The sequence below is a fragment of the Agromyces sp. Y182 genome (genome assembly GCF_059445385.1).
In genome coordinates, this window is sequence record NZ_JCAIUF010000001.1 from 111,551 (window position 1) to 225,591 (window position 114,041).

Sequence of the window (114,041 nt, forward strand, 5' to 3'; positions counted from 1 at the left end):
CCCGGGCCCAGCGGGAGAGGAACATGGCGCCCGCCTCGTCGTGGATGAGGTCGCCCGCGGTGAGCACCGGATACGGCGTCGCCGGAATGCCCTCGGCCGGGCGCACGTCGACGTGGCGCACGCGCTCGCCACGCTCGTGCAGCCAGTCGGCCATGCGGTAGTCGCCGCGCGAGTCGCCCATCGTGCGCCAGTGCTGCGGGCGGATGCCGCGTTCGGCGAGCAGCTCGATGGCCCGCGCAGCCCCGAGGTCCTTGCCGAGTCGCACCGACTCGACGTCGGTCGAGATGATCGTCGGGTCGATGCGCCAGTGCACGCGCCCTGCGGCATCCGGTCGCTCGTCGCCGTCCCGCACCGTGCCGAAGCCTCGATCGGCGAGCGCGGCGCCGACGTGCGCGTCGAAGCGCGGCTGGGCCGCGAGGTAGTCATCGGATGCCACGTGCACGTGCTGCTCGACCGAGACCATGGCGCGCTTGGTGTCATCGAAGAACGCGAACTCGTCGAAGTGCTCCTCGACGTAGGCGCGCATGTCGGCGGCGAAGTCGGCGGGCATCGCGAGGTCGAGGTCGACGAAGATCTCGCCGAGCCCGTCACCGTCGATCGCGGCCCAGACCGCGCCCTTCTCGCAGATCGCCCAGACGGGCGCTCCCGGTTCGAGCCCCGCGACCAGGAGCGGCGGCACGACCTGCTCGGCGATGAACGCGTCGGAGCGACCCGTGTTGAAGATCACGGGGTTGCCGGCGTTCGCGAGTGCCGCGAGATCGCGAGCGATCGACGGGATCGCGATCGAGCGGGTCACGGGACTCGCGATGGGGCCGTCGACGTCGAGCAGGAGGCCGAGGAGCGGGGCGGAGGTCACACGTCCACCCTACGGGCGCGGCGTCTCGCCGGGGTCGGCCGTGTCGCCGCCGGGCAGGTGCGAGCGACTCAGGGCGCGGCGCCGGGCCGATGTCGTCGGCAGGTGCAAACATCGAGCCATGCAGCAGATCGTGCCTCCTTACCTGCTCGACCGAATCGCCCAGGCCGCCGGCCCGCGGTATCCGCTCGCGGCCGAGGCCGCGAGGCGCGCGCTGTTGCGCGAACCTCCGGTACGGCTCGGCATCGAGCCCCTGCCCGACCTTCCGAGTGCGCTGCCCGATGCGCCGTCGACGCCAGACCGTCGCATCTCCGACGCCGAAGGCCACGAGGTGCTGCCCGGTCGGCTCGTGCGCCGCGAGGGCGAGCGCGCCACCGGCGACGAGGCCGTCGATGACGCCTACGACGGGCTCGGCGATACGCACCGCATGTTCGACCGCGTCTTCGGGCGCGACTCGATCGACGGTGTCGGAATGCCCCTCGAGGCGACCGTGCACTTCGGCGACCGCTACGACAACGCCTTCTGGGACGGCGAGCGCATGGTGTTCGGCGACGGCGACGGCGAGATCTTCCGCGGATTCACCGATTCGCTGAGCGTGATCGGCCACGAGCTCGCCCACGGGGTCACCGAGCACACGGCGAAACTGCGCTATCAAGGGCAGTCGGGGGCACTCAACGAGCACGTCTCCGACGCGTTCGGCGCGCTCGTCGAGCAGTACGCGCTCGGTCAAGACGCCGAAGCCGCGAGCTGGTTGATCGGCGAGGGCATCTTCACCGACGAGGTGCAGGGGCGGGCGCTGCGGTCGATGCTCGAACCTGGCACGGCGTACGACGACGATGTGCTGGGGCGCGACCCGCAGCCGGCGCACATGCGGGACTTCATCGAGACGTCAGACGACAACGGCGGCGTGCACTTGAACTCGGGCATCCCGAACCGAGCGTTCGCGCTCGCTGCGCTCGAGCTCGGCGGCTTCGCCTGGGAGCACGTCGGGCGCATCTGGTACGACGCGCTCACCTCGGGCCGACTGCCCGTCGATGCCGACTTCGCCACGTTCGCGGCCGAGACGGTGCGGTCGGCACGTGATCGGTACGGGCGCGACAGCGCCGAAGAGCGTGCGGTCGCCGGCGGCTGGTCGGCCGTCGGCATCGAGGTGCCCCAGGGGTAGCCCGCACGAACGCGGGAGTACGATCGGCCCATGGACGTCATCGTGTCTCGCAGCGGTGGCCTCGCCGGGTTGAGGCTCACCTGGGAAGTCCGTGTCGACGAGCAGCCCGACCCCGACGAGTGGTACATCCTCATCGACGAGATCCCATGGGGCGACCCGCCCCCGCTGCCGCCCGAGCCCGACCGGTTCGTGTACCGTATCCGCTGCCCACCGCACGAGGCGACGCTCGCCGAGCGTCAGCTCACGGGGCCGTGGCGTCAGCTCGTCGACCGGGTGCAGGAGACGACGGATCCGCAGCGGCGCGGTCCGCGCGAATCACCGCCACCACGCCCCACCCGATGAGGCCCTGGGCGGCGAGGTAGGTCGACATGACGACGAGGTCATGCGCGGCGAACCCGTACCCGGGCAGGAACCTCCCAATCGCGAGCACCGAATCCGAGACGACGAAGAACGCGCCGCCGAGGGCGATCCACTTCCCGTGCATCGACGCGCAGGTCGCCATCATGCCGATGGCCGCCGCGTACAGCACGATCGGCGCGGCGAGTATGCCGGCATGCGGCAGCAGCAGGCCGAGCATGACGATCATCCACACCCAGTACACGTACGACCAGACCGGCGGGTGACGACGGGCGCGGGGCATCCGCAGGAAGAGCACGATGTAGACCACGTGTGCGAACAGGAACGAAGCAAGCCCGGCCACGAACCAGCCGTCGCCCGGGAAGGAGAGCAGCACATCGCCGCCCCAGGAGAACGCGATGCCGGCCAGCAGCATCGGCACGGCGCCTCGAATCGGGCGCACGAGGAGCACCACCGCCAAGGCGAGCAACGGCATCAGCAGCGCCTTGGTCGCCGTCACACTCCACGCCGGGCCGAGGTACAGCAGCAGGAGGTGAGCCGCCGAGAACACCAGATACGGCACGAACGCGATGAGGGGCGATCGGAATCGGTTCACAAGTCGTTCTCTTTCGATGCGGCCACTGATCTTCGATGCGGGTCACTGATCTTCGATGCGGGCCACTGATCGGCCGCACGCCAGACTACCGAAGTGCAGCTTCCGGCGATCGACACCGTCTCCCTCACCCGTCCGATATCGAGCGCGGATCTCGCGGCGCAACGGAAGCGGGATCTCGCGGCGAGCCGGATGCCGCACCAAGGCTGCCGGGCCATCTCTTCGAGCAGCTCCGCGGAAAACCGCGCAAATTCGCGGTTCTCGACGAGATCGGGCCGCATGGTCGAGATCGGCAACCTGCTCTACGTGCAGACGAGGGCCGGCACGTCGGTGAGGATCTCGATCGGACCCGGCGGTTCGACGACCACCTCTGCCGACCCCGCGTCGTATTGGAGGTACGTCGCCGTACGCCTCGACGCTCCGCTGCCGCACATGGTGCTCGAACCTCAGGGGCGAACGACGGAGGGACGCGCGTTCCCCGTCGACTTCGACGGAGATCAGCACCTCTCACTCGAGGGCGACTTCGACGGGCACTTCCACCTGTTCGTGCCGAAGGAGTACGAGCGCGATGCGCTTGACATCTTCACCCCCGACCTCATGGCGGCGATGATCGACGAAGCTCCCGGAATGCACATCGAGATCGTCGACGACTGGGTGATCTTCAGCCGCAACGGCCGGGCCGACTTCGCGGCACCGTCGACGTGGGCGGCGATCGATCAGATCGCGAACCGCGCGGCATCCAGATCGTCAAACGTGGTGGCCGTTATCGCGACGAGCGCGTGGTCAACGGAAGGTCGACGGCCGGCAGGAACGCGGCGGCGCGCACCGTGGCCCCTGCCGGCCGTCGACTTGAAAGCTGAGCGGTCAGCTGACGCCGAGCAGGTCGATCACGAAGATGAGCGTCTTGCCGGAGAGCTGGTGGCCGCCGCCTGCCGGGCCATAGGCCTGCTGCGGGGGCACGGTGAGCTTGCGCCGCCCGCCGACCTTCATGCCCGGGATGCCCGCTTGCCAGCCGCTGATGAGCGAGCTGAGGGGGAAGTTGATCGACTGGCCACGACCCCACGAGGAGTCGAACTCCTCGCCGCTGTCGTACTCGACGCCGAGGTAGTGCACGTCGACCGTCGAGCCGGGCTGCGCCTCGGCGCCGTCGCCCACGACGATGTCTTCGATCACCAGGTCGACGGGAGCCGGACCCTCGGGGGCGTCGATCTCAGGCTTGCTGTTCGTATCGGTCATGCATCAACCCAAACAGGTTCGCGGCTTCGTCGCAATCGCGGACAACCGTCCACTCCCCTCTTGCGCTGACTGCGAACACGTTGCATTCTGGAATTCGAGGACTCGTCGCTTGGTAGAGATGTCGGCAATGCCACACCACAGGGCGGCGAGTTTCTTCGTGCGGGCGAGGTGGATTCGTGCGGGCGAGGTTGAGCAGTTGGAGCACGCCGGCTGGCGATCACTCCGAGGAGCCGGCTCCGCCCGGAGTCCGGAGCCCGGGAGCCCGGACCCGAGACTCGAGACCCGCGACCTGAGACCCGTGAGCAGAGAGCCTCAGCTCACGAGGATGCGGCGCTCCTCGACGACGGCCGCGAGCAGCGCCCGCTCGTCGACCAGTGTGCGCTCGTTCGCGAGCCCGGTCGCGATGCGCTGCCGAGTGAAGGCCAGGTGCGTGGCATCCGTGATCAGCTGCTTCATCACACCGATGCGCGGCGGCATCTGCGACTTCGCCCAAGCTTTCGCCTGGCGCCTGCCCGGGGGCGTTGCGAGCATCTCGACCTCGGCAGGGCTGAACCAGCCGGCGGCACCGTACTCGGCGAGCCGATGTCTGGTGACTCGCACCTCTTGCCTGCGAAGGAAGAACGTGAGCAGCACGGCGGCGATGAAGATCGGCACCTGCACTGTGAAGTAGAGCCCGATGGCGTCGTCGGCGAAGGCGAGCGAACCGTTCCAGAGGGCGTGCAGCAGCACCGCTCCGAGGAGGCCGAGCAGGAACCAGCCGATCACGCCCGCTCCCCCGCCCCGACGCGCGCCGATGCCGATCGCAAGGCCGGTGCACACCGTGAAGAGCACGTGCGCGAACGGCGAGAAGAGCCCGCGCACGACGAATGTCGCACCGAGGGTCTGCGCGCCTCCCTCGGCGAGTGCGGCGCCGAAGTACAGCACGTTCTCGGTGAACGCGAAACCCGCCGCGACCGTGGCCGCATAGACGAGCCCGTCGACCGGCCCGTCGAAGTGCGAGCGCGAGAACGCGAAGATGAGGAGCACCCCGATGCCCTTGGCGAGCTCTTCGACGATTGGCGCCTGCACGACGGCCTGCAGCGCTTCGTCGCGCGCGCCACCCGGTTCGGCGAACGCGAGCGCGAGCTGCACCCCGAGGTCGACGAGCAGCGCGATCGCGACCGACACCGCGGCGCCCCACAGGAACGCGAACCAGAGCGCCCAACGCGGTTCGGGCTCCCAGCGGTCGACCCAGCGCACGGCGAGCAGCACGAGCGCGAGCGGCACGAGCGCGAGGAGCGAGCCGATGGCGAGCGTGGGCAGGCCGAATCCGATCGCGATGTAGGCGAGGACGAGCAGCCCGACGATACCGCCGATGATGATGCCGACGATCGCGAAGACCAGTCCGCCGCTTCTCGCCTTCGGCGGTGCCGTCCAGATCGGCGGTGCGGGCGACGGGTTCTGGGCTGGGTCGGGGGCCGCTGAGGTCACCCGGGCAGCCTATCGAGCGGGCGGCGCGGATGCCTCGAACATGACCCCGGGGTTCAGGATGCCGGTGGGGTCGAAGAGCGCCTTGATGCCGCGTTGCAGCTCGAACGAGTCGTCGCCGAGCTCGTCGGCCAGCCACCGCCGCTTCAGGATGCCGACGCCGTGTTCTCCGGTGAGCGTGCCCCCGAGCGCGACCGCCGTGCGGAACATGGCATCGGCAGCGGCCCACACGTGTTCGGGCACCTCATCGCCCGTGAACACGAAATTGGGATGCAGGTTGCCGTCGCCGGCGTGCGCGATCGTCGGGATCTCGATGCCGTACCGCGCGCCGATCTCCTCGATGGCGCGGAACATCTCGGGCAGCCGCGAACGCGGCACGGCGACGTCTTCGATAAGTACATTGCCGGATGCCGCGAGCGCGGGGTGCATGGCCCGGCGGATGCCGAGCAGGCGCTCGCCCGTCGCGGCATCCGTCGACAGGGTCGCCCGCCCGCCCGACGAGACGAACACGCGGGCGATCGCAGCGGCCTCGTCGGCGGCGCCTCCGCCGTCGCTCTGTGCGAGCAGGAATGTCTCGGCCGGGGCCATCGATTCGAGCGGCGTGCCCGCGAGCCCGGCCGGGCCGATGAAGGCGGCGACGCGGGCGAGACCAGCGGCATCGATGAGTTCGAGCACGGCCGGTTGCAGGCGAGCTGCGCTGACGGCAGCGGATGCCGCGGCGGCCGTTTCGATGTCGGGGAATACGGCGGCGACGGTGACGGTCTCGCCCGGTGTGATCGGCCGAAGTCGCACGGTCGCCTCGACGATGACGCCGAGTGTGCCCTCGGAGCCCGTGAAGAGCGCCGTGAGGTCGTAGCCGGTGACGCCCTTCACGGTGCGATGGCCGGTGCGCAGGAGTCGTCCGTCGGCGAGCACGACGGCCAGACCCAGCACGGCCTCGCGAGTGACGCCGTACTTCGCGCAGAGAAGACCGCCGGCGTTCGTCGCGATGTTGCCGCCGATCGAGGAGATCGCGCGGCTCGCCGGATCGGGCGCGAACCAGAGCCCGCGCGGGGCGATGGCGTCGTTGAGGTCGCCGTTGAGCACGCCCGGCTCGACCACGGCGAGCTCATCTGCCTCGGAGATCTCGAGCACTCGGTTCATGTGCGAGAGGTCGAGCACGATCGCACCGGGGCTCGCGATACCGCCCCCTGCGAGGCCCGTGCCGGCGCCGCGGGGCACCACCGGAGTGCCGGTCTCGTGCGCGATGCGCATCACGGCCTGCACCTCGGCGACGGATGCCGCGTGCACGACGGCGATCGGCGGCGTAGCGCTCCGCCACCCGGATCGGTCTTCGCGGCTGGCTTCGAGGTCGGCCGGCTCCGTCGACACGGATGCCCCGAGGGCGTCTTGCAGGAGGGTCACGACGACGTGCGGCATCCCTCCACCATACGTCGCGCCGCTCGTGTCCGATTCCCGCCGGTCGATGTCGGCGGGGCATGCGAGGCTGGGTGCATGACCACCGCAACGAGCACGCGCCGGCTCGCGACCGATCCGCTCGACGACCCCGAGTTCGCGGAACGGTACCGCGCGATGCAGGCACGCGACTCCCGCTTCGACGGGCAGTTCATCACGGGCGTGCACTCCACCGGCATCTACTGCCGGCCGAGTTGCCCGGCGGTGTCGCCGAAGCCGACGAACGTCAGCTTCTACCTCACCGCTGCGGCGGCCCACGAGGCGGGGCTCAGGGCGTGCAAGCGCTGCCTGCCCGACGCCGTGCCCGGCTCGCCCCAATGGGACTTGCGCGACGACCTCGCCGCGCGCGCCATGCGACTCATCGCCGACGGCGTCGTCGAGCGCGAGGGCGTGCCGGGCCTCGCGACCCGACTGGGCTACACACCCCGGCACCTCACGCGCGTGCTCACCGCCGAACTGGGTGCCGGGCCGCTGGCGCTCGCCCGTGCCCACCGCGCCCAGACCGCGAGGGTACTGCTCACCTCGACGAAACTGCCCGCTGCCGACGTCGCCTTCGCATCGGGGTTCGGCAGCATCCGCCAGTTCAATGACACGATCCGCGAGGTCTACGAGCGCAGTCCGCTCGAGCTTCGTGCGGCCGCCCGGGTGCGCGAGCGACGGCCGACACCCCGTCGATCGGCGACGCGAGGCGCCGGCGAGCCGTCTCCGCTCGCTGTGCCCGTCTCGTCGTCTGTGCCCGTCTCGTCGTCTGTGCCCGCCTGGCCGTCTGCGGCCGTTCCGCCGTCCGTTCCCGCCTCGCCCGCAGACTCCGGCGTCGTGCGCCTGCGGCTGCCGGCGCGGCCGCCGTTCGACGCCGCCGGGGTGTTCGATTGGCTCGCGGCGCGCGCGCTCGACGGTGTCGAGCGGGTTCACGCCGGCCGGTACGAGCGCACGCTCCGACTGCCGAGCGGTGCGGCGAGCATTTCGCTGGCGCCGGCCGGCGACGCGAACGCTCCCGCCATCGACGTCGAGGCGCGGCTCGCGACCCTCGCCGATCTCCCGCCGCTCGTCGCACGAGTGCGGCGGCTCTTCGATCTCGACGCCGATGCGGTCGCCATCGACGCGGCCCTGTCGAGAGACCCCGCACTCGCGGCATCCGTTGCGGAGACGCCGGGCATTCGGGTGCCCGGATGCCTCGATCCGCACGAGCTCGTCTTCCGCGCGCTCATCGGGCAACAGGTGTCGGTGAAGTCGGCGCGCACGTCGCTCGCGCGTCTCGCGTCCGAACTCGGCGAGCACATCGCGCCGCGCGACGACCTGGCTCCGACGGTGCTCTTCCCCTCGGCAGCAACGATCGCCGAGCACGGCCACACGGTGCTCAGAGGCCCGGCCGCACGCGTGCGCACGATCATCGACGTCGCGAGCCGACTCGAGTCGGGCGCACTCGTCGTCGCCGCCGAGTGCGAGCGTCACGAACTGACGGCCGAATTGCTCGCAGTGCCGGGCATCGGCCCATGGACGGCCGGGTACGTCGCCATGCGGGTGACCCGGGCACCCGATGTGCTGCTGACGGGTGATCTGGCACTCCGCAACGGAGCCGAGCGGCTGGGGCTGCCCGCCAGCGCTGCGGAGCTCGGGCATGTCGGGCTGCGTTGGGCGCCGTGGCGCAGCTACGCCTCGATGCACCTCTGGCGCGCCGCCGGCACAAAGATCTGATGTCTGTACTCGTGCGTGCGCCCCGACGCGGTACGATCTCGGCATGGCGGTCACCGACGAAGCGATTCTGCGCATCAAAGAGATGATCATCGCGGGCGAACTCGCCCCCGGTGATCGGCTGCCCCCCGAGAAAGAGCTGAGCGAACGGCTCGGGCTCTCGCGGTCGTCACTCCGCGAAGCCGTCAAGGCGCTCGAGGTCATCCGCGTGCTCGACGTGCGCCGCGGCGACGGCACCTACGTCACGAGCCTCGAGCCGCGCCTCCTGCTCGAGGCGATGTCGTTCGTCGTCGACCTGCACGACGACCACTCGGTGCTCGAGATCTTCGCGGTTCGCCGCATCCTCGAACCGGCGGCCACGGCGCTCGCCGCTCGCAACGCCGATGCGGCCGCGCTGCAACGCCTGCGTGAGATCGTCGCGAGCGTCGACCATGCCGCCGATGTCGAGGGGCTCGTCGAACACGACCTTGAGTTCCACCGGGCCATCGCCGACGCCGCGGGCAACACCTACCTCGCAAGCCTCATCGACTCGCTGTCGAGCCATACGGTTCGCGCCCGCATCTGGCGCGGCATCACCCAAGAGAACGCCGTCGAGCGCACCCTCTCCGAGCATCACGCGATCCTCGACGCGATCGCCGCCGGCGACGCCGATCTCGCATCGGCGCTCACGGTGGTGCACGTGAGCGGTGTCGAGCAGTGGCTCCGCGCGGCGCTCTGACCGAACCGCCCCGCAAGAAGCGAAACCTGGCCCGCAACCCGCGAAGCGGGGCGCCGGCCGAAGCCGACGCCCCGCGGCATCCGCAGAGCTACTCGTAGAGCACGGCCTGGATCTCGTCGTCGTCGATGTTCGACGCGTCGTACCAGTAGAAACCCGTGTCGATCGTCTTCGGCAGTTCCGTGCCGTCGAGCGCCTCGACCGCGGCCTTCACCGTCTCGTAGCCGATACCGACCGGGTTCTGGGTGATCGCGCCGATCATGAGGCCGTCGCGGATCGCATCCATCTGCGCCTTGCCGGAGTCGAACCCGACCACGACGAGCTCGCTCGGGTCGATGCCGAGTTCCTTGACCGCCTGCACCACGCCGATCGCCGAACCCTCGTTCGAACCGTAGATGCCCTTCAGGTCGGGGTTGGCCGCGAGGATCGCCTTGGCGAGGTCGGCGGACTTCGCCTGGTCGCCGCCGCCGTACTGCACGTCGACGATCTCGATGTTCGGTTCGTTCTGCTCCATGTAGTCGACGAAGCCGTCGCGACGCTCCTGGCCCGTGACCGAGGTCTGGTCGTGCACGACGAGGGCGACCTTGCCCTCGTGGCCGACGGCCTCGGCCATGTGCTCGGCGGCCTCGGAGGCGGCAGCGAGGTTGTCGGTCGCCGCGGTCGTGAGCGGGATGTCGCTCTCGACGCCCGAGTCGAACGCGATGACGGGGATGTTCGAGTCCTTCGCCTGCTGGAGCAGTGGGCCGGCCGCCTGGCTGTCGAGGGCCGCGAACCCGATCGCGTCGGGGCTCTTGTCGAGCGCGGTCTGCAGCTGCTGGATCTGCTGGTCGACGTCGGCCTCGGTGTCGGGGCCCTCGAAGGTGATCTCGACATCGAACTCCTCGGCCGCCTGCTCGGCGCCGGACTTCACCGCCTGCCAGAACTGATGCTGGAACCCCTTCGAGACGAGAGCGATGTACGGCTTGTCGCCATCGCCGCCGTTCGTGCCGGAACCACCGCCGTCGCTCGCGCAACCGGCGAGCACGAGGGCTGCGGCAACGGCGCCGACGATCACGCCCATCGTTCGCTTCTTGAACATGTCACTCCTTCATGTTGTGGGTATTCGTGGTGGTGCGAGTTGTGCCGGGCGCACCGGCGGATCAGGACCTGCGGCGCCGCAGCATGTCGAGGTAGACGGCGACGAGGATCACGATGCCGACGGCGACCGATTGCCACTCCTGCGGCACGGAGATGATGCGAAGTCCGTTCGTCAGCACGGCCATGATGAGCGCACCGATCACGGTGCCGATGATGGACCCCTTGCCGCCCTGCAGTGAAGTGCCGCCGATGACGACGGCGGCGATCGCCTCGAGCTCGAGCCCCATGCCGCCGGTCGGTTGGGCCGATGAGAGACGTGAGGCGCTCAGCACGCCCGCGAGTCCGACGAAGAGGCCTGCGAGCGTGTAGATAATGATCTTCCACCGGCGCACGTTCACGCCCGACAGTGCCGTCGCCGCTTCGTTGGAGCCGATCGAGAAGGTGTAGCGGCCCACGATCGTCTTCGAGAGCAGCACCGCGGCGACGACGATCATGACGATGAAGATCGCGACGCCGAGCGGGAATCGGATGCCGGGCACGATCGACAGGTTCATGATCGACTGGAACTCGGGGGTGTCGTTGAAGTAGATCGGCTTCGTGCCCGAGATCACGAGCGACAGGCCCGCCGCGATGAGCATCATGCCGAGGGTCGCGATGAACGGCGGGATGCCGAGCACCGAGACGTTCACGCCGTTGATGAGCCCGATCAGCCCGCCGAACAGGATGGTGGCGCCGACGCCGGCCCACAACGGCCAGCCGAGGTAGGTGAGGAAGACGCCCGCCATCACGCCGCAGAGCACCATGCCGGTGCCGATCGAGAGGTCGATGCCGCCCGTGATGATCACGAAGGTCGTGCCGAGCGCCAGGATGCCGGTCACGGTCGCGGCCGTGAGGATCGAGACGAGGTTGTTCGCCGTGAAGAAGTGCGGACTCGCGATGGAGAAGACCGCGACGATCACGATGAGGCTTGCGAAGGCGAGGAGTTGCTGCAGGGAGCCGCGCAGCCACGCGAATCTCGGAGTGCCGGAATCGACCGCTGCGAAGGCCGTCGTCGACGGGGTCGGTGCAGGCTGTTGCGTCGTCGTCGGGCTCATCGTGCGATCGTTCCTTCGCTGGTGAATCGGGTGGCGTAGTCCATGAGGTTCTCCTGGGTGGCCTCGGCGTTGTCGAGCACTGCGGTGAGGCGCCCCTCGGCCATGACGGCGATCCGGTCGGAGAGCCGGAGCACCTCTGGCAGCTCGGAGGAGATCATGATGATCGCCTTGCCCTGCTCGGCGAGCTGCCGCAGCAAGGTGTAGATCTCCTCCTTCGCACCGACGTCGATGCCTCGGGTGGGTTCGTCGAAGATGAGAACTTCGCAGTCCTTCGCGAGCCACTTCGCGATGACGACCTTCTGCTGATTGCCGCCCGAGAGGTTCTTCACGAGCTGCGCCGTCGACGGCGTCTTGATGCGGAGCTTCTCGACGTACTCGCGCCCGGTGGCCTCGATGCGCGAGCCGTTCACGAAGCCCAGTGCCGAGACGTAGTCGCGGAGCGAGGCGAGCACGATGTTCTCGCGAACGCTGCGCTCGAGCAGCACGCCGAGCTGCTTGCGGTCCTCGGAGAGGTAGCCGATGCCGAACCGAGCGGCCTCTGCGGGATTCCCGATCGTCACCGGCCGGCCGTGCACGAGGATCTCACCGGACTCGATGCGGTCGGCGCCGACGATGGCACGGGCGACCTCGGTACGCCCTGCGCCCATGAGCCCGGCGAATCCGAGGATCTCACCGGAGCGCACGTCGAATCCGACGTCGCGCAGCAGGTGCTTGGTCGTGAGACCGCGCACCGAGAGCACGGGCACGCCGCTCGTCGTCGCGGCCGGTGGGCGCTGCTCGCCCGAGATCTCCCGTCCGACCATGAGCGAGATGATCTCCCGCGGTTCGGTTTCCGCCGTCACCCGCGTGCCGATGTACCTGCCGTCGCGCAGCACCGTGATGCGGTCGGAGATGCGTGCGAGCTCCTCCATGCGGTGCGAGATGTAGATGACGCCCGTCTCGGGCGTGCGGAACCGCCGAATCAGCTCGAAGAGCACATCGACCTCGGCGTCGTTGAGCGCGGCGGTCGGCTCGTCCATGATGAGTACCTTCGCGTCGAACGACAACGCCTTCGCGATCTCGACCATCTGCTGTCGCGCGACCGTGAGACGTTCGACGCGCTCGGTGGGGTCGAGGGCGAGGCCCAGCTGATCGAAGAGATCTTGGGCGCGCCGGTTGAGGGCTCGCTCGTCGAGGAAGAGACCGCCGGCGCGGTGCTCGCGACCGATGAAGATGTTCTGCGCGACGGTGAGGTCGGGCATGAGGTTGAACTCCTGGTGGATGATCGAGATGCCGAGTTGCTGCGCGTGACGCGGTCCCTCGATCGCGAGCGCTTCGCCGTTCAGGCGGAAGGTGCCGGCGTCGGGGGTGTAGATGCCCGCGAGCAGCTTCATGAGCGTCGATTTGCCTGCGCCGTTCTCGCCGACGAGGGCGAGCACTTCGCCGTGTCGAAGCTCGAGTCGCACATCGGCGAGTGCCTGCACGCCCGGGAACCCCTTGCTGACGTCCTCGAGGTCGAGCAGTGGGATCGCAGTGTCGACGCGCTCGTTCATCATGCAGCCCCGGTCGGCGTGTACGTGTTCACGACGCCCTTGCGCAGCACGACGTTGCCGTACGGCCGCAGCTCGCCCGTACGCACGATGAGTTGTGCCGAGGCGGCCCGATCGTAGAAGGCGAATCGTTCGAGCTCTTCGATCCGGTCGAGGGCGGTGTCGGCCGCGGTGACGAGTTCGTGCTGCACGGGCAAGCGCTCGCCGCCCTCGGCCACCATGAGTAGTACGGAGGCGCCTTCGTAGCCGTCGAGCGGAACGACGGTGCGGATCGCGGCGACCACGTCGGCCGCGGCGAGTGCCGGAGCCTCGACGACCAGTGCACCGACGCGGTGGGCGGGAAAGTTCGCGTCGGCGACGACGAGCTCGTCGCCGTGACCGAGCCGGTCGAGTGCGGCGAGCAGTTCGCCGCCGAGGATCGGGTTGATGCCACTCAGCACGTGCGCCTCTCTTCCTTGAGATTCGGGACGAGTGTACTACTCATCCGATGTTTCAGCAGGTTTCAGCCCGATGGATTACTCCCCGGTAGGTTTTCGATGAAAGACATCCGATTACTCACGCCGAGTACACCCGATCGGCAGTGCCGCCGAGCACCGCCTCACGTTCCGTTTGAGCAAGCTCGGCGAGGCATCCGCTCATGACCGCCCACGTCGGCTGGTAGCCGCCATGCGGCACTGACATCGGCCAGTCGCCGCCGTACATCAGTCGCGCAGGCTCGAATGCCTCGAGCGCGATCTCCCAGAGCGGCTGCACCGTCGCGCTGCCGAACGGCACGCCCGGCAGGTGCAGTCCCGAGAACTTCGCGACCGTGTTCGGCAGCGCGGCGACAGCGTCGAACTCGCGCCGCCACGCCTCGAAGTCGTCGCGGCCGACGGGAGGCTTGGCGAGGTGGTCGATCACCACGGTCAGTTCAGGCAGGTCGTGCGCGAGCCGCCGGGCCGCCCCGAGATGGCGAGGCCAGGCGTCGGGCACATCGAAGGCGAGGCCGCGCCGGGCGACCTCGGCGAGCGAGGCACGCACAGCGCGCAACTCGAGGAACCCGTCGCGCGGGTCGTCGTGCACGAGATGACGGATGCCGCGCAGTGCCCGCTCCCCCTCCAACTCGTCGAGCGCCCTGAACGCCGCGGCGCGATCGTCGAGCGGCACCCAGCCGACGACGCCGGCGACCCAGTCGTGGCGTGCGGCGACGTCGAGCATGAACCGCGTGTCGGCGAGCGAATCCTCGGCTTGCACGAGGATGGCGGCGTCGATGCCGGCGGTGTCGAGTTCCGCCCGCGCCTCTTCGGGCGGGAAGTCCGCGTCGAGCGGTCCGAGTTCGGGCGTGATCCACGCGTAGTCGCTCACCGCGCGATCCCAGAGATGCAGGTGCGCATCGATCGTGCGGGCGGGCGCGGTCACGGGATGAGCCCCTCGTCGCGCAGTCGGATCCACAGGGCGTCGGGAACCGGTGCGTGCACCCGGGCGGCGTTCTCGGCGATCTCGGCCGCGCGCGCCGAGCCGACGACGACCGACCGCACAGCGGGGTGCCGGAGCGGGTACTGCAGTGCGGCGACCGGCAGCTCGACGCCTTCGGCACGGCAGACGTCGGCGAGCCGGGTGACGCGCGTCAGCACCTCGGGCGGCACCGTGCCGTAGTTGTAGCGCCCGCTCGCCCCTGGCGTCGACGTCGAGAGCAGTCCCGAGTTGTAGACCGCGGCGGCGACGACGCCGACCCCGCGCTGCTCGCAGAGCGGCAGCAGCTCGGCGAGCGCCGGCTGCTCGAGCAGGGTGTAGCGCCCGGCGATCATCACGAGGTCGAGGTCGCCCTCGCGAACCGCGCGCGCCGCGGCATCCGCATTGTTGGTGCCGATGCCGATGGCCCCGACCATGCCCTCGTCTCGGAGCTTCGCGAGCGCGGGCAGCGCCTCGTCGATGCCGCGGTCGAGGTCGTAGACGTCGGGGTCGTGCAGGAATGCGATGTCGATGCGATCGAGGCCGAGGCGGTCGAGGGAGTCCTCGATGCTGCGGCGAACGCCCGACTCGCTCGGATCGAAACGGCGTACCGTGCGGTTCGGCACGGCGAAGTCGAATGCCAGATCGTCGCCGCCGGCGAAGTCGCGGTTCGGGTCGAGCACCCGCCCGACCTTCGTCGAGAGCACGAAGTCTTCTCGGGCCTTCGCGGCGAGGTAGGAGCCGAGTCGCCGCTCGGAGAGGCCGAGCCCGTAGTGCGGTGCGGTGTCGAAGTAGCGGATGCCGCCTTCCCATGCCGCGGCGAGCGCGGCCTCCGACTGCGCGTCGCTCACCTCGCGGTAGAGGTTGCCGACCGAGGCGGCACCATACCCGAGCGGCCCGAGCCCCTCGGCCGAGGTGAGGTCGGCGATCATGCAGGCACCTCGCCGATGTGCGCCCCGCGCCAGGTGTATTCGTCGACGGATGCCGCGAGCATCTCGGTGCCCGCACCGGGCGTGTCGGGCGTGCGGTAGCGGCCGCGGCGCACCACGGCGGGGGTCACGAAGTGCTCGTGAAGGTGGTCGACGAATTCGATCATGCGTCCCTCCATCGTGCCCGAGAGCGCGACGTAGTCGAACATCGAGAGGTGCTGCACCGCCTCGCAGAGCCCGACGCCGCCCGCGTGCGGGCAGACGGGCACGCCGAACTTCGCGGCCAGCAACAGGTTCGCGATGTTCTCGTTGACACCGCCGACGCGGGTCGCATCGATCTGCATGACGTGCATGCCGCCGGCCTGCAGCAGTTGCTTGAAGACGATGCGGTTCGCCGCGTGTTCCCCCGTCGCGACCTTGATCGGCGCGACGCCGCGCGCGATGGCCGCGTGGCCGAGGATGTCGTCGGGGCTCGTCGGCTCCTCGATCCAGGTGATGTCGAACTCTGCGAGTGCGCGCACCCACTCGATGGCGGCATCGACGTCCCACCGCTGGTTCGCGTCGATCGCGATCGGGTAGCCCTCGCCCACGGCGGCGCGTGCGATGCCGAGCCGGCGGATGTCATCGGCGAGATCGGCGCCGACCTTCAGCTTGATCTGCGGGTAGCCGTCGGCGACCGCCTCGCGGCAGAGCCGGTCGAGCTTCTCATCGGAATAGCCGAGCCACCCGGGCGTGGTCGTGTACGCGGGGTAGCCGATCTCGAGGAGTTCGGCCGTACGCCCGGCGCGACCGGGTTCTGCCGCGCGGAACAGCTCGAGCGCTTCATCCGGGGTGATCGCATCGCTGAGATAGCGGAAGTCGACGAGCGCGACGAGCTGCTCGGGCGAGAACTCGGCGAGCAGTCGCCAGAGCGGCAGGCCCGCTCGCTTGGCCTTGAGGTCCCAGAGGGCGTTGATCGCCGCACCGATCGCCATATGCATGACGCCCTTCTCGGGGCCGAGCCAGCGCAATTGCGAGTCGTGGGCGAGCAGGCGCCAGGCGGAGCCCATGTCGTCGAGCAGTGCCTCGACATCCTGGCCGAGCAAGTGGCCGCGGAGCGCGTCGAGCGCCGCGACCTCGACATCGTTGCCGCGCCCGATCGTGAAGACGAATGCGTGCCCCTCGAGGCCGTCAGCGGCGTCCGTGCGGATCGTGAGGTACGCCGCCGAGTAGTCGGGGTCGGGGTTCATCGCGTCCGAACCGTCGAGTTCGAGGGAGGTCGGGAAGCGGATGTCCCGGGTATCAACTCTGACGATCGTGCTCATGACGTCCTTTCGTGGCGACCCTGAGCATAAACATCGGATGTCTCTTCTGTCAACCGCGCAAAGTTGTGCAAGAATCTCCCAGAACCCGCCCGCGTGCACCTCAGAGTTCAGATGTTCACACGGCGCCCCAATGGAGAGGACCAGCATGAGATTCGCCCGGCTCGGCAACGTCGGCACCGAGATCCCCGTCGTCGTCGACGGAGACCGCACCCTCGACCTGCGCGGGATCACCGCCGACATCGACGCCGACTTCCTCTCCGGCGACGGCATCGAGCGCGCGCGGGTCGCGGTCGCCGGCGGCGAACTCCCCGAGCTGCCCGATGCCTCGAGCCTCCGCATCGGCGCTCCGATCGCCCGCCCCTCGGCCGTCTACTGCATCGGCATGAACTACGCCGCGCATGCCGCGGAGTCGGGCTCGGAGCCGCCCACGCAGATCGTCATGTTCATGAAATCCCCGAACACCGTCGTCGGCGCATACGACGACGTCGCGATTCCCCGCGGCAGCGAGAAGACCGACTGGGAGGTCGAGCTCGGCGTCGTGATCGGTCGTCGCGCGAGCTACCTCGACTCCCCCGCCGATTCGCGCGCGCATATCGCCGGCTTCGTCACGGCGAACGACCTCTCCGAGCGCGACTGGCAGATCGCCGTCTCAGGCGGTCAGTGGTCGAAGGGAAAGAGCGCGCCCGGCTTCTGCCCGACCGGCCCATGGCTCGTCACCGACGACGAACTCGACGCAGACGATGTGCGCCTCACGAGCTTCGTCAACGGCGAGCCCCGACAGGACTCGCGCACGAGCGACCTCATCTTCGGCATCGACACGATCGTCTGGACACTGAGCCAGTACCTCACCCTCGAACCGGGCGACCTCGTGCTCACGGGCACGCCCGAGGGCGTCGCCCTCTCCGGCCGCTTCCCGTACCTCGCCGCCGGCGACGTCGTCGAGCTCGGCATCGACGGCCTCGGTCGCCAGCGCCAGCAGTACGTCTCCTCCTGACTCGATCCGCCCGACCCGATCCGCCTGACCCGATCCGCCCGATTCGATCCGCCCGACCCGATCCGCCCGACCCGATCACGCCACCCGAAAGGACCCATCACATGAGCAACGACTTCAGCGGCCTCGTCGCGATCGTCACCGGCGGGGCATCCGGCATCGGAGCCGCGATCGCCGCCCGCCTGCAGCGGGGCGGTGCGCGCGTCGCCGTCTTCGATCTGCAGCCGGATGCCGCCGCCGACGCCGACCTGGCCGTCGCCGTCGACGTGGCCGATGACGCCAGCGTGCGCGCGGGCGTCGAGCACGTGGCCGCGGAGCTCGGCCGCATCGACATCCTCGTGAACAACGCCGGCATCGGGGCGCAGGGCACGATCGAGGCGAATCCCGACGACGAGTGGCACCGCGTGTTCGACGTCAACGTCGTCGGCATGGTCCGGGTCGCCCGCGCGGCCTTGCCTCACCTCCGCAACTCGCCCGCCGCCGCGATCGTCAACACCGCGTCGATCGCCTCGACGGCCGGCCTGCCCGAGCGTGCTCTCTACAGCGCCAGCAAGGGCGCGGTCGCCGCGCTCACCCGGGCGATGGCCGCCGACCACTTGCGTGAGGGCATCCGCGTGAATGCCGTCAACCCCGGCACCGCCGACACCCCGTGGGTCGGTCGCCTGCTCGAATCCGCCCCCGACCCCGCGGCCGAGCGAGCCGCGCTCGAAGCGCGCCAGCCGCACGGGCGGCTGGTGTCGGCCGACGAGGTCGCCGAGGCCGTCGCGTACCTCGCGAGCCCGGCCTCGGGATCGACGACCGGGGTCGCGCTCGCGGTCGACGGCGGCATGCAGGAGTTGCGCTTGCGACCGGCGGCGAGCTGAAGCGGCATCCGTTCGCGTGATCGACTTGTCGACGTGAGGGTGCTTGCGGCGACGTTCGTTGTACATCGCGCACAGCAGGTTCGCCGAGACGCCCGATAGCCTGAAGACGTGAAGTTCGCGCACCTGAGAGTCGAAGGCCAGACGACCCCTCGACTCGCGGCGGTGGTCGCCGATTCCGCGATCTTCCTCGACGAGTGCATGCAGCGTCCGCCGCGCGATCTGCAAGACCTCATCGAGCGCGGGGCGGAGGGCCTCGACGAAGTGCGTCAGGTCATCGACTCCGTCGTCGCACTCGGCACCGAGCCGACTCCAGTGGCTGAGCTCCGGCATTCCTCCGCCGTGTTGCGTCCGGCACAGGTGATCGCGATCGGCGCGAACTACGCTGCGCACGCTTCCGAGCTGAAACTGCGCTCAGAGACGGCGATGACGATCTTCTCGCTCTGGCCGAACTCGCTCACCGGGCACGGCGCCACCACGACCTGGCCCGACGACCTCACGACACAGGTCGACTACGAGGCCGAGCTCGGCGTCATCATCGGCCGGCCCGCGCGCGGCGTGCACGTGCGCGACGCCCTCGACCATGTGTGGGGTTACACCGTCGTCAACGACATCACCGCACGCGACCTGCAGTTCAGCGAAGCGCAGTGGTCGCGCTGCAAGTCGTTCGACGGGTTCACGCCCACCGGGCCCGTCGTCGTGACCGCCGACGAGGTCGCCGACCCGCAAGACCTCTGGCTCACCACGAACCTCGACGGCCACATCCTGCAAGACGCCTCGACGAGCGAGATGGTGCGCGGCGTCGCCGAGATCATCTCCTACCTCTCGCGATCGGCGACGATCCCCGCCGGCACACTCATCTCCACCGGCAGCCCGGGCGGCGCGGGGTACTCGCGCAACCCGCAGGTCTTCCTGCGCGACGGTTCGACCGTGACGGTCACGATCGAGGGCATCGGCTCGCTCACCACGCACTGCCGGGTCGTCTGAGGCGCCGGCGAACCTCGCTCAGCCGACGAGTTCGCCGGCCGAGAGGCAGCGCCGGAGGAAGTCGCCTGCACGATCGAGCGCGACCCCGGCCGCATCGAGCGCGCCGAGCGCCGTCTGGTAGTTGTGCGGCGCCCGAGCCGCGACGTCGAGCACGACGTCGACGTCGTCGTGCGCCGCGTTGGCGACCAGCCTGACCGCGTCGTCGAGCAGCAGCTCACGGCTGCCGACCTGCACGAGCATCGGCGGCAGGCCGCGCAGGCCCGCGAAGACGGGGCTCGCGAGTGGCGACGCCGCGGCGTCGGCCGCCCCCGACTCGGGCAGGTATCGGTTGGCGTAGCCGCGCAGGTCGTCTTGATCGAAGAGCGGGTCATCGCCGACCCGATGCGAGAACGACTCACCGCTGAGCGTCAGATCGACCCAGGGCGAGAAGACCACGACCGCGGCGGGCATCTCGAGGTCGGCATCGCGGGCCGCGAGGAGGGTCGCGATCGCGAGGCTGCCGCCCGCGGAATCACCGGCGATGATCAGGCTCCGGGCGCTGAATCGCTCCAACAGCTCGCGGTAGGCGGCGAGTGCGTCGTCGACGGGCGCGGGAAAGCGGTGCTCGGGCGCGAGACGGTAGTCGAGCGAGTACGCCGTGGTGCCCGTGCGCTGGGCGAGCGCCGCCGCCACGCCCACGCCGGTCGCCGCCGAACCGATCACGTAGCCGCCGCCGTGCAGGTAGAGCAGCGCACCGGCTCCCCCGCCGTCGCCGGGTATGAGCTCGATCGCGGAACGCTCGCCGAGTACGACGTCGCGAGTGGCGAATCCGTCGGGCGCGGCGACCGCGCCTTCGGCGAAGGCGGTGCGCATCTCTGCGACGGTCGCGTCGGCGGCGAAGCGCGCGGCCGCATAGGACTCGGACAAACGGTCGAACTCGAGGCGTGACATCCTGCTGCTCCTGTCGTAGATTGATTACTAGGAATCAACCCTACGAGTAATTAGCTTCCTGTCAATCTATTTCTTAGGAATGCATCGGTGCCTGACGACCTCGCCCTCTTCTTCGACCTCGTGCGCGCCGAGACCCGGTGGTTCGAACGACTCGACGGCGAGTTGTTCGACGAATACAGCGTGCACCTGGCGAGCTACGACGTGCTGCGGGTGATCGACTCGGTCGACGGATGCCGCGTGCAGGACATCGCCGACGAGATCGGCATCACCGTCGGAGCGGTCAGCAAATCAGTCGACCGCCTCGATCGCGACGGCTGGGTGCAACGCGTCGCCAACCCGAACGACCGTCGATCCTCGCTCATCACCCTCACCGAGTCGGGCACCGCGCTGCTCGCCCGGGCGACGCCGTTCGTCGTCGGCGCCGTGCAGACCCGCCTCGCCTCGATCGGCGGCGACGCGCGGCGCGCGCTCACGACCGGTCTCACGGCGCTGCGCGCCTCGTTCGATTGATCGGGCTCCCGCGAGGTGCGTTCCTCGACGGACTCGGGGGCGTCGCCGACGCATCCGCTTACTCGCGCGGCTCGCCCTGCAGGTCGATGAGCGGGATCGCCATCGTGATCGGGCGGATGCCCGAGAGCTTCGAGGGCAGCAACTGAGCCATCACAGCCTCACGACTCATGAGGCCGGCCTCGACGACGAGGTCGGCGACCGGCCGGCCCGTCTTCAGCGCGTGCTTCGCGAGCGTGGATGCCTCGGTGTAGCCGATGAACGGGATGAGCGCGGTGATCACGCCGACGCTCGAGGCGACCATGGCCTCGAGTCGGTCGACGTTGGCCGTGATGCCGTCGACGCAATTGACCCGCAGGGTCCAGCAGGCCTGCCGCATCCACGTGATCGACTGCAGCAGCGAGTGCGCCATCACCGGTTCGAACGCGTTCAGCTGCAACTGGCCGCTCTCGGCCGCCATCATCACCGTGACATCCGCCCCGGCCACCGCGTAGGCGACCTGGCTGACCGCCTCGGGGATGACCGGGTTGACCTTGCCCGGCATGATGCTCGAGCCCGCCTGCTTGGGCGGCAGGTTGATCTCCCCGAACCCGGCCTGCGGGCCGGACGAGAGCAGACGAAGGTCATTGCATATCTTCGACAGCTTGATCGCGCTGCGCTTCAGCGCGCTCGAGAACGTCATGAACACACCGGTATCGCTCGTCGCCTCGATCAGGTCGGGCGCCGTCTCGAGGCGTAGCCCGGTGATCGCACTGAGGTGGCGCACCGCCGCGGCCGCGTAGCCGGGGTCGGCGGTGATGCCGGTGCCGATGGCGGTGGCGCCGAGGTTCACCTCGGAGAGCAGCTTGATCGTTTCGCTGAGGCGTTCGTGGTCTTCACCCAAGGTCGTCGCGAAGCCGTGGAACTCCTGGCCGAGGGTCATCGGCACGGCATCCTGCAATTGCGTACGGCCGACTTTCAGTACCTCGTGGAACTCCTGGCCCTTGCGGCCGAAGGAGATGCGCAGCAGATCGAGCTCACGCAACATCGTGGTGAGCGAGAAGGTCATCGCGAGCTTGACGGCGGTGGGATAGGTGTCGTTCGTCGATTGGCTGCGATTGACGTCGTCGATCGGGTCCAGCACGTCGTAGCGACCCTTGGGGTAGCCGCCGATCTCGAGGGCGAGGTTGGCGATGACCTCGTTGGCATTCATATTCGTCGACGTGCCGGCGCCGCCCTGGATGACACCGACCACGAACTCCTCATGAAGCTCGCCGTCGAGGATCCGCTGGCAGGCCTCGTCGATCCACGCCGCCTTCTGCGCGGTGAGCACGCCGACCTCGCGATTCGCTCGCGCAGCAGCCTGCTTGACGGAGGCGAGGGCTACGACGAGGTCGGGGTAGACCGAGATGGGGCGCTTCGAGATCGGGAAGTTCTCGAGTGCTCGCTTGGTGTGCACGCCCCAGTACGCGTCGGCCGGCACCTCGAGGGAGCCCAACGAGTCGGTTTCGGTGCGGGTCGGTACCTCGGGCGGTGACGGGATCGGAGCGGGGTCGGTGTACGTGTCGTCGGTCGTCTCGGGCTCGTGCATTTCTTCCTCCACAATGGGCTCGAGTGCACGTCGGGATGTGACGCACCCGCAGCCGGCTCCATCGCCAGTTCGCTCGCGGGATGCCCGCGCGCTGCTTCTGCATCGAGCCTATCGCCGCGGAGGCCGCTTCCCCCGGCTCCGATCCGACGGAGCTGCTCAGCGGCGATCGGACTCGTCGATGCCGTCGGCCGAGAGCAATTCGCTCTCGACCTGTCCGCCGTAACCCTCGGCCTGCGGGTCGCCGTGCAGGCCGCCCGACACGGCGTACTCCTCTTCCGGCGAGAGGATGAGCCGGTGCCGACCCCAGAGCGCGAAGCTCGCGAGCATCACCGCGTAGACGACGCCGATCGCGATGATCGCCGGCACGAACGTCGGGTTCAGGAGGAAGCCGAGGAAGATGAGTGCGGCGATGATCGCTGCGACCACGGCTCCGGGCACGCCCCACGGGCTGCGGTAGGGGCGCTTCGCGTTCGGGTACTTGCGGCGCAGGATCACGAACGCGACCATCTGCAGCAGATAGGCGAGCACGGCTCCCCACACCGCGATGTTCAGCACGATCGCGCCGGCGACCGCGCCGGCCCCTTCGGCGTCGACCTGGGCGAGCACGTCGAGCACGAGGAGCGCGACGAAGCCGATGATCGCTCCCGCGACGAGTGCCACCCACGGCGTCTGGCGCTTGCCGGTGAGCGAGAGGAACTTCGGGTAGTACCCGGCGCGCGAGAGCGAGTACATGTTGCGCCCATACGCGAACATGATGCCCTGCAGTGACGCGAGCAGCCCGATGAGCGCGAAGAGTGCGAGCACGGCGGCGAGTTCGTCGCCCACGATCGCCCGGAATCCGTCGAGGAGCGGCTCCCCGGCCACGCCCGTCGCCTCTGCACCGACGACGCCGGTGTTCAGGAAGAGCACCAGGAGGCCCGTGACGATGAGCGTGGCGCGCGCGATGAGGCCGGCTTTCGGGATGTCGCGGACCGGGTCCTTCGACTCCTCCGCCGCGAGCGGCAGTTCCTCGATGCCGAGGAAGAACCACATCGCGAACGGCAGCGCGAACAGGATCGGCAGTACGCCGTGCGGCAGGAACGCGGTCGCTCCGGCATCGGGGGCGATGTCGAAGAGCTTGTCCCACGAGAACTGGCCCGAGAAGATCGCCATCGCACTGAACACGAGCAGGATCGCGATCGAGATGATCGAGACGACGATCGCGAACTTGAACGAGATGCTCGCCCCCGCGGCGTTGATGCCGATGAACACGAGGTAGAGGAGGATCCACCAGATCCACTGCGGCATCGAGAAGCCGAGCAGCTCGCTCGTGATCGCGTCGGCGTAGGCGCCCGAGAAGAACACGATGACGGCCGTCGTCGCGACGTACTCGATCGTCTCGGCGAGCCCGGTCACGAATCCGCCCCACGGCCCCATCGCCGCGCGGGAGAAGGAGTAGGCGCCGCCCGTGTGCGGCATCGCCGACGACATCTCCCCGATCGAGAAGATGAGGCCGTAGTACATGACGACGAGCACCGCGAATGCGATCAGCATGCCGCCGAATCCGGCGAAGTCGATGCCGAAGTTCCAGCCGGAGAAGTCGCCCGAGATGACCGCGGCCACGGCGAGGCCCCAGAGACCCCAGACCCCTGCAGTGCGGGTGAGCCGCCGCTTCTCGAAGTATCCGGACTCTGCGGTCGTGTACTTCACTCCCGAGACCTTGAGCGTGTCCTTGGTCATGGCGGTTCCCTTGCTCTCTCGAAGCGCGCAGCCGAGGCGGCGCGGGGGTGGGATGCGTTGGCCCGACTATAGAGCGCCCAATGGTTGCCCGTACAGACCTTTCTCGAACACGATCGACGGCATCGCCCCGAGATTTCAGGCAATCTACCGCCCATGCCCTTGAACCCATGTGATGTAATGGTCGGCAGAACAGACCAATCACGGACTGAGGAGGCGCCAACGGATGTCGGCACCCACCGGATACCTCACCCTCGATGCGCTGCGCGGCGCCATCGCCGACGGCCACGTCGACACGGTCATCGTCGCGTTCACCGACATGCAGGGGCGGCTCATCGGCAAGCGCGTCTCGGCGCGGCTCTTCCTCGACGATGTCGCCGAGCATGGCGCCGAATGCTGCAACTACCTGCTCGCCGTCGACGTCGAGATGAACACCGTCGACGGGTATGCGATGTCGAGCTGGGAGCGCGGCTACGGCGACATGGCGATGATCCCCGACTTCTCGACGTTGCGCATGGCGCCCTGGCTCGAGGCCACCGCGCTCGTCACCGCAGACCTGCAATGGCTCGACGGCACCCCCGTCGAGGCCTCACCCCGGCGCATCCTGCAGCGACAGCTCGAGCGCCTCGCCGAGCGCGGGCTCACGGCCTTCGTCGGCACAGAACTCGAGTTCATCGTCTTCGACGACTCGTTCCGGGAAGCCTGGCGCAAGGGGTACCGTGACCTCGCCACGGCGAGCGACTACAACATCGACTACGCGCTGCTCGCCTCGACCCGCATGGAGCCGCTGCTCCGCGACATCCGCAACTCGATGGACGGCGCCGGAATGTACTGCGAAGGGGTCAAAGGCGAGTGCAACCTCGGCCAGCAGGAGATCGCCTTCCGCTACACCGACGCGCTCGGCACGTGCGACAACCACTCGATCTACAAGAACGGGGCGAAGGAGATCGCCGACCGGCACGGCAAGTCCCTCACCTTCATGGCGAAGTTCGACGAACGCGAAGGCAACAGCTGCCACATCCACATCTCGCTGCGCGGTGCGGATGGCGAGGCGGTCTTCAGTAACCCGGATGCCCCGCACGGCATGTCGAAGCTCTTCCGGCAGTTCCTCGCGGGCCAACTCGCCGCGATGCGCGAGCTCACGCTCTTCTCGGCGCCGAACATCAACTCCTACAAGCGCTACGTCGCAGGCTCGTTCGCGCCGACCGCGATCGCGTGGGGGCTCGACAATCGCACGTGCGCGCTCCGTGTCGTGGGGCACGGGCTCGGCATGCGCGTCGAGAACCGGGTGCCGGGCGGCGACGTGAACCAGTACCTGGCGGTCGCCGCGCTCATCGCGGCCGGACTCGCGGGCATCGAGAACGAGCTCGAACCCGATGACGTGTTCGAGGGCAACGCCTACGAGAGCGACATTGCGCGTGTGCCGGCGACGCTCCGCGAGTCCTCCGAGCTCTTCGGCGAGTCGATCATCGCGCGCGAAGCGTTCGGCGACGAGGTCGTCGACCACTACCTGAACAACGCGCGCATCGAGCTCGCCGCCTACGACGCGGCCGTCACCGATTGGGAGCGAGTTCGTGGCTTCGAACGACTCTGAGCCGAACGGGCGCGCCACGACCCGGGGGGACACGGGGAACGGTGCGGATGCCGCGGTGGGGGCCGCGGCATCCGCACCGGTTATCGGCGTCACCACGTATCTCGAGCAGGCGCAGACCGGTGTCTGGGACGTGCGCGCGTCGTTCCTGCCGAAGGTCTACATCGACGCCGTGACCGACGCCGGAGGCATCGCCGTGCTGCTCCCGCCGCAGCCGGCGACTGACGAGATCGCACGAACCGTGCTCGGCACGCTCGACGGGCTCATCGTCTCGGGCGGCGCCGACGTCGACCCCACGCGCTACGGCCAGGCGCCGCACCGACGCACCGGCGCGCCGCGCACCGACCGCGACGACTGGGAGCACCACCTCCTGACGGCGGCGATCGACCTCGAGCTGCCCTTCCTCGGCATCTGCCGCGGGGCGCAGATGCTCAACGTCGCCCTCGGTGGCACGCTCGTGCAGCACCTGCCCGACGTGGTCGGCAGCGATGCGTACCAACCGGCCCCCGCGCAGTTCGGCGAGACCGAGGCATCCGTCGAACCCGACTCCCAGCTCGCGGCACTGCTCGGCGACGCGGCTGTTCCCCTGCCGATCCACGTCTACCACCACCAGGCACTCGATGAGGTGGCGCCCGGCCTGCGGGTCACCGCGCGCACGGGCGACGGCGTGATCGAGGCTGTGGAACTCGAGACCGTGCCGTTCGGCATCGCCGTGCAGTGGCATCCCGAAGAGAACGCGGCTGACGGCCGTCTCTTCGCCGGACTCGTCGATGCCGCCCGCGAACATCGCGCCGCCCGCGAACATCACGCCGCCCGCACCGCCGGGTTCCGCACCGACGCCGAGAGGACGTCCTCGTGACGCACACGATCATCAACCCCGCCGATGAGAGCGTCGTGACCGCGGTCGCCGCCGCATCGATCGACGAGACGGATGCCGCGATCGCGCGCGCCGCCACAGCCCAGGCCGACTGGGCTCGACTCGCACCCGTCGACCGGGCCAGACTGGTCCGACGGTTCGCCGATGCCGTCGACGGCGCGGTCGAAGAACTCGCGTCGATCGAGGTGCGCAATTCGGGACATCCGATCACCCAGGCTCGGTGGGAGGCAGGTCACGTGCGCGACGTGCTCGAGTACTTCTCGGCCTCACCCGAACGCCTCTTCGGCCGGCAGATTCCGGTGGCCGGCGGCCTTGACGTCACGTTCCAAGAGCCGCTCGGCGTCGTCGGCGTGATCACCCCGTGGAACTTTCCGATGACGATCGCCTCGTGGGGTTTCGCCCCGGCGCTCGCCGCCGGCAACGCCGTCGTGCTGAAGCCTGCGGAGTGGACGCCGCTGACGAGCCTGCGCCTCGCCGAGCTCGGCCTCGAGGCAGGCCTGCCCGACGGGCTCTTCCAGGTGATCCCCGGCAAGGGCTCGGTCGTCGGCGAGCGCTTCGTCACCAACGAGGTCGTGCGCAAGATCGTCTTCACGGGCTCGACCGAAGTCGGCAAGCACATCATGGCGGGGTGCGCTGACCATGTGAAACGCGTGACCCTCGAACTCGGCGGCAAGAGCGCGAACATCGTCTTCGCCGACGCCGACCTCGAGCGTGCAGCAGCCACAGCGCCCTACGGCGTCTTCGAGAACGCCGGTCAGGACTGCTGCGCCCGGAGCCGCATCCTCGTCGAGCGCAGCGTGTACGAGCGGTTCATGGAGCTGCTGGAGCCGGCCGTCGCCGGAGTACGGGTCGGCGACCCCGCCGACGAGACGACCGAGATGGGCCCGCTGGTCGCGGCCGCACACCTCGATCGGGTGCGCTCATTCGTGCCGGATGACTCGGAGCTCGCCTTCCGCGCCGCCGCGCCGACCGGCCCCGGCTACTGGTTCCCACCGACGGTGCTCACCCCGTCGCGTGATGCTCGCACCGCACGCGAGGAGATCTTCGGCCCCGTCGTCTCGGTGTTCCCGTTCGACGACGAAGACGACGCCGTACGATTCGCGAATGCGAGCGAGTACGGCCTCTCGGGCTCGATCTGGACCCGTGACCTGAGCCGCGGCATCCGCGTCGCCCGCGCGGTCGAGTCCGGCAACCTCTCGGTGAACTCCCACTCCTCGGTGCGCTACTCGACGCCGTTCGGCGGCTTCAAGCAATCGGGCCTCGGTCGCGAGCTCGGACCCGATGCACCGCTCGCCTTCACCGAGACCAAGAACGTCTTCATCGCCGTCGACTCTCCGTCGGTCGAGTAGCGCAGCGTATCGAGACCCCGAGCCCTACGACAGGAGCACCATGACCGACCTCCCTCGCATCGACCTCAGCCGGCGTCTCGCCGGCCGCACCGCCGTCATCACGGGCGGCGCATCGGGCATCGGGCTCGCAACCGCGATGCGGTTCGCCGCCGAGGGCGCGACGGTCGTCATCGGCGACACGGATGCCACGGCCGGAGCGGCCGCCGCCGAACTCGTCGGCGGACTCTTCATCGAGGTCGACGTGACCGACGAGGAGCAGGTGAACCACCTCTTCGACGAGACGGCGCGGGTGTACGGGTCGGTTGACATCGCGTTCAACAACGCCGGCATCTCCCCGCCCGACGACGACTCGATCGAGACGACCGAACTGCCCGCCTGGCAGAAGGTGCAAGACGTCAACCTGAAGTCGGTCTACCTGTGCTCGCGCGCAGCGCTGCGGCACATGGTCGCGCAGGGCCGCGGCTCGATCATCAACACGGCGTCGTTCGTCGCGGTGCTCGGCTCGGCGACCTCGCAGATCTCGTACACCGCATCGAAGGGCGGCGTGCTCGCGTTGAGCCGCGAGCTCGGCGTGCAGTTCGCTCGGCAGGGCATCCGCGTGAACGCGCTGTGCCCCGGCCCGGTGAATACGCCGCTCCTGCAGGAGCTCTTCGCGAAGGACGCCGAGCGTGCGCAGCGCCGACTCGTGCACATCCCCGTCGGCCGTTTCGCCGAGCCCGAGGAGCTCGCGGCGGCCGTCGCGTTCCTCGCGAGCGACGACGCCTCGTTCATCACCGGCTCGACGTTCCTCGTCGACGGCGGCATCAGCTCGGCGTACGTCACGCCGCTCTAGGCTCGAGACATGACCGACGGGCTCGAGATATGACCGACGGAGCGGACGACGAGCAGGCGGAACCCACCGAGGTGCTGAGCGCCGGGCTCCTGCTCACTCCGGCGCGCCCCGCCAACGCATTCGAGGAGACGGTGCAGCGGCTGCTGCAATCGATCCGGCTCGGTCTCATCGGCCCGGGCGAGCGCCTGCCCGCCGAGCGCGAGCTTGCGAGCATGCTCGAGGTCAGCCGCGACACACTCCGCGAGGCGATCGCCTCCCTCGCGGACGCCGGATGGGTCATTGCCCGCCGCGGGCGCTACGGCGGCACGTTCGTCTCCGACGAACTTCCGGCGGCATTGCCCGCGACGGCCGGCACCGCTGACGATCCCCTCGTCGCCGCGGGCAGACTCGAGGACACCCTCGCGTTGCGGTCGATGATCGAGGTCGGCGCCGCGCACCGGGCCGCCGAGAGCGAGCTCACGGGCAACGATCGCGAGCGACTGTGGCAGGCCTATGAGGAGTGCCGGTCGGCCACCGGCGAGCAGTACCGCATGGCCGACTCCCGTCTGCACCTGCTGATCGCCGAGGTGCTCGGCTCGCCGAGCGTCATCCCGCTCGTCGCCGATGTGCGCATGCGGGTCAACGAGCTCCTCGACGGCATCCCGCTGCTCGCGCCGAACATCGCGCATTCGAACGAGCAGCACCGAGCGATCGTCGGAGCGATCCTCCGGGGCAGCCCCGAAGAAGCGGCGAGCGCCATGGCCGAACACCTCGAGGGCACAGAAGCGTTGCTGCGCGGCTTCTACGCGTGAGTGAACCGCTGATCGTGTAGCGAGCGCCAGCGAACGTATCGAGATCACGCAACCGGGTCTCGATACGCTCCTGCGTCGCTACTCGACCAACGAACCCCACACCCGCTGATCGCGTATCGAGATCACACGACTTCGTCGCTACTCGACCAACGCAGCCCACACCCGCTGATCGCGTATCGAGATCACCCGACTTCGTCGCTACTCGAACCGCTGCTCGAACCGGACGAACTGCACGGCCGCGTACGTCTCGGGTGCGCCGGATTCGTCGTGTGGCCACGTGTTCAGATCGACCGGACCGGAGAGGAAGGAGCCGACCGTCATCACGATCGTGATGAAGAACGGTTGGTCGAACGGCCAACCACCCTGGGCGCGCGAGTCGGTCGCCTCGGCGACGTGGTACACCTGCCCGTCGATCGCCCAGGTGATACGACCTGGCTCCCACTCGAGTACATGCTCCGCCCACCGATCGACGAGCGAGGGCACGGTACCAGTGGTCGAAATCGGTGACTCGCCGGAATAGCCCGGGCCGTGAAGGGAGGCGAACGGCGCCGTAGGGCGACCCAGCGCGATCTCCGTGGCGTCGATCTCGCCGCACGCGGGCCAGCCCACGGAATCGATGTCAGCACCGTAGAGGCACACGCCGAACCCCACGCCCTGTCCTGGCCCGAGGAGTTGACGAGTGGTGAGGCGACCATAGGGTCCGACAGTGACTTTGCCTTTCGAGGAGATGCTCCCGGCGATGAAGGGATACCCGTCCATCTCCTCCTGACGGGCGTGCAGCACGAGGTTGCCACCCTCGATCCCGACCATTCTCGGATCGTTGAACTGCTGCTCGTTCAGGTCACGATTGCCGCCGAAGTCCTCAGGCGTCCACACTTCGGGATTCAGGCCAGCCGAGAAGTCGTCCTCCCACACCACATTCCACCCTGGCGTCGGAGACGCGCTCATGGCACGTGGTGATGCACTGTTCGGAGCGGACTGGGGCGTGCATGCGGAGATCGCCGCCGCCAGCCCCGCCACCCCTCCCATGGCAAGCACTGTTCGTCGAGAGACGGTTCCTCCGCACCGACTCGCTCGCGGTGCGGAGGAACCCACGAACACGATTCCTTCTCGGAGGCCGATCGCCGAGCCCTATCCGGCCCTTCCGATCGGGCTGACGTTGCCGGCGTTATCGATCGCGCGGTACTCGAGCACGAATCGCGATGCCCCCGTCAAGACCACTCCCCGGTAGTTCTGCCATGGGCTGACGATCGTGCGCTTGCCGATATGGATCTGGTACCGATACTCGATGCTCGCCACCCCTGAGATCTCGTCTGTCGCCGTCAGCTGGGTGAGGAACCTGAATCGAGTCCGCTCCGCCGTCACGGTGGGTGGTGTTCGGTCGATCTTGATCTCGGTGGTGACGACCTCCGACACGTTGCCCGCGGCATCCGTCGCCCGCGCGCCGACCGTGTAGACACCGTCGGCATCGAGCACGAGCGGACCGTCTTGCACGGCGTACTCGCCTCCGTTGACGCTCACCTCGACGACCGGCGCCGGATCGGTCTCGTCCGTCGCTGCAAAGGTCAACGTGACGGGCTCGGTGTACCAGCCGTTGTCGCCGTTCGGCGTCGCCGGATCCGCCGTCACCGATACGGTCGGCGGAGTGACGTCCGGCTGCCCGACGGTGATGGTTCCCGTGGCGGGGGTGTCCGCCGAGGAGCCGCCGACGTAGAGCGGCACGGAACCGGAGGGCGTCACCCAGGAATCGGTCGCGACATCCCAGTACTGCAGGGAACGTCGGTCGATGGGGATGGCGACCTCCGCGCTCTCGCCGGGATCGAGCGTCACGCGGGTGAAGCCCGCCAGTGCACGGTCGACCGTCTCGACGTCCGTCGGAAGGTTCCCGACGTACGCCTGGACCACCTCGGTGCCGGCGACGCTTCCGGTGTTCGTGACCGTGACGGTCGCCGTCGTGGCGACCTGCTCATCCGAATCCGGATCCACGGGGGCCGCCTCGACGGCGGAACCGTACTCGAACGTCGTGTAGGACAAGCCGTGGCCGAAGGGGAACAGCGGCGTGGCGTCCTTCTCGACATACGCCTTGTATCCGACGTAGATGCCCTCGTCGTACACCGTGGTCGGGTAGATCTGCGTGACCTGATCGAACGGATGCTGGTACGGGCCGCCGACCGCGGTGACCTGTGCATCATCCACGGGGAACGTCACGGGCAGCTTTCCGGAGGGGTTGACGTCACCGAAGAGCAGTCCGGCGACGGAGCGTCCCTGGGCTTGACCCGGGTACCACGCCTCGAGCACCGCTGAGACATCGTCGATCCACGGCATGGCGACCGGACCGCTGGTGGCGAGCACCACGACCGTGTTGTCGTTGACGGCGGCCACCGCCTCGATGAGCGCGTCCTGGTTCTGCGGCAGCACCAGGTAACCGCGGTCGGCGGCCTCGCCGGTGTAGTCGCGCGCAACGACCACCGCGATGTCGGCGTCTGCAGCGGCGGCGACAGCCTCATCGATGGTCGGGTTGAGCACGCCGACCGGCGGCACCCAGCCGAAGCGCACCATCGCCCCCGGCTGATCGTTGAGCCCGCCGTTGAACTGATCCGGGACGTCCGTCTCGTAACTGACCTCGACGAAGTACTCCTGCCCCTCGACGAGATCGATCGTCGCGGCGTCGGTACCGTACGTCGTTCCATAGTCGTCGATGAGGGTCTGACCGTCGACGAGCAGTTTGGCCGTGCCGAGGTGGCTGAGCGACAGCTCGTACGAACCGGTGGCGGGCGCGGTCAACGTGCCGCTCCACACGACCGAGATCGGCTGAACGGCATACTGGACGCCGGGGCTCGGCACCTGAGAGGTGTTGATCGTGTCATTCGAGATGCCGGTGCGGTAGTTCACCTGCGGTTCGGTTCGAATCAGGGTCGGCTCCCCCGGGAACCCGAGTCCGTTGAAGTAGAACGCGGTCAGCCCGTCCTCGTCGGCGCCGCTCGAGGGCCGGAGCACCGAGGAGGGAACCGGCACAGGGCCCGGCAGTGTGTCGGCGAGCGAGACCGCATCGGTGCCGCGCTGGTAGGTCACGTCACCTGCGGCGCGGTCGGTGATGCCGTCGAGGATCGTGGTCAGCTCTGCGGGCCGCTGGATCGCGCCGCTGCCGCCGCCGTCGATGTACCAGTCCGCGTCGGCTCCGATCACGGCGAGAGACTCCGTTTCATCGGCAAGCGGCAGCGTGCCGTCGTTGCGCAGCAGCACAGCCGAGGTGTCAGAGATGGCCTCGGCGACGGCGTCGTGCTCGGTGATGGTGGCCGCGTCGAGCGGCGTGGATGCCGGCTGGGGATCCTCGAACGAACCGGGCGGCGGATCGTCGATGATGCCCACCGCGAAGAAGGTCCGGAGCACCCGGCGCGCGGCATCTGTCACCCGCTCCTCGGAGACGAGTCCGCTCTGCACGGCGGCGATCAGGTTGTCCGAGGAGTACTCGTAGCCGGGCCCCGGCACGTCCATGCCCGCTTCATAGTCGGCGAACGAATGCGCGGCGTTGAAGTCCGAGGAGACGTACCCGGCGAAGCCGAGCTGGGTCTTGAGGATGCCGTTCAGGAGCTCGTCGTTCCCACAGGAGTACTCGCCGTTGACCTTGTTGAACGCGCACATGATGGCGCCCGGATCGGCGTCGCGCACGAGGGTCTCCCACGGTCGGGTGTACACCTCTTGCAGCGGTCGCTCCTCGATGACGGCGTCGACGTGGCCGCGACGGGTCTCCTGGTTGTTGAGGTTGTAGTGCTTGACGATGACGGAGATGTCTTCGCTCTGGCTACCCGCGGCCTGCGCCGCCGCCATCCCGCCACTGACGAGCGGGTCCTCGCCGAAGGCCTCCCACATCCGCCCGTTGAGGGGCGTGACCAGCAAGTCCATCGTGGGTCCGGCGAGCCCGTTGAAGCCGAATGCCCGCGCTTCCTCGCCGGCGACTGCGCCGTAGGCTTCTGCCGCCTCGAGATCGAACGTCGACGCGAGGGCGATGCCGACGGGCAGTGCAGTCGACTCGGTGTCGGTCACCGCGACACCGCAGCATCCGTCCTTCCCTCGGATCGGTGGAACGCCGTATTGCGGCAGACCCGGTCCGCCGGACTGGATGAGGAGCGTCACCTTCTCCTCGAGGGTGAGGACATCGACGAGCAGCTGCGCCCGCTCGTCCGCCGAGAGGGACGTGTCCATCCACGGCTCTTCGGCGGCGGCGACCGGCGTGACCGTCGACCCGATCATGAAGACCGCGGTCAAGACTGCCGCGCCGATGGATGCCGAACGTACTCGCGTGTTTCTCATCGCATTTCCCTCTGTCGAGGGTCGCCGCGAAAGCCCGATCGGTCCTCATCGACGGCCGGATGTATACCGCGCTCAGCCGAAGGCGACGTCGAAATCCCCGGCGAGATCGGGAGCGTGAGTAGCCTGCGACGCTACGGCGCAACCGGCTGTCCCGATAGCCCCTTGCGGCTCATGCTCGATGGTGCTAATACCAACCGCTCACCATCGATCGAGTAGCGCCCCAGCGAAGACCGCATCCGTTGATCGAGTAGCGAGCCTGAGCGAAGACCGCACCCGTTGATCGAGTAGCGAGCGCCAGCGAGCGTATCGAGATCGCGCAACCGGGTCTCGAGACGCTCTTTCGTCGCTACTCGACCAGCGCCGGCGGCGAGCTCAGAGGAATGCGAAGGGCAGCATCGCAAGTCCGAAGACGAGGAAGCCGAGGGTCGCGATGACGGCGCCGGCGAGCATGACGGAGTTCAGCACGATGCCCCAGATGGCCATGGTGCGAGCCGCGGGCTCGCGCTTCAGCGCGAGGATGCCGAGCACGAGGCCGATCGCCGGCACGAAGAAGGTGTAGCTCGCGAAGATCGAGACGAGGCCGAGCACGAGGCTCGAGATGCTGAACCCGCGCGTCTCCGCGGCCGGCGCAGCGTAGGGGTTCGGCTCCGCGAACGGCGCCTGGGTTGCGGTGTCGGTGACGGTGGTCATGGTGTGTCTCTCCTGTTCGTGGGTGTGCTTCAACGCTACGGATGCCCCGGTGCACGCGGTATCGGGCTATCCCCCCGAACCCGAGGCGGGCGTGCACGACTCCGTGCCGGGCGGATACCCCTCGCGGCGCGCTCATCGCGCTCGCGGCGGTCGTCATCGCGAGCGTCGCATTCCCCGGCAGCGCTCCGATGACCGACCGTTCGATCTGATCGGGCGCTCGAACTTGGATGCCTCGTGGCCGATCTGCCACGAGGCATCCACGTCTCAGCCTGCGGTTCAGGCTCCCAGGAGCGCCTCGACCGGACCGCGGGCGAAGTAGATGAGGAAGCCGGCCGCGACGATCCAGAGCAGCGGGCTGATCTCGCGCGCCTTGCCCGACAGCGAGCGCACGACGACCCAGGCGATGAAGCCCGCGCCGATGCCGTTCGCGATCGAATAGGTGAGCGGCATGACGGTGACCGCGAGGAACACCGGCAGGAGCACCGAGAACTCCGAGAAATCGATGTACCTGATCTGCGCCATCATGAGCGCTCCCACGATGACGAGCGCAGCGGAGGCGACCTCGGTCGGAACGATCGAGACGAGCGGCGTGAAGAACATCGCGGCGAGGAACAGCAGACCCGTCACGATGTTCGCGAGGCCGGTGCGCGCACCCTCGCCGATGCCTGCACCCGACTCGATGAAGACCGTGTTCGACGACGCTGAGGCGTATCCGCCCGCGACGGCGCCGACGCCCTCGACGATCAGCGCGGACTTCAGGCGCGGGAAGTCGCCCTTCGCGTCGGCGAGCTGAGCCTCTTTCGAAAGGCCCGTCATCGTGCCCATGGCGTCGAAGAAGTTCGTGAAGACGAGCGTGAAGACGAGCATCACGGCGGCGAGCACGCCGATGCGTTCGAAGCTGCCGAACGAGACCTGACCGACGAGCGAGAGGTCGGGCAGGCTCACGATCGAGCCGCTGAGCTCGGGTACCGAGAGGCTCCAGCCGCCCGCGTTGAACTCCTCGCCGGCGAACATCGGCCCGATGTTCCAGACCGCCTCGACGACGACCGCGAGCACGGTGCCCGAGACGAGGCCGATGAGGATGCCGCCTTTGACCTTGCGTGCCACGAGGATGCCCGTGAGCAGCAGGGTGAAGATGAAGACGAGGGTCGGCACCGTCGCGACGGAACCGGCGATGCCGAGGCCGACGGGCGGCGAAGAAGCACCAGTTGCGGTGACGAAGCCGGCGTTCACGAAGCCGATGAACGCGATGAAGAGGCCGATACCGACGGTGATCGCGAGCTTCAGCTGGATCGGCACGGCGTCGAAGATCAGGCGGCGGAGGCCTGTCGCGGCGAGCAGCACGATGACGAGGCCGTTGATGACCACGAGACCCATCGCCTCGGGCCAGGTGACCTGACCGACGACCGAGACTGCGAGGAACGAGTTGATGCCGAGCCCCGCGGCGAAGCCGAACGGCAGCCGCGCGACGAGGCCGAAGAGGATCGTCATGACGCCGGCCGTGAGGCCCGTGACCGCCGAGACCTGTGCGAACCCGAGCTGGTTTCCGTCGACGTCGACGCCGGCCGACAGGATGATCGGGTTGAGGATCACGATGTAGGCCATCGTCACGAAGGTGACGATGCCGCCGCGCACCTCGGTCGCGACGGTGGAGCCGCGCTTGGTGATCTCGAAGAATCGATCGATGGGGTGGGACGGCCTCTCGCTCTGCTGGGCCGTCTCAGGGGTCGTTTCAGTGGTCATCCGGGAACCTTCGATGAGGGACGCGCGTGCGGCGCGACGGGTGGACTGGAATTGTTCAGCTCGTGAACAGCTTGATGACGTGCTCGCCCACGATCAAGTAGAGACCGAAGATCACGGCGAGGCCGCTCAGAGCGAAACACGCCCACGCACCGACGAGCGCGGCACGTTTCTGCCCCTCGCTCAACGGGCTCTTCTTCGCCGCCTTGGCCGCCCGCTTCTCAGCTTGGCGGATCTCGGCGGGCGTCACCACGGTGATCGCGTCGGTGAACTCGGCCGGCGTCACGATGGGCGTGCGCCCAGAGATCGTGAGGAGCCGGACTCCGAGCGAGTAAGCGGCGACCACGACGACGGTGCCGATCATCGCGGAGACGAAGACGAGAAGGAACGCGAACCAGTCGATCACGGCTTCACCTTCTTCTTCGGCTTGGGGTTGCGCTTGATCTTGACGGCGCGGCCCGAGTGCGCAACCTCGCTCACCACGTTGTGGTGGGAGACCTCGTTGCGGCGCGACCAGACGAAGATCGTGGCGATGACGATGACGCCGACGACCGTGTCGATGATGATGCCGATGACGCCGAGGTGGGCGACGACCGCGGCGAGCGCGCCGACGCCTCCTGCAGCGGGCAGGGTCAGGAGCCATCCCACACCGATGCGACCGGCCGTGCGCCAGCGCACCTTCGAGCCGCGGCGACCGAGCCCGGAGCCGATCACAGAGCCCGATGCGACCTGCGTGGTCGACAGCGCGAATCCGACGTGGCTCGATGCGAGGATCGTCGCGGCGGTGGCCGTCTCGGCCGCGAAGCCCTGCGCAGGCTTCACGTCGGTGAGGCCGGTGCCGAGGGTCTTGATGATGCGCCATCCGCCCATGTAGGTGCCGAGCGCGATCGCGATGGCGCACGTGACGATGACCCACAGCTGCACGTCTGCGCCGGCCGGCTGCAGACCGGCTGCGACGAGGGTCAGCGTGATGACACCCATCGTCTTCTGCGCGTCATTGGTGCCGTGCGCGAGCGCGACGAGCGAGGAGGAGAAGACCTGCGCGTGGCGGAATCGGTCGCGACCGTCGGGCTTGCCGTCGTAGCGGCGCGTGATGGCGTAGGCGAGTTTCGTCGCGGTGTAGGCGATGAGCCCGGCGGTGAGCGGCGCCAGCAGCGCGGGCAGGATGACCTTCGACAGCACGACGCCGAAGTCGATCGCGCCGAAACCGAACCCGACGAGCGCCGCGCCGATCAGGCCGCCGAAGAGGGCGTGGCTCGATGATGACGGCAGGCCGAGCAGCCAGGTGACCATGTTCCACACGATTGCGCCGATCAGCCCCGCGAAGATGAGCTCGGGGGTGATCAGTACTCCCCCGTCGCCCTCTTTGATGATGCCGCCCGAGATGGTCTTGGCCACCTCTGTCGAGAGGAATGCGCCGACGAGGTTCAGGATGGCGGCGAGGCCGACCGCGACTTTCGGCTTCAGCGCACCTGTCGCGATCGGAGTGGCCATGGCGTTGGCCGTGTCGTGAAAGCCGTTGGTGAAATCGAAGAAGAGCGCCAGTGCGATGACCAGCACGACGATGAGGGTGAGATCCACCGGCGTCTTTCTCTGGGATCGGTGATGCCCACGCCTTCGGGATGGATTTCACCAGATGTTCAGGGGACGTGCCTTGCAGAGTCGGCATTCGCCGTGCACTCGTCGATACTACGCGACGGGACTCTGCTCCTCCACCACGGTCGCGAGGTCGTCCCCGAACACGAAGCTGCGCCGCACTTGACCGCCGGCGAGCACGCCCGGCAGCCATCGGCGGGCGTCGTCCCACATCTGTTCGAGGGGGATCTGCTGCACATCGAACCATTCTGGGTCGAGTTCGTCGGATGCCGCAGGCACACCCTCCCATCGGCGGCACACGAAGACATTCGAGACCTGACTCCATGCTTCGCGATGCGGGAAGAAGTAGCTGAGCGCGCCGCGCGGCTCGAGGTCGGCGGCAGCCACGACGAGGCCGGATTCTTCGAACACCTCGCGCACCGCGGCATCCGTTGCCGACTCGCCCGGCTCGAGCTTGCCGCCGGGCGCAACGTAGTAGCCCTGGCCGAGCCCGACCTTCTTTCGCCCCAGGAGCACTTCGACCCGCCCCTCGTGCTCGCGCAAGAGGTAGCAGACGCAGACCTGGGGCAGTGGCATTGCTGGTTCCTGAGCTCGAGGGATCAGCCGAAGAGGATCTTCGCCTCGTCGTACCGGGACTGCGGAACCCGGTTGAGGCTGCCGACCGCATCGGCGATCGAGACTGTCTTGATGTCGGTGCCGCGAAGCGTGACCATCGAACCCCATGCGCGGTCGTAGACGGCTTCGACGGCGGCCATGCCGAGCCGGGTCGCGAGCACCCGGTCGTACGCTGAAGGGGCTCCGCCGCGCTGGATGTGGCCGAGCACCGTCGCCCGGGACTCGATGCCGGTGCGCTCTTCGATCATGGGGGCGAGCTGCTCCGAGATGCCGCCGAGGCGCGGCCGGTTGAACGCGTCGAGCCCCTTGTGCGAGTGCGCCTCGTTCATGCCGGGCAGTGTGAATCCCTCGGCCACGACGACGAGCGGAGCCCGGCCGCGGTCGCGCACCGATTCGACCCACTCGCAGATCTGCTCGATCGACCGCGGCTGCTCGGGAATGAGGATCGCGTGGGCGCCGCCGGCCATGCCGGAGTGCAGGGCGATCCAGCCGACGTGGCGGCCCATGACCTCGAGCACCATGCAGCGGCCGTGCGAGTCGGCGGTCGTGCGCAGGCGGTCGATCGCCTCGGTGGCGATCTCGACGGCCGTGTCGAAGCCGAAGGAGTAGTCGGTGGCGGCGAGGTCGTTGTCGATCGTCTTCGGTACGCCGACGACGTTGATGCCGCCCTCGTCGTGGAGGCGGCGAGCGGCAGTGAGCGTCCCCTCGCCGCCGATCGCGATGATCGCGTCGATGCCGTGCTCGTCGAGCATCCGCTGGATGTTCTCGGGCCCCCCGCCCTCTCCCTCGAACGGGTTGGTGCGGCTCGAGCCGAGGATCGTGCCGCCCTGCTTCGCGAGACCGCGCACGTCGTGCCGGGTGATCGGCATGATGTCGGCTTCGACGACGCCCTTCCAGCCCCAGCGGAATCCGACGAACTCGGCCTCGTGCGAGATGACGCCCTTCAGCACCGCACCGCGGATGACCGAGTTGAGGCCGGGGCAATCGCCGCCCGACGTGAGGATGCCGATCTTCATGGCTCGTGGGACTCCTTGCAGTGGGGGAAGCGTCGCGGGAGCCACTTCATCGGGGCACGACTCCGGAAGTCTAGCGAACCTCGACTCCCGTGGCCGGGCCGGAGGCACCGAGCGGGAGCGATTCCCGGGTGTTGCACTCGGTGTTCGCTCGATGTAACTTAGCCACATGGCTCAGTATTCATCCGCACTCGATGGGGCATTCCAGGCCCTTGCCGACCCGACCCGGCGCGCTGTGCTTGGTCGTCTCGGCACGGGACCGGCGAGCATCGGCGAGCTGGCAGCGCCGTTCGACATGGCCCTGCCGTCGTTCATGAAGCACATTCACTACCTCGAGAAGACGGGCTGGGTCAGCACGCGCAAGACCGGCCGTGTGCGAACCTGCGCCCTCGAGAGGACCTCGTTCGATGTGATCGAGACCTGGCTGAGCGAACAGCGAAGCCTCTGGGAAGGCCGCACCGACCGGCTCGAGCACTTCGTCACCACCACTCACGACAAGGAAACCGCCGAATGACCGACTCCGCTCGCCCCGAACTCGACCTGACCGTCACCCGAATCATCCGCGCCCCGCGCTCCGCCGTCTGGAACGCCTGGACCGACCCCGCGAGTTTCGAGCAGTGGTGGGTTCCCGCGCCAGAGGTCTGTCGCGTACGGCAGATGGACTTGCGACCCGGCGGGGCCTTCCGAACCGAGCTCAGCCAAGACGGCATCGCATTCGGCCCGCACATCACCGGCTGCTTCCTCGCCGTCGACGAACTCGAGCGCATCGTCTACACCGACGCGCTCGTTGCCGGCTGGCGCCCCGCGGAGGCGTCATTCGTGACCGCCGTCATCAACGTCAAAGATCACCCGGACGGCACCGAGTACACCGCCACCGCGATGCACCGCAACATCGCCGACCGCGACCAGCACGAACAGCTCGGATTCCACGACGGCTGGGGCACCGTCACCCGACAGCTCGCCGAACTCGTCGAGTCGCGCGCCTGACCCGAGGAGGCCGTCCGGTGCTACAACGCGCCGTCGAGCGCCTGCCGCAGCAGGTGCTGCAGGGCGTCCAGCTGCACCGAGTCGGCTGAGCCGGGCTCGACGTCGCTGCCGTCGAGCGCACGGGCGGCGAGCCCCTGCTTGGAGTCGATGAGCTCGGCGATGCGGGCATCGATCGTGTGCGCCGCGATGATGCGCCAGGCGGTGACGGGCTCGTCTTGGCCGATGCGGTGCACGCGGTCGATCGCCTGGGTCTGTTCGGCTGCCGTCCAGCTGAGCTCGGCGAGCACGACGTTCGACGCGGCCTGCAGGTTCACACCGACGCCTGCGGCAGTGAGCGAGCAGACGGCGACGGCGATCTCCGGGTCGTTGTTGAACGCATCGATCGCGGCTTGGCGTTGCAGGGCCGTCTGATCGCCGCGGAGGGACACCGTGCGGAGTTCTCGGGCGGCGAAGGCCGCCTCGGCCTGGTCCATCACATCGATGTGCTTCGCGAAGAAGACGACCTTGCCGACCGAGCGCGCGAGCTGGGCGGCGTAGTCGGCCGCGAGGCCCGCCTTCGCCTGGCCGATGCGCCGCACCATGGTGAAGACGTTCTCGCCCGATTTGGTCGACTTCGACTCTTCGAGCTCGGCGCTCGCGACCGCGCGGATGAACTGGTCGCGCTGCTCCTCGTCGAGGTCGCCGACGCGCAAGTGCCGTGCTTCGACGAGGGCGCGGAAGCGACCCGCGAGCCGGTTGCCGAGCTCACGCTCGGCCGCGCGCACCGAGCGACCGAGTTCGTCGTCGAGTTCGACGGGCAGGTCGGCGATGCGTTTGGCAGGCAGGTCGGCGGCGACGTCGACCTTGCGGCGGCGCACGATGCCGAGGTCGATCACGGCGCGGCGGGCAGCGCTGTAGAACCCGGGGTCGGCCGGGGTCAGCCCGGTCTCCTCCAACTTGCCGAGCAGCTCGGGCGAGGGTTTGTCGCCCTCGATCCAGCCGAGGAACTTCCAGATGGCACGGAAGTCGTCGACGTCGTTGATGAGCGGCGTGCCCGTGAGGGCGAGCAGCAGCGGGTCGCCGCCCGGCGCGGCGCGGCGGATGCGCTCGGCGAGTGCGAGCACGTTCTTCGATCGCTGCGATTGCAGGTTCTTGATGAAGTGCGCCTCGTCGACGACCATGCCCTTGAACCCGAGCGTCGAGAGCCACGCCATGTGCCGGTCGAGCACGTCGTAGTTGACGACGACGACGTCGGCGAAGGCGTCGAGCGTATCGCCGTCGCCGTGGATGACCGTCGCGCGGCGGTGCGGCGTCCACCGCTCGACCTCGCGAGCCCAGTTCATCTTCACGACGTTCGGCACGATCGCGAGCAACGGGTAGGCACCGGCGACGGATGCCGCGAGCACCGATTGCGCCGTCTTGCCGAGGCCCGGCTCATCGGCGAGCAGGAACGTGCGGTGCCCCTGGCGGGCGCTCTCGATGAAGCGCGCCTGGTGCTTCATGAGCTCGAGGCCGCGCGGCGAGAGCCGGTCGACCTTCGGCGCCTCGGGCAGTTCCATCGTGGCGGCCTGGCCGCCGGAGCCCACCTCGAACGACTTGAACAACGGCCCCAGCAGTTCCCAGTTCGCGAGCCGCCGCACCGGCACCGCCGCGGCGGCGGACTTGGCGAAGTCGGGCGGAAGGAACGGGTTCGCGAGTTGACGAGACCGCACGGACGCCGGGATCACCTGGTTCTCGCTGAGCTCGGGTCTGGCTTCGGGCTCACGGGTGATGATGAGCTCGTCGGGCGAGAGTTCAGCGCCCGATTCGAGCAGCCAGTCGCGGCGGAACCGCTGCGCGACCGTCGAGATCGAGGCATCGGGTTCGAGCAAGGCGATGAGGCTCGTGTCGCGCGCCGCGGTCTTCGCGAGGATCTGGGCGATGCCGTCGAGCCGTTTGAGCAGCTCGGCGCGCGCGGAATCGGTCACCTCGGTGTCGGCCTTGACTCTGGCACGCTCTTCGCGCATGAGGAGCGCGATCACCTGGAATTTCGTGCGGTTGGTCGGGCCGAGTTTGCCCTTCTGGGCCTTCTGCTCGACCTCGCGCACCTTGCGCGCAAGGATCGGGATGATCGGTGCGTCATCGTCGCGCGAACGCGTACGCTGTCGCTGCCTCGTCTGGGCCAATGGTCCTCCAGTATCTGGGCCGTATCCGGCACGCCCCTCGACAAATCCGATGATCGAACCGCTTGGTCGCACCGAGCAGGTCGGTGGCTCGCGGTGCGCGAATCCCGAACCGAGCATCGCGCGAACTCAGGTTCATCAAGACCCAGCTCACGCGGTCGGACGAAGAGCGGATTCGCCGTGCGCAAGCTTCATTCTAGCGCCACAGCGGCCCGCGACGGTGCAACGCCCCGCCAAGGAGGTCAGACGCCGCCTCCCCCGCCGCCTCCCCCGCCACCGCCGGAGGATCCACCGCCGCCGGAGCCGCTCGACGACGAACTCGAGCTCGAGCCCGACCACGAGGCGCTCGACGCCGTCGAGAACGACGCCACTCCCGCAGCGAGCAGGCCCGCGTTGAAGCCGTCGCGCCCGCCGTACCAGCCGGGCGCGGTACCCGCCTGCTCGTAGAGTGCGGCGAGCTCACGGCTCCACTCGCGCTCGAGGCCGAACAGCACGGCATACGGCAGCAGGCGCTCATTGAGTTTCAGCACCGTAAACGGGTCGAGGTCGACAATCGCGGCCGTCGCGCCCGTGGCATCCGTCGCCGGAGACCCTGGAGCGGATGACGCGGCGGGCCGTTGCACTCGCAACGCACCGCTCGGACTCTGCAGCACGCGCAACCGGTCGGCTTCAGCAAGGCGGATGTAGAGGCGCAGACCCTCGAGATGGTCCCTGATGGCGCGCCCACGTTCGGTGAGCGGCCGCACGCCGATGACCGTCACCAACGTGACGATGGCCGCCGCGATCGCGACGATGAAGCACGCCGCCGGCCAGAAGCCGCCCATCTGAGCGTCGAGCGCGATGACGCCGAAGACCACGGCGAGCACGGCGCCGACGACGGCGACAGCAGCGAAGAGCAGCCGCGGCCCGAGGGCGGGTCGCCGGCGCAGACCGTCGGTCACCACTCGCTTCGCGACGCGCTGGCGGAGCGCGAGGAGTCGCCTGCCGAGTGCCGTGTCGCGAGTGAGTTCCCGGCGCTCGCCGGCATGAGGTGTGGCGAACAGCGCCCCCACGACCGCTGCCGCGTCGGCGTCGTCTGGCTCGCCGCTCGCTTCACCGCGATACTCGATCGCGTACTTCTTCGCACCCGACTCGACGATGCGCAGCTCGCCCGCGACGGCACGATCGAGGATCGTCGCCGTCACCCCCTTGTCGGGCCGCCCCACGATATCGGCCGCGACCATGGCCGAGACGCCCGCGGGCGGCTCGTATTCGGCGATGATCGTGCCCCGGCCCGGGTGATTGCGCCAACGCGTGCCGCGCACCAACATGGCACCAGCAGCGGCGAGCGCGGCGAACACTGCTGCGATCGCCCCCGTGATCGCGGCAGGCGAGGAGCCGAACGACTCATCGCGCGGCATGAAGGTGCCCTCATCGAAGGCCGCGGCAAGGGTGAGGTTCTCATAGGGCCCGAGATCGAGCGCTTCGGCGGTGAGCACCGGCGGCTGCGACTCCTCCACCTCGATCGAGTCGCACGGTGTGCTCGACCCGTCTGCGCCCTGATAGCACGCGACGTCGCCCGTGAACGCGGCGCCGACACCGTCACTCAGGTGCAGTTCGGCGCTCACCCGACCGAAGGGCTGCGCCCATCCCGTGCCGTTCACGTCCCAGTAGAACTCGTCGATGGCCGCATCGTCGGGCTGCAGGGTCACGTTGTGCTGCCGGTAGCCGATCACGTACGTCTGCTCGCCGTGCACGTAGTCGTCGGCGCGGATCGTGATGAGGAGGAACTCGCCGTCCTCGTCCTCCTCGGCCTCGAACGAGCGAGGCACGCCCGTGGCATCCGTCACAGTGATCTGTTCGATGTCGGTCGGGTGCCCGCGGTAGGAGCTCGGAATCGCACGCCGGATGCCGCGGTTCTGGTCGATCTCGGGGAAGCGGGCGACGATCGTCTCGACCGTGTCGAGCACCGAGTGACCGCCCTCGTCGCGTGACAGTTCGTAGACGGCGTCGAGCGAATCGAAGGTGAAGTCGTCGACCCCGGTCGAGACCGCCCCGATGACGGATGCCGCGGCCTGGGCGCCCGTGCGACCGGCGGCATCGCCCGCGGCCACCGCCCACGCACCCGAAGCCGGCCCGACGGCGAGTGCCGCCGCCACAGTCGCGGCGGCGAGGATTCCGGCAATTCGAGGGCGCACCATGCCCCTACGCTAGCGCGGCGACGGCGGCCGCCGACCGCTTACGCCCGCCGGAGCCGCAGGCTGTTGAGCACGACGAACACGCTCGAGAACGCCATGGCGGCCCCCGCGATCATCGGGTTCAGAAAGCCGGCAGCAGCGAGCGGGATCGCGGCGACGTTGTACGCGAACGCCCAGAACAGGTTGCCCCGGATCGTGCGCAGGGTCGCCCGCGCGAGTGAGATAGCGTCGGCGATCGCGCCCGGCTCGTCTCGCGTGAGCGCCAGGTCGCTCGCCGACGCCGCGGCATCCGTGCCCCCGCCCATCGCGATGCCGAGATCGGCGGCGGCGAGCGCGGCGGCGTCGTTGACGCCGTCGCCGACCATCGCGACCCGGCTCCCCGCAGCCTGGGCGCTCCGCACGATCTCGAGCTTTCCCTCCGGGCTCACCCCGGCGTGCACCTCCTCGATGCCGAGCACTTCCGCAACGCGCGCCGCAGGCCGCTCGGCATCGCCGGTGACGAGCACCGGACGCAGGCCTTGTGCGCGGAGCCGATCGATCGCCTCGCGGGCGCCGTCGCGCACGCGGTCGCCGACCTCGAGGAGTGCCCGCACCTCACCCGCCCAGCCCACGGCGACGAGCGTGTCGTCGGAGTCGGCCGCGCGTGCTTCGAGTTCGGCCGGCATGCGGAAACCAAGCTCGACGAGGAATGCCGGGCGACCGGCAGCCGCCTCCGAGCCGTCGACGATGCCCGTGACCCCGAGTCCGGCGTGCGCACGGAACCCGGCGACCGCGACTGCCCGATGAGCGGAGCCCGAGGCATCCGCCCCGCTGACGACGGCTTGCGCGATCGGATGCTCCGAGCGCCGCTCGAGTGCAGCCGCGACCCTGAGCGCTGCCGTCGAGTCGACGCCGCCTGCGCCGGTGACCCGGGTGAGGCTCATGCGCCCGGTGGTCAGGGTGCCGGTCTTGTCGAGCAGGATCGTGTCGACGTCGCCTGCGCGGTCGAGCGCTTCGGGGCCGGTGATGAGGATGCCGCGCTCGGCGCCCCGACCGGTGCCGACGAGGATCGCGACGGGGGTGGCGAGGCCGAGGGCGCACGGGCAGGCGATGACGAGCACGGCGACGGCCGCGGTGATGGCCTGCTCGACGGGACTGCCGGTGACGACCCACACGATCGCCGTCCCCACGCCGATCGCGATGACGATCGGCACGAACACCCCCGAGATGCGATCGGCGAGCCGCTGCGCGCGGGACTTGCCGAGTTGGGCGTCTTCGACGAGCCGCGCGATCTGCGCGAGCCGCGTGTCGGCGCCGACACGTACCGCCTCGACGACGAGGCTGCCGCCGTGCACGATGGTCGCTGCCGTCACGGCGCTCCCCGGCTGCACGTCGACGGGGGCGGGCTCGCCGGTCAGCATGCTCTCGTCGACTCCGGCTTCACCGCGCACGACGGCGCCGTCGGCAGCGATCCGCTCCCCTGGGCGCACGACGAAACGGTCTCCGGGGCGAAGTGCGACGATCGGGATCCGATCTTCGTGCTCGGCGGAGCCGCTCTGCCGGAGCACCGAAACTTCACGCGGGGCGAGCTCGAGGAGGGTGCGCAGCGACTGGCCTGCGCGGCGCTTCGAGCGCGCTTCGAGCACCCGCCCGAGCAGCAGGATCGTGATGACGCCGGCCGCGACCTCGAGGTAGATGTCGCCGCCCGGCGTGCCTCGCACCCCGAACGTCCATTCGTGGGTCATGCCCGGCATGCCGGCGTGGCCGAAGAAGAGCGCCCAGACCGACCAGGCGAAGGCGGTGACGGTGCCGAGCGAGACGAGCGTGTCCATCGTGAGGGCGCCGTGCCGCAGATTCACGACGGCAGCGCGATGGAACGGCCAGCCGCCCCACACCACGACGGGCGCGGTCAGCACGAGGGAGAACCACTGCCAGTACGTGAACTGCAGTGCCGGCACCATGGCGAGCACGATGACCGGCACGGTCAGCACGGCCGAGATCACGAGACGCGTGAACAGCGGGTCGGATGCCGCGGGGTTCTCCCCTGCCCGGCCGGCCTCGTGCGGCTCGGCCTCGTACATCTCGGTCGCGGGCGGTGCGGCGGGTAGGTGTGCGATGTAGCCCGCCTGGCGCACCGCCTCGAGGAGGTCGTCGATCGGGGTCGTCACCGGAAACTGCACGCGCGCCCTCTCGGTCGCGAGGTTCACCTCGGCCTCGACACCCTCGAGCCGGCCGAGCCGCTTCTCGACCCGGGCGACGCAACTCGCACATGTCATGCCCTCGATGCCGAGGTCGATCGTGCGGGTGTCGTGCTGCAGCGCCATCCGTGTCTCCCTGTCGATTCGAATCCCTACCGTACCCCTAGGGGGTATCTGTTGCAAACGGGGTATCCTGTCAAGGTGATCGAGGACATCAAGAAGCGCGCCCTGCACCGCACGAAGATCATCGAGGGCCAGTTGCGCGGCATCGAGAAGATGATCGAGAACGACGACTACTGCGTCGACATCATCACGCTCTCGCTCGCCGTGCAGAAGTCGTTGGGCTCGCTCAACAAGCTCCTCGTCGAGAACCACCTGCGCACCCACGTGACCGAGATGTACGAGGCCGGCGGTGAGCAGCGCGAAGCCGCGGTGGCCGAACTCGTGCGCATCTTCGAGCTCTCCAACAATCGGGGGTAGGCCAGCGGATGCCGCGCATCGAACTCATCACAGGCGACATCACCGTGCAGCGGGTCGATGCGATCGTGAACGCGGCCAACTCCTCCTTGCTCGGAGGCGGGGGCGTCGACGGGGCGATCCACGCCGCAGGCGGACCGGCGATCCTCGAGGAGTGTCGACGCCTTCGCGAGACGATCCTGCCCGGCGGCCTGCCGACCGGTGAGGCCGTGGCGACCGGCGCCGGCAGGCTCTCGGCGCGCTGGGTCATCCACACCGTCGGTCCGGTGTGGCCCGGCCCCGGTGCGGAGGCCGACGCCCGGCGCCTGCTGCTCGCGGCTTCGTACCGCAACTCGCTCGCACTCGCCGCCGAACTCGGCGCCGTCTCCGTTGCCCTTCCCGCAGTCTCAGCCGGTGTCTACGGCTGGCCTGCAGCGGACGCCGCACGCGTGGCCCTCGGGGCCGCGGCTTCCGCGTCGTCGCCGGCGCTCATGCGCTTCGTGCTCTTCTCCGCTGACATGCACCGCGCCTTCGCCGATGCCGCGGCAGAGCTCGGGATCGCGCCCGTCACCCCCGATTGACCCCCGAACAGGGGTCGGTTCGATAGACTCCGGCGATGCGGTGTCGACGGCGAACCACATGACCATGCGCTTCGAGGTGCTCGGCCCGCTCGTCGTGCGCATCGACGGCCACGACGTCACGCCCGGGGGAAGCCGCGTGCGCACGCTGCTGGCGGTCCTCCTCGCCGCGGAAGGCGCCCGTGTGACCGATGACCGCCTGAGCGACCTGCTCTGGGGCGACGAGGGAACCGCCGCGCGGCTGCAGTTGCTCGTGCACCGCCTGCGCGCGACGCTCGACGACCCCGACAGGGTGGTGCGCGAACCCGATGGCTACCGGCTCGCCGCAAGCGACGACGAGCTCGACACGGTCGAGTTCGAGCGCCTCGCAGCATCCGACCGCGGCCGCGCCGCCCTCGTCCTCGTGCGTGGACCCGCCTTCGACGGGTTCGACGGCGAACCGTTCGAGTCTGCGCGGATCCGCGCTCGCGATGCGCAGCGAGCCGTGCGGCACCGTGTGCTCCACGCCGAGCTGGAACACAACGACCCGGCCGGACTCATCGCCGAGATCGGCGCGGCAGTGGCCGCAGACCCGCTCGACGAAGAACTCGTCGCCCTGCAGATGACCGCGCTCGCCCGGAGCGGCCGGCAGGCGGACGCCGTCGACGCATACTTCTCACTCCGCTCCACGCTCGCCGAAGAACTCGGCCTCGACCCCGGCGCGGAGATCGACGAACTGCACCGTCGCCTCGTATCAGGCGACGCCCTCGACCCGACCCCGGCCCCGCGGCAACTGCCCGCAGCCGCCAGCCTCGTGGGACGCGACGCCGAACTCGAACGACTCGATGACCTGACCCGCGCCGACGGGCCCAGGATCGCCGTCATCTCGGGCACGGCCGGCGCCGGGAAGACGGCGCTCGCACTCGGATGGGCACGCAGGGCACGCCGGCACTTCGGCGACGGCAGTCTGTTCGTCGACCTCCGCGGCTTCAGCGAGACCCAGCCACGCTCCGCCGGGGAAGTGCTGGCCGGATTCGTACGCGCGCTCGGGTATCGCTGGAACCTCCCAGACGATGCCGAAGAACTCGCTGCGCTCTTCCGCAGCCTCGTGCACGACCGGCGCATGGTGATCGTGCTCGACAACGCGAGATCGGTCGACCAGGTGCGGCCCCTGCTGCCGGGCGGCGACGGCCCGGTCGTCGTGGTCACGAGTCGTGAGGGGCTCGTCGGCCTCGGCGTGCACGCGCGAGTGCACACCGAGGAACTCGACGCGCTCGACCTTCGCGCCTCGGTCGAGCTCATCCGCGCCATCGTGCACGACCCGGTCACACAGCGCGACGCGGAACGACTCGCGGTGCAGTGCGCCTGCCTCCCGCTCGCCTTGCAGATCGCCGCCCGCATCGCCGCTGCTCGCGGCGAGGGCGTCGCTCGACTGGTCGCCGATCTCGACGCCCACCGCGACCACCTTGACCGGCTCGACACCGGCGACGACGCTCGATCCGGCGTGCGCACCGTGCTCTCGTGGTCGTACGAGGCACTCGACTCGAGAATTCGCCGCGTCTTCCGACTGCTCGGGCTCCTGCCCGAACAGGGTGCGCCCGAAGCCGCGGCGGTCGCCCTCGTCGGCGGCGACCCGAGCGAGGCACGCACCGATCTGCGCTCCCTCCGGCGCGTGCATCTCGTCGAGGTCGACGATCACGGTCGTCACACCCAGCACGATCTGTTGAGAGCGTATTCACGGGAGCTCTCCGAAACGGAGCCTCGGGCGCAAGACGAGCTCGGTGCTCGCGCTCGCCTACTCGCCTACTACGCGGCGGGATGCGCCGACGCCGCCACGGCACTGACCGCCCGATGGGGCCCGCTGCCGATATCGAGCGATACTGCCGAACCCGACGAAGCCGCCGTCGCCTCGGTCGATCTCGCGACGCGTGCCGGGCCGTTCGAGGATGCCGAGGCCGCGATGGCGTGGCTCAACGACGAGCGCGGGGCGATCGTCGCCGTCGTCACTGCGGCCGGCCCCGAGGCGGATGCCAGGGCGATCGCGATCGTCCTCCGGCTCCGGCCGTACCTCGCGAGGCAGGGATGGCTCAGCGAAGCGCGTGTCCTCTTCGAAGACCTGCTCGAGCGCGCCACTCGCCGAGATGACATGCTGGCTCAGGCCACGGCCCTGCGACTGCTCGGTTCACTCGACGTCGAAAGTGTGGAGTACGGCATCGGCGCCCAGCGCCTCGTCCGTGCACTCGAACTGAGTCGACGACTCGGCGATCGCACGGGCACGTCGATCGCACTGAACAACCTCGCTGAGATGGAGCGACTCCTCGGCGACCCCGCACGCGCGGTCGAGCTGCTCGAGGAGGCGTTGTTGATCAACGAAGATGCAGGCGATCTCACGCGCGTCGGTCTGAGCCACGGCAACCTCGCGCTCGCTCACAATGCCCTCCAGGCGTACGAGGCTGCAGAGGTCGAGAGCCGCCGTGCCCTTCAGATCGCCGAGCAGGTCGGCTCCGAACGCCTCTGCTGCCTCGGGCTTCGGGCGCTCGCCGGCGCGGTGCTCGGGCTCGGCTCGCCGCCGGAGGCCGTGTCGATCGCCCAGCGGGCGCTCAGGCTCGCGCGAAGCCTTGATGAGACCGAGATGGAGGTGTGGTCGGCCGAAGTGCTCGGCCGTGCACTGCTCGCCAATGGTGCGCCGGACGACGCGGAGCGGATGTTCGAGAGAGCCGTCGAAACGAGCCGACGCAGTGGCTCACTCACGCAACTTGCCTCCTCGCTTCGCGCGCTCGCGGCGCTCCGCGAGACGCGCGCGCCTGCCGAAGCGGCCCGACTCCTCGACGAGGCCCGGGCGATCAGCGAGCGCCTGCAGGCCGGGGCACTCGGCGCCATCGAGCCGTGACCGACGCATGTCACGCCAATCGCGCCGACGGCATCCACGGCATCCACGGTGCGAGGCTGCGCGTCTCCGCCATCAGTGCCGCGGCGATCCACCGCGTATCGGCCGGAACCCGGACCACGTGCTCGAGCCGCTCGATGCCGGGTAGGCCCTGACCGACGACGATCGCCCGATCGGCCGACCGCAGGAGTTCGAGGTCGTTCAGGTCGTTGCCCAGTGCGAGCACGGTATCGCCTCGCGGACGACCTCGGGCGCGAGCGCGGCACGGTGCACCTCGCGCCGACCCGAGTTGACCAGGGCGCCATTGCAGCACACTCCGCTGATCTCCTGGGCGAGCGAACCGAACCAGGTGCCGAGCACTCGCGGCGAGCGTGCCGTCGCCACCACGAGTCGGGCGTCATAGCCGAACACGAGTCGAGCGAGCATCGTGCGGATGAGGTGATCAGGGGCCCGATTGCCGAACGCGATCGTGCCGTCGAGATCCGTGGCGACGACGAGACTCATCGCAGGGCCGCCGCGCGCGCCTGCGCCTTTCGGAGTTGCACGACGCCGATCCCTGTCGCCCCGACCACGGCGACGACGACGAAGACCGCTGAGGCGAACATCGCGGGTTCGATGCCGATGGACTCCCCGGCACCGGGCACGAGGCCCGCCGTCGTGACGAGGGCGATTCCGACCGCGCCGCCGATGTTCTGCGCGGTCGTCAACAGTCCGGCCGTCGTCGCTCGAGCCTCCGCGGGCGCGGCATCGACCGCCGCGACCGACACGGCCGGGAACGCCAGGGCGAGCGAACACCCCACGCCGAGCATCGCGGGCAGCACGCCCACCCACGGCGGCGCCGCAAGACCCACGGCGCCGAGCCACACGAGGCTCGCCACGAGCAGCGCGACGCCGATGGCCAGCGTTCGCCAAGCGCCGATACGGGTCACGAGCCGAGCGCCGGTGCCGGCCAGCAGGCTGAAGGCGAGCGGTTGCGGCAGGATGACGAGCGCGACGATGAGCGCAGTCGCCCCGAGTTCGACGAGCCCGAGGCTCAACACGTACATCGACGCGACCACCCCGGCGAACACCCCGGCGAGCGCGAGGCACGCAGCACGCACGCCCGGAGAGCGCACGACACTGCTCGGGAACCCGCGCACACCCCGACGCGCCAGGAGAGCGGTCACGACGAGGCCGAGCACCACGAGCTCGACCGCGGCGACGCCGACCGGGAGGGAGCCGATCGCCCCGATGACATGAACTCCGATCATGAGGGCGGCTGTGAGCAGCACTGCCCCCAGTACGTCGGGCCGCCCAGGCGAACGGGTTCGACTGGCGCGAATCGTCCAGGTCGCGGCGAGCACCGCGAGCACCACCGGGATCGAGACGAGGAAACTCGTTCGCCAGCCGAGGAGGGTCACCACGACGCCCGGCACGACGAGCCCGAGCGAGAACCCGACGGCCCCCATCGCGCCGTAGAGCGCGACCGCCCGGTTGCGCGCCGCACCGCCCGGTAGTCCCTCGGTGATGAGCGCGAGAGCCGCCGGCGCGCTCAGCGCCGCGCCCGCACCCTGTACGAGCCGGCCGACCACGAGCACCCAGACCTCGGGCGCGAACGCGCAGACGAGGCATCCGAGCCCGAACAGTGCAATGCCGATGAGAAACACGCGGCGACGATCGAGCGTGTCGGCGAGGGAACCCGCGATCGGCAGGAGTCCGGCGTAGGCGATCAAGAAGGCGCTCGCCACAAGAGACAGCTCACTGGGCCCGATGCCGATGTCGTCGCGCATCGCCGCGATCTGCACGTTGATGCCCGACGAGCTCATGCCCTCGAGCAGCAACGCGAGGCAGACCACCACCATGCGCGCCCTCGACAGCGGCGTGACCGCCGTTGCCTCACCGCTACCCGCTCGTCGATACCCCGTGTCGCCCATGCCTGCTCCGATCGCCCTCGATAGTCGAGAGCCATCGTCGTGCAGGCTGCTTTCAAGTCACTTTCACTCAGGTGCCGGGAGCTCGCTCAAGTGCCGGGAGCGGTGAGCGCGAGCCAGTCGTCGAGCTCACTCGGTTCGTCGGTGATGATGCCGTCGACCCCGAGGGCGCTCACCTCCTGCCAGTGCTCATGGCTGTTCAGTGTGTAGCAGAGCACCGCCACGCCCGCCTCGTGCAGGGCGACGAGCGCCTCGGGCACTGCGGTGACGGATGCCACGGTCGTCCCGAACCCGATGACGCCGAGTCGTTCGGCGAGCGGCACGGGGTCGGCAGGGAGTTCTCTGATGAGCATGATGCGCGGGATCGTGGGTGCGACGCGCTGCAGGGTGAACAGCGTTTCGAGGCTGAAGCTCTGCAGCACGATGCGGCCCCGTAGGCCGTGTCGCTCGATGAGGCCCGTGACGGTGCGAACACCATCGGCTCCCCAGTCGGCCTTCAGCTCGACGAGGGCCCTGGCATCGCTGCGCTCGGCGAGTGCAGCGAGGAAGGTGTCGAGCGTCGGGATACGGGTGCCGGCAAAATCGGGTCCGTACCAGGATCCGGCGTCGAGGCGAGCGATCTCGTCGAGGTCGAGATCTGCGACGGAGCGCGGGTCGCCGGTCACACGTTCGAGCGTGGTGTCGTGGAACAACACGGGTACGCCGTCGCGGGTGAGTTGCACGTCGGTCTCGACGAACGCGAGCTCGTCCATCGCGAGTTCGAGTGAGGGCATCGTGTTCTCGGGTGCTGCGGCGCGGTCGCCGCGATGGCCGACGGTGAAGGCCGGTTGGCCCGGTTCGCGGAGGGCGCCGAACACGTCGATGGCGTAGACGGTCGGCGGAACCTGCGTGAACAGGAGGACGCCGGCGAGCACAGCCACCGCGAGGCTCGAGAGCGTCAGGCGGGCGAGACGGGGGCGGGCGAAGCGAAGGCGGAGTCGGGGGGCAGGTCGGGAGGGGGCGTGGTGCACGGGTTCGGGCCTTTCCACCGTTCGCGCGCCGTTGCGCGATCGGTGCAGGTCACTCTAGCAAGCCCGTTACCATTTCGTTACCTCCCGTTCGTGGGTCGCGAGGGCGGCCTACGCGATCGAGGGGTACGGATACTCCGCTGATCGACGCTGGAACTCCAAGATGGCGGGGTTGCGGATGCGGCCACCGGCGATCTCGGTGGCGCGATCGATCGTCTCCGACGCCGCCCACGCATCCGGGCCCTCCATGACCGTGCGCAGGAACGGCATGAGCGCTTCGCTGATCTCCCAGGTGGCCGAATTCCACAGGTACGACGGGCTGTGATCGACGGCGTAGTAGTTCGTCGACTCCCCCACGATGAACATCGGGTCCTCGAACGACGTGGGGCGTGCCCAGCTGAAGCCCATGCCCTCGTCGACCGACACGTCGACGATGAGACTGCCCGGGCGGAAGACGCCGAGGTCCTCCGTGCGCAGGTACGTGAGCGGTGCGTTCGGATCCTGCAGCGTGCAGTTCACCACGATGTCCCGCTCGGCGAGGAATGGAGCCAGCGGCACCGGCCCGTCTTCGGTGTTGACGGTGCTCTCGAACGGCGCCTCGGGGTTGTGCTCGAACTGGATGATGTCCACCGAGGGGATCGGCGAACTCACCGCAGCGGTGTCGCGGTTGGTGAGCACCCGCACATCGTGGATGCCGTGGGCGTTCAGCGCGGTGACGGCGCCTCGGGCGGTCGCCCCGAACCCGATGACGACAGCGCTCAGACGCCGGCCGTAGTCACCCGTAGAGCCGCACAGCTGCAGGGCGTGCAGCACCGAGCAGTAGCCGGCGAGCTCGTTGTTCTTGTGGAACACGTGCAGCCCGAAGCCCCCGCCGGCAGTCCAGTGGTTCATGGCCTCCCACGCGATGAGCGTGAGGCCCTTGTCGATCGCGAGTTGCGTCAGGGCACGGTCCTGCACGCAGTGCGGCCAACCCCAGAGCACCTGACCGTCGCGCAGACCTTCGAGGTCGGATGCCTGCGGCTTCGGCAGCAGCACGACATCGGATCGGGCGAGGAGGTCGCCTCGAGAGCCGAATCCGGCGACCAACGGGGCCAGCTGGGCATCCGTGAAGCCGAAACGCTCGCCGTACCCGTGCTCGAGGAAGAGGTTCTCGCGAAGGTCGACATCGATCCGCTCGAGGTGCGACGGATGCAACGGCAGCCGCTTCTCGTCGGGCTTACTCGAGTGCGCCAGCACTCCGAGTCGGAGGAGTTGCGGGGTGGTCGCGGTCATGGCGGACGTCCTGTCTCCCGCCGGTGCGCTGCACTCGACGGATTCGCTCAGAGGAATCCGCGATGAACAGGTCGCCGTCGAATCACCGGCCGCGCATGCGGCGACCTGCTCCTGAGGCTACGCCATGCCATCACCGGCGACGCCTGCCCGCACATGCGCACGCCCGGGCCGGGCCCTGGCCCGCGCCGGGCATCATGACCGTTCGTTGCCTCGCCGGTAGTTGCCGCTCGCCCGGGCGAGCAGGTGCTGCGCCTGTGCATCGTCCGCGAGTTGCAGCGCAGCGACGAGACGTGCCGCATCCCGGCCGCCGACGGTCATCACGGGCGTACCGCCGCGGGAGACGATCACGCCTCCCTGTTTCGTGACTCGGTACTCGAACGGGTCGGTGACGAGCCGACCCCGTTCGTCCGACGCTCCAGAGCGACCGGCCATGTCGTCACGTCTACTTCAGACTCTTCGTGTGCCAGACCGTCTTGGTCTCGGTGAACGCGCTGATGCGGCCGAGCGCGGGCGCCGCGGCATCCGGCCCGGACTCGGGACGCAGCACTCGCTTCAAGGTGTCGGCCGCGTCGATCTCGAGCGAGATCCAGTCGAGATCGCCGGCGCCGACGAGGTCGATCGCGTTCACATCGGAGTGGCTCGCGAGCCACGGCGCGATCTCGGCGGGCGAACCCGTGAGCACGTTGACGACGCCCTTCGGCACGTCGCTCGTCGCGAGCACCTCCGCGAGGCTGATCGCCGACAGCGGGAAGCGCTCGCTCGCGACGGCGACGACCGAGTTGCCGGCCACGAGTGCCGGCGCGACGGCCGAGACGAAGCCGAGCAGTGAGCTGTCTTGCGGCACGATGACCGCAACGACGCCCGTCGGCTCCGGCACCGAGATGTTGAAGTACGGCCCCGCGACGGGGTTCGCGTTGCCCGTGACCTGGGCGAACTTGTCGGCCCAGCCGGCGTACCAGACCCAGCGGTCGATCGCCTCGTCGACTTGAGCGGATGCCACGGCGCGCGTGACCCCCTCGGCCTCCTCGATCTCGGCGACGAACTGCGCCCGCCGGCCTTCGAGGAGTTCGGCGATGCGGTAGAGCACCTGCCCGCGGTTGTACGCGGTGGCGCCCGACCATCCGCCGACTGCGGCTCGAGCGGCCACGACGGCGTCGCGAGCATCTTTGCGGGAGGCCTTCGCGGCGTTCGCGAGGAAGCCGCCGTCGGCCCGGAGCACCTCGTAGGTGCGACCCGACTCGCTGCGCGGGAAGGCTCCCCCGATGTAGAGCTTGTAGGTCTTGGGCACGGCGAGGCGGCTCATCGCTTCGATCCCTTCGTCGCGGGCTTGGTTGATCGAGCAGGCCGCTTTGCGGCCGTATCGAGATCACCCTTCGCGGCATCCGAGGTCTCGATACGCGGCTTCGCCGCTCCTCGACCAGCGGCGGGGAGCTTCGCTTTCACTCGACCGCCGGTGACGGCTGCCTGGCCGATGGGCGCCGGTGCCAGGTACGCCGCGAGCCCGTGCCGGCCGCCTTCACGGCCGTAGCCCGACTCCTTGTAGCCGCCGAAGGGCGACGCGGGGTCGAAGCGGTTGAACGTGTTCGCCCAGATGACGCCGGCGCGCAGCTGGTCGGCGACCGCGAGGATGCGGCTGCCCTTGTCGCTCCAGATGCCAGCGGAGAGGCCGTAGGGCGTGTTGTTCGCCTTCGCGATCGCCTCGGCCGGGGTGCGGAACGTCAGAACGGAGAGCACCGGACCGAAGATCTCCTCACGGGCGATGCGACTCGAGGTCTGCACGTTCGTGAAGATCGTCGGCGCGAACCAGAAGCCGTTCTCGGGGATGTCGCACGGCGCGGTCCAGCGCTCGGCCCCCTCGGCGACTCCGATGTCGGAGAGCGTGCGGATGCGTTCGAGCTGCTCTTTCGAGTTGATGGCGCCGATGTCGGTGTTCTTGTCGAGCGGGTCGCCGAGGCGCAGCGTCGAGAGGCGCAGTTTCAGTCGCTCGACGACCTCGTCGTGGATGTTCTCCTGAACGAGCAGGCGCGAGCCGGCACAGCAGACATGCCCCTGGTTGAAGAAGATGCCGTTGACGATGCCCTCGATCGCCTGATCGATGGGTGCGTCGTCGAAGACGATGTTCGCGGCCTTGCCGCCGAGCTCGAGCGTGACCTTCTTGTCGGTGCCGGCGATCTGCTTCGCGATGGCACGGCCGACGCCGGTCGATCCGGTGAACGCGACCTTGTCGACACCCTCATGCGCGACGAGCGCGGCACCCGTGTCACCGGCGCCCGTGATGATGTTCACGACGCCGGCGGGCAACTCCGCCTGCTGCAGGATCTCCGCGAAGATGAGCGCCGACAGCGGCGTCGTCTCGGCGGGCTTCAGCACGACGGTGTTGCCCGCGGCGAGCGCCGGGGCGATCTTCCACGCGAGCATGAGCAGCGGGAAGTTCCACGGAATCACCTGGGCGGCCACGCCGAGCGACCGAGGGTTCGCGCCGAGCCCCGCGTGATCGAGCTTGTCTGCCCAACCCGCGTAGTAGAAGAACCAGGCGGCGACGAGGGGTACGTCGACGTCGCGCGACTCCTTGATGGGCTTGCCGTTGTCGAGCGACTCGGCGACGGCGAGCTCACGGGCACGCTCCTGCACGAGGCGGGCGATGCGGAAGAGGTACTTTCCGCGGTCACGGCCGCTCATCTTCGACCAGGTGCGGTCGTACGCGCGGCGCGCCGCAGCGACGGCCGTGTCGACATCGGCCGCGTTGGCATTGGCGATCATCGCGATGCGCTCTTCGCTCGCCGGCGAGATGGTCTGGAACGGCTCGCCGCGACCGTCGACGAACTCGCCGTCGATGAAGAGGCCATAGGTGTCGCGAAGCGAGAGGATCGCCCGCGACTCGGGTGCGGGTGCGTATTCGAGGAAGCTCATGGTGTCTCTCTCAGTCGATCGTCACGTAGTCGGCGCCGGAGTAGTGCCCGGTCGCGATCTTCTGGCGCTGCAACAGCACGTCGTTCAGGAGGCTCGATGCTCCGAAACGGAAGAGGTGCGGCTCGAGCCACTCCTCACCTACCGTCTCGGCGACCGTCACGAGGTACTTGATGGCGTCTTTCGACGAGCGGATGCCGCCCGCCGGCTTCACGCCGATGCGCTGGCCGGTGGCCAGGTGCCAGTCGCGCACGACCTCGAGCATGAGCAGGGTGACCGGCAGCGTCGCCGCGGGCGCAACCTTGCCGGTGGAGGTCTTGATGAAGTCGCCGCCCGCGAGGATCGAGAGCCACGATGCTCGGCGCACGTTGTCGTAGGTGACGAGTTCCCCGGTCTCGAGGATCACCTTGAGGCTCGCGCTCGACCCGTCAGCACGCCGGCACGCCTCTTTGACCGCGGCGATCTGGTCGAAGACGAGACCGTAGCGGCCCGCGAGGAAGGCACCGCGATCGATGACCATGTCGATCTCGTCGGCGCCAGCCGCGACCGCTTCGGCTGTGTCGGCGAGCTTGATGTCGAGCGAAGCACGACCGCTCGGGAATGCGGTCGCGACCGCCGCCACCGAGACGAGGCCGTCATCGGGGTCGCCGTGGGCACCGCCGAGGGCAGCGATCGCGTGCGGAACCATGTCGCCGTACACGCAGACCGCCGCGACACGCGGGGTCGTGGCATCCGCCGGGTCGGGGTTGACGGCCTTGGCGACGAGCGAACGCACCTTGCCGGGGGTGTCGGCGCCCTCGAGGGTCGTGAGGTCGATGAGCGAGATGATGCGGTCGAGCGCCCACTGCTTGGAACTCGTCTTGATCGAGCGAGTGCCGAGGCCTGCCGCGCGCTGTTCGAGTCCGACGGCGTCGACACCCGGGATGCCGTGCAGGTAGCGCCGCAGGGTCGCGTCGTCGGGCTCGCCGCCGAGCACGGCAAGTGCCCGCTCGCGGGCGGTGACGAGGGAGGTGCCTGACATGAGGAATGACCTGGCTTTCGTTTGATGTTCGGCCGACCGAGTGGCGTCAGCCGTCGAGGAGGTGGAGTGCGGTGGCCTCGTCGGTGACGAGCACCGAGCAGAGCCGACTGCGCACGACCGCGTCGGCCACGGCATGCTTGGCGGGCCCCGAGATCACGGCGATCGCGAGCTGGGCCCGGCGCAGTTCGTCGAGGGTGAGCCCGACCGTGCGGGCATCGAGCGCCGGATCGACGATGTTGCCGTCGGAGTCGATGTAGCGGCCGACAACGTCGCCGACGGCGCCCTTCTGCACGAGCAGGTCGACGTCGGGAACCGAGAGGTACCCGCTCTCGACGTGCACCGATGAGTGGTCTGCGGCGCCCGCGCTGAACAGGTAGGCATCGGCCGATCGTGCGAGCTCGATGACGCCGGCGACGACGCGGTCGGACTCGATGGCCTCTTTCGTCTCGAGTCGCTCGAGGATCGCCGGGCTCGGCAGCAGGGTGGCGCTGCCACCGCCCTTCTGGGCGATGCCGACGGCGGTCGCCGCAGCCGTGCCCGGCCGACGGTTGAGACTCACGCCGCCGTTGATCTGCACGACGTTGACGCCGGTCGCCCAGCCGCTCCGCAAGTGCTGCGAGATCTCGAAGAGCGTGCGCCCCCAGCTCACGCCGAGCGTGCGGGGCACCGGCCGAAGCGCGGTGAGGTAGTCGGCCGCCGCCTGCGCGGTGCGCGCCTGCAATTCTTCGGTTGAGGTCACCCCGGCGGTCGAAACGACGATCGCGTCGGCGAGGCCGCGTTCCTCGCGCAGCCGACGCTCGATCGGCAGCCGCCTCGCCCGTGGATGCAGGATCTCGATGCGGATGAACCCGCGCTGCTTCGCCTGCGCGAGGAGTCGCCCGACCTTCCACCGCGTGAGGCGCAGCGCCTGCCCGATCTCGTCTTGGGTCTTGTTCTCCTCGTAGTAGAGCTCAGCGGCCCTGATCGAGAGCAGTTCGTCGATCTCGTCCATGCGCCTCCGTCCGGTCACGTTCCCGCCACGTTCACGTTCCAGCGTAGGCAGCCGGATGCGCATCGGCAACACTCGCAGGCGACGCTGCTCAGATGAGCAGAGGGGCGACGGATGCCGCGCGCGTCCCGCCCTCGTCAGCGCTCGCGTTCGTCCTCGAAGTAGCGCGGACGGGCGACGACCGCCCCCGCGATCGCCGCGGGCACGGCCGAGGCGAGGAGGAACAGCAGGGGCCACGTCCACCCGCCCGTCCACTGATGCAGGAGACCGACGAGGAGCGGCCCGACGGCCACGATGAGATACCCGGCGGACTGCACGAACCCCGAGAGTGCGACCGCTCCCGAGTGCGTCCTGGTGCGGAGGTTGATCAGCACGAGGGCGAGCGGGAACAGGAGCGGACCGATGCCGGCCAACGCCACCCAGAGCCACGTCGCCCAGCTCGGCACGAGGAGCAACCCGAGATACCCGACGACGAGCGCTGCGACGGCGATCCCCGTGAGAAGGCGCACCTTGCCGTACCGGGCCGCGACCAGCGGCACGAGCAGACCGGCGGGCAGGCCCATCGCCGCATACAGCGAGAGCAGCGCCCCCGCCTCGGCCGGTGAGACGCCGGCGATGTCGTGCAGGATCGACGGAAGCCACGCGAAGGCCGCGTAAGCGTTGAACCCCGACACGGCGAACACGATGGCGAGCGACCACGCGAGCGGCGAGCGCAGCGCATGGCGCATCTGACCCGGATCCGCTTCTTCCGGCAACGCCTCAGGCGCCTGACGCTTCGGATGCAGCAGCATCGCGATCCACGGCACGAGCGAGATCGCCGCGATGAGCGCCCACTCGCCGAGCGAGACCCGCCACCCCGCGGCATCCGCCACCGGCACAGCGATGAGCGGCGGGGTGAAGGTGCTGACCGACATCGCTGTCACGTAGATCGTCGTGACGAGGCCGATGCGATCGGGGAAGTAGCGCTTCACGAGGGGCGGCAGCAGCACGTTGCCGACCCCGATCGCGGCGAACGTCAGCGTGCTCGCCGCGACGAGCCAGAGCGCCGACCCGGCGAGCCCACGCCCGGCGAGGCCGACCGACAGTGCGACGAGTGCGGCGATGAGCGTCAGCTCGAGACCGAAGCGCTTCGCCACCATCGGGGTCAGGATGCCGAACACGGCATAGCAGAGCGGCGGCAGCATGCCGAGGAACCCGACGATCGCGGGCGACAGCGACACCTCGGCCTCGAGTTGCGCCAGGATCGGCGAAAGCGACGCCACCGCCGTGCGGAGGTTGAAGGCGACGAGCACGATGCCGATGAGGGCGAGGGCCCGACCCGCCCAGAGCGGTCGGGGCGGGAGCGAAGTCATCACCTCTGAGTCTAGGCGCGCGAGCCTCAGGCCTCAGGCCTCAGGCCTCAGGCGCCGAGGATGTCGCGAGTGCGCTCCACATCGTCGCGAATCGTGTCGATCAACGACTCGATGCTCGTGAACGCCACCATGCCGCGAATGCGATCGACGAACTCCACGTCGACGACGTGGTCGTAGAGATCGAGCTCGCGATCGAGCACGTATGCCTCGACCTGTTTCTTCGCCACGCCCTCGAAGGTCGGGTTGTCGCCGACCGAGATCGCCGCCGGGTACCGAGTGCCGGCGTCCGTCAGCCATCCGGCATAGACGCCGTCGGCCGGGATCAGCCCCTCGGACTCGGGCGTGAGGTTCGCCGTCGGAAAGCCGAGCTCGCGGCCGCGAGCGGCGCCGTGCACGACGATGCCCGAGACCGTCGGCGTGTGACCGAGCAGTTCGGTGGCCCGCCGCACGTCGCCCTCGGCGAGCAGCTCACGGATCCACGTCGACGAGACCCGCCGCTCCCCCTCGGGGCGAACATCGTCGATGACGTCGACCGTGAAGCCGAAGGTCGCACCGAGTTCTTGGAGCAGCGCCACATCGCCGGCGCCACGAGCGCCGTAACGGAAGTCTCTGCCGACGAGTACCGCCTTCGCGTCGAGCGCGTCGACGAGCACGCGCTCGACGAACTCCGTCGCCGGCACCGACGCGAGTGCCCGATCGAACGGCAGCAGCAGCGTCGCGTCGACGCCCGTCGTGGCGAGGAGCTCGAGCTTCTGGCGCACGCTGACGAGCGACTCGGGGCACTTCTCGGGAGCGAGCAGGGCGAGCGGGTTGCGATCGAAGGTGACGACGATCGTCGAGAGGTCACGATCGACGGCGATGCGCCGGGCCCGCTCGATCACGGCACGATGCCCCTGGTGCACGCCGTCGAACTTGCCGATCGTGACGACCGACGGGCCGGTGCCTGCGGGCACCCCGACCAGCCCCTTGAACGTCTTCACGAGGCATCCGCCCCACGCGCCGGCCGATGCCGGGCGAGCCACCACATGCCGAGCACGGGAAGCACGAGCGGGATGAACAGGTACCCGCGCCCGAACCACGACCACACCGTGTCGTGCGGGAACAGCTCGGGCAAGACGATGCTCAACGCTCCGACAACGATGACGCCCGTGAACTCGAACGCGATCGTGGCCCACGCGATGCGGTACCACGTGACGCTCGGCATGATCAGAGCGATCGTCGCCACGACGTAGACGACCGCGGCGAGCGCCGAGAGCGCGTACGCGAGCGGCGCCTCGTCGAACTTCGACGCGATCTGCACGAACGAACGCCCGATCGCCGCGAGCGCGAGCACGCCGTAGACGGCCACGAGCACGCGCCCGATGCCACTCATCCGCCGGCCCTGTCGTATCTCGGGCCGGGCACTCCGCACGTCACTCATGTCGTTCGATTCTCTCAGACCGGGGTTCACGCCTGCTGCACGGTCCAGATCTGCAGCATGCGGTAGAGCATGACCGCGACCGAGAGCGCCGCGACGCCGAGGATCACGGTCGACCAGCGATTGCGCTCCAGCAGTGCCCAGAACGCTGCAGCAGGCGGCAGGAGCAGGGCTCCGACGAGGTAGACGTAGAACTCGAGCAGACTCCCGGTCGGATCGTTGCCGAACGCGGGCGCGGCGATCGCGATCACGAGCTGGGCGACGAGCAGGAGTTCGACGAGAGCGAGCGCGCCGAGCGTGAAATCGCTCGGCACCCGCCCGGCCAGACCCAGCGCGATGCCGAGCAGCCCGGCTGCGACCGCGACGGCGAGCTGCACCCAGGTGAACCACTCGATCATGCGCCGGCCTCCGGCGACTCGGCGGGCGGGAAGCCCGTGACGACCTTCAACTGCCGGCCGCGAGGCTCGACGATCGCGACGAGGTGGTCTTCTGGATCGATGGCCGCGAGCGCCGGGGGCAGTGCAGCAGCGGGGTCGGATGCCGCGAGCCCGTCGACGTCCGCGACGTCGATGCGTTTGCCGTGCCCGAGGTCGATGGCCTGCTGTTCGGTCAGTGCCACGCCGGGCAGCGCCCGCCGCGCGGCATCCGCTGGGCTCATCATCGCGTTCGCCACGTCGAAGCCGTCGAGCTCGCCGGCCTCGTCGACGCCGAACCGGCCGATGCGCGTGCGACGCAGCGCCGTCAGGTGCCCGCCGGTGCCGAGCGCCGCGCCGAGGTCGCGTGCGAGCGCGCGCACGTACGTGCCCGAGGAGCACTCGACCCGAACATCGACATCGAGGGTTGCGTCACCCGAACGGAACTCGAGCACTTCGAAGGCCGAGACGGTGACCCGGCGCGCCGCGAGTTCGACCGTCTCGCCGTCGCGCACCCGTTGGTAGGCACGCTTGCCGGCGACCTTCACGGCGCTGACCGCGCTCGGCACCTGCTCGATGTCGCCCGTGAGCGGGGCGATGGCTGCGTGAACGGCCTCTTCCGAGACGGTGCCGAGAACCTCGGGCGCGGCTGCGGCAAGGGGGTCGCCCTCTGCGTCGTCGGTCGTGGTGTTCCAACCGAGGCGGATGGTGGCGAGGTACTCCTTGTCGAGCCCTACGAGGTAGTGCAAGAGGCGCGTCGCCCCGTTCACTCCGAGCACGAGCAGTCCCGTGGCCATCGGGTCGAGTGTGCCCGCGTGCCCGATCTTGCGGGTGCCAGCGAGACGACGCATACGCGAGACGACGTCGTGGCTCGTGATTCCCTGCGGCTTGTCGACGAGGAGTATGCCGCTGTTCACGCCGTTCAGCTTAACAGCCGTGCGACACCCCGCGGCGCCGCGCACCCGTGCCGGCCCATGCCGCGCGCACCCGTGCCGCGACCCTGTGCCGCGGCCTGTGCCACCCATCTACGCTGGGACGGTGAGAATCGGCATCATCGGCGCCGGCGCGCTCGGCGGCACGTTCGCCGCCCTCCTCGCGCGCGCAGGGCACGACGTGGAGGTCGCCGCGCGGGGCGCGGGCCTCGAGGCGATTCGCGCCTCCGGCATCACCCTGAGCGGCGGGTACGGCGACGTGCACGCACGGGTGGCCGCCGGTGAGCGGCTCTCGGTCGCGCCCGAACTCGTGCTCGTATGCACGAAAGCACAAGACGCGGCGGACGCCGTCGAGTCCAACGCCGACCTCGTCGACGGAGTACCCGTCGTCGTCGTGCAGAACGGCCTCGACGGGGTCGCGACTGCCGAGCGCCTGCTCCCCCATTCCTCCTGCATGGGGCTGCTGTCGATCATCGCCGCCAACTACACCGAGCCCGGGGTCGTGCGCATCACCACGCCGGCGACGAGCTACCTCGGGCGCGGTGACGGCCCGGCCGACGCCGAGTGCACGCGCATCGCGGCCGTGCTCTCCGAAGCGGTGCCGGTCGTCGCGATCGGCGGGTTCCGGGGCGCGCAATGGACGAAACTCGTCGTCAACATGCTGAACGCCGTGCCCGCGATCGTCGGGCACAGCGTGCAGGACGTCGTCGATGACCATCGACTGCGGCGCGTCGTCACGGCCTCGATGCGCGAGACCGTGCGCATCGGCATCGCGCGCGGCGTACGCTTCGGCGCCCTGCAGGGGCTCGGCAACCGGCGGTTGCGGCTCTTCGCCCGTATGCCGCTCGCGGTCGGCCAGGTGCTGCCGTGGCTCATGCGCGTGCGCATGGGCGGGGTGCCGAATCTCGGTTCCACCCAGCAGAGCGTGCGCCGCGGGCAGCCGACTGAAGTCGACTTCCTGAACGGAGCCGTCGTGCGCGAGGCATCCGTCGCCGGCCTCGACGCTCCGGTCAACCGGGCGCTCACCGCGCTCGTGCACGAGGTCGAGCAACGCGGCGAACCGTTGTCGGCCGAGCGCGTGCTCGCCGACGTTCCCGCTTGACGCGGCGAGTCGGCTCCGAGACGGATGCCGCGGGCCGGCGACCTGCGCGATGCGAGCACGTGGTACGACGAAGGGGGCCCGGCGAACCGGACCCCCTCAGCGTGCGTCAGTCGATCAGGCGCGCTTGCGTCGGATTCGCGCGATCACGAGGAACGCGAGTCCGGCGACCACGATGATGCCCGCGACGATCGCGATCGTCGTGCCCGCGAAGCCGGTGCTCGCAAGCCCGGTGCCGTCGGATGCGGCAGGTGAGCTGGCGCCACCACCCGAGCCCTTCGGGCCGGTGGCGCACTCAGGCGTGGCTGCCGGGTATGAGATCGCCACGGCGAGCTCGGGGTTCACGACGATCGTTGCGTCGACGTCGCCTCGGGTCCACGCGAAGTTGTCGGGGACCTCGATCCACTGGTTGCCGACCTTGGCCCATCCCGGCCAACCTGTCGGCGTGACGCCGTCGGCTGCGACCGAGGCGCCGGGCCACAGCACCTTGTCGTCGAGCTGGCCGTTGGTGAGCTCGCCGAGTTCGATCGTCTCGGTGTTGGTACCGTCGGTCAGCACGAGCCGTGCCGTGTTGCTCGTCGACTGCTTGTCGGGGTCGACCAGCTCGACGTTGAAGAAGATCCACGGGGCATCCGCGACGCAGACACCAGTCGCGACCGCCGCCTTCAGCGTGGGCTCGATGCAGGGCTTCTCATTGAGGTCCCACGGGCCGAAGACCTTCGACTGCGCTTCACCCACGAACGAGTAGCCCTCGGCCGGGCTCGCGGTCAGCGTCAGCTTGCCATCGACGATGGACTTGTCCCACACGACGCCGAGCTTGTCTTCGGGCTTGAGCTCGTAGTTGTCGACACCGCACTCGTCGGAGAACGTCGCCGCGGCTGGCACCTCCACCGGGATATCGACGACGGGCTTCACGCAGTCTTCGTACTGCAGCAGGCTCTGGTCACCCTGTGCAGCGACCTTGGTGATCTTGCCGTGGTTGGTGTAGCTGAACGCGGGGTAGATGTCACCGTGGTTCTGGTGATCGAAGTGGCCGGCCTCGAAGAAGGCACTGACCGAGGTCTCGATCCGCTCGTAGGGGTGCGTCGCACTGCCGGTCGCGTGACAGAACTCGATCTTCCTCTCGGGGGACTCGCCGCCGCCGTCACCGCAGAGGCTCGACGACGCCGTGAACGACTTCTCGTCGGTGTTGGCCGCTTTGCTCTCGGGCCACAGGGCGTCGAGCTCGAGCGTGTACTTCTGGCCGAGCGTCGCACCCGACTGCACGAACGTCTTCGTCTCACCGTCTTCGAAGTTGGTGCCGACCGGCACGACCGCCGGCATGGAAGACTTCGTGATCTTCTCGGTCTTGTCGCGCTCCGAGTTCACGACCGTCCAGGTGATGTCTGCGGTCGTGCCGTCGGTCGAGCAGACGGCGGTCGCGGAGATGGTGTTGTGGTGGGCGCTCGCGGGCGCGGCGACGCCGACGAGGGCGAGGCCGGCGCCGAGGACGACGGCGGTGATTGCCGCGGCGATGCGTCGCAGCGGGTTCCGGGACGTCGTGCGCTGACGCGCACCGACATCGCCGTCGGCAGCGTGCGCCTCTGCGGCGCGGGGCTTGCTCATTCGGGTTTCTCCATCGGTCTGGCCCGGCTGGGTCAGCGAAACCGAGAGATGACGAAGGGCGCGTTCAGGGCGCACAGCAGAGTCGACGGGCACGAACGTGCTCGTCGACTGGCGTCGGGTAATTCGGGTGGTGCGATCGGGTTCGCGAAGCCGGGAGGGTTGGCAGTGTCACCATTATGTCCCCTCAGCGGAGGACTTCACCATGAATTCTTCGGATTCGAGCCGAAATTGGCACCCGAATGGGGGACACCGGTCATTCCGACGTCATTCGACGGCGTCAGCAGCTGTCGAAGACCCGGCGACGCGGGTGTTCGGGGTCGCTGTTGTCGACGACGATGGACGCCACGAGACGCGGATCCGACTCGGCGTACGCGATCTCGTCAGCGGGGTCGACGGGGTCCCCGTCGAGGGCGATGCGTACGTCCCAGAGCCCGGCGAGTCGTTGCCGCAGGAGGAACCGGCCGTCGATCACGAGGATCGCGTCATCCGGCCCGGTGATCCACTTCGGCTCGACCCACCTGTCGCGCGCGGGATCGAAGACCCGGGTCACGAACGCGGTCGAACCGCCGAGCCGGAACGGCTCGACGAGCACGCGCCGCAACGCCGACTCGTCGAAGCCGTACCGGAAGTAGCGGGCGGGCGTGTCCTCGCCGAACGCCGCCTGCGCCTCTCTCGAGCGATGGAACCCCTCCATGCTCGCGCGGAACACCGCGTGGTCGCGTTCCTCGAGCACCGCTGCGAGATCGTCGGCGAATGCGGTCTTGCCGCTCTGCAGCGGGCCGTCGATCGCCACGATCATGCGCCCACGACCGTAGTGCTGCATGATCTCATCGGCGATCGAACGGAGGAAGGTGACTCGGGGCGTGGTGACAAGCCGCATGCCCCGAGCCTAGCTCCGAGGCATCCGCCCCGCCGTAGGCTGGACGAATGCCCCGCCGCCCGACCGCCGATGTTCTCACGCGGCCGGTCATCGACTGGTTCGCGGATGCCGCGCGGCCGCTGCCATGGCGAGCGGCCGAGGTCTCCCCCTGGGCTGTGCTCGTCAGCGAGTTCATGCTGCAGCAGACACAGGTCGCCCGGGTGGTACCCCGGTGGCAGGCGTGGATCGAGCGTTGGCCGACCGCGACGGCTCTCGCCGCCGAGCCGCCGTCCGAAGCGGTTCGCGCATGGGACCGGCTCGGCTATCCGCGCCGGGCCCTCTGGCTGCACCGTGCCGCCGTCGAAATCGTCGAGCGGCACGACGGCGAAGTGCCCGCCGATCTCGACGCCCTTCTCGCGCTGCAGGGCATCGGCCCGTACACGGCGCGAGCGATCGCGGCGTTCGCATTCGGCGTGCGAGTCCCGGTCGTCGACACCAACACCCGCCGGGTGATTGCACGCGCCGTTCTGGGGCAGGGCGAGCCCGGTCCGCCATCGACGACGCGAGACCTCGCCGCGATGGCTGCACTGCTCCCCCGCGATGCCGCGGATGCACGTGCCTTCAACGCAGGCGCTATGGAACTCGGCGCAACCGTCTGCACCGCCAGAGCACCGCGGTGCGAGGCCTGCCCCATCGCCGACTCGTGCGCCTGGCGAGCCGCCGGATACCCCGAATACATGGGCGCGAAGAAGGCCGCGCAAGCGCGATTCGCGGGCTCCGACCGGCAAGTGCGCGGGCTCGTGATGCGCGAACTCAGGGTCGCGCATCGCCCCGTTTCACGGGCCGAGCTCGATTCGATCTGGCCGGATGCTGCGCAACTCGATCGCGCCGTCGCGACCCTCGTCGGCGACGGACTCGCCGTTCAAGAGGCGAACGGCTACCGCCTGCCCGAGGCGTGACGGGCAGCCGGAAGCGCCGTCGGTGTTGACGCGGTACTCAGCGCGCGCTGCCCGGCTCGTCGCCGAGCTCGGGCTGCTCGCCGGCAGACGCATCGAGGTCGCCGTCGCCGTCGAGCAGGTCGTCGTCATACTCCCGCGGCTTCACGTAGGGGTCTGCCTCGCCCGCGTATTCGGCGGTCGAGGCGAGCTCGGCCGTCTCAGTGTCGCGAGTGCGCGCTTCATGCAGGAGCGCGGCGATGTGCTGGGCGTTCTCGGGGATCGCGTCCGCGATGAACTCCAGCGACGGGGTGAGCCGAGCCGTGATGTTACGGCCGACCTCGCTGCGGAGCATCCCCGTTGCGGCCTTCAGGGCCTTGGCGGAGTCGTCACGCTCTTCTTCCGTGCCGTACACGGTGTAGAAGATGCTGGCGTGCTGCAGGTCACCCGTGACGCGAACGTCGGTGATGGTGACGAAGCCGAGCCGCGGGTCGCGCAATCCCTTATCGAGGCGCTTCGCAACGATTTCCTTGATGCGATCGGCCATCTTCCTGGCCCGTGCCGGATCCGCCATGATGTATCTCCTTTCGTGGCAAGGCCAGAACGGCTTCGCCGCCCTGCCCGCCTCGACGTGAATCGGGGTAGCGGTCCCTGATTCTTCACCGGAGTGAAGAATCAGGGACCCCATCCCACGAGCTACGCCCGGGGCTTCTCCCGCATTTCGATGGTCTCGATCTCGTCGCCGACCTGGATGTCGTTGAACTTGCCGAGGCCGATGCCCGCCTCGAAGTCCGTGCGGACCTCGGTGACGTCGTCCTTGAAGCGACGCAGCGACTCGATCGCGAGGTTGTCGCCGACGACGACGCCATCGCGGATGACTCGAGCCTTGGCGTTGCGCGTGATCGTTCCCGATCGCACGATGACACCGGCGATGTTGCCGAACTTCGAGGAACGGAACACCTCGCGGATCTCGGCGACACCCGACTGCACCTCTTCGAACTCGGGCTTCAGCATGCCCTTCAGCGAGTCCTCGATCTCGTCGATCGCGTTGTAGATCACCGAGTAGAAGCGGATGTCGACGCCTTCACGAGCGGCGCGCTCGCGCGCCTTCGTGTCGGGACGCACGTTGAACCCGACGATGATCGCGTTGTCGATCGTCGCGAGGTTGACGTCGCTCTCGGTGATCGCGCCCACACCGCGGTGGAGGATGCGAAGCTGCACCGAGTCGTCGACCTCGATCTTGAGCAGCGACTCTTCGAGCGCCTCGACGGCACCCGAGACGTCACCCTTGATGATGAGGTTGAGCGACTCGACCTTGCCCTCTTCGAGTGCACGGGTGAAGTCTTCGAGCGAGATGCGCTTGCGGGCCTTCGCCAGCTGCGCGTTGCGCTCTGCGGCTTCACGCTTCTCGGCGATCTGACGCGCGGTGCGGTCTTCTTCGGTGACGAGGAAGGTGTCGCCGGCGCGCGGGACGCTCGAGAGGCCCTGCACCTGCACGGGTCGCGACGGAGTGGCTTCGAGCACGGCGTCGCCGTTCTCATCCGCCATCGCACGAACGCGGCCGTACGCGGTGCCCGCGACGATCGCGTCGCCGACGCGCAGCGTTCCCGACTGGATGAGCACCGTTGCAACTGCACCGCGCCCCTTGTCGAGCTTGGCCTCGATGGCCACACCACGAGCCGCCTTGTTGGGGTTCGCGCGCATGTCGAGCCCGGCATCGGCCGTGAGCAGCACAGCATCGAGGAGTTCCTTGATGCCGATGTTCTCGCGAGCCGAGACGTCGACGAACATGACGTCGCCGCCGTACTCCTCGGCGACCAGGCCGAACTCGGTGAGCTGCTGACGCACCTTGGCGGGATTCGCGTCGGGCTTGTCGATCTTGTTCACCGCGACCACGATCGGCACGTTGGCCGACTGCGCGTGGTTCAAGGCCTCGATCGTCTGCGGCATGATGCCGTCATCGGCCGCGACCACCAGGATCGCGATGTCGGTGACCTGCGCACCACGGGCACGCATGGCGGTGAACGCCTCGTGGCCCGGTGTGTCGATGAAGGTGATCGCGCGATCGACGCCCTCGTGCTCGGCGTGCACCTGGTACGCACCGATGTGCTGGGTGATGCCGCCGGCCTCGCCGTCGACGACGTTCGCGTTGCGAATCGCATCGAGGAGTCGGGTCTTACCGTGGTCGACGTGGCCCATGACGGTCACGACCGGAGGACGCTGCTGGAGGTCTTCGTCGGTCTCGTCCTCGAGCTCCTGGTCGAGGTCGATGTCGAAGCCCTCGAGGAGCTCGCGGTCTTCGTCTTCAGGAGAGACGACCTGGATCTTGTAGCCGAGCTCTTCACCGAGCACCTGGAAGGTGGCCTCGTCGAGCGACTCGGTCGCGGTCGCCATCTCACCGAGGTGGAACAGCACGGTCACGAGCGAACCGGGGTTCGCGTCGATCTTGTCGGCGAAGTCGGAGATCGAGGAGCCGCGCCGGAGCCGGACGACGGTGTTGCCGTCGCCACGGGGCACGCTCACGCCGCCGAGCGACGGAGCCTCCCGCATCTCGAACTCTGCCCGCTTCGTCCGCTTCGACTTGCGCGACTTGCTCTTGCCGCCACCGCGACCGAACGCACCGGCTGTGCCGCCGCCGGGGCCACGACCACGGCCACCGCCGCCAGCAGGACGCGGGCCGCCGAAGCCGCCACCGGGTGCGCCGCCTGGGCGCTGGAAGCCGCCACCGGGTGCGCCGCCTGGGCGAGCACCTGCACCGCCACCTGCACCACCGGGACGCTGGAAGCCGCCACCGGGACGACCACCCGCACCGGCCGGGCGCGGAGCGCCGGGCCGCGGTGAACCGGGGCGAGGCGCCTGCGGGCGAGGGATGTTGCCGGGACTCGGTCGCTGGCCCATGCCCTGCGCGCTCGAGAACGGGTTGTTGCCCGGACGCGGCTGTGCCGGGCGGGAGCCCATGCCCTGCGCGCTCGAGAACGGGTTGTTGCCGGGACGCGGGGTACCGGCACCGGGACGCGGGGCCCCGGGACGCGGGGCCGTGCCGGCCGGAGCCGGGGCACCGGACGGCGCAGCGGCATCGGTTTCGGTCGAAGCAGCAGCAGCCGCCGGAGCATCCGACGACTTCTCGGCCGCGGCCTGCGCGGCTCGCTCTTCGGCCTGGGCCTGGCGCTCGGCGACCGTGAGCGGCACCTCGGCGATGGGAGCGGCCTCAGCTTCGGGAGCCGCCGCGGGTGCGGGAGCCTCTGCCGCTGCGGGCGCCTCAGGGGCGGCCGGGCGTTTCGGAGCGGGCTTGGGACCCGGCTTCGCGCCGGGCTTGGCTCCGGTCGCTGCGGGAGCGGCAGCTGCAGGCGCTGCGGACGCGGCCGCACCTGCGGCCTCGAGCGCGGCCTTCAGCCGACGAGCGACGGGGGGCTCGATGGACGACGAGGGTCCCTTGACGTACTCGCCCATCTCCTTGAGCTTCTCAAGGGCGATCTTGCTGTCGACACCGAGTTCGCTTGCGATCTCGTGTACGCGTGGTTTGGCAGCCACTTCTCTCCTGTTCCGGGTCCGACCCCGGACAGGGGCAGACCATCAATGACGGACGGGTCTCATTTCGAGCCGCTCATGAGTCGTTACTCATTAGTGATCACGCCGTTCAGCCTGTTCTCTACGTTGCTGGTGTCCACCTCGCCGCGAATGCGGAGTGCACGCCCGAAGGCGTGTCGCCGCACGGCGAGCCGGTAGCACTCGAGTGACGGATGCAGCCACGCACCCCTGCCCGGAAGCACAGCCGCATCATCTGCGATGACGTGGGAGTTCTGGGTGACGACCCTCAGAAGCGAGGACCGCGGGGCATGCGAACGGCATCCGATGCACGTTCTGACGGGTTCCATCTTACACTCTGCGCTGTTCGTCCGCCGACGGCGGCCAATCGGTGGATACTGGCGTCGGCCGCAGCGCGGCCGTTTGGCTCAGTTCGACTCGAGGACCGAGTCGGGCTGGATGTCGATCTTCGCGCCCGTCAGCTTCGCGGCGAGACGGGCGTTCTGACCCTCCTTGCCGATGGCGAGCGAGAGCTGGTAATCGGGAACGAGGGCGCGTACGGCCCGCGTCGACTCGTCGATCACGAACGCGCTCGTGACCTTCGCGGGGCTCAGTGCGCTCGCGACGAACGTCGCGAGGTCGTCGTTCCAGTCGACGATGTCGATCTTCTCGGCGCCGAGCTCGGCCGTGACGGCGCGCACGCGCTGTCCGAGTTCGCCGATCGCCGCACCCTTGGCGTTGACGCCGGGCTGGGTCGCACGCACCGCGATCTTGGTGCGGTGGCCGGCCTCGCGGGCGAGCGAGACGATCTCGACGACGCCCGAGGCAATCTCGGGCACCTCGAGTGCGAAGAGCTTGCGCACGAGCGCCGGGTGCGTGCGCGACACCGTGATCGACGGGCCTTTGAGGCCCTTGGCGACACTCGTCACGTAGACGCGTATGCGCTGGCCGTGCAGGTACTCCTCGCCGGGAACCTGTTCTTCGGGCGGCAGGATCGCCTCGACCGTGCCGAGGTCGATGTGCACCATGCGCGGGTTCGGGCCCTGCTGGATGATGCCGGCGACGATGTCGCCCTCACGCCCGCGGAACTCGCCGAGCACCGCGTCGTCGGCGATGTCGCGCAGACGCTGGTTGATGACCTGCTTCGCGGCGAACGCGGCGATGCGCCCGAAGTCGCTCGGGGAGTCTTCGGCCTCGCCGATGACGTTGCCTTCTTCGTCGAGTTCGGGAACGTACACCGAGACGTGACCGGTCTTGCGGTCGAGGTGGGCGCGCACACCTTCGGGGTTCGCGTGGCCGTGCTGGTCGGGATGCGTGTGCTTCAAGTACGCCATGAGAATGGCCTGCTCGATGATCTCCACCAGTTCGTCGAATGGGATCTCTTTCTCGCGCTCCATCATCCGCAGCACGCTGAGGTCGATATCCATAACCCGGCCTCCTCTATTCAGCTCTCACTCCGCTTCCCCTCGGAGCGGACAGGACTCTACGGTACCGGATGAGCGAGGGCCGGGCATCCACTCGGCGCCACTCGGTTGGGTTCGCCGGCGCCGGCGATCCGTCACGTACGCCAGGTCGTCGCTCCGCGATCTGGCGGGGGGTGACGGCTCACCTTCGGGTGAGGGCGCTGCGCACCGATTCGACGGCGGCCGCGAGGGCGAGGCCGTCGGCGACGCGGATCGGATGGCGGATCACCGGCTCGGGCAACCCCGACGTGGCGATCGCCAGGTGCAGCAGTGCCCTCGGCTCATGCGGCAGGTCACGATTCGGTTACCGCTGTTGACGACACCAACCCATGACCGCTTCGGTTTGGCAATGACATTAACGCTTAATGAAAAGAATCACACTCTGCGACGTATCGTCCTCGCAAGCGCGGCAGTGCTGGTAGCAACTCTGATGAGCTCGGGAACGGCAATGGCCGCCGACAGCTGGCACGACGTGCAGGAGCCATGGGAGTCGGTGACCGAGCCGGACGTGACTCGGGCACCCGCTGCTCGCTACTGCGGCGACTTCGACCTCGAGACGCATACGTTGCAGCAGGGAGTCCGTGGCCGGGTGCTCTCGCGATGGGAGAACGGGAATGTCCGAGAGCAGGAGTACCTCGGCCCCTACATCGTCGAAGCGGTCAATGTCGAGACCGGAGCGTCGAAGCGGTACAACATCAGCGGCCACGCGACCTACACGTTCTCCGAGGCGGGAGCCCTGCAGACGGTCGACGCCAATGGCCCATTCGCCCTGGGCTGGCCGGTCGGGAGCGCTCCGGACCTGCCGAATGGCTACTACTACGTGACCGGCCGGCACATCGTGTCGTTCGCGACCACCGGGATCCGCTCGATGGAGCTCAACCACGGCCGCGAAGAGAACATGTGTGACGCCGTGAGGTGATCGCCAGCCGATTGGTGCCGTATCGATGAACGCCGTGCCTGTGCATCGATTCGGCACCTATTGCGGATACGTCACGACGAGGCATCCGCTCGCCGAGTTCAGGCGAGCGCGGCGACGACGCCGTCGATCGGCACTTGCGTGCGCTCACCGCTCGCGCGATCCCACACCTCGACGAGGCCATCGACCACCCCGCGACCGGCGATCACGATCTTCGGAATGCCGATGAGCTCGGCGTCGCCGAACTTCACTCCGGGCGAGACCTTCGGGCGGTCGTCGAAGAGCACGTCGTACCCGGATGCCTCGAGGGCGGCCACGACCGTCTCGGCCGCGTCGAACACGGCCGCGTCTTTACCTGCGGCGAGCACGTGCACGTCGAATGGCGCTACCGACGCCGGCCAGATGAGTCCCTTGTCGTCATTGTTGTCTTCGGCGATGATCGCGAGGATGCGAGTCACCCCGATGCCGTACGACCCCATCGTGACCGTGACGAGCTTGCCGTTCTCGTCGAGCACCTTGAGGCCGAGCACATCTGAGAAGAAGCGACCGAGCTGGAAGACGTGGCCGATCTCCATGCCTCGGGCCAGCTCGACCGGGCCGGAGCCGTCGGGTGCGGGGTCGCCGGCGCGCACGTTCGCCGCCTCGACGGTGCCGTCGGCGACGAAGTCACGGCCTGCGACGAGGCCGAACACGTGCTTCTGGTCGGCATTCGCGCCCGTGATCCACTCGGTGCCGTCGACCACGCGGGGGTCGACGAGGTAGCGGATGCCGGTGGCCGACTCTTCGCCGAGCACGGCGCCGTCGACCGACCACGGGCCGATGTAGCCCTTCACGAGGCCGGGGTGCTTCGCGAAGTCCGCCTCGGTCGCGGGCTCGACCTCGCCGGGCGCGAACGCGACCTCGACGCGCTTCATCTCGACCTCGCGGTCGCCCGGCAGTCCGATGACGACGACCTCGCGGGCGCCGTCGGCCTGCACGACGGCGAGCACGACGTTCTTCAGCGTGTCTGCTGCAGTCCACTCGCGGCCGTCGGGTCGCGGATATTCGGCGTTCGCGAGGTCGACGAGCGTCGCGATCGTGGGCGTGTTCGGCGAGTCGAGCACGACGGCTGCCGGCAGACCGTCAAACGGCAGCGCGGGCGGCACGATCGTCTCGAATGCCTCGACGTTGGCCGCATACCCGCCGGCCGAGCGCACGAAGGTGTCTTCGCCCACCGGGGTCGGGTGCAGGAACTCCTCGCTGCGAGCGCCACCCATGAGCCCGTTGTCCGCCTTCACGATCACGTACTCGAGGCCGAGGCGCTGGAAGATCCGTTCGTAGGCGTCGCGCTGATTCTGGTAACTGGCGTCGAGGCCTTCATCGGTCACGTCGAACGAGTACGCGTCTTTCATCGTGAACTCGCGGCCGCGCAGGAGGCCCGCGCGAGGGCGTGTTTCGTCTCGGTACTTGTCCTGGATCTGGTAAATGGCGAGTGGCAGATCCTTGTAGGAGGAATAGAGGTCCTTCACCAGCAGCGTGAACATCTCCTCGTGGGTCGGTGCGAGGAGGTAGTCACCACCCTTCCGGTCGTGCATCCGGAAGATGTTGTCGCCATAGCTCTCCCAGCGACCGCTCTGCTCGTAGGGCTCGCGCGGCAGCAGCGCAGGGAAGTGCACCTCGTGTGCCCCCGCGTTCGTCATCTCCTCGCGGATGATCCCCTCAATCTTCGCCTTCACACGAAGACCCAGCGGCAGCCACGCGAAGATTCCCGGCGCCTGGCGGCGGATGTAGCCGGCGCGCACGAGCAGGCGATGGCTCGTGACCTCGGCGTCGGCGGGGTCTTCACGGAGCGTGCGGAGGAAGTAGTTCGTCAGGCGTGTGGGCACCCGACGATTCTAGTTCGGGCGCTCACCCTAGGCTGGGCGCATGACAGCACGACGCCATCATGTCGCCGTCTCCGCCGCGCAGAGCGAGCTCGCCACGGCGCTCGCAGAGCTCCGCACTGAGCTCGAGCTGCGTGTGGATTTTCCGCCGGAGGTGGACGCCGAGGCATCCGCGACCCTCGCCCCTACACCGCCACCCGAGGTTGATCTTCGCGAGATCGAGTTCGTCACGATCGACCCGCCAGGTTCGACCGATCTCGACCAGGCACTGCACATCGCCCGGAGCACCACCGGCTTCGTCGTGCACTATGCGATCGCGGATGTCCCGGGCTGGGTGTTTCCCAACGGTGCTGTCGACCGTGAGGCACGACGCCGCGGCCAGACCATCTACGCCGCCGACGGGCGAGTGCCGCTGCATCCGCCCGTGCTCAGCGAGGACCGTTCCTCGCTCCTGCCCGACGCCGACCGCAGCGCGTTCGTGTGGTCGTTCGAACTCGACCGGCACGGCGTGGTGACCGGCACGCAGCTCGCTCGCGCGACGGTGCGCTCGCGCGAACAGCTGACCTACGACGACGCGCAATCGCGAATCGATGCAGGCGACGGGGGCTCATCGCTCACCCACCTCCGCGAGGTCGGACTCCTGCGCATCGAGCTCGAGCGCGCCCGCGGCGGCGCCAGCCTCAACTCCCCCGACGAGGAGATCGTGCGCACGCCCGACGGCGGCTACGCCCTCGAACGCCGGCACCCGCTGCCGGTCGAGGAGTGGAACGCGCAACTCTCCCTCATGACGGGCATGGCGGCGGCGGAGCTCATGATCGGTGCGCGCATCGGCATACTTCGCACGATGCCGAAGCCGACCGAGGATCGAATCGCCGCATTCCGCATTCAGACGCAGGCGCTCGGGCGACCATGGCCCGAGACGATCTCGTACGGCGAGTACCTTCGCGGGCTCGACCGGGATGATCCCGTCTCGCTCGCGGTGATGCAGGTGGCGTCCGGACTCTTCCGTGGTGCGGGCTACGTCGTGATCGACGGTGCGATTCCGCCCGATCCGATGCAATCGGCGATCGCTGCACCATACGCGCACGTCACGGCGCCACTGCGCCGGCTGGTCGACCGATGGGCGCTCGTCGTCTGCGAAGCGGTCAGTGCCGGCCGCGAGGTGCCCGAATGGGCTCGCTCGTCACTCGCCTCCCTCCCGTCGCTCATGGGTGCGTCGTCGCAGCGGGCCAGTCAGCTCGACGCGGCATCCGTGGCCCGTGTGGAGGCCGCCGTGCTGCACGGGCACGTCGGGGGACGCTTCACTGCGACGGTGCTCGAGGTGCGCGGTGAGAACGCTGTGATCCAGCTCGCGGAGCCCGCCGTCTCGGCAACGTGCCCAGCGCCGGCGGGAGTACGCGCCGGCACGGAACTCGACGTCGTGCTGGAGTCGGCCGACATCCGCGCGGGCACCGTGCGATTCCGGGTCGCCGACGCGGCCTGACGTCGGAGCGACTCGAGCCGTCGCCGATCAGACGCCCTCGATGTCTTCCTCGTCGTCGAGCGCGAACTCCTCGAGGTCGCCTTCGGCTGCCGTCGCAGCGTCGTCGGTGCCCTCGTGGAGCGTACCCATGCCATCGGGATACCCCGCTTCGTCAGGGTATTCGAACTCGGTGCCATCTCCGCTCATCGCGGTCTCCTCTCGCGATCGGATGCCGTAGGGCACCCGTTTTCGCCCACCCTACGCTCGGGCGACGCTCACGACTACGGGGTGAGCACCTCGGGAGAACCGAGCGGCGCGTCGGCGCCCATCTCGTCGGCGATGCGGTTGGCCTCTTCGATGAGGGTCGCGACGATCTCGGACTCGGGCACGGTCTTGATGACCTCGCCCTTCACGAAGATCTGGCCCTTGCCGTTGCCGGATGCCACGCCGAGGTCGGCCTCCCGAGCCTCGCCGGGACCGTTGACGACGCAGCCCATGACGGCGACGCGGAGCGGCACGGTCATTCCTTCGAGACCGTCGGTCACGTCGTTCGCAAGCTTGTACACGTCGACCTGAGCGCGGCCGCACGACGGGCACGAGACGATCTCGAGCTTGCGCTCGCGGAGGTTCAGCGACTGCAGGATCTGCAGGCCGACCTTGATCTCCTCGACGGGCGGAGCGGAAAGCGAGACGCGGATGGTGTCGCCGATGCCCTCGCCGAGCAGGATGCCGAATGCCGTGGCCGACTTGATCGTGCCCTGGAACGCCGGGCCCGCCTCGGTGACGCCGAGGTGCAGTGGCCAGTCGCCGCGCTCGGCGAGCAGGCGGTAGGCCTTCACCATGACGATCGGGTCGTTGTGCTTGACCGAGATCTTGAAGTCGTGGAAGTCGTGCTCTTCGAAGAGGCTCGCCTCCCAGACCGCCGACTCGACGAGCGCTTCGGGCGTCGCCTTGCCGTATTTCTCGAGCAGGCGAGGGTCGAGCGACCCGGCGTTCACGCCGATGCGCAGGCTCACGCCGGCCGCCTTCGCCGCCGCCGCGATCTCGCCGACCTTGTCGTCGAACTTGCGGATGTTGCCGGGGTTGACGCGCACCGCGGCGCAGCCGGCGTCGATCGCCTGGAACACGTAGTTCGGCTGGAAGTGGATGTCGGCGATGACCGGGATCTGGCTCTTCTTCGCGATGATCGGCAGCGCCTCGGCATCGTCGCGGCTCGGCACCGCGACTCGCACGATGTCGCAGCCCGAAGCCGTGAGCTCGGCGATCTGCTGCAGGGTGGCGTTGATGTTCGTCGTGGGCGTCGTGGTCATCGACTGCACGCTCACTTGGGCGTCGCCGCCCACGAGCACCTTGCCCACCTTGATCTGGCGGGACTTGCGTCGCGGGGCCAGTACCTCAGGGACTTTGGGCATTCCGAGATTCACAGCAGGCACGATCCGAGTCTACTTCCGCGCGAGCGGTCGGCGGCTGTGAAGCGGATGCCGGGTCAGGCGCAGCCGTCTTCGTGCACCTCGACAGGGGCCGCGATCCGAACCACAGTGGATTCATCATCGGAAGAGCGGAACTCGACGGCGACCCTCTGCACGTAGTCGTTGCCATCTGAATCCGTTCGCGGGAGCTCGACGAAGTCCAGATACGGACCCGAGCACCCTGACGGGTTCGTCTGAAGCTCGGGCTCAGCACGCAGCTCGGCCCAAGGGTCGCCGACCTGGCGCCCGTCGTCGGTGGTCAACTCGGCCTCGCCGGACACCGCGGCGGTGAAGCGCACGAAGAACGACGGCAGATAGTAGCTGCGGGGCACCGAAGCCACTTCACCCTCGTACTCCGGCTGCCAGAGTTCCATGCCACCCCAGCGATGCACCACACCGGGAGTGAAGTGACTATTGCCCGGATAGTCCTCGCTCACCGGGGCGGTGTCGAACACAGTCTCGAGCGTCGAGAGGGCCTCAGCCGGGTCGCCGAGGTAGTCGAGTGACGCGACGACCGTCCCGGAGTCGTCCCGGAGCTCGAGCGCCTCGGGCGTTGCGACGAGCGCCGTCACCGTCGTCAACGGGTCGACGGGCTCCGGCGCCGGCTCGGGCGTTACCGTCGACGTCGGTGCGGCATCCGGCGCGGGCGCTGGGGACCCTCCGACGCAGCCGCTGAGCGTCACGAGAACGGCGATGGCCGCAACGGCCCAAGGAAGCGGTCGAGACACGTGGAGTCCTTTCTCGCACGTGCACCTCACGTGTGAGTCGATCGTGCCACATCACCCGGTCCCGTAGATGATGCCGGAAGATAACGATTCAGGCAGCGCCCATGTGCGCGACCAGCGCCTGCGGAACCGAGGTCGGGGGTTGCGTATCGGAGCCGATGGTCCGCTTCAGCGTTGTTCCCGCTCGGTTTCCGACGCACTCCGTGTGCGTTCCGGTTCACCCGCAGTGTCGTCGTCGGAGTGCTCGAGCCGGATCCGTCGCCCGAGCTCCACGTCCTCCTCCTCCTGCTTCGCGGCCTTCTCGCTCTTTCGAGTGTCGCGGGGCGGGAGCTGGATGTTCTCCTCTGCTTCGATGCCCGCCTGGAGCTGGCGTCCGCGCTCGAGCTCCGCGTCGAACTCGGCGCCGAGGAGCAGGGCGATGTTCGCAAGCCAGAGCCAGAGGAGGAACACGATGACGCCCGCGAGCGAGCCGTAGGTGCGGTCGTAGTTCGAGAAGTTCGCGACGTAGAGGGCGAAACCCGCTGAGGCGATCACGAGCACCACGATCGCGAGGACTGCTCCGACACTGATCCAGCGGAACTTCGGCTGTTTGGCGTTCGGCGTCGCGTAGTAGAGGAGCGCGACGATGAAGATCACTGCGAGCGCGAGCAGCGGCCACTTCGCGATCTCCCAGACGATCTGCACGGCCTCGCCGATTCCCAGCGCGCCGCCGATGGCGTCGACGACCGGGCCGGACACCACGAGGATGACGGCGATGACGACGACCAGCAGGAGCGAGACGATCGTCACGACGAGCTGCATCGGCCGCAGCTTCCAGAACGGACGACCCTCGTCGATCTCGTAGATGCGATTCATCGCCCGGCTGAACGCCCCCACGTACCCCGACGTCGACCAGATCGCGAGCACGAGACCGGTGACGAATCCGAATCCCGCGGCCGGCGAGGCGCTGAAGTCCTCGAGCGGCTCGCGGATCACGTCGAGCGCAGCGCCTGGAGCGACCTGCTCCACGATCTCGAACAGCGCGTTGATCGCTTTTTCACCCTGGCCGACGATTGCGAGGAGCGACGCGAAGGCGAGCAGGCCGGGGAAGAGCGCCAGCACACCGTAGTAGGTCAGCGACGCCGCCCGATCGGGGCACTCGTCGTCGACGAACTCCCGGAAGCTCTTCCGCAGCACGTACATCCACGATCGCTTCGTCACCTCACGCAACGAGTCTGGCTTGCGCTCGTCGTCGGGTGCCGGGGCATCCGCCAGCTTCGTGCTGGCTCCGTCTTCGGCCACGATGTCCTCCTCGATACCGGATGCCTCGAGGTGATCGCCGTGCGAAAGCCGGCCGACGATCGACCCCGCCGGACCGTCGCGCAGTCCGTGCATCAAGTCTTCGGCCGCATGCCGGGTTGCGGTACCCCCTCGCATCTGAGAGAACCGGCGGTTATAGTCGCGCCCTCAGTCGAGGTGCGCGACCAGTGCGTCGCGGAACGCGTCTGGGTGCTCGAGGTGGGGCGAGTGACCGCACTCGTCGAGCTCGAGCTCCGTGAACCGGCCGCCGGCGTCGGCGTACCGGGTGAGCACGGCCCGGGTCTGCGAGATCATCGGCTGCGCCGGTGCCACCTCGTCGCCCGGCCAGCCCGGGATGATGCCGGCCTTGCCGAGCTGGTTGAGGTCGAAGAACGAGGCATCACCTACGATCGCATCCTGCGCACCATGGATCCAAAAGATCGGCGGCTTCGGGTCGAGGTCCACGATGCCCGCGGTGTTGAAGACGGAGGGCGCCATCGTGTTCAGCACGCCGCGCGCTCCCGGTGCGAAGCCCGGCCAGTTCTCGGAGGCGCTCGAATCGCCCGGGTAGTTGTCGGGGCCGGTCGCCGTCGAGAGCATCGACTCCACCCAGACGTCTTCGTGCTCCGAGACGAAGCCCGCCGCCACATAGCTCGAGCGGTACACCGCGCGCGGCGACCCCGGTTCGTCGCTCCGGTCGCCCGCTTCGAGCCTCGCCACGAAGTCGGGGTTCACTCCCCCGCCACCGGTGCCCGTGGCATCCGGTGTGAGCAGCGAACCGTCGAGCGCCGTGCCGCCGAAGCCGTACGGCGATACCGTCGACTGGAGGGTGAGGCTCGCCACGAGTTCGGGCCGGTCGAGCAGGAGCTGCATGACCACGCCGCCGCCCATGCTCCAGCCGACGAGGTGCACGGCGCCGAGATCGAGGGCGTCGATGACGGATGCCACGTCGTCGGAGAAGTCCCGCAGGCCGCGAGTGGCATCGACCGGCAGCGTCTCGCTCTCGCCGAAGCCGCGCAGGTCGACCGCGTACGCCGCGATGCCGGGCGGCAATGCGAGCATCGTCGGCTGCCAGAACAGCGACGACGAGACGTTGCCGTGCACGAAGACGACGGTTGCCGACGGGGCATCCGCTCGCCGCTCGAGCACGCCCGCGACGAGACGCGACGTCTCGACCGTGCGCGCGACGATGCCGGGGAAGATCGTTTCGACCATGATGCTGCTTTCTCGACGCTGGATCCGGGGGGTCTCGATACGGCCCTGGCGGGCCTACTCGACCAGCGAGGAGGTGATGAGCGGCGGCTCGGTCGCGGCCACGACCTCGTCGACGCTCACCCCCGGCGCGCACTCGACGAGCCGGAGGCCCTCGGGTGTCACGTCGATGACGGCGAGGTCGGTGATGATGCGGTGCACGACCGCGCGCCCGGTGAGCGGCAGCGAGCACTCGTTCACGATCTTCGCGGTGCCGTCTTTCGCGACGTGCTCCATGAGCACGATCACCTTGCGGGCGCCGTGCACGAGGTCCATCGCACCGCCGGGGCCCTTCACCATCTTGCCGGGGATCATCCAGTTGGCGAGATCGCCCGCCGCCGACACCTGCATGGCGCCGAGGATGGCGGCGTCGATCTTGCCACCCCGGATCATGCCGAAGCTCGTCGCCGAGTCGAAGTACGCGGCACCGGGCAGCACCGTCACCGTCTCCTTGCCGGCGTTGATGAGATCGGGGTCGACCGCGTCGTCGGTCGGGTACGGTCCGACGCCGAGGATGCCGTTCTCGGACTGCAGGAGGATCGTGACCCCGTTGGGCACGTAGTTGGGCACGAGCGTGGGCAGGCCGATGCCGAGGTTCACGTAGGAGCCGTCGGCGAGTTCACGGGCGGCCCTGGCGGCCATCTCGAGGCGGGTCAGTGCCATCTCAGTTCCCCTCTCGCACGGTGCGACGTTCGATGCGCTTCTCGATCTCGTGGCCGACGACCACGATGCGGTCGACGTAGATGCCCGGCAGGTGCACGGCATCGGGGTCGATCTCGCCGGCGTCGACGATCTCCTCGACCTGTGCGATGCAGACGCGCCCGGCCATCGCCGCGAGCGGCGAGAAGTTGCGAGCCGACTTGTCGAAGACGAGATTGCCGTACCGGTCGCCCTTCAGCGCGTGCACGAGCGAGAAGTCGGTCGTGATCGCCTCTTCGAGCACGAACTCGCGGGCCACCCCCGCGACGTCGAACGTCTGCACGGGCTTCACCGGGCTCGCGACAGCGATCGTGCCGTCGGCGTGGTATCGCCGGGGCAGCCCGCCCTCGGCGACCTGCGTGCCCACGCCGGTTTGGGTGAAGAAGGCCGCGATGCCGCTGCCTCCGGCTCGCAGCTTCTCGGCGAGCGTTCCCTGCGGCGTGAGCTCGAGCTCGAGCTCACCCGAGAGGTACTGCCGCTCGAACTCCTTGTTCTCGCCGACGTACGACGAGGTCATCTTGGCGATGCGCTGCTTCGCGAGCAGCACGCCGAGCCCCCAGTCGTCGACGCCGCAGTTGTTCGAGACGACGGAGAGCCCGTCGACCCCTGCGTCGAGCAGGGCCTGGATCAGCACCATCGGGATGCCGCAGAGCCCGAATCCGCCGACGGCGAGATTTGAGCCCGAAGGGATGTCGGAGACCGCCTCTTGAGCGGACCCGACGACTTTGTCGAGTGTCACGATGCACCTTCCTGTGTTTCCGCCGCCTCGATGCGGGCACGGATCACAGGGATCACGCTACCCGCGCCGGGCTCGGTCATGACGATCGTGTAGTGGTTGACGTCGGCGACGTCGTGCACGACGAGCTGCGGCATCCGCTCGGCCCACTCGGCGACGAGCGCCTCGGGGTAGAGCGGAGCCTCGTCCTGCAGTCCGCGAGGAGCGCGGAAGAAGTCGACCGGCCCGGCCAACGCCCGGAGCGCTTCGAGGTATCCGCTCGCGCCGTCGAGCTGCACGGCGTTCTCCACGACGGCGGCAGCGACCGCCGAGCTCCTGAGGCTCGGCTCGACGCCGTCGAGGTCGTACTCGACGTATGCCTCGATCGAGGCGTTCCAGTACGGTCCGAGCGCCGGATGCCGCCGCCAGAAGTCGAGGTACGCGGCCCGATCGGGAAAGGTCATGGAGAGGCGCTCGAGCGCTGGGCCGAGCAGCAGCGCCGGCAGCTCCTCGTCGGGCACGCCCTCGGGGTTCGGCACCGGCAGCCCGCCGTCGACGAGCGCGATGCCCGCGACCCGATCGGGGTGGCGTTCGGCGAATCGCACCGAGACGAACGCACCCATCGAGTGGCCGAGCACGTAGACCCGGTCGACGCCGAGGGCGTCGAGGGCCACGGCCACGTCGTCGGCGTGGCGCTCGAGGCCGTACGGTCCCGGCAGCGCGTTGCTGCGGCCACGACCGCGCAGGTCGGGGGCGATCACCCTCCGCTCGGCGAGGCCATCGGCCACGAGATCCCAGTTGCGGTGGGTCGCCGAGATGCCGTGCACGGCGAGCACGGGAAGGCCGGCGGCATCCGTTCGCCATTGGCCGCCCGCGAGCAGGCCGCCCTCGACGGGCGCGGCGAAGGCCGTCGACGTCACCGTGCGCTCCATCCGCCGTCGATCGTGTAGCTGGCGCCCGTCGCCATGCCGGCGGCCGGGCCCGCGAGCCACAGGGCCAGGCTTGCGACCTCCTCGGGCTCGACGAGCCGCTTGACGGCCGACTCCGTCAGCATGACCTTGGGCACCACCTCGTCTTCGGAGATGCCGTGCACCTTCGCCTGATCGGCGATCTGCCGCTCGACGAGGGGCGTGCGCACGTAGGCGGGGTTGATGCAGTTCGACGTGACGCCGTGCGGGCCGCCCTCGAGGGCGGTGACCTTCGAGAGACCCTCGAGGCCGTGCTTGGCCGCCACGTAGGCCGACTTGAACGGCGAGGCGCGCAGCCCGTGCACGCTCGAGATGTTGATGACCCGGCCGAAGCCGCGTGCGTACATGCCGGGCAGTGCGGCCCTGATGAGCAGGAACGGCGACTCGAGCATGAGCCGCAAGATGAACGCGAAGCGCTCGGGCTCGAACTCCTCGATCGGGCGCACGTGCTGGATGCCCGCGTTGTTGACGAGGATGTCGGCATCGAGCGAGAGGTCGGCGAGCGCGGCGGTGTCGCCGAGGTCGACCTGCCACGCCTCACCTCCGAGCTCGGCCGCGACGCGCTCGGCGGCCTCGCCGTTGAGGTCGGCGATGGTGACGTGCGCGCCCGCTTCGGCGAACGCGCGGGCGCAGGCCTCACCGATGCCGCTCGCTCCCCCGGTGACGAGCGCTCGGCGCCCGCTGAGATCGGTCACGATTCCTCCTTGCCGGCCGCGTCGCTGCGCGGTTCGATGTCGTCGTCGTTCGCCGGAGCGCGATCGGCGGTCTGTGCGCCGGAGCCCGTGCGATCGGTCGCCCGCCCGTCGGCCGAGGGTCGGCCGAGCGCCCCCTCGACGAAGCGCATCATCTCGTCGAGCACCTCGGGCGGCACGGCACGGGTGCCGCTCGCGGTCGGGTCGGCGTCGTCGCCGGGCGCTGCGTCGCCGTCGCCCCAGAGCACCCAGCGCATGCCGATCATCTCGCCGATGCCCATGAGCGCCCATGCCGCCACGGTCGGATCGATGTCGCCGATCTCACCGTCTTCGCTCGCCTCGCGGAGCCCGTCGATGTACCCGTCGACGATGCGCGTGTAGTGCAGGCGCAGCGCGTCGGGCGAGACGAGTTCGGCCTCGCGCACGACACGGTAGAGCGCAGGGTGCTCCGCCGTGAACCGGAAGAACGCCGCGAACCCCGCACGCTCGGCCTCGATGCGGTTCGCCGCGCCGCGTGTGCCCTCGCTCATGGCCTGGCGCACCCGATGGTTCAGGTCTTCGACGAGCTCGTTGAAGATGTCGAGCTTCGTGGCGAAGTACAGGTAGAAGGTGCCTTGGCCGACGCCTGCGCGGTCGGTGATGCGCGAGACGGATGCCTCGTGGTAGCCGTGTGCAGCGAAGACGTGCTCGGCCGCCTCGAGCAGACGGCGCCGGGTCTTCTCGCCACGTGCGGTTCGGGGTGCTGCACTCATCGTGCGTCCTCTCGGTGATGCGTGGTGGCGGGCTCGGCGCCGCTGCGGGCATCGGCCCCGGCGTCGGCCCCGGCGTCGGCGATCGCGGTCGCGCGCTCGGCGAGCACCCGCCGCAGCACCTTGCCGGCCGTCGACCGCGGCAGTTCGTCCACGAGGTGCACTTCGCGCGGCACCTTGAACCGGGCGAGCGAGGCGCGGGCGAACTCGATGAGCTCGGCGGCATCCGTCACCCGCCCTCGACCGACGACCACCCAGGCCACGCCGGATTCGCCCCAGCGCTCGTCGGGAACTCCCACGACGGCGACGTCGGCGACGGCGGGGTGGCTCTGGAGCACGGCTTCGACCTCGGCTGGGGCGATGCCCTCGCCGCCCGAGATGTACACGTCCTTGATGCGGTCGACGATCGTGAAGTAGCCGTCGGCGTCGCGGCGCACGAGGTCGCCGGTGTGCAGCCACCCGTCGTGCAGCGCGGCCGCCGTGCCGGCGGGATCTCGGAAGTACCCGGCGAAGACCGACGGCCCGTGCACGAGCAGCTCGCCCTCTGCGTCGCCGTCGAGGCGTTCACCGGTCACCGGGTCGGCGACCGCGACGTCGACGTGCGGGTAGGGCTTGCCCGCCGATCCGGCGCGGCTCTGTGCGTCTTCGTCGGGAAGGCACAGCACGTTGGGCGACGCCTCGGTCAGTCCATAGCCCTGGGCGAGCGCGACCCCGCGCGAGTGCCAGGCGCGCAGGAGCGCGGGTGGCATGGGCGCTCCCCCGACGATCGCGTGCTCGAGACTCGAGAGGTCGGTGCGGGCGAAGTCGGGATGTTGTGCGAGGAAGAGGTAGTTCGCGGGCACGCCCATCATCGACGTGATGCCGCGGTCCTGGATGAGGTGCAGCACCCGGCCCGGATCGAAGGTGCGCTCGAGCACGACGGTCGCTCCGGTCCACCACGCGAGGAGCGGCTGGATGTTCCATCCGCCCACGTGGTACTGCGGCATGACCGCGAGCACGGTGTCGGCGGCGCGGAGCTCCGAGATGCGCGAGAACGAGAGGTTCGTCCAGAAGCAGTTGGCGTGCGTGAGCACGGCGCCCTTCGGCGTCGCCGTGGTGCCCGAGGTGAAGATGATGAGCAGCGCGTCGTCGTCGGCGACCTCGGTGCGAGCGGATGGCGCCGAGGCTCCGTGTCTCGCCGGCGCGGGCATCTCGGCCTCGACGCCGTGCGCGCCGAGCGCAGCGGTGGGGATGACGCGGATGACGCGGGAGAGCGTCGCCCGGGCGAGCGACTCGAACTCGCTCTCGATGAGGAGCAGTGCGGGATCGGCGATCTCGAGCTGGGTCGCGAGCTCTCGCGGAGCGAGGCGCCACGAGAGCGGCACGAGCACGAGGCCGGCCTTGGCGCACGCGAAGAACAGCACGACGTGATCGGCGCTGTTGCCGGTGAGGGTGGCGACCCGATCGCCGATGGCGAAGCCCGCGGCACGGAACGCCGCCGCGAGCCGTTCGGCCCGGTCGTCGAGTTCGCGGTAGCTGACCACGACGCCGCGGTCGTCGATCGCGACGCGTTCGGGGGTGGCGCGGGCGCGGTCGCGCGTCCACCGTCCGAGCGTGTGGAGTGCGTCAGGCATCTGCGGCCTCCTCCGCTTCGGCCGGGTGCTGCTTCCGCCCCGTGCGGAGGCGCTGCGGGAGCCCCGCGATCCCCCCGGGCAGGAACAACACCACGAGGATGAAGAGCGTTCCCAGAATGAACAACGGCTCGGAGAGCGGGATCCGGAGCACATCCGGCAGGGCCGCGATCGCGTCCGAGCCTGCGAGCGCCGTCAGTCGCTGGTCGAGCAGTGTGTAGACGATACCGCCCACGATCGCACCCCAGCGATACCCCACTCCGCCGAGCACGACGATGACGAGCAGGGTCAGCGTGAAGTCGGCCGTCGCGACGCGCGGGGACGCCCCCGACTGCAGCAGCAGGTACCCCATGCCGGCGACCGCTGCGAGCACCGAGGCGACGATGAAGATCAGGAGCTTCACGGTGTAGGGGCGGATGCCGATGACGCGCACGCGCAGCTCGTTCTCGCGGGTCGCCTCGGCGACGTGACCGGCCCGGCTCTGCTCGACCCAGAGCACCACGAGGTACACGAAGACGAGCACGCCGAGCGCCACCCAGTAGAGGTTGCGGGTGTTCAGCACGCCGACGAGCGCACCCGGCACGTTCGCGATGTCGAGCGAGAGGCCCTCGTCGCCGCCTGTCGCTCCGCCCGGATTGCGCCGGATGATCACCGAACCCGCCTGGGCGAACGCGAGCGTCACCATCGCGAACGAGATGCCGGTGACCCGCAGGGCGAGCGCCCCCACGGTCGCCGCGAGCACGAGCCCGAAGACGAGCGTGACGACGATCGAGCCGAGGAAGATGAGCTCGCTCGGCCAGGCCACCGGTGCGAACGCGTCGAGGGTCATGCCGAGTCCGTAGGCGCCCGCCGCGAAGAAGAGCGCGTGGCCGAACGACAGCAGTCCCGCGAGGCCGAACATCATGCGGTAGCTGAGAGCCAGGGCGGCGATGAGCATCGCGTAGGCGAGCAGCTGCAGCGTTCCCGGCGTGTACGTCGGGCCGGGCAGCACCCCCGGGATGTCGATCGCGAGGAGCGGCAGCAGCCCGAGCAGCACCACGAGCGCCGCCCCGCCGAGTGCGAGCCACAGGCTCTTCCGAGCGGATGCCCCGGCGCCCGCCGGTGCCGTGGAGGTGGTGGATGCCGCGGCTTCCGTCGATGGAGTGGATGCCGCGGCATCCGTCGTCTGGCGGGCCGTGCCCTGTCGGTCTGTCATGCGACCTTCCCCATCAGTCCGCGCGGGCGGATGAGCAGCACCGCGGCGAGCGCGATCACGACGACCAGGTCGCCCGTGCCGCCGAGGTAGAAGTTGGCGAACTGCTGCAGCACGGCGACGAGCACCGAGGCGATCGCGGCACCCGTGAGCGAGCCGAGCCCGCCGATCACCGTCACGATGAACGCGAAGATGAGCAACGTCGATCCGAGGTGGGCCGAGACGTAGCCGTAGTACACCGAGGCGAGCACTCCGCCGAGTCCCGCGGCCGCGCCGCCGATCGCGAAGACGAGCGTGAACGAGCGGCGCACGTCGATGCCGAGCGCGGTGACCATCGAGCGGTTCTCGACGCCGGCGCGGATGATGAGGCCGTACCTGGTCCTCCGGAGGAAGAGCACGATGCCGCCGAGCACGAGCAGCGCGCAGGCGATGAGGAGGAAGCGATCGTTCGGGATCTTCGCGCCGAGGATCATCGTCGTCTGGCCGAGCCAGGCGGGCTTCTCGGTGTAGATCGGGTCGGTGCCCCAGATGCCCTCGAAGAGGGCGACGCTCGCGAGCGAGAGGCCGACGGTCACGAGCGCCTGCTCGATGTGGCGTTCGTAGAGCCGCCGGATCAACAGGTACTCCGTGAGCGCCGCGACGATGGCGCCGACGGCGATGCCGACGAGTGCCGAGAGCGCGAGCCCCCACCAGGTGCCGTCGGAGACGCGGCGCCCGACCTCCCAGCCGATGAAGGCCGAGATCGTGAGGAACGAGCCGTGGGCGAAGTTCAGGACACCCATGAGTCCGTAGATGAGGGAGAGGCCGCTCGCGACGAGGAAGTAGAGCGCGCCGAGGCCGAGGCCTGTGATGACGAGGAGGACGATCGTGCTCATCGGGCACCCTCCTCAGTCGCGTCGGCGTCGGCGTCGTGCACGCCGAGGTAGCGCTGGATGCGGTCCTCGTCGTCGAGGAGGTCTGCGGCCTCGCCCGCGAAGACGACACGGCCGCCCGAGAGCACGACGACCCGGTCGGCGAGCGCGCGGATGACGTGCAGGTTCTGCTCGACGAGGAGCATCGGCACGGTGCGCGCCGCTTCGCCGAGCGCCGCGGCGACCTCGTCGACGATCTTCGGGGCGAGCCCCTTGGTGGGTTCGTCGACGAGCAGGAGCCGGTTCTCGTTGACGAGGGCTCGGGCGAGGGAGACCATCTGCTGCTGCCCTCCGGAGAGCGTGCCCGCACGTTGCGCGCGGCGGTCGTGGATATCGGGGAAGAGCTCGGCGATGTACTCGCGGCGGGGCCGGTCGTCGCGCTCGGCGAGCCTGAGGTTCTCGGCGACGGTGAGCGAACCGAAGACCTCGCGGTCCTCCGGCACGTAGCCGACGCCCTGCTGCACGATGCGGTGGGTCGGGAGGCGGTCGATGCGATCGCCGTCGAGCAGCACCTCGCCGCTCCGGTCGATGAGGCCGAGGATCGACTTGATCGTCGAGGTCTTGCCGACGCCGTTGCGGCCGAGCAGGGCAGTGACCCCCGTGGCCGCCACCTCGAAGGAGACGTCCTCGACGACCTGCTGACCGGCGATGCGCCCGGAGAGGCCCCTGACCGTGAGGATGGGTGCGGCCGAGGTCGCGGTGCTCACACCGCCTCCCCGAGGTAGGCGGACTGCACGGTCGGGTTCGCCATGACGGCCTCCGGGGTGTCGACGGCGAGCAGTTCGCCGTGATGCATGACCGCGACCCGGTCGACGAGGCCGAGCACGACCTCCATGTGGTGCTCCACCATGAGCACGGTACGACCGCCGCGGTGGAGTCCGCGGATCACCTCGGTGAGCGCCGGCACGTCGCCGGAGGCGACCCCGGCCATGGGCTCGTCGAGCAGGATCACCTTGGGGTCGGTCGCGATGAGCATGGCGATCTCGAGCTTGCGCTTCTCGCCGTGCGCGAGGCCGGAGGCCTGGGCATCGGCCCGGTGCTCGAGCCCGACCTCGGCGAGGCACTCGAGCGCACGTGCGCTCGCGGCATCCGTCGCCCGCGGGAGCCGGAAGACCGAGGTCGCGCCGCCGAGGTGGGCCTGAGCGGCGAGCCGCACGTTCTCCCGCACGCTGAGTGCGGCGAAGAGGCTCGACGTCTGGAAGGTGCGGCCGAGGCCGGCCGCCGCCCGGCGGTGGATCGGCTCCCGCGTGACGTCGGCACCGTCGAGCACGACGCGGCCGTCGGTGGGGCGCATGACGCCGGAGATGACGTTGAAGAGGGTGGTCTTGCCGGCACCGTTGGGGCCGATCACCCCGAGCATCTCCCCGGCCGCCACGTCGAGCGAGACGTCGTGGAGGATGCGGGCGCCGCCGATACGGAGGCCGATGTGCTCGAGGCTGAGCATCGCGTCGTGGGTCATGGTCGCCTTACTGCGAGTCGGATGGAGAGCGGCGGCCGTGCTCGAGGGCACGGCCGCCGCGCAGGTCACTTGCCGGCGACCGGCGGTGCCACCGATTCGGCGTCGACGGTGTCGACGAGTTCGGGCACCCAGTTCGCTCCGTCCTGCACGAGCTTCGCCTGGTACATCGGCTGGATCATGGCGTGGTCCTCGGCGCGAACCGTGATCTCGCCCTTCACCGAGTCGAAGGTCCAGCCCTCGAGCGCGGCGATCATGCCGTCGACGGTGTCGCCGCCCTCGCGCACGGCCTGCACGATCATCTGCGCCGCCACGAAGCCGTCGGGCGAGAAGAGGTCGGCGGTGGCGCCCGCGGCCTCGAGGTGATCGATCATCGCGGCCTCGGCATCGGTGCCCGCTGCACCGCCGAAGTAGTGGTTCAGGAACGAGATGTCGCTCGAGGCGTCGCCGTAGGCTCCGTAGGTCGCGACGTCGCCGAGGCCCGTCACGACGGGCACCTGGTCGAACACGCCCTGCTGCGAGAGCGCGGTCCACATGGCTCCCGAGGAGGCGCCGGCCCACGCGACGAACACGAGGTCGGGTGCCGCGTCGACGAGCTGCTGCGCGAAGGGCGTGAACTCGGTCGCATCCTCGGCGACGAGCACTCCCTCGACGGTCGCGCCCTGGCCGCCGAGCACGGCCTGCACGCCGGCGAGGTTGCCCTGGCCGAAGGCGTTGTCCTGCGCGAAGACGACGACCTTCTTGCCGGCCGGGTCGCCGATGAAGGTGCCCGCGGTGGCGACGTCCTGGTAGGTCTGGCGGCCCGAGCGGAAGGTGTACTCGTTGACGCCGGTGATGGCGTCGGCGGCCGCGGGGCCCGAGATGTAGAGGATCTGGTTCTGCGCGGCCTGCTCGGCGAGCGCGGTGGCGATGCCCGATGCGGCGGTGCCCGCGAGGATCTGGTAGCCCTGACCGATGAAGTCCTTCGCCTTCGAGACGGCGGTGTCGGGGTTGCCCTGGTCGTCGGCCCACTCGATCTCGAGTTCGCGGCCGTCGACCGTGCCGGTGCCGTCGGTCGCGTAGTCGAGGCCGGCCTCGAAGCCCGCCGTGTAGGCGGCACCGTACGCGGCGAGCGGTCCGGTCTGGCTCGTGAGCATCGCCACCTTCACGGGGGCGGCGGCATCCGTCGACTCGGTGCCGCCGGTGGCGGTCGGGGCGCACCCGACCAGTGCAATGGTCGCGGCGGCGATGACGGCCGTCGCGAGGTACTTCTTCGTAGCTCGCATGGGTTGTGCCTCTCAACAGTGAATGGCTGGAACGTGGGGTGGATCGACTTGCTGCGTTCAGTCAACCTGACAGCTGGTTCAGGTCTCAGGTAAGTACAATAGGCTCAGAGCCGCAACGCTCGCAACCCGAACGAAGGAGTCCTGGTAATGAGCATCCCCGACGTCGTCATCATCGCCGGCGCACGCACCCCGTTCGCCCGCATCAACGGCAACCTCGCGGGCCAGACGGCGGTCGAGCTCGGCACCGTCGCCATCCGCGGCGCACTCGAGAAGGCCGGGGTCTCCCCCGACGACGTCGACGCCGTGATCATGGGCCAGGTGCTCCAGGCGGGCGCCGGCCAGAACCCCGCGAAGCAGTCGGCGGTTGCCGCCGGCATCCCGTGGCGGGTTCCAGCCACGACCGTCAACAAGGTCTGCCTGTCGGGCCTCGTCGCCATCACGGATGCCGCGAGGCTCATCCGCCTCGGCGAGGCATCCGTCGTCGTGGCCGGCGGTCAGGAATCGATGACCAATGCGCCGCACCTGCTACCCGGCTCGCGTCGCGGCCAGGCGTACGGCTCGTGGGAGATGCTCGACCACGCCGCAAACGATGGACTCACCGATGCCTTCGACCACGAATCCATGGGCGCCTCGACCGAACGGTTCAACGGCCGTTACGAGATCACGCGCGCGGCGCAAGACGAGATCGCGGCTGCATCGCACAAGCGCGCCGGCGCTGCACAGGCCGACGGCGTCTTCGCCGACGAGGTCGTGCCGGTCGAGATTCCCCAGCGCAAAGGCGCCCCCCTGATCGTCGCCGAAGACCAGGGAGTGCGTCCCGACTCGACCGTCGAGGTGCTCGCGAAACTCCGACCTGCGTTCACCGCAGAGGGCACGATCACCGCGGGCAACTCATCGCCGCTCTCCGACGGTGCTGCCGCCGTCATCGTGGCGAGCCGCGAATGGGCCGAGGCCCGCGGGCTGACCTGGCTCGCGCTCGTCGGCGCAGCCGGCCAGGTCGCCGGCCCCGACAATTCGCTGCACGCGCAGCCCGCCAACGCGATCGCCGCAGCGCTCGAGAAGTCCGGTGGCACGGCGGCCGAGCTCGACCTCATCGAGATCAACGAGGCCTTCGCGGCAGTCTCACTCGAGTCGACGCGCGAGCTCGGCGTCTCAGCCGACATCGTCAACGTGCACGGCGGCGCCATCGCGGTCGGGCATCCCATCGGAGCATCCGGCGCACGGCTCGCGCTGCACGCCGCGCTCGAGCTCTCCCGTCGCGGCACGGGCCGCGCGGCCGTCGCGCTCTGCGGCGGCGGCGGACAGGGCGAGGCACTGCTCCTCTCGCGCTGACGCGCACGGTGGCGCCCCGTCGCGCCCCCGCGTGCGACGATATCGGCATGACCACCCCGACGCATCCGCCACTCGACCATCGGCTGCGGCGCATGGTCGGCCGCGACCCCGATGAGCCGCACCGCACCGCCACACCACTCGAACTGCTCTTCGATCTCACCTTCGTGGTGGCGTTCAGCCAGGCTGGAACGCAGGCCGCGCACCTGCTCGAGATCGGGCACTTCGTTCCCGCCATCATCGGATTCGCGATCGCCGTCTTCGCGATCTGCCTCGCCTGGATCAACTACGCGTGGCTCGCCTCGGCCTACGACACCGACGACGTCTTCTTCCGCATCGCGACGATGGTGCAGATGCTCGGCGTACTCGTGCTCGCACTCGGGCTTCCGGCGGTGTTCACTTCGATCGACGAGGGCGATCACCTCGACACCGGGGTGGTGGTCACCGGCTACGTGATCATGCGGCTCGCGGCCGTCGCGGTGTGGCTGAGGGTCGCGCGAGACTCCCCCGCGCACCGGCGATCGGCGCTCGCCTACGCGATCGTGATCGTCGCCATCCAGGTCGGCTGGGTGTCGACCATCTTCATCAACCCGTCGCTGCCCGTCATGCTCGGGATCTTCGCGCTGCTCGGCACGCTCGAGCTGCTCGGGCCGTACTTGATCGAACGCCGCGTCGGCGGCACACCGTGGCACGGGCACCACATCGCCGAACGCTACAGCCTGCTCGTCATCATCACGCTCGGCGAGGTCGTGCTCGGCACGATCCTGGCCATTTCGGCCGTGGTGGAGGAACAGGGCTGGTCGCTCGAAGCGGCCCTCGTCGCGTTCGGCGGCACGCTGCTCGCCTTCGGGATGTGGTGGGTCTACTTCACAATGCCATCGGGCAAAGTGCTGCAGCGATTCCGGGAGCGCGGATTCGTGTGGGGCTACAGCCAGCTCGCGATCTTCGGTTCGATCGCGGCGACCGGCGCCGGACTGCACGTCGCCGCGTACGTGATCGAGGGCGAAGCGCACATCGGCGAGATCGCGGCACTGTCGACGCTGGTCGTGCCCGTCGCAATCTTCCTCGTCGCGCTCTTCACGATCTATTCGCTGCTCCTGCGCGAACTCGACCGGTTCCACATCCTGCTGTTCGTGCTCAGCATGGCGATGCTCGGCATCGCGCTCCTCGCGGTCGTCGCCGGTGCGAGCATGGGCGCGGGCATCGTGCTGACGGCGTGTGCGCCGCTCGTCGTGATCGTCGGCTACGAGACGGTCGGCTACCGGCATCAGGCCGCCGCGCTGCAGCGGGCGCTCGACACGTAGCGCCGTGTTCGGTCGAGGGGCGGATGCTGCGACATCCGCCACTCGACCGAAGCGGTCAGGCGTTCGGCCGGTTGGCGCGCAGCACCTCGAGGCGGGCGCGGTACTCGGTCTCGTCGATGTCTCCCTTGGCGAAGCGCTCGGCGAGCGTCGACTCGGCACCCGCGGCGGCGCCGCGCATCCACGGCGGGCCGTACGAACCGTCGGGTGCGCCGTGCGCCCAGTGGCGGCGCCGGCTGCGGGTGACCAGGAAGACGATCAGGCCGATGACGAGGAACCAGAAGATCGGGATGAGGAAGAAGGCCCATCCGAAGCCGGCCGCCCAGGGGCCGGCGTGGGTGACCACCGCGGTGGTGGCGAGGGTGGCGAGCATGATGACTCCAGTGATCGTGCGGTCTGCGGTTCAGACCGTCGATTCGAGTCTCGCGAGCGCGAGACATCCGCGAATCCGCCCGGCGGAGTCACTTCGCATGCTCCCCGGGGAGCATGTCGGGGGCTTGGCCTGCTCCTGACGGCCTGTCCCGCTTCCTCCCCCGGCTTCCGCACGACCGTGAGCGAGCGGATGCCTCGGCTACTGCCAGCCCGGCGCGACGAGCCCCGACTCGTACGCGACGACGACGAGGTGCACCCGATCGCGGGCGTGCAGCTTCGACATGATGCGCGAGACGTGCGTCTTCGCAGTGAGCGGGCTGAGCACGAGCCGGCCCGCGATCTCGTCGTTCGTGAGCCCGAGGCCGACGAGGCGCAACACCTCGCGCTCGCGGTCGGTGAGCGCGGCGAGCCGTTCTTCATCGGGGGCGTCGCGAAGGCCGACCGACATGCGTTCGAGCAATCGCTTCGTGACCCCCGGCGACAGAAGCGCCTCACCGCTCGCGACGACCCGCACCGCACGGATGAGGTCGACGGGCTCGGTGTCCTTCACGAGAAATCCGCTCGCACCCGCACGTACGGCCCGCGCGACGTATTCGTCGAGCTCGAAGGTCGTCACGATGACGACGCGTACTCCGGCGAGTTTCGGGTCGGCGGCGATCTGCTCGGTCGCCCAGAGGCCGTCGCTGCCGGGCATGCGGATGTCCATGAGCACGACGTCGACGGATTCGCGTCGCACGAGTTCGAGCAGCTCCTCACCGTTCGAGGCCTCTCCAACGACCTCGACGTCGTCTTCCGATTCGAGCAGCGCGCGGAACCCCGCACGCACGAGGATCTGGTCGTCGGCGAGCGCGACGCGGATCATGCGACCCCTCCCCAGGGCAGCCGGGCGGTGACGCGGGTGCCGCCGAGCGACGACGGCCCGAGCTCGACCGTGCCGCCGAGAAGTGCCGCGCGCTCACGCATGCCGAGCACTCCGCTACCGTCGCGGCCCGCGGTTCCGGCGTCGACACCGGTGCCGTCGTCGTCGACGGTGAGCACGAACTCATCGCCGTCTCGCTCGACCATGACGGTCGCGTGAGACGCACCGGAGTGCCGCACGACGTTCGTGAGTGCCTCTTGCGCGATGCGATACCCCGCGAATTGCACCGCGCGGCGCGGCGACTCGGCCAATCGGTCGACGAGCTGCGCGTCGAGGCCGGGCGAGCGGATGCCGCGCACGAGCCTCGGCAACTCGGCGAGCTCGGCCTGCGGCGCGAGCGGTGCCTCACCGTCTCGGATGACGCCGAGCACGGCGCGCACCTCTTCGAGCGCGGACTTCGACGTCTCCTTGATGTTGCCGAGCGCCGCCCGGGCCTGTTCGGTGTCGCGGTCCATGAGGTGCAGCCCGACACTGGCCTGCACGTTGATCTGCGAGAGTGCGTGGCCGATGACGTCGTGCAGTTCGCGGGCGATGCGCACGCGCTCTCGCTCTTCCGCACTCTGGCGTCGGCGCATCGCCTCGGCGCGGTACGCCGACGCGCGCGAGCGGCGGGTCCGCACGAACCAGCCGATGCCGAAGCAGACGGCGAGTGCGAGGGTCGTGAACGCGACGCGGAACGGATGCCACGAGAGCCCGATCATCGAACCGAGCACGATCGCCGCGGCCCAGGCCACCACCACTGATGCGACCGCCCAAACTACGGCACCGCGCGTGACGGCGAGCACGATCGCGAAAGCGAGCGCGATGTACGGCGGCCCGAAGTCGGGAGCGAGCACGACATCGGCGAGCGCGACGGCCGCGACGACGGCGACCGTCGGGCCCGGGTATCGTCGGGCGCCGAGCAGGGCGAGCGGGCCTGCCGCGGCGAGCGCCACCTGGCCGATCGCGGCCGCCCATGGCACGCCGGTCCACACCGCGATGCCGATCGCGGCGGGCACCTGCACGAGCAGGCTGATGATGACCGGCGCGAACAGCACGAAGCCCGGCGGCGGCCGGAATCGTTCGGGGCGACCATCCCACTGGTGGTCCACCCACGGGGGCACAGGCATCCCCCGATCGTATCGCCGGCGGCGACGGCTGGAATCGGCCCCGCGGAGGCTCACCCGCTACTCCGCAGGGAGTACGAGTTGATCTGGCACGCGACGGACGCGATCGGCACCCGGCTCAGAAGAATTGCACCGGCTTGACGATGTCGGCGTAGATGAGCAGCGCGCTCATCGCGCCGAACACGACGACGACCGCGAGGGTGACCGGCATCAATTTGGCCAGGTCGACGGGGCCCGGGTCAGGGCGGCGGAAGAGCTTGGCGAAGCCGCGACGGATGCCTTCCCAGAGCGCACCCGCGATGTGGCCGCCGTCGAGGGGCAGCAGCGGGATCATGTTGAACACGAAGAGCGCGATGTTCAGTGAACCGAGGATGCCGACCATGGTCGCCGCCTTCGAGGCGATCGGGATCTCGTCGATCGTCGCGATCTCGCCGGCGAGCCGGCCGACGCCGACGACGGACATCGGCCCGTTGGGGTCGCGCTCTTCCGGGCCGAATGCGGCATTGGCGACGTCGATGATGCGCTGCGGCAGGTTCAGGATGATGCCGGCGACGCCGGCGACGTTCTCACCGACGGCGGGCAGCACGGCGGTCACCGGTTGCTGCACGGTCTCGCTCGCAGCGCCGATGCCGACGAACCCGGCCTGCACGGTCAGCTGCTCGCCCGAGGCATCCGTCGCCACTTGGCCCTTGTCGTCGAGCACGAAACGCTCGCTCAGCATCGGGGTCACCTCGAGCTCGATGGTCTCGTCGCCGCGTTCGACGACGAACGCGACGGGCTCGTTCGGATGATCGCGGATGATCGCCGTCGACTCCGCCCAGGTCTCGATGGGCTCACCGGCGACGGATACGATGCGGTCGCCTGGTTCGATGCCGGCTGCCGCGCCGGGCGCGGCAGGGTCACTCGCTTCGCACGTCTGCCGTTCACTCGTCGCCGGCAGGGCGCACGCGGAGACGGAGCCGACGGTCGTCGAGGATTGGGTGACGCCGAAGCCCATGAGCAGTACCGCGAAGAGCACGACCGCGAGCAGCAGGTTCATGAGCGGTCCGCCGAACATGACGATGATGCGCTTCCACACGGGCAGGAGGTAGAAGGCGCGATGCTCGTCGCCCGCTGTGATCGTCTCGGCACTCGAATCGCGGGCGTCTTGCACGAGTCCGCGGAAGAACCCGGTGCTGTCGGCGTGCACCTGCTCGCCCTTGGCGGGCGGGAACATGCCGATCATCGAGATGTAGCCGCCAAGCGGAATGGCTTTGACGCCGTACTCGGTCTCGCCCTTCTTGCGCGACCAGATGGTCGGACCGAAGCCGATCATGTACTGGGTGACCTTGACGCCGAAGAGCTTGGCGGGCACGAGGTGGCCGATCTCGTGCAGGCCGATCGACAGGGCGAGGCCGATCACGATGATGACGACGCCGATGATGAAGGCGAGCACGGAATCCACGGCTGCAAGCGTAGTGCGCGAGCCTTCGAGTGCGCTGGCGGTCGGCTGTGAGCTCAGCACCGTTGCTCGCTGGTCGAGTAGCGACGAAGGAGCGTATCGAGACCCCGCACGAGGATCTCGATACGGCCCTGGCGGGCCCACTCGATCAACGGGATGGCGGGCCTACTCGATCAACGGGATGGCGGCCTACTCGATCAACGGGAGACGCCGGCGATGCGTGCCTCTGCGGCACGGCGCGCGGCGCTCTCGGCTTCGCCCAGCGACTCGATGGACAGCGCCCCGTCGGATGCCTCGTGCGCCTCGACCACCGCGCGCACCGTGTCGACGATGTCGAGGAAGCCGATGCGCCCGGCGTGGAACGCCGCCACCGCCTCCTCGTTCGCCGCATTGAAGACCGCGGGGTACTCGCCGCCCGCGCGCCCGACCTGCTTGGCGAGCGCGACCGCGGGGAACGCTTCATTGTCGAGCGGCTCGAACGTCCACTGCTGCGCGGTCGTCCAGTCGAGTGGCTTGCCGATGCCGCCGACCCGATTGGGCCAATCGAGGCCGAGCGAGAGCGGCAGCCGCATGTCCGGCGGCGAGGCCTGGGCGATGGTCGAGCCGTCGATGAACTCGACCATCGAGTGCACGATCGACTGCGGGTGCACGACGACATCGATGCGGTCATACTCGACGCCGAAGAGCAGGTGCGCCTCGATGACCTCGAGGCCCTTGTTGATGAGGGTCGCCGAGTTCGTCGTGACGACGAGGCCCATGTCCCACGTCGGGTGCGCGAGCGCCTCGGCCGGCGTCACGGCGGTGAGCTCGTCACGACGTCGCCCGCGGAACGGCCCGCCCGAGGCGGTCAGCACCAGCCGGCGCACCTCATCGGCGGTGCCGGCGCGCAACGCCTGCGCGATCGCCGAGTGCTCGGAGTCGACCGGCACGATCTGGCCGGGCTTCGCGAGCCGGGTCACGAGGTCGCCGCCGACGATGAGCGACTCCTTGTTCGCGAGCGCGAGCGTGGTGCCGCGCTCGAGCGCCGCAAGCGTCGGCCCGAGTCCCACGGAACCCGTGATGCCGTTCAGCACGACGTCGGCGTCGACATCACGCACGAGCTGTGCGGCCTCATCGATGCCGACCGCCGTGTGCTCGACTCCGAACTCGGCGGCCTGGGCATCGAGTACCGCGCGGTTGGAGCCGACGGCGAGGCCGACGACGTCGAACCGCCGCGGGTTCGCCCTGATGACGTCGAGGGCCTGGGTGCCGATCGAACCGGATGAGCCGAGGATGATGACGGAACGCATGCCTCCACTGTATGAGCGTGCGCGTCGGTCCGGGCGCGTGCCTCGGGCGCGCGGTCCGGCTCAGGCGCTCAGCCGAGCACCGCGACCGAAGCGGCCCGGTTGCCCGGCACCTCGATGTCGTGGAATCGGATGTCGCGCCAGCCCGAGCCGAACTCGGGCACGCTCCGTTCGATGCGACCGACCCCGCCGTCGTCGCTCGGCATGGTGAGCGCGAGGCGCGACGGTTCGATGAAGTCCGTGTGTCCGACCGCGCGCAGGAGCGCGGTCTTCCGAGCCCACAGCGTCGCCCGGGCGATCGCTCGGCTCGCAGGGTCGAACCCGTCGAGGGCTGCGCGCTCGTTCGCATGGAACGCGGCTTCGTCGATCACTTCTCCGGGGTCGAGCGTGGCGGCTTCGATGCCGACACCGAGCGGATGCCGCGTGGCCGCCGCCGCGACCACTGCATCGCCCGCGACCGCGACATCGGCGTACCACGCCCCGCCGGAGGGCGTCAGCGGGTACGCGACCGACGGCCGCCCGTGCCGCGCACCGCACTCGGCGCAGGCATGCACGAGTTCAACGTCGTCGGCGGGCACTCCGGTCGAACGCGCCACGAGTCCGCGCAGCACCGAATCGGCACCCGGCCCGCGCCTGCCCCGCGACACCACGACGACGCGCACCCCCGAGGCTTCGAGCTCGATCAGCTCCCCCTCGGCCGCGACATCCATGCCCCCATCTTCTCGCACGAAGGCCGCGTCGTCGGCGCGCCGGGCCCTGCGATCTGTGCGACGCGCGCGGGATCCTGATATGCCGTGCCACGCATGTCGGCGCGCGTAGGGTCGCAAGGTGACTGAGATCGAGGCCGCTGCCGTCCCCGCACCGGTCCGTCAGGGACCCCTCTACCGCATCGTGCGTGGCATCCTCCGCCCGCTCGTGCGCCTCATCTATCGCCCGAGGATCATCGGCGCCGAGCACGTGCCGATGCGCGGCCCCGTGATCCTCGCCTCGAACCACCTCTCCTTCGTCGACAGCATCGTGATCCCCCTCGCGTCGCCGCGGCCCGTGCAGTTCCTCGCGAAATCCAGCTACTTCACGGGCACGGGCTTCTCGGGTTGGGTTTCGCGCACTTTCTTCGGTGCGATCGGCGCCGTCGCCGTCGAACGCGGTGCAGGCTCGCAGGCGCAGGAGGCGCTCGACGCCGGCCGACGCATCCTCGAGGCGGGCAACGCCTTCGCGATCTACCCCGAGGGCACGCGTTCGCTCGACGGCCGCCTCTATCGCGGCCGCACCGGCGTGGCGTGGCTCGCGCTCATCACCGGTGCGACGGTCGTTCCCGTCGGACTCATCGGCACCGAGCAGATCCAGCCCGTCGGTGCGAAGCTCCCGCGCGTGCGACCGGTGACGGTGCGCTTCGGCGAGCCGCTCGATCTCGCCCGCCACGGCCAGGCGACATCGGGCCGTGCGCGCAGGGCCGCGACCGACGAGATCATGGCGGCGATCCACGCGCTGAGCGAGCAGGAGCTCGCCGGCGTGTACAACGAGACGCCGCCGCAGGGCGCCCTCGCCAAACTCGCCGATCGGGTCGCGCCACGCGAGCGGATGTGACCGGATTCCCAGCCGATCCCGGATTCGCCCCGGTATCGTCAGTCCGATGAGTTCCGCCAAGGTCGTCGCCCGCATCACCGCGGCCGTGCTCGTCATGCTCTCGTTCGCCGCGTGCGCAGGCCCGAGCGAGACTCCACGTGCCGCGGGGGCCCAGTCGGACGCCGTCGCCGTCGCCGAACTGCCGATCCCGCCGGCGAAGCAGTTCGACCCGAGCTTCATCGTGAGCGACGACTCGTTCTACGACGCCGGTGCGATGAGCGAACAGCAGATCCAGGCCTTCCTCGAGGGGCTCGACTGCCGCCCCGACGGCCGGGTCGCGTGCCTCGCCGACTACAAGCAGAGCACCACCACGCAAGCCGCCGCAGGGCCGGGGCATTGCGCGGAGTACCGTGGCGGCATCCGCGAGCGCGCGAGCCGCATCATCGCGAAGGTGTCTGCCGCGTGTGGCGTGAGCCCGAAGACACTCCTCGTGCTGCTGCAGAAGGAGCAGTCCCTGCTGACCCGGCCGAGCGAATCGGGCTACCTTCGCGCCACAGGTTACGGATGCCCCGACACGGCCGACTGCGACACGAAGTACTTCGGCTTCTTCAACCAGGTGTACAACGCCGCGTGGCAGTTCCGGCAGTACACCGAGGAGCCCGACCGCGCGTATCACGTCGGCGTGGTCGACGTGCAGTTCCATCCCGATGCCGCGTGCGGAGCGGCATCCGTCACCATTGCCAACCAGGCCACGGCCAACCTCTACAACTACACGCCCTACCAGCCCAACCCGGCGGCGATCGCCGACCCCGAAATCGGCGACGGGTGCTCGGCGTTCGGCAACCTGAACTTCTGGCGACTCTGGCACCGTTGGTTCGGCGATCCGAGCTCGGAGCGCTACCCCGGCTTCCTGCCGCCGTGCAGCCGGCTCGTCGGCGGGCATGCCTGCCCGATTCCCGAGGCGACCCTGCCGGCCGCACCGCCGAGGCCGAGCGTGGCGGGCTGATCAGGTCAGCATCGTCACGACCGGCTCGTGTCGCACCGGGAAGGCGACGGATGCCGCGATGAAGCATTTCTCGGATGCCTCGGCGTGCAGTGTCCGCGCAAGCTCGACCATCGAAGCATCCGCGACCTCGATGTGCGGACGCAGCACCGCCTCGACGAATGCACCGCCGCCGCGGCCGTCTTCCCGCATGAGGCCCGTCGCCGCGTCCGAGTAGCTGCGGACGATCACGCCGTGGTTGGTGGCAACGTGCAGGTAGGCGAGCATATGGCATTCGCTGAGGGCGGCGAGGAGCAACTCCTCGGGATTCCAGCGCTCGCGGTCGCCGTGGAAGGCCCGGTCGCTCGACCCGGCGATCTCGTGCAGCTTGTCGGCGGCGCGCACGACGTGCCGGCGGTCGTAGGAGCGATAGCCCGCGGTGCCCTCGCCGCGGTCGCCCTGCCATTCGACCTCGATCGCGTAGTGGTGTTCGCCGAGCATTCGTCCTCCGATGCGAGCATGGTCCTGTCATTCGATTCTCCACCTCGAAGCGCTCTGCCACGGCGCTCCGGCGCTCCGGCGCGGCGGCGATAAGCTGGATGCACCATGACTGATACCCCCATCGCCGCCCAGACAGCCGACGCCCCGGTCTACACAGTGCCGCAGGAGCGCAAGGTCGTGACCGCCATCCCCGGTCCGAAGTCTCTCGAGCTGCAGGCGCGACGATCGAAGGTCGTCTCAGCCGGCGTCTCGTCGGCCCTGCCCGTCTACATCGAGCGTGCCAACGGCGCGATCCTCGTCGATGTCGACGGCAATCAGTTCGTCGACTTCGGCGCCGGCATCGGCGTGACGACCGTCGGTCACACTGAGCAGCGCGTCGTCGCGGCCGCGGCGAGCCAGCTGCAGGATGTCATCCACACGCTCTTCACGATCACCCCCTATGAGGAGTACGTGCGGGTCGCCGAGCTCCTCGCCGAGCACACGCCAGGCAACTGGGAGAAGAAGAGCGTACTCGTCAACTCGGGCGCCGAGGCCGTCGAGAACGGCGTGAAGATCGCCCGCAAGCACACCGGCCGTCGCGCCGTGGCTGTGCTCGACCACGCGTATCACGGTCGCACGAACCTCACCATGGCCATGAACTACAAGGCGCACCCCTATGCGACGGGTTACGGCCCGCTCGCCGGCGACGTCTACCACGCGCCGAGTTCGTACCCGTATCACGACGGCCTGTCGGGCGCGGATGCCGCGGCGCGCACGATCGCGTATCTCGAGAAGGTCGTCGGAGCGAGCGACCTGGCCTGCCTCGTCGTCGAGCCGATCCAGGGCGAGGGCGGATTCATGGTTCCCGCCGACGGATTCCTGCCGATCCTGCAATCCTGGTGCACAGAGAACGGCGTCATCATGATCGCCGACGAGATCCAGTCGGGCATGGCCCGCACCGGCCGCTACTACGCGAGCGAGCACTTCGGCTGGGAGCCCGACCTCGTGCTCTCGGCGAAGGGCATCGCGGGCGGCCTCCCCCTCGCTGCGGTCACCGGCCGCGCCGAGATCATGGATGCTTCGCAGCCCGGCGGGCTCGGCGGCACTTTCGGCGGCAACCCCGTCGCGTGCGCCGCAGCGATCGCGGTGTTCGAGTCGATCGAGGAGGACGGCCTGCTCGCCGAGGCGCAACGCATCGAGGCGACCTTCCGGACCGGCCTCGAACGTCTGGCCCGGCGTTACGACATCATCGGTGAGATCCGTGGCAAGGGGGCGATGATCGCCATCGAACTCGTGCAGCCCGGTACCGCCGAGACGACGAAGGCGCCCAACGCCGAGGCCGTCACCGCGCTCGTCGCCGCTGCCGCACAACACGGTGTGCTCTTCCTGAACGCCGGCACCTACGGCAACGTGCTTCGATTCCTGCCGAGCCTCGCGGTCAGCGACGCCCTCATCGAAGACGGGCTCCGCGTGCTCGACGACGCCCTCGCCTCGCTCGGATAGCACAGGTGGCCGGCACATTCTCAGTCGCTGACTCCGTCGAACTCGCCGTGGTCGAGCGTAGTGATTTCATCGAGTCCCGGCACGCGGGTTCCGCCATCGTGCTCTCCGCCGAGGGCGAGGTGCTGCGCGCTCTCGGCGACGTGGTCACCCCGATCTTCCCTCGCTCGTGCCTCAAGCCGTTCCAAGCGGTCGCCGTGATGACCTCGGGCGTCACACTCCGCGGCGAAGATGCGGCGATCGCCACGGGCAGCCACTCGGGTACCGCCGGCCACGTGGCGCTCGTGCGGGGTCTCCTCGAGCGGGCGTCCCTGCCCGAGTCGGTACTCGGCTGCCCGCCTGCCGCACCCTCCGACCAGGTCTCGCGCGAGCAGCTCATCCGCTCCGGCGGTGCCCGCGAGCGGGTGTACATGAACTGCTCGGGCAAGCACGCGGCGATGCTCCTCGCGTGCGTCGCCAACGACTGGCCGCTCGAGGGATACCTCGATCCCGAGCATCCGCTGCAGAAACGAGTACTCGACGTCATCGAGCGGTTCACGGGTGAGCGGCCGGCGGCGACCGCCGTCGACGGATGCGGCGCGCCCGTGCACGCCATCAGCCTGAACGGTCTCGCCCGCGGCATCCAGAAGATCACGACGGCCGCACCCGGCTCGCCGTTCGCGCTGTACCGCGAGGCCGCCGCACTCACCGGGGCCGTTCGCGAGCATGCGTGGGCCGTCGGCGGCCCGGGGCAGCCCGACACCGTCGCGATCGAGCGTCTCGGAGTCTTCGCCAAGGTCGGCGCCGAGGGCGTCATGGTGATGACGGCACCCGATGGCACGACGGTCGCGCTCAAGGTGCTCGACGGTTCGTCGCGCGCGTCGACGATCATCGCGCTTCGGCTCCTCGCCCAGACGGGTGCCGTCGACGATCACGCCATCGACACCGTGCAGACCGAACTCGATCTCTGGGTCATGGGTGGCGAGCGCCGTGTGGGCGCGGTCCGGGCAACGATCTGACCGGCATCCCCCAAACGGCCCTTTGCGGCATCCGCAACAGGATGACCCGCCGCGGGGTCTCGAAAACAGGCGGCACAGCACGTTTTCGATCGTGAATGCCTGTATCGAGACGGTGTCAGTGTTCGGTGCGCTCCGGCCAGCTCGCGCGCCGCACGGATGTGCCGGGTTCGACGACCCAGCACTGCGCCTGACCTTCGTCGAGGAGCGGGGGCAGTTCGCGTGCCCGCACGAGGGAGCGATACTCGGCCGCCCCTCCGCGGACGACCAGGACGGCATCCTCCCGGAGTGCAGCCGTGAGGCCCCAACTCGCCGACCAGGCGTCGCTGTCGCCCACGATGACGGGTGGCGGTGCGTCGGCAGGGTGGGTGGCCAGCGCCGCCCGAACAGCGGATTCGCCGCCGGCTGAGAGGAGCAGTGGAGTTCGTCCGAGGGCTGCGATCGACGTCGCCGCGGCTCGCGGTGCCGCGGCGGCGACCGCATACAACCGCTCGGCACTCAACTCGAGCTGCGGCACCGGTCGGTGCACTCGAGGCGCGGGGCGCTCCACCTCGACGAGCTGTACGCGGTGTCCGCGCCACTGCCCCGCACCGGGGGCGTCGCCCGCTCGCCAGAGTTCACCCCGGCCGCCCGCCTGAACGAGGTCGGAACGAGTCGCGTGCCGCAGTACCAACCGTGCGCCGAACCCGTCGCGGAGGGCCCCTCCGAGCCCATGCGACTGCACCGCGGAGGCGGCGACCGCGGTGCCTCGACCGCGCCCTTCCCTGACGAGGGCCTCGACCATTTCGAGGGCAGCGAGGCGGTAGTCGTCGGGCCATGCTCGGAACCGTGCGTCGAGATCGTCGATCACGACGAGACGAGGTGGCGTCGCCTCTGCACGAATGGCGCCCAGGACACCGACGAGCCCTTCCCATACCGCGCCGCGTGTGCCCTGGAGTCGCAGCACCGCGCTCGGCCCGTACGCGCGCTCGGCGGCGTGCTCGACCGTTGCGAGCGCAGTGCTGCGGCCACTCCCGGGCACGCCCAGCACGAGCAGGCTTCCGTCGGCGCGAGGCGACCAGCGGGCGATGCTCCGTCGTTGCTGCTCGGGCTCGTCGAGCACGCCGATCGCGAGCGCAGAGCCCGCGGCGTGCTCCGTCGCGTCTGTGGAACTCGATGGATCTGATGCGGAACTCGATGGTTCTGATGCGGAGCCGCGCGGAACCAGGGCCGCGAGCCCTTCAGGGGTGATGCGAGTGGGCAGCGGATCCAGCCAAGTGCGCCGCGCACGCCGGAGCCCCGCCGTCCGCGCTGCAAGCACGGTGATCGTCGCGGCATCGGCGATCGCGGACTGGAAAAGCACGGGACATCCGTCGCCGCGATCGACGACTCCTCGACCCGGCGAATCCGGCCGGATCTCTGCTGCCAACGGACTGCCCACCACTGCTTCGCTGTCTGATCGCTGCATGACTCGAAGCGACACCCGGATCGCGCAGTTGGCCGTGACCTGTTCGCGCACGACCCCGTTCGGTCGCTGCGATGCGAGCACGAGATGCACACCGAGCGACCGTCCGCGGGCTGCGATGTCGCCGATGATCGCACCGAGGTCGGGGAACCGTTCGATCATCGCCTGGAACTCGTCGACGACGATGACCAGTCGTGCCAGCTCCACTTCGTCGCCGAGGTCGGCGATATCCCGCTTGCCGGCCGCGCCGAGCACCGATTCCCGGTGCCTGAGTTCGGCCCGCAGGCTCGAGACCGCACGTTCGGCCTCGGGCTCGTCGAGGTCGGTGACGATGCCCGTCACGTGCGGGAGGACACGAATCGGTTCGAATGCGGCCCCACCCTTGAAATCGACCAGGAGGAACGAGACACGCGCGGGCGGATACGCGCTCGCGAGCGCCGCCATCCAGGCGAGCAGGAACTCGCTCTTGCCGCTGCCGGTCGTGCCGGCGACGAGCGCATGCGGGCCATCGCGCACGAGATCGAGTTCGAGCGTGCCGCCATCGACGGCGCCGACTGCCACGACGAGCGTCGAGCGGTCCGATGATGCGACGGCCGGGCGGTGCAGCTCGTCGAGTCGAACGCGCTCGGGAAGCGAGCCCGCCAGCGTGCCGAGCCCGGCTCGTTCCGCGGCGAGCGCCGCCGATCGGGCCCAGCCCGCCGCCTCGGCTGCACCGATCAGGAGCGGCGCGAACCGCGAGTCGGCGACACCGCCGCGTCTGCGCAGAGTCGCTGCATCAGGTGCCTCGAGCACCACGACCGTCTGCAGGCCCGGCGGCAGGTCTGCAGCCTCGCGCGCGACGGCGATCACCGCGAACGGCGGTCGGTCGGGCTGTGAGGCCTGACGGGCAGCGGATGCAGCGGATCGCCAGGGCTCTTCGCCACCGTCACCTTCGTCGACGACGAGCAGGGTGGAGCGACTCGGGTTGCCCCAGTGCGGCAAGAGCCGCAACCAACTCCACGAGCCTCGCACGGGCACGTCGGGACCATCGAAGCCCACCGAACCGACGGAACCCTCGATGCCGAAGCTCCGCGGACTCACGTTGTGAGCGAAGTGCACGACCGCAGCACGCGCCGCGGCGCGGGCGAGAGACGGGTCGCCCACGAAACCGATGCCGGCACCCACTTCGGCGACCACGGGCGCATTCTCCAGTCGTGCGGCCCCGAGCAGCAGGTCACGATCGACCGCGTCGACGGGGCTGCCGTCGACCCGCAGCGAACTCGCGACCGCACCACGGCCGAGCACGATCGGAGGCGGCTCCTCGTCGCGCCAAGCCGCATATTCGCCGGACTCGAGCATCGCTCGTGGCGAGGGTGCGCGACGCCACGCACTTGCTCGCTCGAGGACGTGGCGCTCCTCGATCTCCACCGCGAGTTCGTCGAGGCGCTGCTGCCGCTCGCCCGCCGCCCGACGGCGGTGCCGACGCGCCTGCCGCCGCGCATCCAACATCGACGCGATCGCCACAAGTGGGCCGAGCACGGCGAAGACCAGCGCGAACGGCGAGCGCGTGATCGCCCAGAGCGCGATGGCGCCGACCACCGGGGCGAACGTGGCCAGCACTGGGAAGCCGGCGCGGGCCGGCTCTGCGGGCGCAGCAGGCAGGGTGAGCGGAGTGTCCACCGAATGCGGTGCGGGGTCGAATCGTTGCACCATGCGATCTGATCACCGAAGGCGCGGGACGCGGCCGGCGCGACATCGATCGGGGCACGAAGCCGCACGACGAGCTGCTGTGGAGGACGGGTCGCGGTGTGGAGACGACTCAGGAGACCGCGAAGAACTGCTCGGCCAGCTCGACCCGGCTGCCCCGTGGAACGAGGTAGCGCCGGCCGGGTTCGCACCGAACCGCACCGTCGTCGACTCGGCGCACGACGGTGCCGTTACCCGAGAACCGGTCCGCGATCCAGAGCGTGCCGTCGTGCTCGCCGAATTCCAGATGCGTCTTCGAGACCGAGAGCGAACGATCGGCGATCTGCACCAGATGATCGAACACCTCGCCGGGCTGCGGCATCGGCCGTCGACCGATCAGACCGGAACCGAACACGGTGCACGTCTCCCCGGTGCTGAAGGTCAGCACGAACCTCGCCCGCGCCGCGACAGGCGTTGCCGCGGCAGGGGCAGGGGCAGCGTACGCGGCATCGGGCGACCCGATCTCCGTGGCAGCTCGGAAGCCCTCGACCGGGATGCTGATCACCCCGCTGTGGCGCCGCGCCGGACGCTCGATCACCGTCGTGTCTCCGGGCCTCGGATCGGGACGACGCCTCGACTCGGGCGTCGCACTCGTCGAGCTGCCGCATTCGCCGCAGAACATCGCCCCGACGGGAAGCTCGGCAGCGCAGATCTGACATGTCACGACCGCGCTCCTCTCCGAGTCACAGCGTACCCGCCGAGTGAAGTCAGCGAGACCGCAGCGCGCAACCGCTCACGCAGTGAACGCGGCGCACCCAGCCGTTGCTGCAACTCGTCGACCGACTCCCAGACTCGCAGGTCGTCGCCATCGGCCGGGCCGTCGGGCGCGAACACCGCTCGGTCGACGGCCGAAGCGAGCACGAGCGGAGCGAGCCCCCCGACCGTCGCCGCTTGCTCGGCGCGCGTCGCGGTCGGACGGATCGCATATCCGTAGTCGGCCGCCGTGTCGGCGAACTCCTGCCATCCGCCCTCAATGCGTTCGACGGGGTCGGGGGCCCGCCGCCGCAACCGTCGCCGACGGAGCTTGGCCACGATGATGGCGAGGAAGGGGCTGGCGATCACGGCGAGTCCGCCCAGCACCACACCGGAGATGCCGAGCACGCGGAGAAGGACCTGCACCCAATCCGCTCCATCGTCATCGGGTTCGTCGGGAGACGCCTCGGGGTCGGACATGAGTTCATCGACAGGAGTGCGATCCGCCGGCGGCGGCAGCGCCGGCTGCGGCCTCGACACGATCGTCGGCTGGTCCGGCTCGCGTTCGGGTATCTCTCTCGGTACGGGGTTCGGGTCGACCGTGATCCAGGCGCCGTCGGCGCGCTGCACCTCGATCCACGCCTGCTTGTCGGCGCTCGCGAATCTCGTGACGCCGTCGGGCACGGCCTCGGCCGACGCCCCGGTCTCCTCCCCTGCATCGCCACCGGCAACCGGGCCCCCCGATGCATCCGCCGTATCACCGTGTCGCGGCAGGAAGCCGACGACCACCCGTGCGGGGAACCCGATGCTGCGCGCCATGAGCGCCGCCGCCACCGCGTACTGCTCACCGTCGCCCACCATCGGTCGTTCCGTCACGAATTCGGCGAGGCGATCGAGGGAATGCCCCGACCGGCTCGGCCGCTCCTCGTCGGTGAGACCGTGGCTGACGTAGCCGTCGCGGTGGAAGCCCTCGATGAGACCACGCAACCGTTCGCCTTGCGTGCCGGATGCCGGTGCCCACTCGTCGAGCAGATGGGCCAGCTCTTCGGGCAGCTCGGGTGCACCCGGCAGCACACTCGTGCCGGGTTGCAGTGCGGCGAGGTCGGCCGGATCGACGGGAACCACCGAGACCGCGGTGTACCGATCACGTGCCTGCAGTCCCACTTGCGCGGCGCCGGTGCTCGTCGCCTCATTGTAGAAGAACGACTCGGTGAGGGTCTCGGCGCGCGGGCCGCCGAAGGTGATGCGCTCGAGGCGACCGGCGCCGGGCACCCACACGTCCGAATAGCCCACCACCTCCACATCCAGCTCGAGGCGCTCGGTGTCGCCGGGCGCGTCCGACTGGTCGAGGCGGTACGGCACACGGGTGAACCTGCCGGAGGCGGAGGATCCTTCGGCTCCGCCCACCGAGTAGACGATTCCGTCGTAGGTGTCGAGGGTCGCCATCCGCACACCGGCGCCATCGGGAAGACCGCGGACGTCGAGCATCGTCTGCTCGGCGACATCCTCCGCGAACGCCGCGCGGAACCCTGCGAGCGGGCTGTCGTGCTCGCGAGGTTCGAACGGCGGCTGCAGTTCAGCGCGCACGACGTTGCGCGGCGGCACCGGCAGGGCGACGGATGCCGCGGTGGCGCCCACGAGGGCGATGGCCACCAGTGCCGACGCACCGAGCACCCGGCGTGCGTCGGTCAGCGCCGCTTCGACGCGGCGACCGCTCGTGAGTGCACGCCGATTGGCGATCGCGACCCGCACGAGCCACGCCACCGCGGTGATGAGGAAGCCGAGGCCGGCCTCGACGGCGAAGGCCGTGTGCACCACTCCGAGCGCGATGCCCGCGACGAGCAGCAACGCCGGCGGCAGTGCCGCTGCCGCGGGCCACCGGCTTCGTAACGCGATCGAGACCGCGGCCGTCGCCATCGTGAGAGTCAGGAGGAACGGCGGCACCAGGAGCGCCTGATACGAGCCGACCGGCACCGAGATCGTCACGAGCTGTTTCCACGACAGGGCGGCGCCGGCCAGAAGCTCGACGATACCGGCCGGGGTCGGCAGAACCCCCGCGATCGCGCGCCCGGGCACCGCGGCAGGCACACCCAGCACGACGAACGCGCCGAAGACTGCGAGCACGACCGTCCAGGCTGGCAGCCGGAACCGCGCGCCGACCACTCCGATGGTCGCACCGGCGACGATGCCGACCCCTGCCGCGATGATGAGAGCGCTGCTCTCGTAGATCGGCCACCACGGAACCATGGCCGCCACGAGCATGGCCACCACGAGCACGACCGTCACCAGCGTGGGACCGATGCGGGCCGCGCCCGCCGGCGTTCGCGTGTTCATGCGACCGACGCCGATCTGGCGAGCATGGCGCGCAGGTCTTCGAGGTACCCGATGCCGAACACCGTCAGGCCGGCGATGGCCCGAGCGCTCGCATCGCCTTCGGGCGAGCACTGCACGGCGATCGTCTCGACCTCGGGCGGCAATCGCGTCGCAGCCGACCGAAGCGGGGCGATGCCGCGAGCCGTCCCGGTCACGAGGAAGGCGAGCGAGACACCGGCGAGCGACTCCGCCGCAGCTCGTGCGACGTCGGGCAGCATCACGGCGTCCGCGTCGGTCTCGACGAGGCAGAGCGAATCGAGCAGCCGGTCACGGGAGACGGTCGGGAGTTCCCGCATGGCGCTCCGTCTCGTCTCGACCCCACGAGCGCGACCCGAGACGACGAACGACACGGTGCGGGCATCGCGGATGGCCCGAGCACCGACGGAAGCCGCGGCGCTGACGGCGAGCTCGAACTCGGCATCGTCGGCGTACGCGCCGGGATCGAGGTCGAGCAGGATCATGAGCCGGCTGCGCCGGGTCTCCTCGAACTGGCGCACCATGAAGGTGCCGGTCTTGGCCGAACTCCGCCAGTGGATGAATCGCCGATCGTCGCCCGGCACGTACTCCCGCAGCGCGTGGAAGGCGATGTCGCTGGCCGTGAGGTCACGGGTCGGCGACCCCTCGAGATCGCGGATGAATCCGGTGCTGAGAGCCGCGATCGGCACGGTGCGCGGGTGCACGTGCAGTTCGGCGGTCTCGGACCACACGAACTCGCGTCGCATGAGGCCGATCGGATCGGCGCGTACGGTGCGTGCCGGCCCGACGGCGACCACGCCGCGTCGCTCGGTCGGGATGCGGAACTGCTCGTCGAAGGCGCCGCCGCGGGGCAGTCCGGGCAGCACACGCTCGACGACGCGGTGTCCGACCGGCAGTTCGAGCTGCACCCCGCCGAAGCGCCGCCGACCGGGATTCGCCGCGATCAGTCGCGCTTCGGCCGGTTCGCCGACGACGACGCGCGGCGCCGGGAGGACGAGCCGGATGGTTCCCGCCCCGCGACCGATGAGCCAGACGGATGCCGCGGCGATGAGCACCACGAGTCCCCACCCGAGCGCGATGAGTTCGAGCCAGCCCCAGCCGTAGCCCAGTCCGAGCACGAGCACTGCCGCGGCGATCACGGCCCACCCGAGTGGGGTCACGACGCCTTGCACGGCGCGGGCTGCCCGCTTTATGGCGGCGCCTCCCGTGCGGGCGGCTATGACGACGCGCCCGATGACGACCGCGAGCAGGCCATCTTTCTTGGCTTCCTCGGGGATCGTGGTGCGGGTCTGGGTGAGCGTCACACCGCCTGCCTGGTCGAGGGCGGCGGCGTCTCGATCAGCACTTGCGCGATCAGGTTCGAGGCGGTGACTCCGTCGAACTC

At 69.3% G+C, this 114,041-nt stretch carries 107 protein-coding genes (2 of these 107 running past the window's edge); 29 read left to right on the plus strand and 78 right to left on the minus strand.

Features of this window, described 5'->3' with window-relative positions; genetic code table 11:
• A protein-coding gene (locus AC1C2R_RS00555) for a hypothetical protein (RefSeq protein WP_495378583.1) crosses the window boundary here: on the minus strand, positions 1-856 show its 5' portion. It extends 35 nt beyond the left edge of the window; the window shows 856 of its 891 coding nt (coding positions 1-856); the start codon lies at positions 854-856; its stop codon lies off the left edge, out of view.
• Between the two features lie 118 nt (positions 857-974).
• Between AC1C2R_RS00555 and AC1C2R_RS00560 the strand changes: the two genes are divergently transcribed.
• Both AC1C2R_RS00560 and AC1C2R_RS00565 read left to right on the plus strand, forming a co-directional pair.
• Complete coding sequence (locus AC1C2R_RS00560) at positions 975-2,018, plus strand: M4 family metallopeptidase (protein WP_495350590.1); 1,044 nt, start codon at positions 975-977, stop codon at positions 2,016-2,018.
• Positions 2,019-2,048: 30 nt separating this feature from the next.
• Positions 2,049-2,360: a protealysin inhibitor emfourin gene (locus AC1C2R_RS00565; RefSeq protein WP_495350591.1), complete on the plus strand. Its 312-nt coding sequence runs from the start codon at positions 2,049-2,051 to the stop codon at positions 2,358-2,360.
• Here AC1C2R_RS00565 and AC1C2R_RS00570 read toward each other — a convergent pair.
• The 6 genes from AC1C2R_RS00570 to AC1C2R_RS00595 form a co-directional block, all read right to left on the minus strand.
• Complete coding sequence (locus tag AC1C2R_RS00570; RefSeq protein ID WP_495378584.1) at positions 2,260-2,970, minus strand: lysoplasmalogenase; 711 nt, start codon at positions 2,968-2,970, stop codon at positions 2,260-2,262. The genes AC1C2R_RS00565 and AC1C2R_RS00570 overlap by 101 nt on opposite strands.
• The gene (locus tag AC1C2R_RS00575) at positions 2,967-3,263 is read right to left on the minus strand and encodes a hypothetical protein (RefSeq protein WP_495378585.1); all 297 of its coding nucleotides are present in this window, start codon (positions 3,261-3,263) and stop codon (positions 2,967-2,969) included. The genes AC1C2R_RS00570 and AC1C2R_RS00575 overlap by 4 nt, the downstream gene beginning before the upstream one ends.
• Positions 3,264-3,269: 6 nt before the next feature.
• Entirely contained in the window at positions 3,270-3,401 is a 132-nt protein-coding gene (locus AC1C2R_RS00580) for a hypothetical protein (protein WP_495378586.1), read from the minus strand.
• Positions 3,402-3,831: 430 nt separating this feature from the next.
• Positions 3,832-4,203, minus strand: coding sequence for an FKBP-type peptidyl-prolyl cis-trans isomerase (locus AC1C2R_RS00585; protein ID WP_495350594.1), 372 nt, complete (start codon positions 4,201-4,203; stop codon positions 3,832-3,834).
• Positions 4,204-4,515: 312 nt separating this feature from the next.
• Positions 4,516-5,673, minus strand: a complete 1,158-nt coding sequence (locus tag AC1C2R_RS00590; RefSeq protein WP_495378587.1) for a PrsW family intramembrane metalloprotease — start codon at positions 5,671-5,673, stop codon at positions 4,516-4,518.
• Positions 5,674-5,682: 9 nt separating this feature from the next.
• Positions 5,683-7,089 carry an FAD-binding oxidoreductase gene (locus AC1C2R_RS00595; RefSeq protein ID WP_495378588.1) on the minus strand — a complete coding sequence of 469 codons (1,407 nt, stop codon included), beginning with the start codon at positions 7,087-7,089 and terminating at the stop codon, positions 5,683-5,685.
• A gap of 75 nt (positions 7,090-7,164) precedes the next feature.
• Here AC1C2R_RS00595 and AC1C2R_RS00600 point away from each other — a divergent pair, with 75 nt between their 5' ends.
• Entirely contained in the window at positions 7,165-8,820 is a 1,656-nt protein-coding gene (locus AC1C2R_RS00600) for a DNA-3-methyladenine glycosylase 2 family protein (protein WP_495378589.1), read from the plus strand.
• A 43-nt stretch (positions 8,821-8,863) separates the two neighbouring features.
• Positions 8,864-9,535, plus strand: a complete 672-nt coding sequence (locus tag AC1C2R_RS00605; protein ID WP_495350598.1) for a FadR/GntR family transcriptional regulator — start codon at positions 8,864-8,866, stop codon at positions 9,533-9,535.
• Between the two features lie 88 nt (positions 9,536-9,623).
• On the opposite strand, the gene AC1C2R_RS00610 is transcribed toward AC1C2R_RS00605, so the two are convergent.
• From AC1C2R_RS00610 to AC1C2R_RS00640, 7 genes are all read right to left on the minus strand, one after another.
• Entirely contained in the window at positions 9,624-10,610 is a 987-nt protein-coding gene (locus AC1C2R_RS00610; protein WP_495378590.1) for an ABC transporter substrate-binding protein, read from the minus strand.
• 61 nt (positions 10,611-10,671) lie between these two features.
• Positions 10,672-11,703, minus strand: a complete 1,032-nt coding sequence (locus AC1C2R_RS00615; protein ID WP_495378591.1) for an ABC transporter permease — start codon at positions 11,701-11,703, stop codon at positions 10,672-10,674.
• Positions 11,700-13,235, minus strand: a complete 1,536-nt coding sequence (locus tag AC1C2R_RS00620; protein ID WP_495378592.1) for a sugar ABC transporter ATP-binding protein — start codon at positions 13,233-13,235, stop codon at positions 11,700-11,702. Before AC1C2R_RS00620 ends, AC1C2R_RS00615 begins: the two co-directional genes overlap by 4 nt.
• Positions 13,235-13,672, minus strand: a complete 438-nt coding sequence (locus AC1C2R_RS00625; protein WP_495350602.1) for an RbsD/FucU family protein — start codon at positions 13,670-13,672, stop codon at positions 13,235-13,237. The genes AC1C2R_RS00620 and AC1C2R_RS00625 overlap by 1 nt, the downstream gene beginning before the upstream one ends.
• 115 nt (positions 13,673-13,787) lie before the next feature.
• A complete protein-coding gene (locus AC1C2R_RS00630) occupies positions 13,788-14,630 on the minus strand; it encodes an amidohydrolase family protein (protein ID WP_495378593.1) in 843 nt (280 codons plus the stop codon).
• A complete protein-coding gene (locus AC1C2R_RS00635) occupies positions 14,627-15,595 on the minus strand; it encodes an aldo/keto reductase (RefSeq protein WP_495378594.1) in 969 nt (322 codons plus the stop codon). Before AC1C2R_RS00635 ends, AC1C2R_RS00630 begins: the two co-directional genes overlap by 4 nt.
• On the minus strand, positions 15,592-16,896 hold the full coding sequence (locus tag AC1C2R_RS00640; RefSeq protein ID WP_495378595.1) for an L-fuconate dehydratase: 1,305 nt from the start codon (positions 16,894-16,896) through the stop codon (positions 15,592-15,594). The genes AC1C2R_RS00635 and AC1C2R_RS00640 overlap by 4 nt, the downstream gene beginning before the upstream one ends.
• Positions 16,897-17,041: 145 nt before the next feature.
• Here AC1C2R_RS00640 and AC1C2R_RS00645 point away from each other — a divergent pair, with 145 nt between their 5' ends.
• The 3 genes from AC1C2R_RS00645 (at position 17,042) to AC1C2R_RS00655 (ending at position 19,734) form a co-directional block, all read left to right on the plus strand.
• Entirely contained in the window at positions 17,042-17,890 is an 849-nt protein-coding gene (locus AC1C2R_RS00645) for a fumarylacetoacetate hydrolase family protein (RefSeq protein WP_495378596.1), read from the plus strand.
• Between the two features lie 101 nt (positions 17,891-17,991).
• Positions 17,992-18,750, plus strand: coding sequence for an SDR family NAD(P)-dependent oxidoreductase (locus AC1C2R_RS00650; protein ID WP_495378597.1), 759 nt, complete (start codon positions 17,992-17,994; stop codon positions 18,748-18,750).
• A 108-nt stretch (positions 18,751-18,858) separates the two neighbouring features.
• Positions 18,859-19,734, plus strand: a complete 876-nt coding sequence (locus tag AC1C2R_RS00655) for a fumarylacetoacetate hydrolase family protein (protein WP_495350608.1) — start codon at positions 18,859-18,861, stop codon at positions 19,732-19,734.
• A gap of 18 nt (positions 19,735-19,752) precedes the next feature.
• Here the strand turns inward: AC1C2R_RS00655 and AC1C2R_RS00660 are convergent, their stop codons facing one another.
• On the minus strand, positions 19,753-20,664 hold the full coding sequence (locus tag AC1C2R_RS00660; protein WP_495378598.1) for an alpha/beta hydrolase: 912 nt from the start codon (positions 20,662-20,664) through the stop codon (positions 19,753-19,755).
• 87 nt (positions 20,665-20,751) lie between these two features.
• On the opposite strand from AC1C2R_RS00660, the gene AC1C2R_RS00665 reads away from it, so the two are divergent.
• Positions 20,752-21,174, plus strand: coding sequence for a MarR family winged helix-turn-helix transcriptional regulator (locus AC1C2R_RS00665; protein ID WP_495378599.1), 423 nt, complete (start codon positions 20,752-20,754; stop codon positions 21,172-21,174).
• Between the two features lie 58 nt (positions 21,175-21,232).
• Here AC1C2R_RS00665 and AC1C2R_RS00670 read toward each other — a convergent pair whose 3' ends face one another.
• Together AC1C2R_RS00670 and AC1C2R_RS00675 are read right to left on the minus strand one after the other, a co-directional pair.
• Positions 21,233-22,741 carry an aspartate ammonia-lyase gene (locus AC1C2R_RS00670; protein WP_495378600.1) on the minus strand — a complete coding sequence of 503 codons (1,509 nt, stop codon included), beginning with the start codon at positions 22,739-22,741 and terminating at the stop codon, positions 21,233-21,235.
• A 156-nt stretch (positions 22,742-22,897) separates the two neighbouring features.
• Complete coding sequence (locus AC1C2R_RS00675; RefSeq protein WP_495378601.1) at positions 22,898-24,460, minus strand: amino acid permease; 1,563 nt, start codon at positions 24,458-24,460, stop codon at positions 22,898-22,900.
• A gap of 223 nt (positions 24,461-24,683) precedes the next feature.
• Between AC1C2R_RS00675 and AC1C2R_RS00680 the strand changes: the two genes are divergently transcribed.
• Genes AC1C2R_RS00680 through AC1C2R_RS00700 form a run of 5 tightly spaced genes read left to right on the plus strand, consistent with a single transcriptional unit; the run spans position 24,684 to position 29,897 of the window.
• Positions 24,684-26,051 carry a glutamine synthetase family protein gene (locus AC1C2R_RS00680; protein ID WP_495378602.1) on the plus strand — a complete coding sequence of 456 codons (1,368 nt, stop codon included), beginning with the start codon at positions 24,684-24,686 and terminating at the stop codon, positions 26,049-26,051.
• 55 nt (positions 26,052-26,106) lie between these two features.
• Positions 26,107-26,907 (plus strand): gamma-glutamyl-gamma-aminobutyrate hydrolase family protein, encoded by an 801-nt coding sequence (locus AC1C2R_RS00685; RefSeq protein WP_495380358.1) that lies wholly within the window; start codon positions 26,107-26,109, stop codon positions 26,905-26,907.
• The gene (locus AC1C2R_RS00690; RefSeq protein WP_495378603.1) at positions 26,904-28,274 is read left to right on the plus strand and encodes an aldehyde dehydrogenase family protein; all 1,371 of its coding nucleotides are present in this window, start codon (positions 26,904-26,906) and stop codon (positions 28,272-28,274) included. The genes AC1C2R_RS00685 and AC1C2R_RS00690 overlap by 4 nt, the downstream gene beginning before the upstream one ends.
• A gap of 40 nt (positions 28,275-28,314) precedes the next feature.
• A complete protein-coding gene (locus AC1C2R_RS00695; RefSeq protein ID WP_495378604.1) occupies positions 28,315-29,106 on the plus strand; it encodes a 3-oxoacyl-ACP reductase in 792 nt (263 codons plus the stop codon).
• A gap of 29 nt (positions 29,107-29,135) precedes the next feature.
• Positions 29,136-29,897: a FadR/GntR family transcriptional regulator gene (locus AC1C2R_RS00700; protein ID WP_495378605.1), complete on the plus strand. Its 762-nt coding sequence runs from the start codon at positions 29,136-29,138 to the stop codon at positions 29,895-29,897.
• Between the two features lie 198 nt (positions 29,898-30,095).
• Here AC1C2R_RS00700 and AC1C2R_RS00705 read toward each other — a convergent pair whose 3' ends face one another.
• From AC1C2R_RS00705 to AC1C2R_RS00740, 8 genes are all read right to left on the minus strand, one after another.
• Entirely contained in the window at positions 30,096-30,845 is a 750-nt protein-coding gene (locus AC1C2R_RS00705) for a glycoside hydrolase family 16 protein (protein ID WP_495378606.1), read from the minus strand.
• Positions 30,846-31,028: 183 nt separating this feature from the next.
• The gene (locus tag AC1C2R_RS00710; RefSeq protein ID WP_495378607.1) at positions 31,029-34,208 is read right to left on the minus strand and encodes a glycoside hydrolase family 3 C-terminal domain-containing protein; all 3,180 of its coding nucleotides are present in this window, start codon (positions 34,206-34,208) and stop codon (positions 31,029-31,031) included.
• Positions 34,209-34,580: 372 nt separating this feature from the next.
• Complete coding sequence (locus AC1C2R_RS00715; protein ID WP_495350619.1) at positions 34,581-34,898, minus strand: DUF4190 domain-containing protein; 318 nt, start codon at positions 34,896-34,898, stop codon at positions 34,581-34,583.
• 276 nt (positions 34,899-35,174) lie between these two features.
• Positions 35,175-36,641, minus strand: coding sequence for an NCS2 family permease (locus AC1C2R_RS00720; protein WP_495350620.1), 1,467 nt, complete (start codon positions 36,639-36,641; stop codon positions 35,175-35,177).
• 55 nt (positions 36,642-36,696) lie between these two features.
• Complete coding sequence (locus AC1C2R_RS00725; RefSeq protein ID WP_495350621.1) at positions 36,697-37,044, minus strand: peptidase; 348 nt, start codon at positions 37,042-37,044, stop codon at positions 36,697-36,699.
• A complete protein-coding gene (locus AC1C2R_RS00730) occupies positions 37,041-38,219 on the minus strand; it encodes an inorganic phosphate transporter (RefSeq protein ID WP_495350622.1) in 1,179 nt (392 codons plus the stop codon). The genes AC1C2R_RS00725 and AC1C2R_RS00730 overlap by 4 nt, the downstream gene beginning before the upstream one ends.
• Before the next feature lie 108 nt (positions 38,220-38,327).
• Complete coding sequence (locus tag AC1C2R_RS00735; protein ID WP_495350623.1) at positions 38,328-38,810, minus strand: 8-oxo-dGTP diphosphatase; 483 nt, start codon at positions 38,808-38,810, stop codon at positions 38,328-38,330.
• A gap of 23 nt (positions 38,811-38,833) precedes the next feature.
• Complete coding sequence (locus AC1C2R_RS00740) at positions 38,834-39,865, minus strand: 6-phosphofructokinase (RefSeq protein ID WP_495350624.1); 1,032 nt, start codon at positions 39,863-39,865, stop codon at positions 38,834-38,836.
• Between the two features lie 166 nt (positions 39,866-40,031).
• Between AC1C2R_RS00740 and AC1C2R_RS00745 the strand changes: the two genes are divergently transcribed.
• Entirely contained in the window at positions 40,032-40,376 is a 345-nt protein-coding gene (locus tag AC1C2R_RS00745) for an ArsR/SmtB family transcription factor (RefSeq protein WP_495350625.1), read from the plus strand.
• The gene (locus tag AC1C2R_RS00750) at positions 40,373-40,849 is read left to right on the plus strand and encodes an SRPBCC family protein (protein ID WP_495350626.1); all 477 of its coding nucleotides are present in this window, start codon (positions 40,373-40,375) and stop codon (positions 40,847-40,849) included. Before AC1C2R_RS00745 ends, AC1C2R_RS00750 begins: the two co-directional genes overlap by 4 nt.
• 20 nt (positions 40,850-40,869) lie before the next feature.
• On the opposite strand, the gene AC1C2R_RS00755 is transcribed toward AC1C2R_RS00750, so the two are convergent.
• The 3 genes from AC1C2R_RS00755 to AC1C2R_RS00765 all read right to left on the minus strand — a co-directional run bounded on the left by AC1C2R_RS00755 (position 40,870) and on the right by AC1C2R_RS00765 (position 47,470).
• Positions 40,870-42,993 carry a DEAD/DEAH box helicase gene (locus tag AC1C2R_RS00755; RefSeq protein ID WP_495350627.1) on the minus strand — a complete coding sequence of 708 codons (2,124 nt, stop codon included), beginning with the start codon at positions 42,991-42,993 and terminating at the stop codon, positions 40,870-40,872.
• A 239-nt stretch (positions 42,994-43,232) separates the two neighbouring features.
• A complete protein-coding gene (locus AC1C2R_RS00760) occupies positions 43,233-45,170 on the minus strand; it encodes a DUF2207 family protein (RefSeq protein ID WP_495378608.1) in 1,938 nt (645 codons plus the stop codon).
• 38 nt (positions 45,171-45,208) lie between these two features.
• Positions 45,209-47,470, minus strand: a complete 2,262-nt coding sequence (locus AC1C2R_RS00765; protein ID WP_495378609.1) for a heavy metal translocating P-type ATPase — start codon at positions 47,468-47,470, stop codon at positions 45,209-45,211.
• Positions 47,471-47,545: 75 nt separating this feature from the next.
• Between AC1C2R_RS00765 and AC1C2R_RS00770 the strand changes: the two genes are divergently transcribed.
• Genes AC1C2R_RS00770 through AC1C2R_RS00780 form a run of 3 tightly spaced genes read left to right on the plus strand, consistent with a single transcriptional unit; the run spans position 47,546 to position 51,247 of the window.
• A complete protein-coding gene (locus AC1C2R_RS00770) occupies positions 47,546-47,824 on the plus strand; it encodes a metal-sensitive transcriptional regulator (protein WP_056658220.1) in 279 nt (92 codons plus the stop codon).
• 8 nt (positions 47,825-47,832) lie between these two features.
• Positions 47,833-48,381, plus strand: a complete 549-nt coding sequence (locus AC1C2R_RS00775; protein WP_495378610.1) for an O-acetyl-ADP-ribose deacetylase — start codon at positions 47,833-47,835, stop codon at positions 48,379-48,381.
• Between the two features lie 58 nt (positions 48,382-48,439).
• Positions 48,440-51,247 carry an AfsR/SARP family transcriptional regulator gene (locus tag AC1C2R_RS00780; RefSeq protein ID WP_495378611.1) on the plus strand — a complete coding sequence of 936 codons (2,808 nt, stop codon included), beginning with the start codon at positions 48,440-48,442 and terminating at the stop codon, positions 51,245-51,247.
• A 10-nt stretch (positions 51,248-51,257) separates the two neighbouring features.
• Here the strand turns inward: AC1C2R_RS00780 and AC1C2R_RS00785 are convergent, their stop codons facing one another.
• The 15 genes from AC1C2R_RS00785 to truB form a co-directional block, all read right to left on the minus strand.
• Positions 51,258-51,470 (minus strand): hypothetical protein, encoded by a 213-nt coding sequence (locus tag AC1C2R_RS00785; protein WP_495378612.1) that lies wholly within the window; start codon positions 51,468-51,470, stop codon positions 51,258-51,260.
• Positions 51,446-51,748 (minus strand): HAD family hydrolase, encoded by a 303-nt coding sequence (locus AC1C2R_RS00790; RefSeq protein WP_495350634.1) that lies wholly within the window; start codon positions 51,746-51,748, stop codon positions 51,446-51,448. The genes AC1C2R_RS00785 and AC1C2R_RS00790 overlap by 25 nt, the downstream gene beginning before the upstream one ends.
• A complete protein-coding gene (locus AC1C2R_RS00795) occupies positions 51,745-53,157 on the minus strand; it encodes an MFS transporter (protein ID WP_495378613.1) in 1,413 nt (470 codons plus the stop codon). The genes AC1C2R_RS00790 and AC1C2R_RS00795 overlap by 4 nt, the downstream gene beginning before the upstream one ends.
• A gap of 86 nt (positions 53,158-53,243) precedes the next feature.
• A complete protein-coding gene (locus AC1C2R_RS00800) occupies positions 53,244-54,164 on the minus strand; it encodes a glycerophosphodiester phosphodiesterase (RefSeq protein WP_495350636.1) in 921 nt (306 codons plus the stop codon).
• A 108-nt stretch (positions 54,165-54,272) separates the two neighbouring features.
• Positions 54,273-55,433, minus strand: a complete 1,161-nt coding sequence (locus AC1C2R_RS00805; protein ID WP_495378614.1) for a N(5)-(carboxyethyl)ornithine synthase — start codon at positions 55,431-55,433, stop codon at positions 54,273-54,275.
• Between the two features lie 192 nt (positions 55,434-55,625).
• Positions 55,626-55,865 (minus strand): hypothetical protein, encoded by a 240-nt coding sequence (locus AC1C2R_RS00810; protein WP_495350638.1) that lies wholly within the window; start codon positions 55,863-55,865, stop codon positions 55,626-55,628.
• Positions 55,866-55,875: 10 nt separating this feature from the next.
• On the minus strand, positions 55,876-56,736 hold the full coding sequence (locus AC1C2R_RS00815; protein WP_495350639.1) for an aldehyde dehydrogenase family protein: 861 nt from the start codon (positions 56,734-56,736) through the stop codon (positions 55,876-55,878).
• Positions 56,733-58,343, minus strand: a complete 1,611-nt coding sequence (locus tag AC1C2R_RS00820) for an aldehyde dehydrogenase family protein (protein WP_495378615.1) — start codon at positions 58,341-58,343, stop codon at positions 56,733-56,735. The genes AC1C2R_RS00815 and AC1C2R_RS00820 overlap by 4 nt, the downstream gene beginning before the upstream one ends.
• 10 nt (positions 58,344-58,353) lie before the next feature.
• Positions 58,354-59,361 (minus strand): deoxyribose-phosphate aldolase, encoded by a 1,008-nt coding sequence (gene deoC, locus AC1C2R_RS00825; protein ID WP_495378616.1) that lies wholly within the window; start codon positions 59,359-59,361, stop codon positions 58,354-58,356.
• A gap of 46 nt (positions 59,362-59,407) precedes the next feature.
• A complete protein-coding gene (locus tag AC1C2R_RS00830; protein ID WP_495350642.1) occupies positions 59,408-60,352 on the minus strand; it encodes a sugar-binding transcriptional regulator in 945 nt (314 codons plus the stop codon).
• 134 nt (positions 60,353-60,486) lie between these two features.
• Complete coding sequence (locus AC1C2R_RS00835; protein ID WP_495378617.1) at positions 60,487-61,701, minus strand: MFS transporter; 1,215 nt, start codon at positions 61,699-61,701, stop codon at positions 60,487-60,489.
• A 47-nt stretch (positions 61,702-61,748) separates the two neighbouring features.
• The gene (locus tag AC1C2R_RS00840; protein WP_495378618.1) at positions 61,749-62,681 is read right to left on the minus strand and encodes a bifunctional riboflavin kinase/FAD synthetase; all 933 of its coding nucleotides are present in this window, start codon (positions 62,679-62,681) and stop codon (positions 61,749-61,751) included.
• Complete coding sequence (locus AC1C2R_RS00845; protein WP_495350645.1) at positions 62,678-63,121, minus strand: hypothetical protein; 444 nt, start codon at positions 63,119-63,121, stop codon at positions 62,678-62,680. The genes AC1C2R_RS00840 and AC1C2R_RS00845 overlap by 4 nt, the downstream gene beginning before the upstream one ends.
• Positions 63,122-63,147: 26 nt before the next feature.
• Positions 63,148-63,516: a hypothetical protein gene (locus AC1C2R_RS00850; protein ID WP_495378619.1), complete on the minus strand. Its 369-nt coding sequence runs from the start codon at positions 63,514-63,516 to the stop codon at positions 63,148-63,150.
• A complete protein-coding gene (gene truB, locus AC1C2R_RS00855) occupies positions 63,513-64,448 on the minus strand; it encodes a tRNA pseudouridine(55) synthase TruB (RefSeq protein ID WP_495378620.1) in 936 nt (311 codons plus the stop codon). The genes AC1C2R_RS00850 and truB overlap by 4 nt, the downstream gene beginning before the upstream one ends.
• A gap of 121 nt (positions 64,449-64,569) precedes the next feature.
• Here truB and AC1C2R_RS00860 point away from each other — a divergent pair, with 121 nt between their 5' ends.
• Positions 64,570-65,565: a ketopantoate reductase family protein gene (locus AC1C2R_RS00860; RefSeq protein WP_495378621.1), complete on the plus strand. Its 996-nt coding sequence runs from the start codon at positions 64,570-64,572 to the stop codon at positions 65,563-65,565.
• Positions 65,566-65,679: 114 nt separating this feature from the next.
• On the opposite strand, the gene AC1C2R_RS00865 is transcribed toward AC1C2R_RS00860, so the two are convergent.
• Together AC1C2R_RS00865 and AC1C2R_RS00870 are read right to left on the minus strand one after the other, a co-directional pair.
• Positions 65,680-67,167 carry a hypothetical protein gene (locus AC1C2R_RS00865; protein ID WP_495378622.1) on the minus strand — a complete coding sequence of 496 codons (1,488 nt, stop codon included), beginning with the start codon at positions 67,165-67,167 and terminating at the stop codon, positions 65,680-65,682.
• Between the two features lie 277 nt (positions 67,168-67,444).
• Positions 67,445-68,047 (minus strand): nucleoside/nucleotide kinase family protein, encoded by a 603-nt coding sequence (locus AC1C2R_RS00870; RefSeq protein WP_495378623.1) that lies wholly within the window; start codon positions 68,045-68,047, stop codon positions 67,445-67,447.
• 47 nt (positions 68,048-68,094) lie between these two features.
• Here AC1C2R_RS00870 and AC1C2R_RS00875 point away from each other — a divergent pair, with 47 nt between their 5' ends.
• On the plus strand, positions 68,095-68,985 hold the full coding sequence (locus AC1C2R_RS00875) for an HhH-GPD family protein (protein ID WP_495378624.1): 891 nt from the start codon (positions 68,095-68,097) through the stop codon (positions 68,983-68,985).
• A gap of 37 nt (positions 68,986-69,022) precedes the next feature.
• On the opposite strand, the gene rbfA is transcribed toward AC1C2R_RS00875, so the two are convergent.
• The 4 genes from rbfA to nusA all read right to left on the minus strand — a co-directional run bounded on the left by rbfA (position 69,023) and on the right by nusA (position 73,913).
• Positions 69,023-69,535, minus strand: coding sequence for a 30S ribosome-binding factor RbfA (gene rbfA, locus AC1C2R_RS00880; RefSeq protein WP_495350652.1), 513 nt, complete (start codon positions 69,533-69,535; stop codon positions 69,023-69,025).
• Positions 69,536-69,657: 122 nt separating this feature from the next.
• A complete protein-coding gene (gene infB / locus AC1C2R_RS00885; protein ID WP_495350653.1) occupies positions 69,658-72,492 on the minus strand; it encodes a translation initiation factor IF-2 in 2,835 nt (944 codons plus the stop codon).
• A gap of 83 nt (positions 72,493-72,575) precedes the next feature.
• Entirely contained in the window at positions 72,576-72,836 is a 261-nt protein-coding gene (locus AC1C2R_RS00890; protein WP_495350654.1) for a YlxR family protein, read from the minus strand.
• A 78-nt stretch (positions 72,837-72,914) separates the two neighbouring features.
• Positions 72,915-73,913: a transcription termination factor NusA gene (gene nusA / locus AC1C2R_RS00895; RefSeq protein WP_495350655.1), complete on the minus strand. Its 999-nt coding sequence runs from the start codon at positions 73,911-73,913 to the stop codon at positions 72,915-72,917.
• A 319-nt stretch (positions 73,914-74,232) separates the two neighbouring features.
• On the opposite strand from nusA, the gene AC1C2R_RS00900 reads away from it, so the two are divergent.
• Positions 74,233-74,868 (plus strand): hypothetical protein, encoded by a 636-nt coding sequence (locus AC1C2R_RS00900; protein ID WP_495378625.1) that lies wholly within the window; start codon positions 74,233-74,235, stop codon positions 74,866-74,868.
• Between the two features lie 98 nt (positions 74,869-74,966).
• On the opposite strand, the gene AC1C2R_RS00905 is transcribed toward AC1C2R_RS00900, so the two are convergent.
• Positions 74,967-76,730: a proline--tRNA ligase gene (locus AC1C2R_RS00905; RefSeq protein ID WP_495350657.1), complete on the minus strand. Its 1,764-nt coding sequence runs from the start codon at positions 76,728-76,730 to the stop codon at positions 74,967-74,969.
• 40 nt (positions 76,731-76,770) lie between these two features.
• On the opposite strand from AC1C2R_RS00905, the gene AC1C2R_RS00910 reads away from it, so the two are divergent.
• Positions 76,771-78,210 carry an RNB domain-containing ribonuclease gene (locus tag AC1C2R_RS00910; protein ID WP_495378626.1) on the plus strand — a complete coding sequence of 480 codons (1,440 nt, stop codon included), beginning with the start codon at positions 76,771-76,773 and terminating at the stop codon, positions 78,208-78,210.
• Positions 78,211-78,237: 27 nt separating this feature from the next.
• Here AC1C2R_RS00910 and AC1C2R_RS00915 read toward each other — a convergent pair whose 3' ends face one another.
• From AC1C2R_RS00915 to AC1C2R_RS00990, 16 genes are all read right to left on the minus strand, one after another.
• Positions 78,238-78,396 carry a hypothetical protein gene (locus AC1C2R_RS00915; protein WP_495378627.1) on the minus strand — a complete coding sequence of 53 codons (159 nt, stop codon included), beginning with the start codon at positions 78,394-78,396 and terminating at the stop codon, positions 78,238-78,240.
• A gap of 74 nt (positions 78,397-78,470) precedes the next feature.
• Positions 78,471-79,601 carry a flavodoxin-dependent (E)-4-hydroxy-3-methylbut-2-enyl-diphosphate synthase gene (ispG, locus tag AC1C2R_RS00920; RefSeq protein ID WP_495350660.1) on the minus strand — a complete coding sequence of 377 codons (1,131 nt, stop codon included), beginning with the start codon at positions 79,599-79,601 and terminating at the stop codon, positions 78,471-78,473.
• Positions 79,602-79,675: 74 nt separating this feature from the next.
• Positions 79,676-80,386 (minus strand): hypothetical protein, encoded by a 711-nt coding sequence (locus AC1C2R_RS00925; RefSeq protein WP_495378628.1) that lies wholly within the window; start codon positions 80,384-80,386, stop codon positions 79,676-79,678.
• A gap of 165 nt (positions 80,387-80,551) precedes the next feature.
• Positions 80,552-81,664, minus strand: coding sequence for a YihY/virulence factor BrkB family protein (locus AC1C2R_RS00930; protein ID WP_495380359.1), 1,113 nt, complete (start codon positions 81,662-81,664; stop codon positions 80,552-80,554).
• A 165-nt stretch (positions 81,665-81,829) separates the two neighbouring features.
• A complete protein-coding gene (locus AC1C2R_RS00935; protein ID WP_495378629.1) occupies positions 81,830-82,876 on the minus strand; it encodes an alpha/beta hydrolase in 1,047 nt (348 codons plus the stop codon).
• A gap of 54 nt (positions 82,877-82,930) precedes the next feature.
• A complete protein-coding gene (locus AC1C2R_RS00940) occupies positions 82,931-83,575 on the minus strand; it encodes a CoA transferase subunit B (protein ID WP_495378630.1) in 645 nt (214 codons plus the stop codon).
• Between the two features lies 1 nt (position 83,576).
• Positions 83,577-84,350: a CoA transferase subunit A gene (locus AC1C2R_RS00945; protein WP_495350664.1), complete on the minus strand. Its 774-nt coding sequence runs from the start codon at positions 84,348-84,350 to the stop codon at positions 83,577-83,579.
• Positions 84,347-85,246: an alpha/beta fold hydrolase gene (locus AC1C2R_RS00950; protein WP_495378631.1), complete on the minus strand. Its 900-nt coding sequence runs from the start codon at positions 85,244-85,246 to the stop codon at positions 84,347-84,349. The genes AC1C2R_RS00945 and AC1C2R_RS00950 overlap by 4 nt, the downstream gene beginning before the upstream one ends.
• Entirely contained in the window at positions 85,243-85,989 is a 747-nt protein-coding gene (locus tag AC1C2R_RS00955) for a 3-hydroxybutyrate dehydrogenase (RefSeq protein WP_375837056.1), read from the minus strand. Before AC1C2R_RS00955 ends, AC1C2R_RS00950 begins: the two co-directional genes overlap by 4 nt.
• Positions 85,986-86,738, minus strand: coding sequence for a TetR/AcrR family transcriptional regulator (locus AC1C2R_RS00960; RefSeq protein WP_495350665.1), 753 nt, complete (start codon positions 86,736-86,738; stop codon positions 85,986-85,988). The genes AC1C2R_RS00955 and AC1C2R_RS00960 overlap by 4 nt, the downstream gene beginning before the upstream one ends.
• The gene (locus tag AC1C2R_RS00965) at positions 86,735-88,348 is read right to left on the minus strand and encodes a class I adenylate-forming enzyme family protein (protein ID WP_495378632.1); all 1,614 of its coding nucleotides are present in this window, start codon (positions 88,346-88,348) and stop codon (positions 86,735-86,737) included. The genes AC1C2R_RS00960 and AC1C2R_RS00965 overlap by 4 nt, the downstream gene beginning before the upstream one ends.
• A complete protein-coding gene (locus AC1C2R_RS00970; RefSeq protein ID WP_495378633.1) occupies positions 88,341-89,540 on the minus strand; it encodes a branched-chain amino acid ABC transporter permease in 1,200 nt (399 codons plus the stop codon). The genes AC1C2R_RS00965 and AC1C2R_RS00970 overlap by 8 nt, the downstream gene beginning before the upstream one ends.
• Positions 89,537-90,412, minus strand: a complete 876-nt coding sequence (locus tag AC1C2R_RS00975; RefSeq protein ID WP_495350668.1) for a branched-chain amino acid ABC transporter permease — start codon at positions 90,410-90,412, stop codon at positions 89,537-89,539. Before AC1C2R_RS00975 ends, AC1C2R_RS00970 begins: the two co-directional genes overlap by 4 nt.
• Entirely contained in the window at positions 90,409-91,155 is a 747-nt protein-coding gene (locus AC1C2R_RS00980) for an ABC transporter ATP-binding protein (protein ID WP_495350669.1), read from the minus strand. Before AC1C2R_RS00980 ends, AC1C2R_RS00975 begins: the two co-directional genes overlap by 4 nt.
• Complete coding sequence (locus AC1C2R_RS00985) at positions 91,152-91,907, minus strand: ABC transporter ATP-binding protein (RefSeq protein WP_495350670.1); 756 nt, start codon at positions 91,905-91,907, stop codon at positions 91,152-91,154. Before AC1C2R_RS00985 ends, AC1C2R_RS00980 begins: the two co-directional genes overlap by 4 nt.
• A gap of 65 nt (positions 91,908-91,972) precedes the next feature.
• Positions 91,973-93,169 (minus strand): substrate-binding domain-containing protein, encoded by a 1,197-nt coding sequence (locus AC1C2R_RS00990; RefSeq protein ID WP_495378634.1) that lies wholly within the window; start codon positions 93,167-93,169, stop codon positions 91,973-91,975.
• 147 nt (positions 93,170-93,316) lie between these two features.
• Here AC1C2R_RS00990 and AC1C2R_RS00995 point away from each other — a divergent pair, with 147 nt between their 5' ends.
• Both AC1C2R_RS00995 and AC1C2R_RS01000 read left to right on the plus strand, forming a co-directional pair.
• Positions 93,317-94,501: an acetyl-CoA C-acetyltransferase gene (locus AC1C2R_RS00995; RefSeq protein WP_495378635.1), complete on the plus strand. Its 1,185-nt coding sequence runs from the start codon at positions 93,317-93,319 to the stop codon at positions 94,499-94,501.
• A gap of 47 nt (positions 94,502-94,548) precedes the next feature.
• On the plus strand, positions 94,549-95,802 hold the full coding sequence (locus AC1C2R_RS01000; protein ID WP_495378636.1) for a low temperature requirement protein A: 1,254 nt from the start codon (positions 94,549-94,551) through the stop codon (positions 95,800-95,802).
• 55 nt (positions 95,803-95,857) lie between these two features.
• Here AC1C2R_RS01000 and AC1C2R_RS01005 read toward each other — a convergent pair whose 3' ends face one another.
• The 6 genes from AC1C2R_RS01005 to AC1C2R_RS01030 all read right to left on the minus strand — a co-directional run bounded on the left by AC1C2R_RS01005 (position 95,858) and on the right by AC1C2R_RS01030 (position 101,633).
• Entirely contained in the window at positions 95,858-96,172 is a 315-nt protein-coding gene (locus AC1C2R_RS01005; RefSeq protein ID WP_495350674.1) for an SHOCT domain-containing protein, read from the minus strand.
• 198 nt (positions 96,173-96,370) lie between these two features.
• Entirely contained in the window at positions 96,371-97,033 is a 663-nt protein-coding gene (locus AC1C2R_RS01010) for a response regulator transcription factor (protein ID WP_495378637.1), read from the minus strand.
• Positions 97,030-98,199: a sensor histidine kinase gene (locus AC1C2R_RS01015; RefSeq protein WP_495378638.1), complete on the minus strand. Its 1,170-nt coding sequence runs from the start codon at positions 98,197-98,199 to the stop codon at positions 97,030-97,032. The genes AC1C2R_RS01010 and AC1C2R_RS01015 overlap by 4 nt, the downstream gene beginning before the upstream one ends.
• A 115-nt stretch (positions 98,200-98,314) precedes the next feature.
• The gene (locus tag AC1C2R_RS01020; RefSeq protein ID WP_495378639.1) at positions 98,315-99,640 is read right to left on the minus strand and encodes a M50 family metallopeptidase; all 1,326 of its coding nucleotides are present in this window, start codon (positions 99,638-99,640) and stop codon (positions 98,315-98,317) included.
• A 194-nt stretch (positions 99,641-99,834) separates the two neighbouring features.
• Positions 99,835-100,926 carry a 1-deoxy-D-xylulose-5-phosphate reductoisomerase gene (gene dxr, locus AC1C2R_RS01025; RefSeq protein ID WP_495378640.1) on the minus strand — a complete coding sequence of 364 codons (1,092 nt, stop codon included), beginning with the start codon at positions 100,924-100,926 and terminating at the stop codon, positions 99,835-99,837.
• A 68-nt stretch (positions 100,927-100,994) separates the two neighbouring features.
• Positions 100,995-101,633 (minus strand): 4'-phosphopantetheinyl transferase family protein, encoded by a 639-nt coding sequence (locus AC1C2R_RS01030; protein WP_495378641.1) that lies wholly within the window; start codon positions 101,631-101,633, stop codon positions 100,995-100,997.
• Between the two features lie 118 nt (positions 101,634-101,751).
• Here AC1C2R_RS01030 and AC1C2R_RS01035 point away from each other — a divergent pair, with 118 nt between their 5' ends.
• Together AC1C2R_RS01035 and AC1C2R_RS01040 are read left to right on the plus strand one after the other, a co-directional pair.
• Positions 101,752-102,510, plus strand: coding sequence for a lysophospholipid acyltransferase family protein (locus AC1C2R_RS01035; RefSeq protein ID WP_495378642.1), 759 nt, complete (start codon positions 101,752-101,754; stop codon positions 102,508-102,510).
• A gap of 46 nt (positions 102,511-102,556) precedes the next feature.
• Complete coding sequence (locus AC1C2R_RS01040; RefSeq protein WP_495378643.1) at positions 102,557-103,495, plus strand: hypothetical protein; 939 nt, start codon at positions 102,557-102,559, stop codon at positions 103,493-103,495.
• Here the strand turns inward: AC1C2R_RS01040 and AC1C2R_RS01045 are convergent, their stop codons facing one another.
• Positions 103,496-103,972, minus strand: coding sequence for an OsmC family protein (locus tag AC1C2R_RS01045; RefSeq protein ID WP_495350682.1), 477 nt, complete (start codon positions 103,970-103,972; stop codon positions 103,496-103,498).
• A gap of 105 nt (positions 103,973-104,077) precedes the next feature.
• Here AC1C2R_RS01045 and gabT point away from each other — a divergent pair, with 105 nt between their 5' ends.
• Complete coding sequence (gene gabT, locus AC1C2R_RS01050) at positions 104,078-105,454, plus strand: 4-aminobutyrate--2-oxoglutarate transaminase (RefSeq protein ID WP_495350683.1); 1,377 nt, start codon at positions 104,078-104,080, stop codon at positions 105,452-105,454.
• A gap of 5 nt (positions 105,455-105,459) precedes the next feature.
• Positions 105,460-106,449 carry an asparaginase gene (locus AC1C2R_RS01055; protein WP_495378644.1) on the plus strand — a complete coding sequence of 330 codons (990 nt, stop codon included), beginning with the start codon at positions 105,460-105,462 and terminating at the stop codon, positions 106,447-106,449.
• Between the two features lie 115 nt (positions 106,450-106,564).
• On the opposite strand, the gene AC1C2R_RS01060 is transcribed toward AC1C2R_RS01055, so the two are convergent.
• Both AC1C2R_RS01060 and AC1C2R_RS01065 read right to left on the minus strand, forming a co-directional pair.
• Positions 106,565-109,582 (minus strand): FtsK/SpoIIIE domain-containing protein, encoded by a 3,018-nt coding sequence (locus AC1C2R_RS01060; RefSeq protein ID WP_495378645.1) that lies wholly within the window; start codon positions 109,580-109,582, stop codon positions 106,565-106,567.
• A gap of 106 nt (positions 109,583-109,688) precedes the next feature.
• Positions 109,689-109,970: an FHA domain-containing protein gene (locus AC1C2R_RS01065; RefSeq protein ID WP_495378646.1), complete on the minus strand. Its 282-nt coding sequence runs from the start codon at positions 109,968-109,970 to the stop codon at positions 109,689-109,691.
• A 1-nt stretch (position 109,971) separates the two neighbouring features.
• Here AC1C2R_RS01065 and AC1C2R_RS01070 point away from each other — a divergent pair, with 1 nt between their 5' ends.
• The gene (locus AC1C2R_RS01070; protein WP_495378647.1) at positions 109,972-110,271 is read left to right on the plus strand and encodes a hypothetical protein; all 300 of its coding nucleotides are present in this window, start codon (positions 109,972-109,974) and stop codon (positions 110,269-110,271) included.
• A gap of 4 nt (positions 110,272-110,275) precedes the next feature.
• Here the strand turns inward: AC1C2R_RS01070 and AC1C2R_RS01075 are convergent, their stop codons facing one another.
• The 3 genes in view from AC1C2R_RS01075 to AC1C2R_RS01085 are tightly spaced (each overlapping or abutting the next) and all read right to left on the minus strand, a layout consistent with a single transcriptional unit that may run on beyond the window.
• Entirely contained in the window at positions 110,276-112,642 is a 2,367-nt protein-coding gene (locus tag AC1C2R_RS01075; RefSeq protein WP_495350687.1) for a transglutaminase domain-containing protein, read from the minus strand.
• On the minus strand, positions 112,639-113,961 hold the full coding sequence (locus tag AC1C2R_RS01080; protein ID WP_495378648.1) for a DUF58 domain-containing protein: 1,323 nt from the start codon (positions 113,959-113,961) through the stop codon (positions 112,639-112,641). Before AC1C2R_RS01080 ends, AC1C2R_RS01075 begins: the two co-directional genes overlap by 4 nt.
• On the minus strand, positions 113,958-114,041 hold the final stretch of the coding sequence (locus AC1C2R_RS01085) for an AAA family ATPase (protein ID WP_495350689.1). Its footprint extends 888 nt past the window's final position; 84 of the gene's 972 nt are visible here — the last part of the coding sequence; the start codon falls outside the window, past its right edge — the gene reads right to left on this strand; the stop codon is at positions 113,958-113,960. The genes AC1C2R_RS01080 and AC1C2R_RS01085 overlap by 4 nt, the downstream gene beginning before the upstream one ends.

What these genes read in the sequence shown, in the direction of transcription:
- AC1C2R_RS00990 (WP_495378634.1), bottom strand. Translation starts at nt 93,169, where the DNA reads ATGCGAGCTACGAAGAAGTACCTCGCGACGGCCGTCATCGCCGCCGCG.
- AC1C2R_RS00560 (WP_495350590.1), top strand. Translation starts at nt 975, where the DNA reads ATGCAGCAGATCGTGCCTCCTTACCTGCTCGACCGAATCGCCCAGGCC.
- AC1C2R_RS01075 (WP_495350687.1), bottom strand. Translation starts at nt 112,642, where the DNA reads ATGAACACGCGAACGCCGGCGGGCGCGGCCCGCATCGGTCCCACGCTG.
- AC1C2R_RS00935 (WP_495378629.1), bottom strand. Translation starts at nt 82,876, where the DNA reads ATGGTCGAAACGATCTTCCCCGGCATCGTCGCGCGCACGGTCGAGACG.
- AC1C2R_RS00870 (WP_495378623.1), bottom strand. Translation starts at nt 68,047, where the DNA reads ATGCGGCTTGTCACCACGCCCCGAGTCACCTTCCTCCGTTCGATCGCC.
- ispG (WP_495350660.1), bottom strand. Translation starts at nt 79,601, where the DNA reads ATGCCCAAAGTCCCTGAGGTACTGGCCCCGCGACGCAAGTCCCGCCAG.
- AC1C2R_RS00875 (WP_495378624.1), top strand. Translation starts at nt 68,095, where the DNA reads ATGCCCCGCCGCCCGACCGCCGATGTTCTCACGCGGCCGGTCATCGAC.
- AC1C2R_RS00670 (WP_495378600.1), bottom strand. Translation starts at nt 22,741, where the DNA reads ATGCACGAGCCCGAGACGACCGACGACACGTACACCGACCCCGCTCCG.
- AC1C2R_RS00775 (WP_495378610.1), top strand. Translation starts at nt 47,833, where the DNA reads ATGCCGCGCATCGAACTCATCACAGGCGACATCACCGTGCAGCGGGTC.
- AC1C2R_RS00660 (WP_495378598.1), bottom strand. Translation starts at nt 20,664, where the DNA reads ATGTCACGCCTCGAGTTCGACCGTTTGTCCGAGTCCTATGCGGCCGCG.
- dxr (WP_495378640.1), bottom strand. Translation starts at nt 100,926, where the DNA reads ATGCGTTCCGTCATCATCCTCGGCTCATCCGGTTCGATCGGCACCCAG.
- AC1C2R_RS01000 (WP_495378636.1), top strand. Translation starts at nt 94,549, where the DNA reads ATGACCACCCCGACGCATCCGCCACTCGACCATCGGCTGCGGCGCATG.
- AC1C2R_RS00565 (WP_495350591.1), top strand. Translation starts at nt 2,049, where the DNA reads ATGGACGTCATCGTGTCTCGCAGCGGTGGCCTCGCCGGGTTGAGGCTC.
- AC1C2R_RS00805 (WP_495378614.1), bottom strand. Translation starts at nt 55,433, where the DNA reads ATGACCGCGACCACCCCGCAACTCCTCCGACTCGGAGTGCTGGCGCAC.
- AC1C2R_RS00695 (WP_495378604.1), top strand. Translation starts at nt 28,315, where the DNA reads ATGACCGACCTCCCTCGCATCGACCTCAGCCGGCGTCTCGCCGGCCGC.
- AC1C2R_RS00580 (WP_495378586.1), bottom strand. Translation starts at nt 3,401, where the DNA reads ATGTGCGGCAGCGGAGCGTCGAGGCGTACGGCGACGTACCTCCAATAC.
- AC1C2R_RS01060 (WP_495378645.1), bottom strand. Translation starts at nt 109,582, where the DNA reads ATGGTGCAACGATTCGACCCCGCACCGCATTCGGTGGACACTCCGCTC.
- AC1C2R_RS01045 (WP_495350682.1), bottom strand. Translation starts at nt 103,972, where the DNA reads ATGCTCGGCGAACACCACTACGCGATCGAGGTCGAATGGCAGGGCGAC.
- AC1C2R_RS01010 (WP_495378637.1), bottom strand. Translation starts at nt 97,033, where the DNA reads ATGATCCGCGTCGCGCTCGCCGACGACCAGATCCTCGTGCGTGCGGGG.
- gabT (WP_495350683.1), top strand. Translation starts at nt 104,078, where the DNA reads ATGACTGATACCCCCATCGCCGCCCAGACAGCCGACGCCCCGGTCTAC.
- AC1C2R_RS00635 (WP_495378594.1), bottom strand. Translation starts at nt 15,595, where the DNA reads ATGATCGCCGACCTCACCTCGGCCGAGGGGCTCGGGCCGCTCGGGTAT.
- AC1C2R_RS00585 (WP_495350594.1), bottom strand. Translation starts at nt 4,203, where the DNA reads ATGACCGATACGAACAGCAAGCCTGAGATCGACGCCCCCGAGGGTCCG.
- AC1C2R_RS00975 (WP_495350668.1), bottom strand. Translation starts at nt 90,412, where the DNA reads ATGAGCACGATCGTCCTCCTCGTCATCACAGGCCTCGGCCTCGGCGCG.
- AC1C2R_RS00910 (WP_495378626.1), top strand. Translation starts at nt 76,771, where the DNA reads ATGACAGCACGACGCCATCATGTCGCCGTCTCCGCCGCGCAGAGCGAG.
- AC1C2R_RS00735 (WP_495350623.1), bottom strand. Translation starts at nt 38,810, where the DNA reads ATGCCACTGCCCCAGGTCTGCGTCTGCTACCTCTTGCGCGAGCACGAG.
- AC1C2R_RS00970 (WP_495378633.1), bottom strand. Translation starts at nt 89,540, where the DNA reads ATGACAGACCGACAGGGCACGGCCCGCCAGACGACGGATGCCGCGGCA.
- AC1C2R_RS00760 (WP_495378608.1), bottom strand. Translation starts at nt 45,170, where the DNA reads ATGGTGCGCCCTCGAATTGCCGGAATCCTCGCCGCCGCGACTGTGGCG.
- AC1C2R_RS00810 (WP_495350638.1), bottom strand. Translation starts at nt 55,865, where the DNA reads ATGGCCGGTCGCTCTGGAGCGTCGGACGAACGGGGTCGGCTCGTCACC.
- AC1C2R_RS00675 (WP_495378601.1), bottom strand. Translation starts at nt 24,460, where the DNA reads ATGACCAAGGACACGCTCAAGGTCTCGGGAGTGAAGTACACGACCGCA.
- AC1C2R_RS00985 (WP_495350670.1), bottom strand. Translation starts at nt 91,907, where the DNA reads ATGACCCACGACGCGATGCTCAGCCTCGAGCACATCGGCCTCCGTATC.
- AC1C2R_RS00740 (WP_495350624.1), bottom strand. Translation starts at nt 39,865, where the DNA reads ATGAAGATCGGCATCCTCACGTCGGGCGGCGATTGCCCCGGCCTCAAC.
- AC1C2R_RS00795 (WP_495378613.1), bottom strand. Translation starts at nt 53,157, where the DNA reads ATGGGCGACACGGGGTATCGACGAGCGGGTAGCGGTGAGGCAACGGCG.
- AC1C2R_RS00610 (WP_495378590.1), bottom strand. Translation starts at nt 10,610, where the DNA reads ATGTTCAAGAAGCGAACGATGGGCGTGATCGTCGGCGCCGTTGCCGCA.
- rbfA (WP_495350652.1), bottom strand. Translation starts at nt 69,535, where the DNA reads ATGGCGGATCCGGCACGGGCCAGGAAGATGGCCGATCGCATCAAGGAA.
- AC1C2R_RS00595 (WP_495378588.1), bottom strand. Translation starts at nt 7,089, where the DNA reads ATGCCGCACGTCGTCGTGACCCTCCTGCAAGACGCCCTCGGGGCATCC.
- AC1C2R_RS00765 (WP_495378609.1), bottom strand. Translation starts at nt 47,470, where the DNA reads ATGGCGCTGCAGCACGACACCCGCACGATCGACCTCGGCATCGAGGGC.
- AC1C2R_RS00600 (WP_495378589.1), top strand. Translation starts at nt 7,165, where the DNA reads ATGACCACCGCAACGAGCACGCGCCGGCTCGCGACCGATCCGCTCGAC.
- AC1C2R_RS00815 (WP_495350639.1), bottom strand. Translation starts at nt 56,736, where the DNA reads ATGAGCCGCCTCGCCGTGCCCAAGACCTACAAGCTCTACATCGGGGGA.
- AC1C2R_RS00700 (WP_495378605.1), top strand. Translation starts at nt 29,136, where the DNA reads ATGACCGACGGAGCGGACGACGAGCAGGCGGAACCCACCGAGGTGCTG.
- AC1C2R_RS00710 (WP_495378607.1), bottom strand. Translation starts at nt 34,208, where the DNA reads ATGAGAAACACGCGAGTACGTTCGGCATCCATCGGCGCGGCAGTCTTG.
- nusA (WP_495350655.1), bottom strand. Translation starts at nt 73,913, where the DNA reads ATGGATATCGACCTCAGCGTGCTGCGGATGATGGAGCGCGAGAAAGAG.
- AC1C2R_RS01015 (WP_495378638.1), bottom strand. Translation starts at nt 98,199, where the DNA reads ATGCCTGTGCCCCCGTGGGTGGACCACCAGTGGGATGGTCGCCCCGAA.
- AC1C2R_RS00960 (WP_495350665.1), bottom strand. Translation starts at nt 86,738, where the DNA reads ATGAGTGCAGCACCCCGAACCGCACGTGGCGAGAAGACCCGGCGCCGT.
- deoC (WP_495378616.1), bottom strand. Translation starts at nt 59,361, where the DNA reads ATGTCAGGCACCTCCCTCGTCACCGCCCGCGAGCGGGCACTTGCCGTG.
- AC1C2R_RS00745 (WP_495350625.1), top strand. Translation starts at nt 40,032, where the DNA reads ATGGCTCAGTATTCATCCGCACTCGATGGGGCATTCCAGGCCCTTGCC.
- AC1C2R_RS00750 (WP_495350626.1), top strand. Translation starts at nt 40,373, where the DNA reads ATGACCGACTCCGCTCGCCCCGAACTCGACCTGACCGTCACCCGAATC.
- AC1C2R_RS00620 (WP_495378592.1), bottom strand. Translation starts at nt 13,235, where the DNA reads ATGAACGAGCGCGTCGACACTGCGATCCCACTGCTCGACCTCGAGGAC.
- AC1C2R_RS01005 (WP_495350674.1), bottom strand. Translation starts at nt 96,172, where the DNA reads ATGCTCGCCACCCTCGCCACCACCGCGGTGGTCACCCACGCCGGCCCC.
- AC1C2R_RS00915 (WP_495378627.1), bottom strand. Translation starts at nt 78,396, where the DNA reads ATGAGCGGAGATGGCACCGAGTTCGAATACCCTGACGAAGCGGGGTAT.
- AC1C2R_RS00790 (WP_495350634.1), bottom strand. Translation starts at nt 51,748, where the DNA reads ATGAGTCTCGTCGTCGCCACGGATCTCGACGGCACGATCGCGTTCGGC.
- AC1C2R_RS00820 (WP_495378615.1), bottom strand. Translation starts at nt 58,343, where the DNA reads ATGAGCTTCCTCGAATACGCACCCGCACCCGAGTCGCGGGCGATCCTC.
- AC1C2R_RS01030 (WP_495378641.1), bottom strand. Translation starts at nt 101,633, where the DNA reads ATGGATGTCGCGGCCGAGGGGGAGCTGATCGAGCTCGAAGCCTCGGGG.
- AC1C2R_RS00645 (WP_495378596.1), top strand. Translation starts at nt 17,042, where the DNA reads ATGAGATTCGCCCGGCTCGGCAACGTCGGCACCGAGATCCCCGTCGTC.
- AC1C2R_RS00615 (WP_495378591.1), bottom strand. Translation starts at nt 11,703, where the DNA reads ATGAGCCCGACGACGACGCAACAGCCTGCACCGACCCCGTCGACGACG.
- AC1C2R_RS00705 (WP_495378606.1), bottom strand. Translation starts at nt 30,845, where the DNA reads ATGAGCGCGTCTCCGACGCCAGGGTGGAATGTGGTGTGGGAGGACGAC.
- AC1C2R_RS00890 (WP_495350654.1), bottom strand. Translation starts at nt 72,836, where the DNA reads ATGGAACCCGTCAGAACGTGCATCGGATGCCGTTCGCATGCCCCGCGG.
- AC1C2R_RS00715 (WP_495350619.1), bottom strand. Translation starts at nt 34,898, where the DNA reads ATGACCACCGTCACCGACACCGCAACCCAGGCGCCGTTCGCGGAGCCG.
- AC1C2R_RS01040 (WP_495378643.1), top strand. Translation starts at nt 102,557, where the DNA reads ATGAGTTCCGCCAAGGTCGTCGCCCGCATCACCGCGGCCGTGCTCGTC.
- AC1C2R_RS00835 (WP_495378617.1), bottom strand. Translation starts at nt 61,701, where the DNA reads ATGACTTCGCTCCCGCCCCGACCGCTCTGGGCGGGTCGGGCCCTCGCC.
- AC1C2R_RS00650 (WP_495378597.1), top strand. Translation starts at nt 17,992, where the DNA reads ATGAGCAACGACTTCAGCGGCCTCGTCGCGATCGTCACCGGCGGGGCA.
- AC1C2R_RS00865 (WP_495378622.1), bottom strand. Translation starts at nt 67,167, where the DNA reads ATGAGCAAGCCCCGCGCCGCAGAGGCGCACGCTGCCGACGGCGATGTC.
- AC1C2R_RS00850 (WP_495378619.1), bottom strand. Translation starts at nt 63,516, where the DNA reads ATGATCGAGTGGTTCACCTGGGTGCAGCTCGCCGTCGCGGTCGCAGCC.
- AC1C2R_RS00830 (WP_495350642.1), bottom strand. Translation starts at nt 60,352, where the DNA reads ATGGACGAGATCGACGAACTGCTCTCGATCAGGGCCGCTGAGCTCTAC.
- AC1C2R_RS00780 (WP_495378611.1), top strand. Translation starts at nt 48,440, where the DNA reads ATGACCATGCGCTTCGAGGTGCTCGGCCCGCTCGTCGTGCGCATCGAC.
- AC1C2R_RS00940 (WP_495378630.1), bottom strand. Translation starts at nt 83,575, where the DNA reads ATGGCACTGACCCGCCTCGAGATGGCCGCCAGGGCCGCCCGTGAACTC.
- AC1C2R_RS00605 (WP_495350598.1), top strand. Translation starts at nt 8,864, where the DNA reads ATGGCGGTCACCGACGAAGCGATTCTGCGCATCAAAGAGATGATCATC.
- AC1C2R_RS00720 (WP_495350620.1), bottom strand. Translation starts at nt 36,641, where the DNA reads ATGACCACTGAAACGACCCCTGAGACGGCCCAGCAGAGCGAGAGGCCG.
- AC1C2R_RS00640 (WP_495378595.1), bottom strand. Translation starts at nt 16,896, where the DNA reads ATGAGCACGATCGTCAGAGTTGATACCCGGGACATCCGCTTCCCGACC.
- AC1C2R_RS00995 (WP_495378635.1), top strand. Translation starts at nt 93,317, where the DNA reads ATGAGCATCCCCGACGTCGTCATCATCGCCGGCGCACGCACCCCGTTC.
- AC1C2R_RS00680 (WP_495378602.1), top strand. Translation starts at nt 24,684, where the DNA reads ATGTCGGCACCCACCGGATACCTCACCCTCGATGCGCTGCGCGGCGCC.
- AC1C2R_RS00845 (WP_495350645.1), bottom strand. Translation starts at nt 63,121, where the DNA reads ATGAGTGACGTGCGGAGTGCCCGGCCCGAGATACGACAGGGCCGGCGG.
- AC1C2R_RS00965 (WP_495378632.1), bottom strand. Translation starts at nt 88,348, where the DNA reads ATGCCTGACGCACTCCACACGCTCGGACGGTGGACGCGCGACCGCGCC.
- AC1C2R_RS00900 (WP_495378625.1), top strand. Translation starts at nt 74,233, where the DNA reads ATGCGGCAGGTCACGATTCGGTTACCGCTGTTGACGACACCAACCCAT.